The sequence below is a fragment of the Faunimonas sp. B44 genome, assembly GCF_052655945.1.
The window spans coordinates 164563-274806 of sequence record NZ_JBQYEX010000002.1 but is presented as its reverse complement, the minus strand read 5'-3'; the positions used below and the strand labels follow the sequence as shown (position 1 = coordinate 274806).

At 69.3% G+C, this 110244-nt stretch carries 111 protein-coding genes and 2 tRNA genes (2 of these 113 cut by a window edge); 66 read left to right on the top strand and 47 right to left on the bottom strand.

What is annotated here, in order from left to right; translation table 11 throughout:
- The 10 genes in view from ACUN0C_RS04525 to ACUN0C_RS04480 are tightly spaced (at most 56 nt apart) and all read left to right on the top strand, a layout consistent with a single transcriptional unit that may run on beyond the window.
- A protein-coding gene (locus ACUN0C_RS04525; protein WP_445465129.1) for a cysteine desulfurase family protein crosses the window boundary here: on the top strand, window positions 1–1071 show its 3' portion. Its footprint begins 93 nt before the window's first position; only the last 1071 of its 1164 coding nucleotides appear in the window; the start codon falls outside the window, past its left edge; the stop codon is at window positions 1069–1071.
- Between the two features lie 23 nt (window positions 1072–1094).
- The gene (gene sufB, locus ACUN0C_RS04520) at window positions 1095–2615 is read left to right on the top strand and encodes a Fe-S cluster assembly protein SufB (RefSeq protein ID WP_445465128.1); all 1521 of its coding nucleotides are present in this window, start codon (window positions 1095–1097) and stop codon (window positions 2613–2615) included.
- 2 nt (window positions 2616–2617) lie between these two features.
- Window positions 2618–2935 (top strand): antibiotic biosynthesis monooxygenase family protein, encoded by a 318-nt coding sequence (locus tag ACUN0C_RS04515; RefSeq protein WP_445465127.1) that lies wholly within the window; start codon window positions 2618–2620, stop codon window positions 2933–2935.
- A gap of 41 nt (window positions 2936–2976) precedes the next feature.
- Window positions 2977–3726 (top strand): Fe-S cluster assembly ATPase SufC, encoded by a 750-nt coding sequence (gene sufC, locus ACUN0C_RS04510; RefSeq protein ID WP_445465126.1) that lies wholly within the window; start codon window positions 2977–2979, stop codon window positions 3724–3726.
- Window positions 3726–5048: a Fe-S cluster assembly protein SufD gene (sufD, locus tag ACUN0C_RS04505; RefSeq protein WP_445465125.1), complete on the top strand. Its 1323-nt coding sequence runs from the start codon at window positions 3726–3728 to the stop codon at window positions 5046–5048. Before sufC ends, sufD begins: the two co-directional genes overlap by 1 nt.
- A 2-nt stretch (window positions 5049–5050) precedes the next feature.
- The gene (locus ACUN0C_RS04500) at window positions 5051–6283 is read left to right on the top strand and encodes a cysteine desulfurase (protein WP_445465124.1); all 1233 of its coding nucleotides are present in this window, start codon (window positions 5051–5053) and stop codon (window positions 6281–6283) included.
- A gap of 11 nt (window positions 6284–6294) precedes the next feature.
- Entirely contained in the window at window positions 6295–6690 is a 396-nt protein-coding gene (locus ACUN0C_RS04495; protein ID WP_445465123.1) for an SUF system Fe-S cluster assembly protein, read from the top strand.
- A gap of 56 nt (window positions 6691–6746) precedes the next feature.
- Window positions 6747–7136: a HesB/IscA family protein gene (locus tag ACUN0C_RS04490; RefSeq protein WP_445465122.1), complete on the top strand. Its 390-nt coding sequence runs from the start codon at window positions 6747–6749 to the stop codon at window positions 7134–7136.
- Between the two features lie 10 nt (window positions 7137–7146).
- Window positions 7147–7806, top strand: a complete 660-nt coding sequence (gene tenA / locus ACUN0C_RS04485; RefSeq protein ID WP_445465121.1) for a thiaminase II — start codon at window positions 7147–7149, stop codon at window positions 7804–7806.
- Window positions 7807–7811: 5 nt separating this feature from the next.
- Entirely contained in the window at window positions 7812–8162 is a 351-nt protein-coding gene (locus tag ACUN0C_RS04480) for a TfoX/Sxy family protein (protein ID WP_445465120.1), read from the top strand.
- A 6-nt stretch (window positions 8163–8168) separates the two neighbouring features.
- On the opposite strand, the gene ACUN0C_RS04475 is transcribed toward ACUN0C_RS04480, so the two are convergent.
- The 9 genes from ACUN0C_RS04475 to ACUN0C_RS04435 form a co-directional block, all read right to left on the bottom strand.
- The gene (locus ACUN0C_RS04475; protein WP_445465119.1) at window positions 8169–9686 is read right to left on the bottom strand and encodes a DEAD/DEAH box helicase; all 1518 of its coding nucleotides are present in this window, start codon (window positions 9684–9686) and stop codon (window positions 8169–8171) included.
- 182 nt (window positions 9687–9868) lie between these two features.
- Window positions 9869–11419 carry a bifunctional aminoglycoside phosphotransferase/ATP-binding protein gene (locus ACUN0C_RS04470; protein WP_445465118.1) on the bottom strand — a complete coding sequence of 517 codons (1551 nt, stop codon included), beginning with the start codon at window positions 11417–11419 and terminating at the stop codon, window positions 9869–9871.
- A 117-nt stretch (window positions 11420–11536) separates the two neighbouring features.
- The gene (locus tag ACUN0C_RS04465; RefSeq protein WP_445465117.1) at window positions 11537–11962 is read right to left on the bottom strand and encodes a nitrile hydratase accessory protein; all 426 of its coding nucleotides are present in this window, start codon (window positions 11960–11962) and stop codon (window positions 11537–11539) included.
- Window positions 11959–12618, bottom strand: coding sequence for a nitrile hydratase subunit beta (gene nthB, locus ACUN0C_RS04460; protein ID WP_445465116.1), 660 nt, complete (start codon window positions 12616–12618; stop codon window positions 11959–11961). Before nthB ends, ACUN0C_RS04465 begins: the two co-directional genes overlap by 4 nt.
- On the bottom strand, window positions 12615–13244 hold the full coding sequence (nthA, locus tag ACUN0C_RS04455) for a nitrile hydratase subunit alpha (RefSeq protein ID WP_445465115.1): 630 nt from the start codon (window positions 13242–13244) through the stop codon (window positions 12615–12617). Before nthA ends, nthB begins: the two co-directional genes overlap by 4 nt.
- A gap of 30 nt (window positions 13245–13274) precedes the next feature.
- Window positions 13275–14381 carry a DegT/DnrJ/EryC1/StrS family aminotransferase gene (locus tag ACUN0C_RS04450; RefSeq protein WP_445465114.1) on the bottom strand — a complete coding sequence of 369 codons (1107 nt, stop codon included), beginning with the start codon at window positions 14379–14381 and terminating at the stop codon, window positions 13275–13277.
- The gene (locus tag ACUN0C_RS04445; protein ID WP_445465113.1) at window positions 14381–14941 is read right to left on the bottom strand and encodes an acyltransferase; all 561 of its coding nucleotides are present in this window, start codon (window positions 14939–14941) and stop codon (window positions 14381–14383) included. The genes ACUN0C_RS04450 and ACUN0C_RS04445 overlap by 1 nt, the downstream gene beginning before the upstream one ends.
- Window positions 14941–16002 (bottom strand): Gfo/Idh/MocA family protein, encoded by a 1062-nt coding sequence (locus ACUN0C_RS04440; RefSeq protein WP_445465112.1) that lies wholly within the window; start codon window positions 16000–16002, stop codon window positions 14941–14943. Before ACUN0C_RS04440 ends, ACUN0C_RS04445 begins: the two co-directional genes overlap by 1 nt.
- Before the next feature lie 2 nt (window positions 16003–16004).
- Entirely contained in the window at window positions 16005–17312 is a 1308-nt protein-coding gene (locus ACUN0C_RS04435) for a nucleotide sugar dehydrogenase (RefSeq protein WP_445465111.1), read from the bottom strand.
- Between the two features lie 303 nt (window positions 17313–17615).
- On the opposite strand from ACUN0C_RS04435, the gene ACUN0C_RS04430 reads away from it, so the two are divergent.
- From ACUN0C_RS04430 to ACUN0C_RS04420, 3 genes are all read left to right on the top strand, one after another.
- The gene (locus ACUN0C_RS04430) at window positions 17616–17921 is read left to right on the top strand and encodes an ETC complex I subunit (RefSeq protein ID WP_445465110.1); all 306 of its coding nucleotides are present in this window, start codon (window positions 17616–17618) and stop codon (window positions 17919–17921) included.
- 39 nt (window positions 17922–17960) lie between these two features.
- A tRNA-Arg gene (locus tag ACUN0C_RS04425) sits at window positions 17961–18036 on the top strand.
- Window positions 18037–18168: 132 nt separating this feature from the next.
- Window positions 18169–19659: a diguanylate cyclase domain-containing protein gene (locus ACUN0C_RS04420; protein WP_445465109.1), complete on the top strand. Its 1491-nt coding sequence runs from the start codon at window positions 18169–18171 to the stop codon at window positions 19657–19659.
- A 30-nt stretch (window positions 19660–19689) separates the two neighbouring features.
- Here ACUN0C_RS04420 and ACUN0C_RS04415 read toward each other — a convergent pair whose 3' ends face one another.
- A complete protein-coding gene (locus ACUN0C_RS04415) occupies window positions 19690–20424 on the bottom strand; it encodes a phosphatase PAP2 family protein (protein WP_445465108.1) in 735 nt (244 codons plus the stop codon).
- A 114-nt stretch (window positions 20425–20538) separates the two neighbouring features.
- Here ACUN0C_RS04415 and ACUN0C_RS04410 point away from each other — a divergent pair, with 114 nt between their 5' ends.
- The 4 genes from ACUN0C_RS04410 to ACUN0C_RS04395 are packed head-to-tail and all read left to right on the top strand — an operon-like array spanning window position 20539 to window position 24136.
- Window positions 20539–22278, top strand: a complete 1740-nt coding sequence (locus ACUN0C_RS04410; protein ID WP_445465107.1) for an ArnT family glycosyltransferase — start codon at window positions 20539–20541, stop codon at window positions 22276–22278.
- Window position 22279: 1 nt separating this feature from the next.
- Window positions 22280–23092, top strand: a complete 813-nt coding sequence (locus ACUN0C_RS04405; RefSeq protein WP_445465106.1) for a phosphatase PAP2 family protein — start codon at window positions 22280–22282, stop codon at window positions 23090–23092.
- Window positions 23092–23832 carry a glycosyltransferase family 2 protein gene (locus ACUN0C_RS04400; protein ID WP_445465105.1) on the top strand — a complete coding sequence of 247 codons (741 nt, stop codon included), beginning with the start codon at window positions 23092–23094 and terminating at the stop codon, window positions 23830–23832. The genes ACUN0C_RS04405 and ACUN0C_RS04400 overlap by 1 nt, the downstream gene beginning before the upstream one ends.
- Window positions 23825–24136: a lipid-A-disaccharide synthase N-terminal domain-containing protein gene (locus tag ACUN0C_RS04395; RefSeq protein WP_445465104.1), complete on the top strand. Its 312-nt coding sequence runs from the start codon at window positions 23825–23827 to the stop codon at window positions 24134–24136. The genes ACUN0C_RS04400 and ACUN0C_RS04395 overlap by 8 nt, the downstream gene beginning before the upstream one ends.
- A 15-nt stretch (window positions 24137–24151) precedes the next feature.
- Here the strand turns inward: ACUN0C_RS04395 and ACUN0C_RS04390 are convergent, their stop codons facing one another.
- Complete coding sequence (locus ACUN0C_RS04390; RefSeq protein WP_445465103.1) at window positions 24152–24991, bottom strand: hypothetical protein; 840 nt, start codon at window positions 24989–24991, stop codon at window positions 24152–24154.
- Window positions 24992–25207: 216 nt separating this feature from the next.
- Here ACUN0C_RS04390 and ACUN0C_RS04385 point away from each other — a divergent pair, with 216 nt between their 5' ends.
- The 5 genes from ACUN0C_RS04385 to ACUN0C_RS04365 all read left to right on the top strand — a co-directional run bounded on the left by ACUN0C_RS04385 (window position 25208) and on the right by ACUN0C_RS04365 (window position 29607).
- Window positions 25208–26254 carry a type III polyketide synthase gene (locus tag ACUN0C_RS04385; protein WP_445465102.1) on the top strand — a complete coding sequence of 349 codons (1047 nt, stop codon included), beginning with the start codon at window positions 25208–25210 and terminating at the stop codon, window positions 26252–26254.
- On the top strand, window positions 26244–26771 hold the full coding sequence (locus ACUN0C_RS04380; protein ID WP_445465101.1) for an isoprenylcysteine carboxyl methyltransferase family protein: 528 nt from the start codon (window positions 26244–26246) through the stop codon (window positions 26769–26771). Before ACUN0C_RS04385 ends, ACUN0C_RS04380 begins: the two co-directional genes overlap by 11 nt.
- Window positions 26772–26852: 81 nt before the next feature.
- Complete coding sequence (locus ACUN0C_RS04375) at window positions 26853–28853, top strand: acetyl-CoA carboxylase biotin carboxylase subunit (protein ID WP_445465100.1); 2001 nt, start codon at window positions 26853–26855, stop codon at window positions 28851–28853.
- Complete coding sequence (locus ACUN0C_RS04370; protein WP_445465099.1) at window positions 28850–29131, top strand: acylphosphatase; 282 nt, start codon at window positions 28850–28852, stop codon at window positions 29129–29131. The genes ACUN0C_RS04375 and ACUN0C_RS04370 overlap by 4 nt, the downstream gene beginning before the upstream one ends.
- A gap of 191 nt (window positions 29132–29322) precedes the next feature.
- Window positions 29323–29607: a hypothetical protein gene (locus ACUN0C_RS04365; RefSeq protein WP_445465098.1), complete on the top strand. Its 285-nt coding sequence runs from the start codon at window positions 29323–29325 to the stop codon at window positions 29605–29607.
- Window positions 29608–29637: 30 nt separating this feature from the next.
- Here the strand turns inward: ACUN0C_RS04365 and lipB are convergent, their stop codons facing one another.
- Entirely contained in the window at window positions 29638–30378 is a 741-nt protein-coding gene (lipB, locus tag ACUN0C_RS04360) for a lipoyl(octanoyl) transferase LipB (RefSeq protein WP_445465097.1), read from the bottom strand.
- A gap of 569 nt (window positions 30379–30947) precedes the next feature.
- On the opposite strand from lipB, the gene ACUN0C_RS04355 reads away from it, so the two are divergent.
- Both ACUN0C_RS04355 and mgtE read left to right on the top strand, forming a co-directional pair.
- Window positions 30948–31032, top strand: a tRNA-Leu gene (locus ACUN0C_RS04355).
- 131 nt (window positions 31033–31163) lie between these two features.
- Entirely contained in the window at window positions 31164–32564 is a 1401-nt protein-coding gene (gene mgtE / locus ACUN0C_RS04350) for a magnesium transporter (protein ID WP_445465096.1), read from the top strand.
- Window positions 32565–32644: 80 nt separating this feature from the next.
- On the opposite strand, the gene clpS is transcribed toward mgtE, so the two are convergent.
- Both clpS and ACUN0C_RS04340 read right to left on the bottom strand, forming a co-directional pair.
- The gene (gene clpS, locus ACUN0C_RS04345) at window positions 32645–32950 is read right to left on the bottom strand and encodes an ATP-dependent Clp protease adapter ClpS (RefSeq protein ID WP_445465095.1); all 306 of its coding nucleotides are present in this window, start codon (window positions 32948–32950) and stop codon (window positions 32645–32647) included.
- A gap of 4 nt (window positions 32951–32954) precedes the next feature.
- On the bottom strand, window positions 32955–33536 hold the full coding sequence (locus tag ACUN0C_RS04340) for a helix-turn-helix domain-containing protein (protein ID WP_445465437.1): 582 nt from the start codon (window positions 33534–33536) through the stop codon (window positions 32955–32957).
- Window positions 33537–33718: 182 nt separating this feature from the next.
- Between ACUN0C_RS04340 and ACUN0C_RS04335 the strand changes: the two genes are divergently transcribed.
- The 3 genes from ACUN0C_RS04335 to ACUN0C_RS04325 all read left to right on the top strand — a co-directional run bounded on the left by ACUN0C_RS04335 (window position 33719) and on the right by ACUN0C_RS04325 (window position 35472).
- A complete protein-coding gene (locus ACUN0C_RS04335) occupies window positions 33719–34219 on the top strand; it encodes a fasciclin domain-containing protein (protein ID WP_445465094.1) in 501 nt (166 codons plus the stop codon).
- A 66-nt stretch (window positions 34220–34285) separates the two neighbouring features.
- Entirely contained in the window at window positions 34286–34519 is a 234-nt protein-coding gene (locus ACUN0C_RS04330) for a DUF378 domain-containing protein (RefSeq protein ID WP_445465093.1), read from the top strand.
- 164 nt (window positions 34520–34683) lie between these two features.
- Window positions 34684–35472, top strand: coding sequence for a glycoside hydrolase family 25 protein (locus tag ACUN0C_RS04325; RefSeq protein WP_445465092.1), 789 nt, complete (start codon window positions 34684–34686; stop codon window positions 35470–35472).
- Window positions 35473–35551: 79 nt separating this feature from the next.
- Here ACUN0C_RS04325 and ACUN0C_RS04320 read toward each other — a convergent pair whose 3' ends face one another.
- On the bottom strand, window positions 35552–36034 hold the full coding sequence (locus tag ACUN0C_RS04320) for a methyltransferase family protein (protein ID WP_445465091.1): 483 nt from the start codon (window positions 36032–36034) through the stop codon (window positions 35552–35554).
- 76 nt (window positions 36035–36110) lie between these two features.
- On the opposite strand from ACUN0C_RS04320, the gene ACUN0C_RS04315 reads away from it, so the two are divergent.
- From ACUN0C_RS04315 to ACUN0C_RS04285, 7 genes are all read left to right on the top strand, one after another.
- Complete coding sequence (locus ACUN0C_RS04315; protein WP_445465090.1) at window positions 36111–37283, top strand: isovaleryl-CoA dehydrogenase; 1173 nt, start codon at window positions 36111–36113, stop codon at window positions 37281–37283.
- Between the two features lie 106 nt (window positions 37284–37389).
- Window positions 37390–38013, top strand: a complete 624-nt coding sequence (locus ACUN0C_RS04310) for a sulfotransferase family 2 domain-containing protein (protein WP_445465089.1) — start codon at window positions 37390–37392, stop codon at window positions 38011–38013.
- A 133-nt stretch (window positions 38014–38146) separates the two neighbouring features.
- The gene (locus ACUN0C_RS04305; protein ID WP_445465088.1) at window positions 38147–38851 is read left to right on the top strand and encodes a ribonuclease activity regulator RraA; all 705 of its coding nucleotides are present in this window, start codon (window positions 38147–38149) and stop codon (window positions 38849–38851) included.
- A 24-nt stretch (window positions 38852–38875) separates the two neighbouring features.
- Entirely contained in the window at window positions 38876–39499 is a 624-nt protein-coding gene (locus ACUN0C_RS04300; protein ID WP_445465087.1) for a glutathione S-transferase family protein, read from the top strand.
- A gap of 124 nt (window positions 39500–39623) precedes the next feature.
- Window positions 39624–40451, top strand: coding sequence for an aldo/keto reductase (locus ACUN0C_RS04295; protein WP_445465086.1), 828 nt, complete (start codon window positions 39624–39626; stop codon window positions 40449–40451).
- 21 nt (window positions 40452–40472) lie between these two features.
- Window positions 40473–41270 carry a YdcF family protein gene (locus ACUN0C_RS04290; protein ID WP_445465085.1) on the top strand — a complete coding sequence of 266 codons (798 nt, stop codon included), beginning with the start codon at window positions 40473–40475 and terminating at the stop codon, window positions 41268–41270.
- Between the two features lie 111 nt (window positions 41271–41381).
- Window positions 41382–42674: a mechanosensitive ion channel family protein gene (locus ACUN0C_RS04285; protein WP_445465436.1), complete on the top strand. Its 1293-nt coding sequence runs from the start codon at window positions 41382–41384 to the stop codon at window positions 42672–42674.
- On the opposite strand, the gene ACUN0C_RS04280 is transcribed toward ACUN0C_RS04285, so the two are convergent.
- Window positions 42675–43358 carry a DUF599 domain-containing protein gene (locus tag ACUN0C_RS04280; RefSeq protein ID WP_445465084.1) on the bottom strand — a complete coding sequence of 228 codons (684 nt, stop codon included), beginning with the start codon at window positions 43356–43358 and terminating at the stop codon, window positions 42675–42677.
- A gap of 502 nt (window positions 43359–43860) precedes the next feature.
- Between ACUN0C_RS04280 and ACUN0C_RS04275 the strand changes: the two genes are divergently transcribed.
- Both ACUN0C_RS04275 and ACUN0C_RS04270 read left to right on the top strand, forming a co-directional pair.
- Window positions 43861–43989 carry a hypothetical protein gene (locus ACUN0C_RS04275; protein ID WP_445465083.1) on the top strand — a complete coding sequence of 43 codons (129 nt, stop codon included), beginning with the start codon at window positions 43861–43863 and terminating at the stop codon, window positions 43987–43989.
- A gap of 134 nt (window positions 43990–44123) precedes the next feature.
- Window positions 44124–45725, top strand: a complete 1602-nt coding sequence (locus tag ACUN0C_RS04270) for a carboxyl transferase domain-containing protein (protein ID WP_445465082.1) — start codon at window positions 44124–44126, stop codon at window positions 45723–45725.
- 3 nt (window positions 45726–45728) lie between these two features.
- On the opposite strand, the gene ACUN0C_RS04265 is transcribed toward ACUN0C_RS04270, so the two are convergent.
- Window positions 45729–47429 (bottom strand): Na/Pi cotransporter family protein, encoded by a 1701-nt coding sequence (locus ACUN0C_RS04265; RefSeq protein WP_445465081.1) that lies wholly within the window; start codon window positions 47427–47429, stop codon window positions 45729–45731.
- A 316-nt stretch (window positions 47430–47745) separates the two neighbouring features.
- Here ACUN0C_RS04265 and ACUN0C_RS04260 point away from each other — a divergent pair, with 316 nt between their 5' ends.
- Window positions 47746–48909: a putative sulfate/molybdate transporter gene (locus tag ACUN0C_RS04260; protein ID WP_445465080.1), complete on the top strand. Its 1164-nt coding sequence runs from the start codon at window positions 47746–47748 to the stop codon at window positions 48907–48909.
- Between the two features lie 14 nt (window positions 48910–48923).
- Window positions 48924–49223 (top strand): antibiotic biosynthesis monooxygenase family protein, encoded by a 300-nt coding sequence (locus ACUN0C_RS04255; protein WP_445465435.1) that lies wholly within the window; start codon window positions 48924–48926, stop codon window positions 49221–49223.
- A gap of 93 nt (window positions 49224–49316) precedes the next feature.
- On the opposite strand, the gene ACUN0C_RS04250 is transcribed toward ACUN0C_RS04255, so the two are convergent.
- Window positions 49317–49592, bottom strand: a complete 276-nt coding sequence (locus ACUN0C_RS04250; protein WP_445465079.1) for a YMGG-like glycine zipper-containing protein — start codon at window positions 49590–49592, stop codon at window positions 49317–49319.
- A 304-nt stretch (window positions 49593–49896) separates the two neighbouring features.
- Between ACUN0C_RS04250 and ACUN0C_RS04245 the strand changes: the two genes are divergently transcribed.
- The 8 genes from ACUN0C_RS04245 (at window position 49897) to mazG (ending at window position 58192) form a co-directional block, all read left to right on the top strand.
- On the top strand, window positions 49897–50982 hold the full coding sequence (locus ACUN0C_RS04245) for a septal ring lytic transglycosylase RlpA family protein (protein WP_445465078.1): 1086 nt from the start codon (window positions 49897–49899) through the stop codon (window positions 50980–50982).
- Window positions 50983–51073: 91 nt separating this feature from the next.
- A complete protein-coding gene (locus tag ACUN0C_RS04240) occupies window positions 51074–52237 on the top strand; it encodes a D-alanyl-D-alanine carboxypeptidase family protein (RefSeq protein ID WP_445465077.1) in 1164 nt (387 codons plus the stop codon).
- Entirely contained in the window at window positions 52228–52881 is a 654-nt protein-coding gene (tmk, locus tag ACUN0C_RS04235; protein WP_445465434.1) for a dTMP kinase, read from the top strand. Before ACUN0C_RS04240 ends, tmk begins: the two co-directional genes overlap by 10 nt.
- Window positions 52882–52885: 4 nt before the next feature.
- Window positions 52886–53986 carry a DNA polymerase III subunit delta' gene (locus tag ACUN0C_RS04230; protein ID WP_445465076.1) on the top strand — a complete coding sequence of 367 codons (1101 nt, stop codon included), beginning with the start codon at window positions 52886–52888 and terminating at the stop codon, window positions 53984–53986.
- A 7-nt stretch (window positions 53987–53993) separates the two neighbouring features.
- On the top strand, window positions 53994–55556 hold the full coding sequence (gene metG / locus ACUN0C_RS04225) for a methionine--tRNA ligase (RefSeq protein ID WP_445465075.1): 1563 nt from the start codon (window positions 53994–53996) through the stop codon (window positions 55554–55556).
- Window positions 55557–55559: 3 nt separating this feature from the next.
- A complete protein-coding gene (locus ACUN0C_RS04220) occupies window positions 55560–56339 on the top strand; it encodes a TatD family hydrolase (protein WP_445465074.1) in 780 nt (259 codons plus the stop codon).
- Between the two features lie 18 nt (window positions 56340–56357).
- On the top strand, window positions 56358–57161 hold the full coding sequence (locus ACUN0C_RS04215) for an MBL fold metallo-hydrolase (RefSeq protein WP_445465433.1): 804 nt from the start codon (window positions 56358–56360) through the stop codon (window positions 57159–57161).
- A gap of 203 nt (window positions 57162–57364) precedes the next feature.
- Complete coding sequence (mazG, locus tag ACUN0C_RS04210) at window positions 57365–58192, top strand: nucleoside triphosphate pyrophosphohydrolase (RefSeq protein ID WP_445465073.1); 828 nt, start codon at window positions 57365–57367, stop codon at window positions 58190–58192.
- Between the two features lie 10 nt (window positions 58193–58202).
- On the opposite strand, the gene hflX is transcribed toward mazG, so the two are convergent.
- From hflX to ACUN0C_RS04175, 7 genes are all read right to left on the bottom strand, one after another.
- Window positions 58203–59591 carry a GTPase HflX gene (gene hflX, locus ACUN0C_RS04205; protein ID WP_445465072.1) on the bottom strand — a complete coding sequence of 463 codons (1389 nt, stop codon included), beginning with the start codon at window positions 59589–59591 and terminating at the stop codon, window positions 58203–58205.
- Window positions 59592–59840 (bottom strand): RNA chaperone Hfq, encoded by a 249-nt coding sequence (gene hfq / locus ACUN0C_RS04200; protein ID WP_445465071.1) that lies wholly within the window; start codon window positions 59838–59840, stop codon window positions 59592–59594. It lies immediately after the preceding gene.
- Window positions 59841–59939: 99 nt separating this feature from the next.
- Window positions 59940–60797 carry a D-amino-acid transaminase gene (locus tag ACUN0C_RS04195; RefSeq protein ID WP_445465070.1) on the bottom strand — a complete coding sequence of 286 codons (858 nt, stop codon included), beginning with the start codon at window positions 60795–60797 and terminating at the stop codon, window positions 59940–59942.
- Between the two features lie 34 nt (window positions 60798–60831).
- On the bottom strand, window positions 60832–62208 hold the full coding sequence (trkA, locus tag ACUN0C_RS04190) for a Trk system potassium transporter TrkA (protein ID WP_445465069.1): 1377 nt from the start codon (window positions 62206–62208) through the stop codon (window positions 60832–60834).
- A gap of 35 nt (window positions 62209–62243) precedes the next feature.
- Entirely contained in the window at window positions 62244–63605 is a 1362-nt protein-coding gene (ntrX, locus tag ACUN0C_RS04185) for a nitrogen assimilation response regulator NtrX (RefSeq protein ID WP_445465068.1), read from the bottom strand.
- A gap of 2 nt (window positions 63606–63607) precedes the next feature.
- Window positions 63608–65830, bottom strand: a complete 2223-nt coding sequence (locus ACUN0C_RS04180) for an ATP-binding protein (RefSeq protein ID WP_445465067.1) — start codon at window positions 65828–65830, stop codon at window positions 63608–63610.
- Window positions 65831–66105: 275 nt separating this feature from the next.
- Entirely contained in the window at window positions 66106–67233 is a 1128-nt protein-coding gene (locus ACUN0C_RS04175; RefSeq protein ID WP_445465066.1) for an S-(hydroxymethyl)glutathione dehydrogenase/class III alcohol dehydrogenase, read from the bottom strand.
- A 148-nt stretch (window positions 67234–67381) separates the two neighbouring features.
- Here ACUN0C_RS04175 and ACUN0C_RS04170 point away from each other — a divergent pair, with 148 nt between their 5' ends.
- Window positions 67382–68353 carry an MBL fold metallo-hydrolase gene (locus ACUN0C_RS04170; RefSeq protein WP_445465065.1) on the top strand — a complete coding sequence of 324 codons (972 nt, stop codon included), beginning with the start codon at window positions 67382–67384 and terminating at the stop codon, window positions 68351–68353.
- A 2-nt stretch (window positions 68354–68355) separates the two neighbouring features.
- On the opposite strand, the gene ACUN0C_RS04165 is transcribed toward ACUN0C_RS04170, so the two are convergent.
- From ACUN0C_RS04165 to ACUN0C_RS04155, 3 genes are all read right to left on the bottom strand, one after another.
- Window positions 68356–69456, bottom strand: coding sequence for a YeeE/YedE family protein (locus ACUN0C_RS04165; RefSeq protein ID WP_445465064.1), 1101 nt, complete (start codon window positions 69454–69456; stop codon window positions 68356–68358).
- 106 nt (window positions 69457–69562) lie between these two features.
- Entirely contained in the window at window positions 69563–69913 is a 351-nt protein-coding gene (locus tag ACUN0C_RS04160) for an ArsR/SmtB family transcription factor (protein WP_445465063.1), read from the bottom strand.
- 49 nt (window positions 69914–69962) lie between these two features.
- Window positions 69963–70346 (bottom strand): transcriptional regulator, encoded by a 384-nt coding sequence (locus ACUN0C_RS04155; RefSeq protein WP_445465062.1) that lies wholly within the window; start codon window positions 70344–70346, stop codon window positions 69963–69965.
- Window positions 70347–70431: 85 nt separating this feature from the next.
- Between ACUN0C_RS04155 and ACUN0C_RS04150 the strand changes: the two genes are divergently transcribed.
- From ACUN0C_RS04150 to ACUN0C_RS04105, 10 genes are all read left to right on the top strand, one after another.
- A complete protein-coding gene (locus ACUN0C_RS04150) occupies window positions 70432–71166 on the top strand; it encodes a cytochrome c biogenesis CcdA family protein (RefSeq protein WP_445465061.1) in 735 nt (244 codons plus the stop codon).
- A gap of 11 nt (window positions 71167–71177) precedes the next feature.
- Window positions 71178–71759: a SoxW family protein gene (locus tag ACUN0C_RS04145; RefSeq protein ID WP_445465060.1), complete on the top strand. Its 582-nt coding sequence runs from the start codon at window positions 71178–71180 to the stop codon at window positions 71757–71759.
- Between the two features lie 133 nt (window positions 71760–71892).
- On the top strand, window positions 71893–72357 hold the full coding sequence (gene soxX / locus ACUN0C_RS04140; RefSeq protein WP_445465059.1) for a sulfur oxidation c-type cytochrome SoxX: 465 nt from the start codon (window positions 71893–71895) through the stop codon (window positions 72355–72357).
- Between the two features lie 26 nt (window positions 72358–72383).
- Complete coding sequence (soxY, locus tag ACUN0C_RS04135; RefSeq protein WP_445465058.1) at window positions 72384–72839, top strand: thiosulfate oxidation carrier protein SoxY; 456 nt, start codon at window positions 72384–72386, stop codon at window positions 72837–72839.
- Between the two features lie 15 nt (window positions 72840–72854).
- The gene (soxZ, locus tag ACUN0C_RS04130) at window positions 72855–73184 is read left to right on the top strand and encodes a thiosulfate oxidation carrier complex protein SoxZ (RefSeq protein WP_445465057.1); all 330 of its coding nucleotides are present in this window, start codon (window positions 72855–72857) and stop codon (window positions 73182–73184) included.
- A gap of 47 nt (window positions 73185–73231) precedes the next feature.
- Complete coding sequence (gene soxA / locus ACUN0C_RS04125; RefSeq protein WP_445465056.1) at window positions 73232–74086, top strand: sulfur oxidation c-type cytochrome SoxA; 855 nt, start codon at window positions 73232–73234, stop codon at window positions 74084–74086.
- Between the two features lie 91 nt (window positions 74087–74177).
- Window positions 74178–75869, top strand: a complete 1692-nt coding sequence (soxB, locus tag ACUN0C_RS04120; RefSeq protein WP_445465055.1) for a thiosulfohydrolase SoxB — start codon at window positions 74178–74180, stop codon at window positions 75867–75869.
- Between the two features lie 86 nt (window positions 75870–75955).
- Window positions 75956–77245, top strand: coding sequence for a sulfite dehydrogenase (gene soxC / locus ACUN0C_RS04115; protein WP_445465432.1), 1290 nt, complete (start codon window positions 75956–75958; stop codon window positions 77243–77245).
- The gene (locus ACUN0C_RS04110) at window positions 77229–77906 is read left to right on the top strand and encodes a c-type cytochrome (protein WP_445465054.1); all 678 of its coding nucleotides are present in this window, start codon (window positions 77229–77231) and stop codon (window positions 77904–77906) included. The genes soxC and ACUN0C_RS04110 overlap by 17 nt, the downstream gene beginning before the upstream one ends.
- Window positions 77907–78137: 231 nt before the next feature.
- Entirely contained in the window at window positions 78138–78290 is a 153-nt protein-coding gene (locus tag ACUN0C_RS04105) for a YqaE/Pmp3 family membrane protein (RefSeq protein WP_445465431.1), read from the top strand.
- A 12-nt stretch (window positions 78291–78302) separates the two neighbouring features.
- Here ACUN0C_RS04105 and ACUN0C_RS04100 read toward each other — a convergent pair whose 3' ends face one another.
- Genes ACUN0C_RS04100 through uraH form a run of 6 tightly spaced genes read right to left on the bottom strand, consistent with a single transcriptional unit; the run spans window position 78303 to window position 85125 of the window.
- Window positions 78303–79493, bottom strand: a complete 1191-nt coding sequence (locus ACUN0C_RS04100; protein WP_445465053.1) for a urate hydroxylase PuuD — start codon at window positions 79491–79493, stop codon at window positions 78303–78305.
- A gap of 7 nt (window positions 79494–79500) precedes the next feature.
- On the bottom strand, window positions 79501–79989 hold the full coding sequence (locus tag ACUN0C_RS04095) for a nucleoside deaminase (RefSeq protein WP_445465052.1): 489 nt from the start codon (window positions 79987–79989) through the stop codon (window positions 79501–79503).
- Complete coding sequence (xdhC, locus tag ACUN0C_RS04090; RefSeq protein ID WP_445465051.1) at window positions 79973–80950, bottom strand: xanthine dehydrogenase accessory protein XdhC; 978 nt, start codon at window positions 80948–80950, stop codon at window positions 79973–79975. The genes ACUN0C_RS04095 and xdhC overlap by 17 nt, the downstream gene beginning before the upstream one ends.
- Entirely contained in the window at window positions 80950–83337 is a 2388-nt protein-coding gene (gene xdhB / locus ACUN0C_RS04085) for a xanthine dehydrogenase molybdopterin binding subunit (RefSeq protein WP_445465050.1), read from the bottom strand. Before xdhB ends, xdhC begins: the two co-directional genes overlap by 1 nt.
- Window positions 83330–84778, bottom strand: a complete 1449-nt coding sequence (gene xdhA / locus ACUN0C_RS04080) for a xanthine dehydrogenase small subunit (protein ID WP_445465049.1) — start codon at window positions 84776–84778, stop codon at window positions 83330–83332. The genes xdhB and xdhA overlap by 8 nt, the downstream gene beginning before the upstream one ends.
- Complete coding sequence (gene uraH / locus ACUN0C_RS04075; RefSeq protein WP_445465048.1) at window positions 84778–85125, bottom strand: hydroxyisourate hydrolase; 348 nt, start codon at window positions 85123–85125, stop codon at window positions 84778–84780. The genes xdhA and uraH overlap by 1 nt, the downstream gene beginning before the upstream one ends.
- 96 nt (window positions 85126–85221) lie before the next feature.
- Between uraH and uraD the strand changes: the two genes are divergently transcribed.
- The gene (gene uraD / locus ACUN0C_RS04070; protein ID WP_445465047.1) at window positions 85222–85752 is read left to right on the top strand and encodes a 2-oxo-4-hydroxy-4-carboxy-5-ureidoimidazoline decarboxylase; all 531 of its coding nucleotides are present in this window, start codon (window positions 85222–85224) and stop codon (window positions 85750–85752) included.
- Here uraD and ccoS read toward each other — a convergent pair.
- The 5 genes from ccoS to ACUN0C_RS04045 form a co-directional block, all read right to left on the bottom strand.
- Complete coding sequence (gene ccoS / locus ACUN0C_RS04065) at window positions 85749–85946, bottom strand: cbb3-type cytochrome oxidase assembly protein CcoS (RefSeq protein ID WP_445465046.1); 198 nt, start codon at window positions 85944–85946, stop codon at window positions 85749–85751. The two genes, uraD and ccoS, sit on opposite strands and share 4 nt — an antisense overlap.
- Complete coding sequence (locus ACUN0C_RS04060) at window positions 85943–88240, bottom strand: heavy metal translocating P-type ATPase (RefSeq protein ID WP_445465045.1); 2298 nt, start codon at window positions 88238–88240, stop codon at window positions 85943–85945. The genes ccoS and ACUN0C_RS04060 overlap by 4 nt, the downstream gene beginning before the upstream one ends.
- Window positions 88237–88749 carry a FixH family protein gene (locus tag ACUN0C_RS04055; protein WP_445465044.1) on the bottom strand — a complete coding sequence of 171 codons (513 nt, stop codon included), beginning with the start codon at window positions 88747–88749 and terminating at the stop codon, window positions 88237–88239. The genes ACUN0C_RS04060 and ACUN0C_RS04055 overlap by 4 nt, the downstream gene beginning before the upstream one ends.
- Complete coding sequence (ccoG, locus tag ACUN0C_RS04050; protein ID WP_445465430.1) at window positions 88746–90272, bottom strand: cytochrome c oxidase accessory protein CcoG; 1527 nt, start codon at window positions 90270–90272, stop codon at window positions 88746–88748. Before ccoG ends, ACUN0C_RS04055 begins: the two co-directional genes overlap by 4 nt.
- Window positions 90273–90423: 151 nt before the next feature.
- Window positions 90424–90870 carry a MarR family winged helix-turn-helix transcriptional regulator gene (locus tag ACUN0C_RS04045; RefSeq protein ID WP_445465043.1) on the bottom strand — a complete coding sequence of 149 codons (447 nt, stop codon included), beginning with the start codon at window positions 90868–90870 and terminating at the stop codon, window positions 90424–90426.
- Window positions 90871–90953: 83 nt separating this feature from the next.
- On the opposite strand from ACUN0C_RS04045, the gene ACUN0C_RS04040 reads away from it, so the two are divergent.
- The 3 genes from ACUN0C_RS04040 to ACUN0C_RS04030 are packed head-to-tail and all read left to right on the top strand — an operon-like array spanning window position 90954 to window position 92795.
- A complete protein-coding gene (locus ACUN0C_RS04040; RefSeq protein WP_445465042.1) occupies window positions 90954–91388 on the top strand; it encodes a VOC family protein in 435 nt (144 codons plus the stop codon).
- 21 nt (window positions 91389–91409) lie between these two features.
- Entirely contained in the window at window positions 91410–92492 is a 1083-nt protein-coding gene (locus tag ACUN0C_RS04035; protein ID WP_445465041.1) for a WD40/YVTN/BNR-like repeat-containing protein, read from the top strand.
- Window positions 92493–92507: 15 nt separating this feature from the next.
- Complete coding sequence (locus ACUN0C_RS04030) at window positions 92508–92795, top strand: MoaD/ThiS family protein (RefSeq protein ID WP_445465040.1); 288 nt, start codon at window positions 92508–92510, stop codon at window positions 92793–92795.
- An 81-nt stretch (window positions 92796–92876) separates the two neighbouring features.
- On the opposite strand, the gene ccoP is transcribed toward ACUN0C_RS04030, so the two are convergent.
- The 4 genes from ccoP to ccoN are packed head-to-tail and all read right to left on the bottom strand — an operon-like array spanning window position 92877 to window position 96303.
- Window positions 92877–93776 carry a cytochrome-c oxidase, cbb3-type subunit III gene (gene ccoP / locus ACUN0C_RS04025; protein ID WP_445465039.1) on the bottom strand — a complete coding sequence of 300 codons (900 nt, stop codon included), beginning with the start codon at window positions 93774–93776 and terminating at the stop codon, window positions 92877–92879.
- Window positions 93777–93779: 3 nt separating this feature from the next.
- Entirely contained in the window at window positions 93780–93944 is a 165-nt protein-coding gene (locus tag ACUN0C_RS04020) for a CcoQ/FixQ family Cbb3-type cytochrome c oxidase assembly chaperone (protein WP_445465038.1), read from the bottom strand.
- Window positions 93945–93948: 4 nt separating this feature from the next.
- Window positions 93949–94677: a cytochrome-c oxidase, cbb3-type subunit II gene (ccoO, locus tag ACUN0C_RS04015; protein WP_445465037.1), complete on the bottom strand. Its 729-nt coding sequence runs from the start codon at window positions 94675–94677 to the stop codon at window positions 93949–93951.
- Window positions 94678–94692: 15 nt separating this feature from the next.
- A complete protein-coding gene (ccoN, locus tag ACUN0C_RS04010; RefSeq protein ID WP_445465036.1) occupies window positions 94693–96303 on the bottom strand; it encodes a cytochrome-c oxidase, cbb3-type subunit I in 1611 nt (536 codons plus the stop codon).
- 179 nt (window positions 96304–96482) lie between these two features.
- Here ccoN and ACUN0C_RS04005 point away from each other — a divergent pair, with 179 nt between their 5' ends.
- Window positions 96483–97073, top strand: coding sequence for a hemerythrin domain-containing protein (locus ACUN0C_RS04005; RefSeq protein ID WP_445465035.1), 591 nt, complete (start codon window positions 96483–96485; stop codon window positions 97071–97073).
- A 16-nt stretch (window positions 97074–97089) separates the two neighbouring features.
- Here ACUN0C_RS04005 and ACUN0C_RS04000 read toward each other — a convergent pair whose 3' ends face one another.
- On the bottom strand, window positions 97090–97824 hold the full coding sequence (locus tag ACUN0C_RS04000) for a Crp/Fnr family transcriptional regulator (protein WP_445465034.1): 735 nt from the start codon (window positions 97822–97824) through the stop codon (window positions 97090–97092).
- A gap of 118 nt (window positions 97825–97942) precedes the next feature.
- Here ACUN0C_RS04000 and hemN point away from each other — a divergent pair, with 118 nt between their 5' ends.
- Together hemN and ACUN0C_RS03990 are read left to right on the top strand one after the other, a co-directional pair.
- Window positions 97943–99292, top strand: coding sequence for an oxygen-independent coproporphyrinogen III oxidase (hemN, locus tag ACUN0C_RS03995; RefSeq protein WP_445465033.1), 1350 nt, complete (start codon window positions 97943–97945; stop codon window positions 99290–99292).
- A gap of 214 nt (window positions 99293–99506) precedes the next feature.
- Window positions 99507–99989: an Hsp20 family protein gene (locus ACUN0C_RS03990; RefSeq protein ID WP_445465032.1), complete on the top strand. Its 483-nt coding sequence runs from the start codon at window positions 99507–99509 to the stop codon at window positions 99987–99989.
- Window positions 99990–100049: 60 nt separating this feature from the next.
- Here ACUN0C_RS03990 and ACUN0C_RS03985 read toward each other — a convergent pair whose 3' ends face one another.
- Complete coding sequence (locus ACUN0C_RS03985; protein ID WP_445465031.1) at window positions 100050–101114, bottom strand: threonine aldolase family protein; 1065 nt, start codon at window positions 101112–101114, stop codon at window positions 100050–100052.
- Between the two features lie 395 nt (window positions 101115–101509).
- Here ACUN0C_RS03985 and gltB point away from each other — a divergent pair, with 395 nt between their 5' ends.
- Complete coding sequence (gltB, locus tag ACUN0C_RS03980; protein WP_445465030.1) at window positions 101510–106243, top strand: glutamate synthase large subunit; 4734 nt, start codon at window positions 101510–101512, stop codon at window positions 106241–106243.
- 12 nt (window positions 106244–106255) lie between these two features.
- Window positions 106256–107695 (top strand): glutamate synthase subunit beta, encoded by a 1440-nt coding sequence (locus ACUN0C_RS03975; RefSeq protein WP_445465029.1) that lies wholly within the window; start codon window positions 106256–106258, stop codon window positions 107693–107695.
- Window positions 107696–107711: 16 nt separating this feature from the next.
- On the opposite strand, the gene ACUN0C_RS03970 is transcribed toward ACUN0C_RS03975, so the two are convergent.
- Window positions 107712–109127 (bottom strand): SGNH/GDSL hydrolase family protein, encoded by a 1416-nt coding sequence (locus tag ACUN0C_RS03970; protein ID WP_445465028.1) that lies wholly within the window; start codon window positions 109125–109127, stop codon window positions 107712–107714.
- Window positions 109128–109148: 21 nt separating this feature from the next.
- Window positions 109149–110244: the 3' portion of a lytic murein transglycosylase gene (locus tag ACUN0C_RS03965; RefSeq protein ID WP_445465027.1), read on the bottom strand. It continues 125 nt past the right edge of the window; 1096 of the gene's 1221 nt are visible here — the last part of the coding sequence; the start codon falls outside the window, past its right edge; the stop codon is at window positions 109149–109151.

Here is a 110244-nt window from a genome sequence, read left to right as displayed (position 1 = left end):
AACCCGTCCTCCATCCACCAGGAAGGACGTCGGGCCCGCCACCTCGTCGAGCAGGCGCGGTCCCGCGTGGCCGCGCTCGCCGGCGCCCGTGCCGAGTGCGTGATCTTCACGAGCGGCGCGACGGAAGCGGCCGCGTTCGCGCTTTCGCCCGTCATCCTCGACGGCAAGCAGGAGCGGCGCGTGTCGGCGCTCTACGTCGGCGCCACGGAGCATCCCTGCGTGTTGAGCGGCGGGCGCATCGGCACCGACCGGACCAGGCTGATCGCCGTTGGCCGAACCGGCGTCGTCGATCTCGACGCCCTCGACGAGGCGCTCGCCGGCCACGATTACGACGCCGGCGCCCCGCTCGTCGCCCTCATGCTCGCCAACAATGAGAGCGGCGTGGTCCATCCCGTCGCCGAGGCGGCCGGCATCGTGAAGTCCTATGGCGGGTTCGTGTTCTGCGACGCCGTGCAGGCGCCGGGTCGCATGCCACTCGACATGCGCGCGCTCGGCGTCGATTTCCTGTCCTTGTCCGCGCACAAGATGGGCGGTCCGCAGGGCGCCGGTGCCCTCGTCCTGGCGAATGAAGGGGTCCGCCCGGCCCCGCTTCTGACCGGCGGCGGACAGGAGCGGCGCCGGCGGTCCGGCACCGAAAACGTGCCGGCGATCGCCGGTTTCGGCGTTGCGGCGACGCAGGCCGGACACCACATAGCGGATGCCGGGCGGATACGCGCCCTCAGCCTTCGCCTGGAGGCGGGCATCCGCTCGGTTGCACCCGATGCCGTCATCGCCGGCGAGGGTGCGCCCCGGATCCCGAACACGATCCTGTTCGCGGCCCCGGGCGTGCCGGCCGAGACGGCCGTCATCGCTTTCGATCTCGAGGGTGTGGCGGTGTCCGCAGGTTCTGCCTGCTCGTCCGGCAAGGTCGCCGAGAGCCACGTCCTTCGCGCGATGGGTTACGGCGCGGAGACGGCGCGGGGCGGTATTCGCGTCAGTCTGCCGCCCGCTGCGACGGATGCCGAGGTGGATCGTTTCATAGAGGTTTGGCGCGCCATCCATGCGCGCCTGCTGCAGACCCGCGCTGCATAGAGAAGAACAACGAGGAGAGGCGCATGCCAGCCGTCCAGGAAACCATCGAGCAGGTCCGCGCGCTCGACGTCGACAAGTACAAGTACGGCTTCGAGACGAACATCGAATCCGAGCTCGCGCCGAAGGGCCTGACCGAAGACACCGTCCGTCTGATTTCGGCCAAGAAAGGCGAGCCGGAATGGATGACCGAGTGGCGGCTCGACGCGTTCCGGCGCTGGCAGACGATGTCGGAGCCGCAATGGGCGCGCGTGCACTATCCGAGGATCGACTACCAGGACCTGCACTATTACGCCGCGCCGAAGTCGATGAGCGGCCCGAACAGCCTCGACGAGGTCGATCCGGAGATCCTGGCGACCTACGCCAAGCTCGGCATCCCGCTCAAGGAGCAGGAGATCCTCGCCGGCGTGCGCAAGCAGGGCGACCCGAGTTCCCTCGACGAGGAGAGCGGCGGCGAATACGCCAGCGGGCGCGTGGCGGTCGACGCGGTCTTTGATTCCGTCTCGGTGGTGACGACCTTCAAGAAGGAGCTCGCCAAGGCCGGCGTCATCTTCATGCCGATCTCCGAGGCGATCCGCGAGCACCCGGACCTCGTCCGGAAGTATCTCGGCACGGTCGTTCCGGTGAGCGACAACTTCTTCGCCACCCTTAACTCCGCCGTCTTCTCCGACGGGTCGTTCGTCTACATCCCCAAGGGCGTGCGCTGCCCGATGGAGCTCTCGACCTATTTCCGCATCAACGAGAAGAAGACCGGCCAGTTCGAGCGTACCCTGATCATCGCGGACGAGGGCTCCTATGTGAGCTATCTCGAGGGCTGCACCGCCCCGGTGCGCGACGAGCACCAGCTCCACGCCGCGGTCGTCGAGCTGGTTGCGCTCGACGATGCCGAGATCAAGTACTCCACCGTTCAGAACTGGTATCCCGGCGATGCCGAGGGCAAGGGCGGCGTCTACAACTTCGTCACCAAGCGCGGGGACTGCCGCGGCCGGAACGCGAAGATCTCGTGGACGCAGGTCGAGACCGGCTCCGCGATCACCTGGAAGTATCCGTCCTGCATCCTGCGCGGCGACGGCTCGCGCGGCGAGTTCTACTCCATTGCGATCTCCAACGGGCGCCAGCAGGTCGATTCCGGCACCAAGATGATCCATCTCGGCAAAAACACGTCGAGCCGGATCATCTCCAAGGGCATCGCCGCCGGGCGTTCGGAGAACACCTATCGCGGGCTCGTCTCGGCGCATCGGAAGGCGGCGAACGCGCGCAACTTCACGCAGTGCGACTCGCTCCTCATCGGTGACCGCTGCGGCGCGCACACCGTGCCCTACATCGAGTCCAAGAACGCGACGGCGGTCTTCGAGCACGAGGCGACGACGTCCAAGATCTCCGACGACCAGATGTTCTACTGCCTCCAGCGCGGCATGAGCGAGGAGGAGGCGGTGGCCCTCATCGTCAACGGCTTCGTCCGGGACGTGCTGCAGCAGCTGCCGATGGAATTCATGGCCGAGACGCAGAAGCTGATCGGGATCAGCCTGGAAGGCAGTGTGGGCTGACGATGATCCTGCGGATCTGGCACGGCTACACGACGCCCGGAAACGCCGACGCCTACGAAGCCCTCCTGAAGCAGGAGATCTTCGAAGGGATCGAAGGCAAGGCGCTGCCGGGCTTCCGCGGCATCGATCTCCTCCGGCGCGCGCTCGGCGACGAGGTGGAGTTCGTCACCATCATGCGCTTCGAGGCGATCGAGAACGTCAAGGCCTTCACCGGCGAGGACTACGAAACGGCCTACGTTCCCGAGGCCGCCCGCAAGGTGCTGAAACGCTTCGACGCGCGATCGCAGCACTACGAACTGCGCGAAAGCCGCGCCTATTGACGGACCAGGCCGCCCGGCGGCCGCAACGGACAGAGAAGAAGATGCTCGAGATCAAGAACCTCCATGTCGAAGTCGACGGCCAGAAGATCCTGCGCGGCATCGACCTGACCGTCGAGGACGGCAAGGTGCACGCGATCATGGGGCCGAACGGCTCCGGCAAGTCCACGCTCTCCTATGTGCTCGCCGGCAAGGAGGACTACGAGGTGACCGAGGGCGAAGTGCTCTTCAATGGCGAGAACCTGCTCGAGATGGAGCCCGACGCGCGCGCGGCCGCCGGCGTCTTCCTGGCCTTCCAGTACCCGATCGAGATCCCCGGCGTCGGGACCATGACCTTCCTGCGCACCGCGCTGAATGCCCAGCGCAAGGCGCGCGGCGAGGCGGAGCTCTCCACGCCCGAGTTCATGCGGGTGGTGCGGGAGGCGGCGCAGAAGCTCGGCATCTCGACGGACATGCTGAAGCGGCCGCTCAATGTCGGCTTCTCCGGCGGCGAGAAGAAGCGCAACGAGATCCTGCAGATGGCGCTGCTCCAGCCGACGCTCTGCGTCATGGACGAAACCGATTCCGGCCTCGACATCGACGCGCTGCGCATCGTGGCCGACGGCGTCAACGCACTGCGGGCGCCGAACCGGTCCTTCGTCGTCATCACGCACTACCAGCGCCTCCTCAACCATATCGTTCCCGACGTCGTGCACGTGATGTCGCGCGGTCGGATCGTGCGGACCGGCGGGCCCGAGCTCGCGCTCGATCTCGAGGAGAGGGGCTACGCCGAGTACGTGGAGGAGGCCGCCTGATGGCCGAACCGACCCGCATCCGCACGAAGGCCGAGGAGGCGCTCGCGAACCATTTCGCCGCGCTTTCCGGCGAGGACCCGATCCGGGACCTGCGCGCCACCGCCTTCGACGCCTTCGCATCGACGGGCCTGCCGCACCGCCGCGTCGAGGACTGGAAGTACACGGACCTGCGCGCCCTGATGCGCGAGGCGCCGGGACCTGCGGCCCCTGCCGGCATCGACGCCGCGAAGGATGCGCTCGCCCGGGCCGATCTCTTCGGCGGGATCGACCGCGCGCGCATCGTGTTCGTGAACAGCGTCTTCATGCCCGGCCTCTCGGCAATGGCCGGGCTGGAGGGCGACATCGAGTTCGCGTCCCTCAATGCGTTCCTGGCGCGCGGCGGCGCGGTCCTCGACCGGTTCACCGGAACCGATCCCGGAGAATCCCCGATCCTGGCCCTCAACGGCGCCTTCGTCCGGGACGGCGCCATCCTGCGCATCCGCGACGGGGCGAAGCTTGCGAAGCCGGTCGAGATCGTCTCCGTCTTCGCCGGCGGGGAACCCGGCCTGCAGACGATGCGGAACCAGGTCCGGATCGGCGCCGGCGCCGAGGCGACCGTGCTCCAGACCTTCTCCGGCCCGGATGGGCTCGCCTACCAGACGAACGCCGTCACGGAGGTTCAGGTCGATGCCGACGCGAACGTCCGCTGGGTGGCGGCGCAGGAGGAGGGCGACGCGGCGATCCACCTGCACATGCTGATCCCGCGGATCGCCGACCGCGCCGTATTCGACCCCTTCAGCTTCGTCGCCGGCGCTCGCGTCTCCCGCACCGAGATCCGGCTCGCCTTCGAGGGCGAGCATGCCCTTGCCGGCATTCGCGGCGCGACCGTCGGGCGCGGGCGGCAGCATCTCGACACGACGCTCATCGTCGATCACGCCCTGCCGAACTGCGCGAGCAAGGAGCATTTCAAGGCCGTACTCGCGGACGAGGCCGTCGGCGTGTTCCAGGGCAAGATCATCGTCCGTCAGGACGCGCAGAAGACAGACGGCAAGATGATGAGCCAGGCGCTCCTCCTGTCGGAGGGCGCCGAGTTCGCCAACAAGCCCGAACTCGAGATCTTCGCGGACGACGTGGTGTGCGGCCACGGCGCGACCTGCGGGCAGATCGACGAGGAGATGCTCTTCTTCCTGCGTTCGCGCGGGATCGAAAAGGCGGAGGCCGAGCGTCTGCTGATCCAGGCCTTCCTCGCGGAGGTGATCGAGGAGATCGGCGACGAGGCCATCATCGAGGCGTTGGAGGCGCGCACGGCGCGCATCTTCGGCGCTGCGCGCGGGGGTGCCTGAGCTTGGCGGGAAACGGCGCCTACGATGTCGAGCGGATCCGGCAGGATTTTCCGATCCTGTCGCGAACCGTCTACGGCAAGCCGCTCGTCTATCTCGACAACGGGGCGTCGGCGCAGAAGCCGAAGGCCGTGCTCGACGCCATCACCCGCGCCTACACGGAAGAATACGCCAACGTCCATCGCGGGCTGCACTTCCTCTCCAATGCCGCCACCGAAGCCTATGAGGACGCTCGGAAAGTCGTCCGCAACTTCCTGAACGCCCCGTCCGTCGAGGAGATCGTCTTCACGCGCTCCTCCACCGAGGCAATCAACCTCGTGGCGCAGTCCTTCGGAGGCATGCGGATCGGGGAAGGCGACGAGATCGTCATCTCGCTGCTGGAGCACCATTCCAACATCGTGCCGTGGCATTTCCACCGCGAGCGGCGGGGCGCGGTGATCAGGTGGGCTCCCGTCCACGACGACGGCGCGCTCGACCTGGACGCCTTCGAGCGGCTGCTCGGCCCGCGCACGAAGATGGTCGCGATCACGCACATGTCGAACGTGACCGGGACGGTGGTGCCGATCAGGGAGGTCTGTCGGCTCGCGCACGCGCGCGGGATCCCGGTGCTCGTCGACGGCAGCCAGTCGGCCGTCCACCTCCCGGTCGACGTGCAGGAGCTCGGCTGCGATTTCTTCGTCTTCACCGGCCACAAGACCTATGGCCCGACCGGCATCGGCGTGCTGTGGGCGAAGCGCGAGCATCTCGACGCGATGCCGCCATTCCTCGGCGGCGGCGAGATGATCCGCGATGTCACGGAGGACTGGGTCACCTACGGCGATCCGCCGCAGAAGTTCGAGGCCGGTACGCCGCCGATCGTGCAGGCGATCGGGCTCGCGGCGGCCCTGCGCTACATGGAGGCGACCGGGCGCGCAGCGATCGCGGCGCACGAGGCCGACCTCGCAACCTATGCGCACGAGCGCCTGGCGGGGCTGAACTTCATCCGCATCTTCGGCCACGCGAGCGGCAAGGGTGCGATCATCTCCTTCGAGATGCAGGGCGCCCACGCGCACGACGTCGCGACGATCATCGACCGGGAGGGTGTCGCCGTGCGCGCCGGGACGCATTGCGCGCAGCCGCTTCTTGCGCATTACGGCGTCACCTCGACGTGCCGCGCCTCGTTCGGGCTCTACAATTCCCGTGACGAGGTCGATATCCTTGTCAGAGCACTGAGCAAGGCCCATTCCTTCTTCGCCTGATTGGAAACGAGATGAGCGACACCAGCCAAACGCCTGCCGATGCGGCTGAATCAGCGCCGAACGCGCTTGCGTTCGAGGCCGAGAGCCTCCCGCCCGAGGAGGTCGAGCGGCTAACCGGCGACATCATCGGGGCGCTCAAGAGCGTCTACGACCCCGAGATCCCGGCCGACATCTACGAGCTCGGCCTCATCTACAAGGTCGATATCGACGACGACCGCCAGGTCAGCATCGACATGACCCTGACGGCGCCCGGCTGTCCGGTTGCCGGCGAGATGCCGCATTGGGTCGAGGACGCGGTCGGCGCGGTCGCGGGCGTTTCGGGGGTGAAGGCCAACATCGTCTTCGATCCCCCCTGGACGCCGGACCGGATGTCGGAAGAGGCCAAGATGGCGATCGGCTGGTGGTGACCCGGACCCGCGCCGCGGGACTGGATTTCGCAGCCGCGCGTCCATAGATTCGGGCCATGGCTCTTCCCCGCAGATTCCAGGTCATCCGCCTCACCGACGCCGCGGCCGAGCGCGTCCGCGAGATCGTCCGCAATGCCGGCAGCGAGACGACGGGCATCCGCGTCGGCGTGAAGAACGGCGGCTGCGCGGGCATGGAATACACCGTCGGGCTGGCGGACGGCGCGGCCTCCGCGGCGGACGACGTGGTCGATCTCGGCGACGCCAAGGTCTTCATCGACCCGGCCGCCACCCTGTTCCTGCTCGGCACCGAGATGGATTACGAGACGACCAAGCTCCGCGCCGGCTTCGTGTTCAACAATCCCAACCAGACATCGGCCTGCGGCTGCGGGGAATCGGTGACGCTGAAGGCGGCCGACCCGTCCGCGCTCGAGCGCACGCAGGCCTGAGCGGGGGTCGATGGACCTTTTCGGCCGCCTCCGCAGGGACGCGGACACCGAGTGGCAAGCCTATACCGGGCACGCGTTCGTCCGGCGCATGGGCGATGGCACCTTGCCGGAAGCATCCTTCCGCCATTACCTCGTCCAGGACTATCTCTTCCTGATCCATTTCGCGCGAGCCTATGCGCTCGCCGTCTACAAGGGTCGCTCGCTCGGTGAGATGCGCGCCGCGCACGAGGGCCTGAAGGCGATCCTCGACATGGAGATGAACCTCCACGTCAAGCTCGCCGGCGACTGGGGCGTCTCGGCGGCCGAGCTTGAGGCGGCACCGGAATCGCGGGCGACGATGGCCTACACCCGCTTCGTCCTGGAGGCCGGCCTGCGCGGGGATCTCCTCGACCTTCACGTCGCGCTGTCGCCCTGCGTCATCGGCTATGCCGAGATCGGCGAAGCGCTTGCCCGGGTGCAGGAAGGGGAGGGAAACCCCTATCGCGTCTGGATCGACGAGTATACCGGCGAACCGTACCGTGCCGTCGCCGCATCGGCGCGCGACAACCTCGATCGTCTCGCTGCGCGCGCCCTGACGGAAGTCAGGTATCCCGATCTCCTGACGCTCTTCCGCCAGGCCTGCCGGCTCGAAGCCGACTTCTGGCAGATGGGCCTGACGCTCGCCGACTGAACAGAATGGACCCCGACTGGATCACGGACCTCTTCGCACCCTTCGCGCCGGTGACGGTGCGCAGGATGTTCGGCGGCCACGGGGTGTATCGCGACGGCCTGATGTTCGCGCTCGCGACCGGCGGCGACCTTTATCTGAAGGTGGATGCGTCCAACAGGCGGCAGTTCGAGGACGCCGGCTCCCGGCCGTTCGCCTATTCGGCCAGGGGCCGAACCGTGGAAGTGGGGTACTGGCTGCTGCCGCCCGAGGCGTTCGATGACCCGGATCGGCTCAGCGAGTATGCCGGGCTCGCCTGGGAAGCGGCGCTGAGAGCAAGGAACAGAAGGGCGCCGGCGAAGAAGCCGAAGCGCCCCTGAGAGGCCTCACACTTCTTCCGCCGTCTCCACCGGGCGCGGCAGCCGCACGGGCCGCAACAGGAAGGCGGGCACGTGATCGTCGAAGCCGACGGCCCGCGAGGCGTCCTCGAGATCGTCTTGGCGCTTGGGCCGGCGCGACCGCCGCTCGCCGCCGTCGGGCTGCCGGTTCGGCTCAGGCCGATCCTTCCGCTCCGGGCGTGCCGCCTGTTCCGGCTGAACGCTTTCCTCGGCTGCAGGCTGGACTTCGGGCTCGTCCTTCCGCCGGCGCGAGCGGCGCGGCTTCCGTTCGCCCGTCTCCGTGCCCGCCTCACCGGCGGTGGCCCGGCTGCCGGCCCTCTCGGGCTTGCCGCGGCCGCGCCCGCGGCGCGGCGCCTCGTCCGCTTCTTCGGAAACGTCCGCGAGCCCGCCGTCCGACCAGGCGATGTCCTGGCCGATCAGCTTCTCGATCGCCTGGACGTACTTCGTCTCGGGCTTGGTCACGATGGTCAGCGACTCGCCGGAGCGTCCGGCACGGCCGGTCCGGCCGATGCGGTGGACATAGTCCTCGGCATGGGTCGGAACGTCGAAGTTGAAGATGTGGCTCACGGCGGGGATGTCGAGGCCGCGCGCGGCGACGTCGCTCGCCACGAGCAGCGTGATCTGGCCGTCCCGGAACGAATCGAGCGTCCGCAGGCGCGCGTGCTGGTCCATGTCGCCGTGCAGCGCGCCGGCCGAGTAGCCGTGCCGCTCGAGCGAGCGGTGGAGCGTTGCGACGTCGCGCTTGCGGTTGCAGAAGATGATCGCGTTGGTGAGGCCCTCGGCTTCGTTGATGAGCCGGCGGAGCGTGGCGCGCTTCTCGGGCGGCTTGGAACCGGACGCAACGAGCCGCTGCGTGATGTTGGCGGCGGTGGAGGAGGGCTTTGACACCTCGACCCGCACGGGGTCGTTCAGGAACTTCGCCGCGAGATCGCCGATCGCCGCCGGCATGGTGGCGGAGAAGAGCATGGTCTGCCGGTTCTGCGGCAGCAGCTTCACAATCCGCTCGATGTCCGGGATGAACCCCATGTCGAGCATGCGGTCCGCCTCGTCGATGACGAGGAGCTCGACGCCCGTGAGGAGGAGGCGGCCCCGCTCGAAATGGTCGAGAAGGCGGCCCGGCGTGGCGATCAGAACATCGGCGCCGCGGGTGATCTTCTTGTCCTGCTCGTCGAACGAGACGCCGCCGATGAGGAGCGCGACCGTGAGCTTGTGGTTCACGCCGTAGCGGTCGAAATTCTCCTGGACCTGTGCCGCGAGTTCCCGGGTCGGCTCGAGGATGAGCGTTCTCGGCATGCGGGCGCGGGCGCGGCCCTTCTCCAGGATCGTCAGCATGGGCAGCGTGAAGGACGCCGTCTTGCCGGTCCCGGTCTGGGCCAGGCCGAGCACGTCCCTTCGCGCCAGGACATGCGGGATCGCCTGTTCCTGGATCGGGGTGGGGGTGGTGTATCCAACCGCCTTGACGGCTGCTACGACCTTGTCGCTTAATCCGAGTGTATCGAAGCTCATCTGGGGATATGTTCGGGCGCCGGACGGTAGGTCGTCATCGCGGCGCGGGTCCGGTATGGAGCGGAACATAGGCACGATCGGCCGGGTGTCAAGGCGCGCCGCGGCGCGAAACCCTTTATTCGGCAGCAATATGGCGCTGCCGGCAATGCGGCATTGCTTTCATCGGCGCTAGTCTGGCCGGCTCATTCCACGCCGAGGCGGAGAGCGGCCCGCGCCACTGTCTGTTCGATGTCGGCCGACGCGTCGAGGTGGCTCCATGCGACCGGCTCTTCGCGGAACCCCGCCTGCCTGAGCACCACCTCCGCCGTGGCATCAGACGCGTCGCCGCGCCGCGCCTCCACACGCTGCGTCAGCATCGCGGTCGGCGCTTCCAGCCAGAGACCCGCGAACGGCACCCCCGCCCGGGCCGCCGCAGCCTCGACGGCCGCGCGCTCGTCCCGGCGGGCGAAGACGGCATCCACGATAACGCTGCGGTCGGCTGCGAGCGCGGCCCCTGCCTTTCGCAGAAGGGCGGCGTAGACCGCCTCCGAAATACTCGGCGTGTAGCTCGACTGCGGGAGGCGCTCCGTCTCGCCGACGCCCGCGAGCCGCTTCCGCTCGATGTCGCTGCGCAGGTGCACTGCGCCCGGTGCAGCGCCGAAGCGCGGCGCCAGGCGGCCGGCGACCGTGGTCTTGCCCGTGCCGGACAGGCCGCCGATCGCGATGAGGCGCGGGCTCTGCGGCGCCAGAAATCCTGCAGCCTCGTCGAAATAGCGCCGCGCGTCCCCCGCCATCGCGTCCTGCTCGCTTGACGCGAGATGAGGGACCGCTGCGGCAGTGACCTTCGCGCGGATCGCGGCGCGGATCGACAGGAAGAGGGGCAAGGCGGCAAGGCCCTCGAGATGGGCCTCGGCCCCGGCCCAGAGATAGCGGTTCAGCACCACGTTCGCTTCCTGCGCCAAGCCGCGTTCCCAGAGGTCCATGACCAGGAACGCCAGATCGTAGAGGACGTCGCCGGTCGCGATGGAATTGTCGAACTCGATCGCGTCGAAGAGCCTCGCCCGGCCGTCGAGAAGCACGATGTTCCGGAGGTGCAGGTCGCCGTGACAGCGCCGGACGAAGCCCTGGCGGCCACGCGCGAGCAGCAGGTCCATGACGCCGGCGAGCGCCGCCTCCGAACGGGCGGTCAGCGCCACTGCACGGTCCGGCGGAAAGAGGTCCGGCAGTTCGGCGAAGGCCGCGTCGTTCTGGCGGAGATAGAGCCGCAGCGATTCGCACGCAGCCGGCCCGTCGCAAACCGGCGCACGGTCATTCGACGCAAGCACCGCCCGCACGACGTCGGCGATCCCGGCCGAAGTCAGTTCGCCCCTTGCCGCGACCCGGTCGAGCGTCTGCTCCTCGTCGAACCGGCGCATGTGGACCAGCCACTCGATTGCTGGGCCGTCCCCGCCGAACTGCAGACCCGCAGCGCTTCGGGTCACGGCGACGACACCCAGGTAGATCTCCGGCGCGTTCGCCCTGTTCACCTCGATCTCCGCCTCGCAGGCGGCCTGCCGCCTCGCAAGCGTCGACAGGTCCATGAACGGGAAGCGCACCGCCCGCTTGACCTTGTAGGCGTGCTCTCCGGCCAGGAAGACGATGGCGCCGTGCGTGTCGATGCGCTTCGGCGGCTCCGCGAGCCCGTGCGCCGCGGCGCTGCCGAGGAAGGCGAGCACTTCGCTCTGGTCGCCCACGACATGGGACGCGCTGCTCATCCTTCTCCCGTGCGGCCCTTCTGCCAGTTCAAATGGTGTTGCCCCGGCTTCTCTCCGCGGAGAACGAAGGCGACCGCAGTCCGCCGGCCAGGAGGCGTGGGTCGCAGCGAGAGCGGTTCAAGGGGTGGCGGCTGCAGGGTGCCCGCCGCTCCCGGGCCTGAAATCCGCCGCCGTGAGCTCGATCGGGTTGCCGTGCGGCGTGCGCTCGCATGCGCGCTGCCAGGCATCGCGGTATGAACCCAGCGCGTCGCGGCTCGCGATCCCCTTCTCGGCGACGAGCCGCTCCAGGGCAGCGAGCCAGTGGCGGTAATAGGCGCCATTGGTGTCCGGCTCGCCGGACGCTGCGGCGGCCTTGATCTCGGCCCCGAGGGCGGCTGCCCATTCGCCCCAGCGGAACACGCCGCGCTCGTGCAGCGCCAGCGCCATCGCGAAGGCCTGTGCCTCCCAGGGCGCGTCGAAGACCGGGCCGTCGTCGTCGGCCGGAAGGCCCGGCAGCGCCTGGATGGCCCGGTGGACGGCAGGATCCTGCACGCGGTCGCTCATGCCGCCTCCAGGTACGGTTCCCAAGCGTCGACCGACACGGAGACGGACGGGTCCGTGTCGTCGCCCCAGAGCTCCCGCCCCTCGAACCGAACCGTGTACAGCCAATGCGGGTTCTCGCCCGCGCCGAGCGCGCTGGAATCCGGAAAGACGTGGCAGCCGCGGGCCGCCTCCACGACGCCGACCCGGCCGCGCACGTAGCGCGGCAGGCGTGTATGCGTGACCGGGTGCATGTTGCGCGCGCGCACGCGGTCGCCGGGCCCGAAGCGGGCAGGGGCGGTCGCCTCGCGCTCGGTCGGTCCGCCGCGCCCGAGCGTCACGGCCACGTCTTCGGCGCGTAGCGGCGTCCCGGCCGCCCGGGGCTGGTGCAGCGCGTGCCCTGCGGCGATCTCGTCGGGCGTCACCAGGCCGCGCTCGCCCATCAGCTGCTGCAGCCCGGCCAGCCAGATCTCGTAATAGGACTTGCTCAGGTATTCGACCGGGGGAAGGCTCTCGCGCGCCGCACGCGACATGTCGATCGTCCAGCCGCCGGGCTTCGCCATCGCGAGCGTGAGCGCGAAGGCGCGCCGCTCCCATTCCGCGTGGAAGACGGGTTCGTCCGGCTCCGGCTCGACCCTCCCGAACCCGTGCAGGCCGCCCATGTCCTGTGCGCCGTTCACGCGGATGCCTCCGCAGGGTCGAGCGGCAGGCCCGTGCCGATCATCGAGTTCCGCGTGACGAGGCCGGCAAGGCGTTCCTCGCTCCAGCCCTCGGTGCCGGCCGGACGCATCGGCAGCACGAGATACCGGATCTCCGCCGTCGAATCCCAGACCCGGATCTCCGCCTCCGCCGGAAGCTCGACGCCGAATTCGCGCAGGACCGATCGCGGATCGGCCACCGCCCGGGATCGGTAGGGCGCGGACTTGTACCAGACCGGCGGCAGGCCGAGCACCGGCCACGGATAGCAGGAGCAGAGCGTGCAGACGACCATGTTGTGGCGGTCGGGCGTGTTCTCGACCACCACCATGTGCTCGCCCTGCCGGCCCGCGATGCCGAGCGATGCGATGGCCGCGGCGCCGTCCATCAGCAGCCAGTCGCGGTAGCTGGGATCGGTCCAGGCTCGCGCTACGACGCGCGCCCCGTTCTGTGGTCCGACCTTCTTCTCGTAGGTCTCTATCAGGAGATCGAGTGCGCGCGGGTCGACGAGACCCTTCTCCGTGAGAACGGTCTCGAGCGCCCTGACCCGAAGCTCCACGTCCGAAAGCTCGGAATGGTCCTCGTGGTGGTCATGGCCGTGGCTCGTCATGGACGCATCATAGCGCGTCCCCGGAGGATTTCAGCCCACCGCTTGAACGAGGGCGTCGACGACCCGCTGCTGCGTGGCCCGATCGAGATGCGGGTGCATCGGAAGGCTGAGGACCCGCTCCGCCACCCGTTCGGAATTGGTAAGCGGCCCGGCGGCGCGGGCGATGTCGCGGTAGGCCGGCTGGAAGTGCAGGGGAACGGGGTAATGGATCGCCGTCGGGACACCGGCGGCGTTGAGCCGCTCCACGGTTCCGGCGCGGTCCTCGACCTGGACCGTGAACTGCGCCCAGACACAGGTGCGATCGCCGCGCACCACGGGCGCCTGAACGGCGTTCAGGCCCTCGAGCAGCTCGAGATAGCGCGCGCCGATCGCGATCCGCTGCTCCACCTCCCAGTCGAAGCGCTCGAGCTTGGCGAGCAGCACGGCGCACTGGATCGTGTCCATCCGGCCGCCGACCCCGATCCGGGTGTGGTAGTAGCGCCGCTCCTGTCCGTGGACGCGGATCTCGCGCGCCGCCTGCGCGATCGCGTCGTCGCTGGTGAAGATTGCGCCGCCGTCGCCGTAGCAGCCGAGCGGCTTGCTCGGAAAGAAGCTCGCGCAGCCGATCGTGGAGATCCCGCAGCTCCGGCGGCCGCGATACGTCGCCCCGAAGCTCTGCGCCGCATCTTCGATGACCGGAATGCCGCGCGCCTCCGCGAGCGCGTTGAGCTCGTCCATGTCGCTCGTCTGGCCGTAGAGCGAGACCGGCATGAACGCGCGCGTGCGCGAGGTGATCGCCGCCTCGACCTTCCCGACGTCGATGTTGCAGGTATCGGGCTCGACGTCGACGAAGACGGGCGTCGCGCCGACGAGCGCGATCACTTCGGCCGTGGCGGCGAACGTGAAGGGGGTGGTGACGACCTCGTCGCCCGCCTTGATGCCGAGCGCCATGAGGCTGATGAGGAGCGCTTCCGTGCCGGAGGCGACCGTGATGCAGTGGCGCGTGCCGGCATAGGCCGCGAGCCGTTCCTCGACCTCCCGGACCTCGGGCCCCATGATGTACTGCCCGTGGTCCAGCACCGCCTGGATCCGCGCGTTCACGCTCTCACGGAGCCCGGCATACTGCGCCTTCAGGTCGATGAATTCGATCTTGCCCATCAGAGCCGCCTGCAACTCGTATCCGTGATCTCGTAGGTGATGCCGGCTTCGCTCGTGACGATGCCGGTGCCCTGCAGCCTGGTCCCGGTCGCGCACATCCAGCCGATCCGCCGCGCCGGCACGCCGGCCATCAGCGCGTAGGGCGGTACGTCCCGGTTCACGACCGCGCCCGCTCCCACGAAGGCGTACTCGCCGATCGTGGTGCCGCAGACGATCGTGCAGTTCGCGCCGAGCGTGGCGCCGCGCTTCACGATGGTCGGCCGGTACTCGGCCTTCCGGTTCACGGCCGAGCGCGGGTTGTAGACGTTGGTGAAGACCATGCTCGGCCCGCAGAACACGTCGTCCTCCAGCCGCACCGCGTCGTAGACGGAGACGTTGTTCTGGATCTTGACGTTGTTGCCGATGACGACGTCGTTGCCGACGAAGACGTTCTGGCCGAGCGAGCAGCCTTCGCCGATCCGTGCGTCGCCGCAGACGTGGACCCAGTGCCAGATCCGCGTTCCGTCGCCGATCTGCGCGCCGGCATCCACGATGGCCGTCTCGTGAACGGTGACGGCCATCAGTAGTCCAGCGGCAGGTTCACGCGGCGGTTGTCGCGCGCGGAGAGATAGGTCGCGATCAGCACTTCGAGCGACCTCAGCCCTTCGCGGCCGTCGGTCTCGGGCTCGGCCTCGCCGCGCAGGACCTTCAGGACGTTATCGTAGTAGAGCGGATGGCCGAAGCCGTAGACGGAGGTGGTCGCGTAGCTCGCCTCCGACACCTTGGCGTCGTCCTCGTGCGGCTCGGCGAACTCCCAGTGCTGGATCTGGTTCACCGCGACGCCGCCGACTCGAACCGTGCCCTTCTCCCCGATGATGGTGATGCTGCCCTCGAGGTTCTTCGGGTAGGTCAGCATGGTGACGTTCATCGTGCCGAGCGCGCCGGAGCGCCACTTGACGCTCATCACGCCGGTGTCCTCGACCTCGATGTTGCGGGCGAGCGTCGCCGTGTAGGCATGCAGGCTCTCGATCGGCCCGATCAGCCAATCGAGCAGGTCGACGTAGTGGCTCGCCTGGTTCATGAACGCGCCGCCGTCGTATTCCCACGTCCCGCGCCAGTCCGCGCTGTCGTAATATTCCTGCGGGCGCGTCCAGAAGACGTTGATGTTGACCATGTAGATGCGCCCGAACCGGCCCTGCTCGACCGCGCGCTTGAGGAGCTGCAGCGTGGCGTTCCGCCGGTTCTGCTTCACGACGAAGAGACGCACGTTCGCGTCGTCGCAGGCCTTCACCATGCGCAGGCCGTCGTGCCAGCGCGTCGCCATCGGCTTCTCGGTGATGACGTGGCGGCCGGTGCCGGCGATCTCGATCGCCTGCTCGCTGTGGATGCCGCTCGGGGTGGTGAGCACCAGGACGTCGGCATCCGTCGTCCGCAGCAGGTCCCGCAGGCTGACGGACGGGCGCGCGCCGGTCGCGCCGGCGGCGGCGTCCAGCGCCTTCGGGTCGATGTCGCAGACGTCGACGAGCTCGGCGCGGTCGGAATGCTTCTGGATGGCGGCGATGTGGTTCTGGGCGATCCGCCCGCACCCGACGAGGGCGAGGCGGATCTTCCGATCGCGGATCGGTTCGGGAAACTGGCGCATGCTCAGGACTTCACCACCTTGCTGGAGGGCTCGAGATAGCGGCCTCTTGTGTCGATGATGATCTTGGCGTGCTGGTGGATCGCCTCGTAGTCGAAACGGTCGTGGTCGGTGGCGAGCAGCACGCAATCGAACGAGGCGAGCGCCTCCGGGGTGAGCTCCACGCTCCTCAGGTCGAAATACTTGTGCTCGCGCAGATGCGGAAAGGCCGCCACGTGCGGATCGCTGTAGGCGATCCGCGCCCCGAGCGCGTCCAGCTTCTCCATGATGGCGACCGAAGGCGATTCGCGCATGTCGTCGACGTTCTTCTTGTAGGCGATGCCGAGCACCAGCACCGAGCTGCCGTTGATGGCCTTTTGATTGCCGTTGAGCGCCATCGCCACCTTGGAGATGACGTAGTCCGGCATCGCCGAGTTCACCTCGCCGGCAAGCTCGATGAAGCGGGTGTTGACGCCGTACTCGCGCGCCTTCCAGGTCAGGTAGAAGGGATCAATCGGGATGCAATGGCCGCCGAGCCCCGGCCCGGGATAATAGGGGACGAACCCGAACGGCTTGGTCGCCGCGGCCCTGATCACCTCGTGGATGTCGATGCCCATGCGGTCGGCGACCACCTTCATCTCGTTGACGAGGCCGATGTTCACGGCGCGGTGGATGTTCTCCAGCAGCTTGGTGAGCTCGGCCGCGCGCGTCGAGCTGACCGGCACAACGCGGTCGATCACCTGGCCGTAGAGCGCCATCCCGACCTCCAGGCAGGCCGGCGTGTGCCCGCCGCACACCTTGGGGATCGTCCTCGTCGTGAATTGCGGGTTGCCCGGGTCCTCGCGCTCGGGCGAGTAGACGAGGAAGATGTCCTCGCCGACCGTGAGCCCCGTCGATTGCGCGCGCGGCAGCAATTCCTCGTCCGTGGTCCCGGGATAAGTCGTGCTCTCGAGCGAAAGCACCTGGCCCTTGCGGAGGTGAGGGACGAGGCTGTCGGTCGTGTCGAGCACGAAGCTCAGGTCCGGTTCGCGGTGCTTGTTGAGCGGCGTGGGCACGCAGAGGATCAGGGCGTCGGCCTCGCCGGCGCGCGAGAAGTCGGCGGTCGCCTCGAAGCCGTTTCCGATCGCTTCGCCGATACGCGACGCCGGGATGTGCTCGATATAGCTCGTGCCGGCCGACAGCGCGTCCACCTTCGCCTGGTCGATATCGAACCCCAGCACCCTGTAGCCGACTTCGCTGTAGCGAAGGACCAGCGGCAGGCCGACATAGCCGAGCCCGACGATACCGATGACAGCGCTCCTGCCGTTCAGCCTTTCGATCAAATCCGACCGCAAAATCCGTCCCCTGTCATGGTCCGGGCCGGGCGACTTCCCGTCGCGAATGCCCGCGCGCCGTCCCTTATCAGGTTGATGGGGCGGTGCAACGGGGCTGCGAGGAGTGCCGGCGCGGGGAAACGCGCGCCGTCCCGACGGTACGCCGACTACACGACACAACGCGTCATGCCTCCTCGACGCAGCCGAGGCAGCGGATTAAGTAGCGCTCCAGGCGTACGGCGCGGATGCCGGGCCCGTCCGCCGGACGTGCGTTCGGGGGATGCAAGGCCCTTATGTCGCCATGGCGGCAGGAGGTGTACGGGAATGATGGCGCGGATATACCGCCCCGCTCGGACCGCGATGAGTTCGGGAGAGGCGAACACGAGGGAATGGGTGCTCGAATACGAGCCGGAAGCGGCGCGCTCCGTCGAGCCGCTCATGGGCTACACGTCCTCGACGGACATGATGAGCCAGATCCGCCTGCGCTTCGACAGCAAGGAAGAGGCGGTCGCCTACGCGGAGCGCAACGATATCCCGTACCGGCTCCTCGAACCGAAGGACAAGAAGCGGCGCGCGATCGCGTACTCGGACAATTTCCGCCGGGACCGCTTGCAGCCGTGGACCCATTGAGGCGTCCGCCGCCAGGATAGTCTTGGGTTCGCTCCCTGGGGCCCCGTAGCTCAGTGGATAGAGCAGTAGCCTTCTAAGCTATTGGTCGGAGGTTCGAATCCTCCCGGGGTCACCAATTCTCGCAGGATCAGAAGCGAAGGCAGGCGGAGCCGCGGCGGCAGAGCGGACGCGGGAACCCAATATTAGTAAAAGTGTCTGTAACTAGGATTCGCCCGACGTAGCAGGCAGCCTCGAGCCGGTGCCCCACATGTTCATCGATCCCGCCGAGAAGGCAACCAGCCCCGCCGCCGAGCGCCGCGACGAAGCCGAGATGTTCGACCTCGCTCCGGTCTCCCTCTGGCTGGAGGACTTCAGCGGCGTGAGACAGCTCTTCGACGAATGGCGCGCGGCCGGCGTGACGTCGCTGCGCGATCACCTCGCCGAGGACATCTCGCGTGCCAAGGCGTGCTCCGACCGGATCCGCGTGCTCAAGGTCAACCGCAAGACGCTGTCCTTGTTCGGCGCGGACGACCTCCCGCATCTCGTCGCGAATCTCGGAAGCGTGTTCCGCGACGACATGCTGAAGACGCATGCCGAGGAGCTCTGCCAGCTCTGGGACGGCAAGACCGAGTTCGCCAGCAACACCGTGAACTACACCCTGACCGGCCGGCGGCTCGACATCCAGCTGAAGGGCATGGTGCTGCCGGGCTACGAGGCCGGGTGGGAACGCGTGCTGCTTGCGGTGGAGGACGTGACGGAGCGGGAATCCGCCCGCCGCGCACTCGCGGTCAGCGAGGAATATGCGCGCGGCCTCTTCGAGCATTCGCCGGTTTCGCTCTGGGTCGAGGACTTCAGCGCGGTTAAGCAGCTGCTCGACGATGCGCGGGTGCGCGGCATCCAGGACTTTCGCGTCTTCACCGACGTCCACCCGGAATTCGTCGTCCGCTGCATGAGCGAGATCCGGGTGATCGACGTCAATCGCCACACGCTCGAGCTCTTCGCTGCGCCGGACAAGCCGACGCTCCTGAACGGCCTGCGGGAGGTGTTCCGCGACGACATGGAGTACCATTTCCGAGAGCAGCTCGTGGACCTCTGGGAGGGCAAGCTGTTCCAGCAGCGCGAGGTCGTGAACTATGCGCTCGATGGCAGCGAGCTCCACGTCCACATGCAGTTCTCGGTCCTGCCCGGCTTCGAGCGCGACTGGTCTCTCGTCCAGGTCGCGCTGACCGACATCACCGCGCGGAAGAAGGCGGAAGCCTACCTCGAATATCTCGGCAAGCACGACGTGCTGACGAAGCTCTACAACCGTTCGTTCTATGTCGACGAACTGAACCGGCTCGAGCGCAAGGGGCCGCAGCCGGTGACGATCATCATCGCCGACCTCAACGGGCTCAAGACGCTGAACGACACGCTCGGGCACGGCGCCGGCGACGCGCTCTTGCGCAGGGCAGGGGAAGTGCTGAACGAGCTGGTCGAGCCGCCCGCCCATGCCGCCCGCATCGGCGGCGACGAGTTCGCGATCATCCTGCCCGGCACGGATGCGAGCGGCGGCGAGGCGGCCCTCGAAAAGCTCGGGCGGCTGATCGACCTCAACAACCAGTTCTATTCCGGCGTGACGCTGAGCTTCTCTTTGGGGATCGCGACGAGCGACCCGGGCGAGCGGCTGGAAGCGGTCGTCAAGCGCGCGGACGGGCTCATGTACGAGGCGAAGCGCGCCCACTACGCCGCTGCGGGGCTCGACCGCCGTCGGTCGGGCTGACGGCGCAGGGGCACTTCGGCGCGGGGTCGCTCACGCGCCGACGTCGCCCTCGACCTGGCCGCGGCGCTGCAGCCACAGAGCGGCCAGCCAGATGAACATCGCCCAGGCGGACCCGATCGCCCAGCCTGCGAGCACGTCCGTCGGCCAGTGCACGCCGAGATAGACGCGGCTTACCCCGACGAGCAGGGTCAGGAGCACCGACATTCCGAGAAAGAAGGCCTTCACGCGGCGGCCCACCTGAAGCCTGGTGAGAAGGATGCCCAGCGTCAGGAACGTGACGGCGGCAAGCGTCGCGTGCCCGCTCGGGAAGCTCGCCGTGTAGACCTCCGCGCCGTGCGGCACGAGGTCCGGCCGCGAACGCTCGAAGAAGAGCTTCAGGCCGTAGCTCAGCATCGTCCCGCCGACGACCGCGACGAACACCAGCAAGGCGGCGTGCTTCTTGCGGATCATCAGCAGGTAGATGACGACCGACAGGGTCGCCAGCGTGATGAAGAAATTGCTGCCCAGCGCGGTGATGTCGCGCATCATCTCCTCGAACCAGAGCGGTCCGAGCGGGTCCGTCGGGTCCGCGGGATTGCGGAGCGCCAGGATCACGGCACGGTCGAACGCCTCGGTCGAGCCTTCGCCGACCTCTCCGGCCAGTTCCAGGAACCCCCACGCGCCGCCGGCGATCCCGAGCAGGATCGCGAGCGTGACGATCTCGGCACGCGCCAGCGCGATGCTCCGGCGGAAGAGAACGGCGCCGTGATTGAGATAGGTGTTCATTCGGCCTGTGCGTCCTTCACGGGTCTGCGCGCGGCGGCGGAGGGCGGCGCGCCTTGAAATGCCCGCCCCGTCGCCGTAGCAGGACACCGATTGCGCGTTGAGCGGGATATTGCGATGATCGACAGTCCGGCGCCCGCCGGCGGCCTTCCACTGCTGAAGGCGGTGGCCCGGATCCCGCTGCTGCCGGCACTGCTCCTGCTCGGCCTTTCCCTCGCGATGTTCGTTCCCGGCGTGGTCGACCTGCCGCTGACGGATCGCGACGAGGCGCTGTTCGTGCAGGCGACCCGCCAGATGCACGAGACCGGGGACTACTTCGACATAAGGTTCCAGGACGAGCCACGGTACAAGAAGCCGATCGGCATTTATTGGTTGCAGGCGGCCGCCACGGCACCTTTCGGCGGGGCCGACGCGCCACTCTGGGCCTACCGCCTGCCGTCGCAGGCGGCGGCCGTCGGATCGGTCCTGCTCACCTACCTGATCGGCGCGGTCCTGTTCGGCCCCGGCGCGGCCTTCGTCGGCGCGATGCTGTTCGCGTCGACCATCCTTCTCGGCGTGGAGGCGCGTCTCGCCAAGACCGACGGCGTGCTCCTGTTCCTCGTGCTCGCGGCGCAGGCCGTGCTGGCCGCGGCGTGGATGCGGTTCCGCTCCGGACGAGCGCCCGCACGGGCACCGGCGGGCGACGCGGGGCCGGTCGTCGGCGCCGGTGCGTTCCCAATATGGGCCGTCGTGGCGTTCTGGGTCGCAGTCGGTCTCGGCATTCTGGTCAAGGGCCCTGTCATCCTGCTCGTTTCCGGGCTGACGCTCGCGGCCCTCCTCGTGGCGACGCGCTCGTTCGCCCTCGCGAGGATGCTGCGGCCGCTCTGGGGCCTCCTGATCGTCGTCGTCCTCGTCGCGCCCTGGCTGGTCGCGATCGGTATCGCCTCCGACGGCGCGTTCTTCAGGGAAGCGCTCGGCCGCGACTTTCTGGGCAAGATCGCCACCGCGCAGGAGCGCCACGGCGCGCCGCCGGGCGCCTATCTCCTTGCCTTCCTGGGGACGGCCTGGCCGATGGTCCCGTTCGTGCTGCTCGCCTCACCACTGATGCTCTGGCGCTGGCGCGAGCCCGCTATCCTCTTCTGCCTGCTCTGGATCGTGCCGGCCTGGGTCGCTTTCGAAGCCGTTCCGACCAAGCTGCCGCATTACGTGCTTCCGCTCTATCCCGCTTTGGGTCTCCTGGCGGGCGCTGCGCTCGTGAGGGGCGGAACGTCCGCCTTGCGCGGCTGGGTGAAGGCGCTCGCCGTCTTGCTTCCTCTCGCGCCGGTCGTCCTCGGGACGGCTGCGATCGGGCTGCTCCTGTTCGTTGAACGCCGACTGCCGGCCTGGACCGACCTGTCGCTGCTCGCCGCGATCCTCGCCTCCGTCTGGGCCGCCCGCGCATTCTGGCAGGGTCGGCTGCAGGCGGCCGTGATCTTGGCCGTGGCCGCCAGCATGGCGCTGCAGGCGGGCGTCTACGCCTTCGCCTTGCCCGCCTTCCAGACGGTATGGCTCAGTCCGCGCATCGTCGCCGAGGCGAGGCAGGCGACCGGCTGCGAAGCCGTGACGCTCGCGGCCGTCGGCTATACGGAGCCGAGCCTCGTCTTCTTCGCCGGGACCGGAACGCGGCGGGTGACTCCGCAGGCAGCGGCGGAGTGGCTCGCCGAGCGCCACGGCGATTGCGCGCTCGCCGCAATCGAAAGGGCGCAGGCGGCGGCTTTCGAGGAGGCGGCCGCGGGGCTCGCCCTCGAGCCGGAACGGGTCGGGGCGGTCGACGGCTTCAACTACAACCGGGGCCGGTCGACGACGATCCTGCTCTACCGGGTCGCCGGGCAGCCCTGAGATGGATCGTCCGGCCTACCGGGAGCGCGCGGCCGCAATCTACCGGCGTGGCCTGCACAATGCGGCGGCGACCCGGTCGTTCGCCCGCCTGCGCCGCCGCGACCGCCGCTTCGCGATCCTCCCATACGGTGCCTGGGACATCGCGAACCGTGCGGCCGTCGTCCTCACCGTGCTGATCCTGACGGCGATCCTGCTCGACCCGTGGGTTGTCGCCTGGCACGCCACCCTGCCGGTTCCGCTTCGCCGCTTCTTCCAGTCCGTCACGCGGCTCGGCGAAGCGAACTGGATCCTGATCCTATCGGGCGCGGTTTTCCTGGCCGCCCTGCTGCGCGACGCGAGCCTTCCCCGGGCGAGGCTGCGGGTGCGCCGGGCAGTGCGCGCCGCGGCGGCCGGTTATCTCTTCCTCGCGGTCGCATCCTCGGGTCTGCTGGTCCTCGTCCTGAAATATCTCCTCGGTCGCGCGCGCCCGCGGATGTTCGAGACGGCGGGCCCGTTCTCGTTCGACATCGTCTCCTTCGATCCGGTCTGGTCGAGTTTTCCCTCGGGCCATTCGACGACGGCCATGGCGCTCGCGACGTCGCTCGCGCTCCTGTTCCCGCAAGGCCGCTGGGTCTTCCTGTGCGCGGGCTTCTGGCTCGCCGCGAGCCGCGTCTTCACCCGGCAGCACTATCCCTCCGACGTTCTCGCCGGTTGCCTTGTCGGCGCCCTGGTGGCATGGCTCCTCGCTCGCGCCTTTGCCCGCATGCGCCTGGTCTTCGGGTTCGACGAGGCGGGCCGGCTCATTCGCCGCCAGGGAGCATCCGGTCGCCTGTAATGCGTTTAGAGAGCCCCGATGTCAGCGTCGTCGTTCCCTGCCGCAACGAGCGGGACAATATCGGCCCCTTGATCGACGAGATCGCCGAAGCGCTGCTCGGCCGACGCCACGAGATCCTGGTCGTCGACGACGGCTCGGATGACGGCACCGATGCCGCAGTCCGCGCCGCGTCGGAGCGTCATCCGCAGGTGCGCCTGATCCGGCACGATCGCTCCGCCGGGCAGAGCGCGGCCGTGCGCACGGGGGTGGAAGCGGCGCGCGGGGCCGTGATCCTCACCATCGACGGCGACGGACAGAACGACCCCGCCTTCATGCCGGCCCTCCTCGGCGCGCTGGAGGGGGGTGGCGCCGCGACGGGCATGGCCGCGGGCCAGCGCGTCGGGCGGAAGGCGTCCTTCGCCAAGCGTCACGGGTCACGCATCGCCAATTCCGTGCGGCGCGCGCTGCTCAAGGATTCGACACGCGATACCGGCTGCGGCCTGAAGGCGGTCAGGCGCGAGCTCTTTCTCCGTCTGCCCTATTTCGACGGCTGGCACCGCTTCCTCCCGGCGCTCGTCGTTCGGGAGGGACACCGCATTGCGACCGTCGACGTGGTCGACCGGCCACGCCGCCACGGCCAGTCGAAATACGGCATCTTCGACCGGCTCTGGGTCGGGATCGCCGACCTCTTCGGCGTCTGGTGGCTCATGAAGCGGCGCAGGGTCCGACCCGTCCCGATGGAGGTGCCCCTCGATGACTGATTTGGCACGCTGGCTGCACCAGGTCTTCGTCGAGCAGTTCGATTTCTGGATCCTGCTCGGCTTCGTCGCGCAATCCCTCTTCATGATGCGCTTCGTCGTCCAGTGGATTGCGAGCGAACGGGTGGGGCGCTCGATCGTGCCGGTGGCATTCTGGTTCTTCTCGCTGGGCGGCGGGTTTCTGCTCCTGATCTATGCGATCCAGCGCCAGGATCCGGTGTTCATCGCGGGGCAGGGGCTCGGCCTCGTCATCTATGTCCGGAACCTCTGGCTGATCCTGCGCGAGAAGCGGCAGAGCTTCGGATGACGGGCGGGCGCCGCCTCAGCCTGTCCTGAAGAGCCGCTTCGCAACCGCGTCTTCCAGCTCCGCGAGCCGATCGGGCTCCGGAAGCGGCCGGTGCGCCTTGGCCGCCTTCCGGTTGTGGCGGCCCGATCCGATCGCGTCCGCCTCCGCGCCGGCCCCGCGCTCGATCCCGAGCGCTTCGGCCAGCCGCGGCAGCGCATTCGGGGCATTCAGCTCTTCGACGTCCATGAAGACCGTCCAGCAGCCTGCGGCTGCGGCTCGGGCGGCATAGGCCTTCTGCCGTTCCTCCGTCTCCAGGGCGTACCAGTAGAGGAGCTGGTAGTCGGTGAGGTCCCGCCAGCGGTCGAGGCCGAGGAACACGCGGTCGTCTGGATCGAGCAGGTAGCGTCGCCCCTTGGACGTCCGAGCGGGAACCGTTTCCAGGCGCAGGTAGGAGAGGGCGATCTGCCGCGGATCGCGCTTCAGCATGATGAGCCCGGGCCGCAGCCCGAGCCCCAGCAACGGCTCCACGAACCCCTTCCCGAAGAGATGGCTGGTTTCCGCATAGACCGGCTTGGGCGAGGCGGCGATCGCCGGGATCTTCAGCTTGCGCAGGAACTCCGTCGCGAGCTCCGGCTGCTTCTGCGCCGGCCGCATGGCCAGGACGAAGTCGGGACGCGGCTCGTGCCGGGCATCCACTTCCGGGATTCGCGCGAGCAGTCTCGCCAGCGTATCGGAGCCCGACCGGCCCGCGGTGACGCAGAAGACCAGCGCCTTCTCGCGCGTCACGCGCTCCAGGGCCTCGTCCGCCGCCTTTTCGGACGTGAGGGCGGCCTCCACGCGCCAGCGCACGGCCCTCACGTAATGCTTCAGCTTCATCCCGGCTGCCCTCGCGGATCGGTGCGCGGCCCGCGGCCGACGAGTTACGCGAATTCGTCGCGGGAACGAAGGGCCACCGCATAGCTTGACGATGTGATGCTCGACGACAGGCCTGGTGCTGCCACGAACCGCCGGACTGGTCCCGATTCCGCGCGGCGCGAGCCGTCGCGCGGGCCGGAGGACGCCTGCCGAGCCGGATCGCGCGCGGCCGCGCCGGTGTCCCTTCTCGGACTGGCGACGGCGGTGCCGCCCCACATTCTCGACCAGGAGGTCGTCCTGGCGGAGGCGCGCGCGCGCTTCGAGCCGATCTTTCCCCAGTTCGGGCAGCTCGCAGCGGTCTTCCGGAATGCGGGGATAATGCGCCGCCATTCGGCGTGCGACCTCGGCTGGTTCCGGAAGCCACAGGACTGGGCGAGCCGGACGGCATGCTATCTCGATGCCGGTACGGAGCTCTTCCGGGATGCGGCGGCGGAAGCGCTCGGCAGGGCGGGGTTGCGGCCGGAGGCGATCGATACCGTCGTGACGGTCAGCTCCACCGGCATCGCAACCCCGTCGCTGGAGGCGCGGGCGCATCGGGAGCTCGGGCTGCGGCCGGATGTCCGGCGCGTGCCGGTGTTCGGTCTCGGCTGCGCCGGCGGCGCGAGCGGATTGTCGCTGGCGATGCGGCTCGCCGCGGCCGATCCCGGTTCGAACGTGCTCCTCGTGGCGGTCGAGCTCTGCACCCTTGCCTTCCGCGCCGACGAAATCTCCAAGTCGAACATCGTCGCGACCGCCCTCTTCGGCGACGGCGCTGCGGCGGCCGTGCTGCGGGCCGGCGAGGGTCCCGCCCTCTGCATCCTGGAGCGGTCGGGCGAGCATCTCTGGCCGGACACGCTCGACATCATGGGCTGGAACATCGATCCGGTCGGCTTCAGCGCGATATTCTCGAAGTCGATCCCGGACCTCGTCGCGGCGAAGCTCCGGCCTGCCGCCGAGGCGTTTCTGGCCGCCGGCGCGATGACCCTCTCCGACATCGACCGCCATGTCTTCCATCCGGGTGGCGCGAAGGTAGTCGAGGCGCTGGAGGGCGCCTTCGACCTCCCTCCCGGGTCGCTTCGGCACGAGCGCGCGGTGCTGCGGGCTTACGGCAACATGTCGGCGCCCACCGTCCTGTTCGTGCTCGAGCGGGCCCTTGCGGAGGGACGCGGCGGGCGAGGGCTCCTCGCCGCGCTCGGTCCGGGGTTCACGGCGAGCTTCCTGACGTTCCGCACCGATGTTGGCTGACTGGCTGACGTTCGCGATCCTCGCTCTGCTGACCGCGCAGCGCCTCGGCGAGCTCGTCTATGCGCGGGCGAACACGCGGCGTCTCCTGCGGGCGGGCGGGCAGGAGCATTGCGCCGGTCAGTACCCGCTGATCGTTGCGCTGCATGCCGCCTGGCTCGCCGGTCTGTGGATGCTCGTGTGGGATCGCCCGATCCTGCCGGGCTTCCTGGCTGCACTCGCGGCACTGCAGGTGCTTCGCCTCTGGGTGCTCCTCACGCTCGGCCGCCGGTGGACGACGCGGGTGATCGTCGTGCCCGGAGAGAAGCTCGTCCGCGCGGGGCCTTACCGGATCCTCCGCCACCCCAACTACGCAATCGTTGCGGCCGAGATCGCCTGCGGGCCTCTGGTGTTCGGGCTGCTCGGCTACGCGATCACCTTCTCGGTCGCGAACGCGGCCGTGCTTTGGATGCGCATCAGGTGCGAGGAGGCGGCGCTCGCGTCCATCGCGGCCGAACGGCCTTGTGCGCCCGGCACATAGCGGGAGGATCGAGGCCGCGCCTTTCGTCTTGTTGCCGAGCCTTGCCGCTGCCCCTACAGCTTCGCCGGAGGGAGCGTGCCGATGTTCAAGACGATACTCATCGCAAATCGGGGCGAGATCGCCTGCCGCGTGATGAAGACGGCGAGGCGTCTCGGCATCCGCACCGTCGCGGTTCATTCCGACGCCGACCGCAACGCCCTGCACGTCGAGATGGCGGACGAGGCGGTGGCGATCGGGCCCGCGCCGGCGTCGCAGAGCTACCTCTCCGTCGAACGCATTCTGGAGGCCTGCAGGGTGACGGGCGCGGAGGCCGTCCATCCCGGCTACGGCTTCCTCTCCGAGAACGCCGCCTTCGCGCGTGCTCTGGATGCGGCGGGGATCGTATTCATCGGCCCCCCCGCCGCGGCGATCGAGGCGATGGGCGACAAGATCGAATCGAAGCGCTTCGCGGACCGGGCGGGCGTGAGCACCGTGCCCGGCCATCTCGGCGTCATCGCCGACGCCGAGGAGGCGCTCCGCATCGCCGGCGAGATCGGCTACCCGGTGATGATCAAGGCGTCCGCCGGCGGCGGCGGCAAGGGCATGCGAATCGCGAGAAGTCCCCGCGAGGTGGCCGACGGCCTGCAGCTCGCGCGCTCGGAGGCCCGCTCGTCGTTCGGGGACGACAGGGTCTTCATCGAGAAGTTCATCGAGGAGCCGCGGCACATCGAGATCCAGGTCCTGGCGGACAAGCACGGAAACGTCCTCCATCTGCTCGAGCGCGAATGCTCGATCCAGCGCCGGAACCAGAAGGTGATAGAAGAGGCGCCGTCCGCCTTCCTCGACCAGCACACCCGCGCCGCGATGGGGGCCCAGGCGGTCGCGCTCGCCAGGGCGGTGGGCTACGAGAGCGCCGGCACGGTCGAGTTCATCGTCGACCGCGACCGCAACTTCTACTTCCTCGAGATGAACACGCGGCTGCAGGTCGAGCATCCCGTGACGGAGCTCGTCACCGGCATCGATCTCGTGGAGCAGATGATCCGGATCGCCGCCGGCGAGCCGCTGACGATCCGGCAGCAGGAAGTCATGCCTCGCGGCTGGGCGATCGAGGCGCGCGTCTACGCCGAGGATCCCTACCGGAACTTCCTGCCCTCCATCGGCCGGCTCACGCATTACCGCCCCCCGGCGGAGCGCAGAGAGAACGGCGTCACGGTCCGGAACGACACCGGCGTCTACGAAGGCGCGGAAATCTCGATGTTCTACGACCCGATGATCGCGAAGCTCTGCACCCATGCGCCGACGCGGGATGCCGCGACCGACGCGATGGCGGACGCGCTCGACGCGTTCACGCTGGACGGCATCCGCCATAACATCCCGTTCCTCTCGGCGCTCGTCGGCCATCCGCGCTGGCGCGAGGGGCGGCTCTCCACGGCCTTCATTGCCGAGGAGTACCCCGACGGTTTCCAGGGGGTCGCGGCCTCCGAGGAGCAGGATCACACCTTCGTCCTCATCGCCGCGGCGATCGAGATCGAGGAGCGCCGGCGGCGCAACGGGATGCGCGACCGGCTCGCGCCGGCCGGTCCGCTGCGGCAGAAATGGACCGTTGCGCTCGGCCGCAGGCCCTTCCCGATCCTCGTCGAGGACGCCGGAAACGGCACGCTGAAGGTGGCGGTGGATGGCGCGGCGCCCGTCGAGGTCGCGGCGGGCTGGCGGCCGGGCGAGCGCATCTGGCGCGGCCGCATCGGCGGCGCCGATGTCGTGGCGCAGGTCGCGCGCCGCGGCACGATCGTGGAGATCACGCGGCGCGGGCGAACCGTGGCGGCGCGCCTTCTCAATCCGACCGTCGGGGACCTGGCGCAGATCATGCCCGAGAAGGCGCCGCCCGACACCTCGCGGGTGCTCCTCTGTCCGATGCCGGGGCTGGTCGTCTCGATCGCCGTCGCGGAGGGCCAGACGGTCGAGCCCGGCGAAGCGCTCGCGACGGTGGAAGCCATGAAGATGGAGAACATCCTGAGGGCGGAGCGTGAGGTGGTCGTGAAGGCGATCCGCGCACGGCCGGGCGAGAGCCTCGCCGTCGATTCGGTGATCATGGAATTCGAATGAAGGCGGTTGCGGCTCGCATCGAGGGATTGGTTCAGGGCGTCGGCTTCCGCGCCTGGACGAAGCGCCAGGCGGACCGGCTGGAGGTCTTCGGCTGGGTGAGGAACGAGCCCGACGGCACTGTTTCCGCTCTCTTTTGCGGGCCGCGGGAATCGGTGGACGCTATGGTGGCGCTGTGCCGGCGCGGGCCGCCGGGGTCGCACGTGACCCACGTGCAAGCGGCAGATGCGGAGCTGACGAATCCGCTGCCCACCGGCTTCGTCATCCGACGGGATAATTAAAATTCGATATTTCCGTTAACCTTTCGTTAAGCTATTGTCATGCCGGAAACGGACGGTGTGCCATGGCATTCGGGACGCGGACTCTGGTCGCAGGAGCTGCTGTCGCGGTCGCATTGAGCGGCGCGTCGGCGCTGACACCGCAGCTTCACGACGAACCGCAAGTCATTGCTGCGGCCACCCAATCCCGGATGATGGTGAGCACGGTCAACGTCGAGCTCCGCTACGTCCAGGAGGGGCTTGAAGCGGTCCGCGTATTGCTGACGCCGGAGGAGCGGGCGCTGTCCTTCTTCGAGGCGCGGTCGGCGGCCGAGCAGGCCTTCCTGGAGGCGGTCGGCGACCGCAGCCTCGGCGACAGCCTCAAGCGGATCACCGTGGTCGTGCGGCTCGCGCCGCGCCACGCCGCCGCCGGCGACGAGCAGAAGTACCTGTTCCTCCACAAGGGCGGCAAGCAGTGGACGATCCTGCCGGGCGACTGACGGCGCGGAGAAGCGGGCGCTAATCCCGCGCTATGGCCGGGCCGTCGGGCCGAAGAGGTCCTCGAACGCCGCACGCAGCCGCGCATCCACCGTCGACGCCGACATCGTGAGGCCGAGCTCGGCGAGGCTCGTCACGCCGTAGCCCCTGATCCCGCACGGCACGATGCCGGTGAAATGGGAGAGATCCGGGTCGACGTTGAGCGCGACGCCGTGGAAGGTCACCCAGCGCCGCACCCGCACGCCGATGGCGGCGATCTTGTCCTCCGCGACCGAGCCGTCGGCGAGCGGCGGGCGCTCCGGGCGGCGCACCCACACGCCGACGCGGTCCTCGCGCCGCTCCCCCGTCAAGTTGAACGCGGCGAGCGTGGCGATCAGCCAGGCCTCGAGCGCGGCCACGTAGGCGCGGACGTCGGCCTTCCGCCGCGTCAGGTCGAGCATCACGTAGGCGACGCGCTGGCCCGGGCCGTGATAGGTGTATTCGCCGCCGCGGCCGGTCCTGAAAACCGGGAACCGGCCGGGCTCGAGGAGGTCGGCCGGGTCGGCGCTGGTGCCGGCCGTATAGAGCGGCGGATGCTCCAGCAGCCATACGCATTCGGCCTCGGTACCGGCGCGGATCGCCGCGACCCGCGCTTCCATGAACGCGACCGCCGCCTCGTACGGAACGGGCTCGTCGCTGATCCGCCACTCGACCGGCGGCAGGCCTTCGGGTGCGAAAGCGCGTGCTCCGGGGAGGGAATCGCGCGAAGCTGGGCGGGCGAGGGGCGCGTGCATGGCTGTCCGGCAACGGTTCTTTCGCACATACATAATAACGGGCCGCCGGCCAATCAGCCGGAGCTATCGCGGGCCGGCGGCCCGGCGGGCAGGGGGCCAACCCTCGTGGTTCGAGGCGCGCGCTCCGCGCGCGCACCTCACCATGAGGGTGGAGAGGGTTTGCGCAGAGAGGCGGAGCGGCCCGACCTCATGCCGACCATCGAAGTGGAGCGTCAATCCGCACCGAGGATGCCCCCCCGGGAACGCCCATCCGGCCGCACGGCGAGGCGAGGACCGAACCCTCAATCCGCCCTCATGGTGAGGTGCGCAGCGAAGCGGAGCCTCGAACCAGGAGGGCGGCCCCGGCGCCCCTTTATGGCCCGTCGCCCCGCCTCACGGTGAGGTGCGGAGCGAAGCGGAGCCTCGAACCAGCAGGGCGGCCCCGGCGCCCCCTCACAGGCCGTCACCCCGCCTCATGGTGAGGTGCGGAGCGAAGCGGAGCCTCGAACCACGAGGCGGCCCGGACACGCTCTTGTGGGATCGGGAAACACTTGCTACATGCAGCCGCGCGCCGGGCAGCCGGGGCAAATGCGGTCGTGGCGGAACTGGTAGACGCGCAGCGTTGAGGTCGCTGTGGGGCAACCCGTGGAGGTTCGAGTCCTCTCGACCGCACCATATGACAGAGGCGGCTCCGGCCGCCTTTTTCATGCCCGCACTTTTATGCGCACATCCGGCCGCGCTGGTCTTTCCGCCGGGTGTCGGCCGGTCTAACTCCTCCTCTCGCAGCCGCAGCGAATGGGCCCGCCATGGAGCCGGAAGAAGCGCCGAGCCCCGAAGGGGGCGCCCCGAACCGGATTCGGGACGAGGAGGGCAATCTCGACCGCGCATTCGTCGAGCGGGTTGCCGAGGCGGTCCGCGCCGAGGATGCGCCGCGCCTGCGCGCGCTCGTGGAGGACCTGCACGAGGCCGATCTCGGCGCCGTCCTGGAAGCCCTCGACCCGGAGGAGCGCGACGCGCTCGTCCGGCTCGCCGGGCCCACCTTCGACTGGACCGCGCTCACCGAGATCGACGAGACGGTCCGCAACGAAATTCTCGAATCGGTCCCGAACGAGCAGATATCCGAAGCCGTCCGCACGCTCGAGCCGGACGACGCGATCGGCATCCTGGAGGATCTCGACGAGGACGACCGCGACGCGGTGCTTGCCGGCCTGCCGCTCGCCGAGCGCATCGCCCTGCAGCGCAGCCTCGATTATCCGGAGGAATCCGCCGGCCGGCGGATGACCACAAAGTTCATCGCCGTGCCGCCGTTCTGGACCGTCGGCCAGACCATCGACTTCATGCGCGAGGACGAGCGGCTCCCCGACGAGTTCACCGAGATCTACGTCGTCGACCCGCGCTTCTGCTTCCTCGGCACCGTGCCGCTCGACCGGCTGCTGCGCGCCAAGCGGCCGACCAGGATCGGCGACATCACGGGCGAGGTCGCCCATTCGGTGAACGTCGAGGACGACCAGGAGGACGTGGCGCGCCTGTTCGAGCGCTACAACCTCCTCTCCGTCGGCGTGGTCGACGATTCCAACCGCCTCGTCGGCGTCATAACGATCGACGACATCGTCGACGTCATCGAGGAGGAGGCGGACGAGGACATCAAGCGGCTCGCCGGCGTCGGCGACGAGGAGATCTCCGAGGGCGTCTTCCAGATCGCGCGGCTGCGCGTCTCGTGGCTGCTCGTCAACCTCGTCACCGCCTTCCTGTCGGCCTCCGTCATCGGCCTCTTCGAGGATACGATCGAGCGGATCGCCATCCTCGCCATGCTCTTCCCCGTGGTCGCCGGCGTCGGCGGCAATGCCGGCACGCAGACGCTGACCGTCACCGTGCGCGCGCTCGCCACCCGGCAGCTCAACCGGAGCAACGCCCTGCGGCTGATCGGACGCGAGGCGCTCGTCGGCATCTCCAACGGCGTGGTGCTCGGCACGGTCACGGGCATCGCCGTCACGCTCTTCTTCGGCCGTCCGGAGCTCGGCGTCGTGATCGCCGGCGGCATGCTCACCAACCAGACCGTGGCGGCGCTGGTCGGCATCCTGATCCCGCTCACACTTGAGAAGGTCGGGGTGGACCCGGCCGTCGCCTCGTCTGTCTTCGTGACGACCGCGACCGACGCGACCGGCTTCTTCGCCTTCCTGGGGCTCGCGACGATCCTGCTGCTGTGACGGAGCCGCGGGTCTCGATGGGCCCGCTGTCGTCCTGCGGGACGCGTGACCAAAGCATCGGGCGCTGGCGGCAGCGGCGTTCACTCCTCCGGCTCCGTCGTGAACTGCAGCGGGTAGCCCTTGGCGCGGCCGGCATCGGTGGCGCGGGCGGCCTTCGTCTCTGCGACGTCGCGCGTGTAGACCGCGACCACGCAAGCGCCTTTGCGGTGGGCGGTGATCATGACGCGGTGGGCCTCGTCCTCGCTCATGCGGAACTCGGCCTTCAGCACGCCCACGACGAACGCGCGCGGGGTGTAGTCGTCGTTGACGAGGATGACCTTGTAGAGGCGCGGCCGCTCCGGCTTCAGCCGCGGCTTCACGCGGGGACGGGCGGCGATCTCGGGCATGGCGCTACCGCACCACCACGACGACCGCCCCGGCGGCCGCCCGGCCGTCCTGGCGGTATGAATGGGGCTCGCCGGACTCGAACGAGATCGCGTCGCCGGCTCCGAGCAGCGTCTCCTCTCCGGCCACGGTGACGGCAAGGCGTCCGGCCGTGACGTAGACGAGCTCGGCGCCGTCATGCCGATGGGGCTCGGACGCCGGCGCTCCCGGCGGGAACTCGGCGTAGTAGGCCTCCATCCTGCGCTCCGTGACCGGGAAATCGAGGCTCTCGAAAAGATAGGCCGGCGCCTCGGCGCCGGGATCGGCCGGCAGCCTGATGCGATCCTTCGCCCGGACGACCGCCACCCGCGGACGCTTCTCTTCCACGAAGAAGTGATCGAGCCCGACGCCGAAGACCAGCGCGATCCTGAGCAGCGTCGGCAGCGTCGGGAAGAGCTGCCCGCGCTCGATCTTGGACAGCATGGCCGGCGACAGGCCGGTGTGGCGGCCGAGCTGCACGAGACCGAGCTTCTTCTCCTTCCTGAGCGCGCGAATCTTCTCGCCGATCCGGTAGCGGGCGAGCCCTTCTGAGAGCGTGTCGGAGAGCATCGGAGAAAGGTCCATCCACCAAGAGTGCAATCCCACTCAAGGTATTATCACCTGGAGAAAAATACAATCACCATCACGAAAACCTGATTACCATTCAAACAAATTATCTCTACATGCAAATTCGTAACGCGGTCAGGCCGCGGCCGGGGCAAGGCACCGGTGTGGAAAGAAGGAGCGTCATGATGAAGACCAGGATGAAGGGTTTCGCAGCGGCCGCCGCGGTCGCATTCGGGCTCGCGCTCGGCGCCGGCGGCGCATTCGCCGCCGAGAAGGACATCGTCGATACCGCCGTAGAGGCCGGCCAGTTCAAGACGCTCGCGGCGGCGCTCGAGGCGGCCGGGCTGGTGGCGACGCTGAAGGGCGACGGGCCGTTCACCGTCTTCGCGCCGACCGACGAGGCCTTCGCGGCGCTGCCGGCGGGCACCGTCGAGGACCTCCTGAAGCCGGAGAACAAGGACCGCCTCACCGCGATCCTGACCTACCACGTCGTGCCGGGCGCGGTGACGTCGAGCGACGTGGCCGGGCTCGACAGGGCCGACACCGTGAACGGCAAGCCGCTCGCGATCTCCGCCGAAGGCGGCACCGTGACGGTCAACGACGCGACCGTGGTGAGCGCCGACGTGGAGGCGTCGAACGGCGTGATCCACGTCGTCGACAAGGTGATCCTGCCGCCCGAGGGCTGAACGAACCGAACCGCCGCCGCGCCGCGAGGCGCAGCGGCGCCCGCCAGCATCAAGGAGTGAACTGTCGTGAAAATGCTGAACCTGATCACGCTCGTCCTCGTCATCGTGGGCGGCGTGAACTGGGGCCTCGTCGGCCTCTTCGACTTCGATCTCGTCGCCGCCCTGTTCGGGGCCGGATCCGCGCTCGCGCGCATCGTCTACGTGCTCGTCGGCCTGTCGGCCGTCTGGCAGATCGTGCCGCTCGTCTCCGCAGCGCGGCACGACGAGCCCTCGGCGCTTCGAGGCCACTCGGCGCACTAGAGGGAATCGCCCGCCGCGGGAGCCCCCTGCCGCGGCGGGCGATCGCATCCAGGACGGCCGGGCTGTCCCGCGCCGGGACGCGGTTAACCTTGTGTTTTAAGAAAGCTGCAAGGATAAATGCGGCAGAAGCGGGATAGGAACGAACAAACCTGCCGCGCGTCGACATGCCATTCCGTTTCGTCCGGGCCGTTGCGGCTCTCGCGATCGCCGTGCTGGTTTCCAGCTGCGCCGGAAAGGCGCCGCATCCCTATCCGACGAAGGGCGATTCGGACCCGCATCCCGGCGTCGCCCGGGCCCATTACATGCCGGTCCAGGGCATCGACGTCTCGAAGTACCAGGGCGACATCGACTGGGTCGCGGTCCGCAACGCGGGCACCAAATTCGCCTTCATCAAGGCGACCGAAGGCGGCGACCACGTCGATTCGAGGTTCTACGACAATTGGGAGGGCGCACGGCGGGCCGGCGTGCCGCGCGGCGCCTACCATTTCATGTACTGGTGCCGGCCGGCGATCGAGCAGGCCTTCTGGTTCACGCAGGCCGTGCCCTACGACCCGAGCGCGCTGCCGCCGGTGCTCGACCTCGAATGGAACGGGCACTCCATCAACTGCCCGAAGAAGCTGCCGCGCGAGCAGGCGCTCGAGAAGATCCGCATCATGCTCGCCGAGATGCAGGCTCATACGGGCAAGCAGCCGATCATCTACACCGACATCACCTTCCATCGGGAGGTGCTGGAGGGCGAGTTCCCGCACCATCACTTCTGGCTGCGCAGCGTCGCGGCCGAGCCGCACGAGCGCTACAACGGCCGGCGCTGGGCGCTGTGGCAGTTCACCGCGACGGGCCGCGTGCCCGGCATCAAGGGCCCGGTCGACCGCAACGCCTTCGTCGGTTCGCCGAAGGAATGGGACCGCTGGCTGAAATCGGTGATGCGCGAGCAGCGCGTGTTCAAGCCCTGAGCGCTGGGCGCGTCGTCTTCAAACCTGAGCCCTGCGCGCGCAGCGCCTCATAGGGCAGTGCGCGGGCCGCCGGACCGGCTCAGACCCAGCGCCTGACGCGGCGCTCATAGTCCCGCCACGCCTGCCCGAACTTGGCGGCGAGGTGCGCCTCCTCCCGCTCGATCGCGAGCCGGTCGATGAGGGCGGCGGCGACCGGCACCAGGATCAGGTGCCAGAGCTCGCCCGCGGCGAGCCCGACGCCGCCGATCAGGAGCAGGTTGCCGACATAGATCGGATTGCGCGACCAGGCGAACGGGCCTTCCGTGACCAGCGCGTCCGCACCCTTGTGGGGCAGCAGCGTGGTGCCGTGGCGGCGGAAGAGTCGCGTCACGCGCATGTCGATGACCAGGGCGGCGAGGATCATCAGCAGCCCGGCATAGAAGGCGAGCTCGACCGCCTGGCCGTCGAGCCAGGGCAGGGGAATCAGCCAGCCGAGCACGAAGCCGAGCCCGATCGAGCCGAACAGCACAATGGGCGGCCAGGGTATGGCGTTCGGGCTTTCGCTGACGTCAGGTCGATCCATCCCTTGCCGATCCTCCTGCGTTCGGGAACTCTAGGCGGGGCCGCCGCGACCGGTCGCCCGAATCCCGAGGCCTGCCATGCTTCCAAACATGCCGCGCGAATTCAACTTCGGGCTCGGCGCGACCGCCGACATGCTGCGCGAGACGGTGCGCGCCTTCTCGGCGGAACGCATCGCGCCGCTCGCCGACAGGGTCGACCGCGAGGACTGGTTCCCGCGCGAACTCTGGCCGGAAATGGGGGCGCTCGGCCTCCACGGCATCACGGTGGAGGAGGACTGGGGCGGCTCGGGCCTCGGCTACCTGGAGCATTGCATCGCGATGGAGGAGGTGTCGCGCGCCTCCGGCTCGGTCGGGCTCTCCTACGGCGCGCATTCCAATCTGTGCGTGAACCAGCTCCGCCGCTGGGGCCGCGAGGAGCAGAAGCAGCGGTACCTCCCGAAGCTGATTTCCGGCGAGCATCTCGGCGCGCTCGCCATGTCGGAGACCGGGGCGGGCTCGGACGTGGTCTCGATGCAGCTCCGCGCGGAGCGGCGCGGCGACCGCTATCTCCTGAACGGCTCGAAATTCTGGATCACCAACGGCCCGCAGGCCGACACCCTCATCGTCTACGCCAAGACCGACCCGGCGGCGGGCGCCAAGGGCATCACCGCCTTCATCGTGGAGAAGGGCTTCGCCGGCTTCTCGGTCGCGCAGAAGCTCGACAAGCTCGGCATGCGGGGTTCGGAGACGGGCGAGCTCGTGTTCCGCGACTGCGAGGTGCCTTCCGAGAACGTCCTCGGCGCGGAAGGCGAGGGGGTGCGGATCCTGATGTCCGGGCTCGACTACGAGCGGGCGGTCCTCGCCTCCGGCCCGCTCGGCCTGATGCAGGCGGCGCTCGACGTCGTCGTCCCCTATCTCCACGAGCGGCACCAGTTCGGCCAGCCGATCGGCTCGTTCCAGCTCATGCAGGCGAAGCTCGCCGACATGTACGTCACGCTGAATGCAGCCCGAGCCTACGTCTACGCGGTGGCGAAAGCCTGCGACAGGGGCGAGACGACGCGCGAGGACGCCGCCGGAGCGATCCTCTTCGCGGCGGAGAAGGCGACCGCCGTCGCGCTCGACGCGATCCAGTGCCTCGGCGGCAACGGCTACATCAACGACAACGCCACCGGCCGACTGCTCCGCGACGCCAAGCTCTACGAGATCGGCGCCGGCACCTCGGAGATCCGGCGCATGCTCATCGGGCGCGAGATCTTCCAGAAGACGAGCTAGACGTCGGCTCCCGGAGGTCGATCGAGCATCCCCGGATTTCTGCGAAGAACGTCAAAGACTCGGGCGGCAGGGAAACGGGGCAGTTCACTGGAATGGCGGCTTCCGAATGATTTCCCACGCGCACCGCTGCATATTCATCCACATCCCGAAATGCGCCGGCACGAGCGTTGAAACTACGTTATGGACGCCGCAGGAGAAGACGGAAGACAATCTTTGGGGCGGATCCAAAGGCATGCACAACAAGTATCAGACCGGAGGCATGCAGCACCTGACGGCGAGGAACATACGGAAGCATGTCGGAGACGAAACGTTCTATTCCTATTTCAAGTTCAGTTTCGTGCGCAACCCCTTCGACAAGGCGGTGTCGCAATACCATTACATGAGTACCAGGCCGGACTTGCGTAGCTACGTGGGCCTCAGAAGGGATGCTGGATTTGAAGAGTACCTGGAGCGAATCCGCTTGAAGGAGCACGTTCAATGGCAGCGGCAGACCGACTTTGTTTGTGACGATGACGGCAGTCTGATCGTGGACTTCTTGGGGCGGGTCGAATCCTTCGCTTCCGATCTCGGTCAGATCCTGGCGGTTCTAGGGGTTGAGTGCGGTCGGGTGCCTCACGAGAATCGTTCAGATCGATCGACCGACTATCGCGCCTACTACGATTCCGGAACCAGGGAGATGGTCTCCGAAATGTACATGACGGACCTGATGAACTTCGGCTACGAGTTCTAGGCCCGCCGGCCTTCAACTGCGCGCGAGATCCCGGAAAGCGCTTTGGCTCCGGGCGAGATTCGGTGCTAAGGAACCGCCGCCGCCCGGCCGAACGATCGCCGCGGCGGACCCGCCCACCGAAGAAGCGAGCGCCATGCCTCTCACCCCCGACGTGCTTTCCGCCCTGCAGCAGACATCGACCGGCTCGATCACCACGATCCTCCTGAAGAAGGGCATCCGGCGCTCATGGATGCGCGGGCCGATGCCGACGAAGAACGCGGACGGCAAGCGCATCATCGGGCCTGCCTTCACGCTGCGCTTCGTGCCGACGCGCGAGGATCTCGCGACCCCGGAATCCTGGTCGAAGCCGATCTCGACGCGCGCCGCCATCGAGGCGATGCCGGAGGGCGCCGTCGTCGTGATCGACGCGATGGGCGTGCAGGACGCCGGCGTCTTCGGCGACATCCTGTGCGCACGCATGGTGAAGAAGGGCGTCCAGGCGCTCGTCACCGACGGCGTCGTGCGCGACATGGCCGGCGTGCTGTCGACGGGCCTGCCGGTCTGGTGCTCGGGCAAGGCCGCACCGCCCTCCGTCGCCGGCCTCACCTTCGTCGGATGGCAGGAGCCGATCGGCTGCGGCGGCGTCGCCATCTTCCCGGACGACGTGATCGTCGCCGACGACGACGGCGCCGTCGTCATCCCGGCCGCCCTCGTCGAGGAGATTGCGGCGGCCGGCCCCGAGCAGGAACGGCTCGAGGCCTGGATCATGAAGGAAGTGGAGAACGGCGCCGCGCTACCCGGGCTCTATCCGCCGAACGCCGAGAACAAGGCGCGCTACGAGGCCGAAACCAAGCGCTGAAACCCATTCATCGAGGATCGTGGAATGATGAAGATCTGGGGGCGGATAAGCTCCATCAACGTGCAGAAGGTCGTCTGGTGCGCCGGCGAGGTGGGCATCCCGTTCGAGCGGATCGACGCCGGGCTCGCCTTCGGCATCAACAACACGCCCGAGTTCAAGGAAAAGAACCCGAACGGGCTGGTGCCGCTCCTCGAGGAGGACGACGGCTGGACGCTGTGGGAATCGAACGCGATCGTCCGCTACCTTGCGGCCCGTCACAGCGCCGGCAATCTCTGGCCCGAGGATCCGCGCGAGCGGGCGCTCAGCGACCGCTGGATGGACTGGCAGACGACCGCCTTCGCGCCGGCCTTCATCCCCGCCTTCATGGGCCTGGTCCGGACGCCGCCCGAAAAGCGCGACCAGGCGGCGATCGACGCCGCCATGCAGCGCGGCGAGGGCTTCGCCGCGATCCTCGACCAGCACCTCGGCGGCAACGCCTATGTCGGCGGCGAGCGCTTCACCATGGGCGACATCCCCGCCGCCTGCATCGCGCATCGCTGGCTGAACATGCCGGCCGAGCGGACGCCGCGCCCGAACATGGAGCGCTGGTATCGCGAGGTCCTCGCCCGGCCGGCCGTCGCCGGCGTGCTGACGGCGCCGCTCGCCTGAGGGCGTGACGGACGCATCCGCCGCCCGGACGCCTCGGCTCCGGGCGGCTCTCGGCCCGCGGACGCCATCTCCGGTTCCGCCGGCCGCGGCCTCCCGCCGACCCGACCCAATCTGAGGAGCCAGAATGACCAAGACCGTCTCCGCGAACGGCGCCACCATCCCGGTGATCGGCCTCGGCACCTGGGAGTTGCGGGGCGATGTCGCGACGGACTGCGTGAGCGCCGCGCTCGACATCGGCTACCGGCACATCGACACCGCGGCGATGTACGGCAACGAGGTCGAGGTGGGGGAGGGCATCCGCGGCCATTCGCTGCCGCGCGACGAGGTCTTCGTCACCACCAAGGTCTGGTACACGGATGTCTCCGACGGCGCGCTGCAGCGCTCAGCCGAGGCGAGCCTCAAGCGCCTCGGCCTCGACCAGGTCGACCTCCTCCTCATCCACTGGCCGAGCCGGGAGGTTTCGGTGGCAGAACAGGTCGGCGCGCTCTGCGACGCGAAACGGCGCGGCTATGCCCGCCATGTCGGCGTGGCGAACTTCCCGGCGGGCATGCTGCAGGAAGCGCTGCGGACCGCGACGGAGCCGCTCGTCTGCGACCAGGTCGAGCACCATCCGCTGCTCGACCAGAGCCGGATCATGACGGCCTGCCGGGACGCCGGCATGGCGCTCGTCTCCTACTCGCCGATCGGCAAGGGAACGCTCCTCGCCGATCCGGTGATCGCGGCGATCGCCAGGGCGAATGGCCGAACGCCCGCCCAGGTGATCCTGCGCTGGCACGTCCAGCAGCCAATGAACGTCGCCATCCCGCGCTCCTCGAAGCGGGAGCGGCTCGCTGAGAACTTCGCCGTCTTCAACTTCGAGCTGACGCCCGAGGAGATGGACCGGGTTTCGGGGCTCGCGCAGCCCGACGGGCGCATGGTGAACATGAGCTTCGCGCCCGACTGGGACGCCTGAGCCGGGGCGCAGGGGCGCGCGGTGTTCTACGTCGTCTCGAAGGTCGGCGGCTTCTTCTTGATGCCGTCGAACGTCATCGGGCTGGCGATCGGCGCCGGCCTGCTGCTCGTCCTTGCCGGCTGGCGCCGCGCGGGCCTCGCGCTCGGGCTTTCCGGAACGGTCGCTCTGTTCGCCTGCGGGCTCGGCCCGGTCGGCAATCTCCTCATCCTGCCGCTCGAGGAGCGCTACCCGCGCCCCGGCCTCGCGGCAGCGCCGGACGGGATCGTCGTCCTCGGCGGCGCCGTCACCGATGTCGTCGGCGGGCTGCGCGGCGGCACGCTTGAGCTCAACGAGGCGGGCGACCGCATCCTTGCGCTGGTGGCGCTCGCCCACCGCTATCCGGAGGCGAGGATCGTGTTCTCGGGCGGCTCCGGCGCCCTCATCGACCGCGCGCGCGTGCCGGAGGCAGACATCGTCGCGGCGCGCATGGCGGATTTCGGCCTCGGCGAGGGCCGGCTCATCGTCGAGAACCGCTCGCAGAACACCGCCCAGAACGCGCTCTACAGCCGGGAAGCGGCGAGCCCGCAGCAGGGCGAGACCTGGCTGCTGGTGACCTCCTCCTACCACATGCCGCGCGCGGTCGCAGTGTTCGAGGCGGCAGGGTTCCCGGTGGTTCCCTATCCGGTCGACTACCGGACCGGCGGCCCATCGGACGTGTGGCGGCCGTTCGGGCGCATCGCGGAGGGCCTGCAGCGCACCGACATCGCCTTCCGCGAATGGGTCGGCCTCGTCGCCTATCGCCTCACGGGCCGGACGGACAGCCTGCTGCCGGGTCCCTGACGGCACGCGGACTTCCGGTGGAGCGGCGGCGTCCGCTCGCGCGTTGAGGACCCGTCCGAAGGGGCGGGAGACCGGAGCGTGCCGGAGACACTTGCGGAAAGGGACCTGGCGATCGTGCTCGGCCGCGCCGAGGACTTCGTCCTTTCCGTGTTCGACGGGCTGCTCGATCCCTGGGTGCTGATCCAGCTCGGCATCGTCCTCGCCGTCCTCCTTGCCGGGCTGCTGCTCGGCCCCCTCCTGGAGAGGCGGCTCGAGCCGAGAGTGCGGGCGATCGAGCGCCAGCCGCGGCTCCTGCGCTTCCTGGCGCTCGTCCTGCGCAGGACGCGCTTCATCGTGATGGCCGCGCTCGGCTGGATCGCCGTCTTCCTGATCCGCGCCGTGACGCTCGACACCCGCAGCGCGGTCGTCATGGGGGCGGCCTCGCTGGTCTCCGCCTGGGTCGTGATCTCGATCGTCTCACGGCTCATCCGGAACCGCATGCTCGGCCGGCTCGCCGCCTGGGCGGCATGGCTCTTCATCGCGCTCTGGATCCTCGGCGCGACGGACGAGGCGGCGGAGCTGCTCGACGCCGCGGCACTGACCGTCGGCTCGACCCGCATCTCGCTGCTTCTCCTCGTGAAGGCCGCCTTCGTGATCGGCCTCGCGCTGTGGGTCTCCGTCGGCCTCGGCAGCATCGTGGAGCGGCGGCTCGCCATCGCGCGCGACCTCACGCCGAGCCTCGGCGTGCTCCTCGGCAAGCTCTTCAAGATCGGCATCGTGATCTTCGCCGGGATGATCGCGCTCACCTCGCTCGGCATCGACCTGACGGCGCTCACCGTCTTCTCCGGCGCGCTCGGCGTCGGCATTGGCTTCGGCCTGCAGAAGGTGGTGTCGAACTTCGTCAGCGGGATCATTATTCTGGCCGACAAGTCGATCAAGCCGGGCGACACGATCTCGCTCGGCGAGACGTTCGGGTGGATCCGGTCGCTGCGCTCCCGCTTCGTGGCTGTGATTACCCGGGACGGGGTGGAGTACCTCATCCCGAACGAGGATTTCATCACCAACCGGGTCGTCAGCTGGTCCTTCGCCGATACCAAGATCCGCGTGGACGTGCGGTTCGGCGTGGCCTATTCCAGCGACCCGCACGAGGTCCGCCGGCTCGCCGTCGAGGCCGCGGGGGCGGTGCCGCGCGTCGAGGCCCAGCCGGCGCCGGTCTGCCACCTCACCGCCTTCGGGGACTCCTCGCTGGACTTCATCCTCCGCTTCTGGGTGAGCGATCCGCAGAACGGGCTGACGAACGTCCGCGGTGCCGTCCTGCTCGCCTGCTGGGACGCCTTCAAGGCGGCCGGCATCGAGATCCCGTTCCCGCATCGCGAGATCGTCATGAAGACGCCGGTGAAGGTGACGGGCGCCGCCGCCCCCTGATCAGGGGAGGTCCATGTGGGCGATGCCGTGGGCGTTGGAGCCGAACTGGCGATGGACCAGGACGAAAAAGACGAGCACGGTCAGCGCCATGAAGGACCACGGGCTGGCGAACCAGCCGAGATAGCCGACCGAGAAGAAGAAGGCGCGAAGCCCGCGGTTGAAGTGATGGCCGGCGGTGGCGATCATGCCGGCGGCGCGCTCTGCCGCGAGACGGGCTTCCGCCGTGGCGCGCTCGGTTGCCGGCGGCGTGGCGCCGACGAGGATCGAGGCGTAGTTGAAGAGGCGGTAGGACCAGCCGAACTTGAAGAAGGCATAGCCGTAGATCGCCATCAGCCCGAGCGCCTTCATCTCCCACTGGCCGCGGGTCACCTCCGCCTGCCACGGCAGGAGGCGCGCCACTTCGAGCCCGAGATCGGCGGCGTTCAGGAGCGCGAAGGCGGCGCCGATCGCGAGCAGCGACGTCGATGCGAAAAAGGCCGTGCCGTTCTGCAGGCCCGCAACGATGTTGGTGTCCACGATCCGCATGTCGCGGCCGAGCATGGTCTCCATCCAGCGCAGGCGCTGGCGGTTCATCGCGGCCGTGAGCGTGCGGCCACGCCAGGGGCTGTAGTCGATGAGAAGGGCGTAGACCCCCCACGCCGCCGCGAACAGCGCGAGCGAGATCCAGTCTGCGGAGGTGAACACCGGCGCTCCGGAATCATGTGGACGGAGCGAGGCTGCCGGATCGGAGCAGCCGGAGCAAGCCGGCACCGGGTCCCGCGGGGATCGTCCAGCGAACTGTGCGGCCGGGACGAGTGGTTAGCGTTTCGTTACCCGCACGAGAAAACCGTCTGGACGCGACCGTTTGCCGCCAATTCGCACTTGCAACATGAGCCGCGCTTCGCCACATTCCCGCCGCGCCGGTCATGCGCGGCAGCCGCGCCACACTGCCGATGGGGAGGCCCGTCGGGCGTGGCGGCGAGAGGTGAAGAGGCCTTCGCCATCTCAGAGTGACTTCCTCGCCCGGTACCGTATCGCCGGGTTTCGCGGACCGCCGCCGAATGGCCGGGCCACATCAGCCACGCCTCTATCCACAGCAAAGATCCCCAAACGTTTGCAGGGTTGAGGCGAATCTTTCAAACTTGTAAACATGCGTGATCGTGCCGCGGAAGCGGCTGCGATCCGCCGAAGGGCACGGAGGTAGTCCATGCCGGATTCAAACGAGCCGTCGTGCTGGCGCACGGCCGCTCTGACGTTCGGGCTGCTCGCCAGCATCGTCCTCGTCATCGCGCTGGTTGCGGGCGGGGCGGACGTCGCCGCAGTGGCGGCAAAATGATCCGAAGTTTCGAATTCTGACGCGGGGCCGGTTGGCCCCGCGCCGCGTTTGCGCCCGCGGCCCGCAATGCTAACACTGCGCTCCGTCGGACCGGCGCCGCCGGTCCCCGATCCGCGATCGCGAGCAGCGCCTGCATGACCGTCCTCAGAACCGCCGAACTCGATCCGGTGCCGGCCGACGGCAATGCCGAAGCGTGGCGCGCGCTCCTCGACGACCTGCGGGCGCGGCGCGCGGAGGCGGCCGCGGGCGGGCCCGAGCGGGCGCGGCAGCGTCACACGTCGCGCGGCAAGCTCCTGCCGCGCGCACGCGTCGCGGCGCTCATCGATCCCGGCTCCCCCTTCCTCGAGCTTTCGCCGCTCGCCGCGAACGGCATGTACGGCGACGCCATCCACGGCGCCGGCCTCATCACCGGCATCGCCCGGGTCTCCGGCCGCCTCGTCATGGTCGTCTGCAACGACGCCACCATCAAGGGCGGCACCTACTACCCGATGACGGTGAAGAAGCATCTCCGCGCGCAGGAGATCGCGCGCGAGAACCGGCTGCCCTGCATCTATCTCGTCGATTCGGGCGGGGCGAACCTGCCGCACCAGACCGAGGTCTTTCCCGACCGCGATCATTTCGGCCGCATCTTCTACAATCAGGCGCGGATGTCGGCCGAAGGCATCCCGCAGATCGCCTGCGTGATGGGCTCCTGCACGGCCGGCGGCGCCTACGTCCCCGCGATGTCCGACGAGACCGTGATCGTGCGCCAGCAAGGCACGATCTTCCTCGGCGGCCCGCCGCTCGTGAAGGCGGCGACGGGGGAGGTGGTCTCGCCCGAGGATCTCGGCGGCGCCGACGTCCACGCCCGCCGCTCCGGCGTCGCGGATCATTACGCCGTCGACGATCGGCACGCGCTCGCCCTCGTCCGGCAGATCGTGGCCCATCTCGGCACCCGTGCGTCCTCGGCCGCTTTCGAGGAGTCGAGGCCGCCGCGCGCCGACCCGGCGGAGCTGGAGCGCGTGGTGCCGGTCGACCTCCGGCGTCAGTACGACGTGCGCGCGGTGATCGCGCGTATCGTCGACGGGTCCGATTTCGCCGAGTTCAAGGCGCTCTACGCCACGACGCTCGTGACCGGCTTCGCCCGGATCCAGGGCATCCAGGTCGGCATCGTCGCCAGCAATGGCGTCCTCTTCTCCGAATCGGCGCTGAAGGGCGCCCATTTCATCGAGCTGTGCTGCCAGAGGCGCATCCCGCTCCTCTTCCTGCAGAATATCACCGGCTTCATGGTCGGCCGGCAGTACGAGGCGGGCGGGATCGCCAAGGACGGTGCGAAGCTCGTGACCGCGGTCGCCTGCGCCGACGTGCCGAAGGTGACGGTCATCCTCGGCGGCTCCTATGGGGCCGGCAATTACGGCATGTGCGGCCGTGCCTACGGCCCGCGCTTCCTGTTCGCCTGGCCGAACGCGCGAATCTCCGTGATGGGGGGCGAGCAGGCGGCCTCCGTGCTGGCGACCGTGCGCCGCGACAACATCGAAGCCGAGGGCGGCTCCTGGTCGGCCGAGGACGAGGAGGCGTTCAAGGCTCCGATCCGTGCGCGCTACGAGGAGGAGGGGAGCCCCTATTACGCGACCGCCCGGCTCTGGGACGACGGCATCGTCATGCCGTCGGAGACGCGCGACGTGCTCGGCCTCGCCTTCGCCGCCTGCCTCGAGGCGCCGGTGCCCGGGACGCGCTTCGGCGTCTTCCGGATGTGAGCGTCAGGCCTCGGTGCGGCCGGGCAGGGCGGCCGGATCGGCAAGGCCGGTTGCGGCGGTCTCCTCATCCACGGTGACGAGGCGCGTCGGGCGGATGTGGCCCGCCCGGTCGAGCACCGGATAGGCGACCGAGCAGATGTGCGAATGGATGCGCTTCAGGTCGCTCAGCACGTCGAGATGGAGGGCGCTCGACTCGATGCTCTCCGGACGCCCGGCGCGCAGCCTGGCGAGGTGGCTCTGGGCGGAGGCCCATTCCTCGTTGCGGACGCCGACCTTGTCGGCGACGAGCATGCGCGCGATGGCGAGGTCGCGCGACATGAACACGCCGAGCGCGAGCCGGTGGTTGCCGCAGACCCGCTCGTGGAGCGACCTGAGCTCCGCGAGCCCTTCGGCCGAGAAGGCGATCTTGTGCTTCAGCCGCTTGCGGGCGAGGTCCATCAGGCTCTTGTCGATGATGTCCCCGACATGCTCGAGATTGGTCGTGAAGGCGAGGATCTCGGTCGCGCGCGCGCCCATCGCCTCGTCGAGGCTCTCGCGGGTGAGGTCGGTGAGGAACAGCTTGATCTCGCGGTGGAGGCGGTCAATCCGGTCGTCGAGCGCCTCGATTGCGGCGACGCGCTTGCGGTCATCGCGGGTGAGCGCCTCCATCGCGCCCTCGAGCATCTCGGTGACGACGTCGCCCATGTGGAGCGCCTCGCGCTCCGCGCAGGTGAGCGCGAGCGAGGGGGTGGCGAGCGTCGAGCGGTCGAGATAGCGCGGGGCGCCTTCGTCGGACGGCCGCGGGGCGGAAGGGAACAACGTCGTCATCGCCCGGCCCGCCTGCTCGACGAAGCCGAGGAAGATCAGCCCGAGCACCACGTTGAAGATGGTGTGGAAATTCACGAGCTGCCGGGCCGGATCGTCGCTCCAGTGCGCCAGGAGCGGGGCGATCGCATCGAGCACCGGCAGGAACAGCGCGGCGCCGATCACCCGGAAGAAGGCGTTCCCGTAGACGACCCGGCGCGCTTCGATCGGTTCGGCGAGCGAAGCGAGGATCGGCGCGACGAGCCCGCCCACATTGGCCCCGAGCACCATCACGAGGCCCTGATGCAGGTCGAGCACGCCCGCGCCGGCGAACGCGATCAAGAGGAGCACGATGGCGAGGCTCGAATGCGCGAGCCACGTCAGAAGGGCCGCGAACAGAAGCAGGAGCAGGTCGTCAGATGCGGCGTCGAGGATGAGCGGCAGGACGTCCGATTCCCGCAGCGGAAGCGAGGCGAGCCCGATCATCTGCAGCGCAAGGAGCATGAGCCCGAGGCCGGTGAGGGCGCGCCCGAGATCCTTCCAGCGGGTCCGCGGCGCGGCCAGGAAGGCCACGACGCCGACGAGGATGAGGACGGGCGCGAGGTGACCGGTCCGCCAGGCGAGCGCCTGCGCGACGAGGCTGGTGCCGAGATCGGCGCCCAGCATGACGGCGAGCGCCATCGGCAGCGCGATCAGGCCGCGGCTCGCGAAGGAGAGGGTGATGAGGCCCGTCGCCGTCGAGCTCTGCAGGACGCAAGTCGCCAGCATCCCGCCGAGATAGGCGGTGAAGCGGTTGCGCGTGCCGCGCGCGAGCATTGCGCGGAGATCGGCACCATAGGCCCGCATGATGCCCGTGCGCACCATGCGCATCCCCCAGACGAGGAGAGCGACCCAGCCGAGGAGATCGAGCAGGACCGGCATCGCTCAGCCGGCCCCGGTCGCGCCGATGCGGGGACTGCGGGGTCGAAGCGGCGGCGGTGCGGTCGCGTCTCTGGAACGCATGAGGATCGACTTCAATCCCACCCGGCAAAGCGCTGGGACTCGACCAGTATGACAGATCCGAGACGGCTGCGGACCCGCGGTGCGACACCGGACGCCGCGTAGCCGATAGCGGCGGGATCTGGCGGCCCGACCGTTTCCCGGCCGACGGCTCGCGAAGCGCACCGCGCGCTGCTATGAGGAACGCGAACCCGCCGGCCGTCGCCGGTCGCCCCGCAACGCACCGACAGGAGTCGAAGTGCCGCGGCTTCGCCGATTCCTTTCCGAACTGGGCGGCGCGTTCGGCGATCTCGGCACCTTCGTGCCGCACGTCATCGGCGCGATCGCGGTCGCCGGGCTGGCGCCCGCCGGCGTGCTGTTCGGCTTCGGCGCGTTCCTCGTGGCGAGCGGTCTCTTCTACGGTATCCCGATCGCCGTCCAGCCGATGAAGGCGATCTCCGCGCTGGTCCTGACGGGCGACCTCGACGCCGGCCAGATCGCGGCGACCGGCCTCGTCCTCGGCCTCGTCCTGCTCGTGCTCGGCCTCACCGGCACGATCGGGCGCCTTGCCCGCTTCATTCCGCAATCGGTTTCCGCCGGCCTGCAGCTCGGCCTCGGCCTCTCGATGGTCCTGCTCGGCGCCAGGCTGATGCTCGACTCGCCGCTGCTCGGCATCTCCGCTCTGCTCGTTCTCCTCGCTTTGTCGCGCAGCAGCCGGCTGCCCGCCGCCCCGGTCGTCGTCGCTGCGGCCCTCGCGCTTGCCGGCTGGAACGGGATGGCGGGGCTGCCTGCGATGCCCCTGGAGTGGACCTGGCCGGCGTCCGTCCCGCTCGCGCTGTCGGACTTCGTCGCAGCGATCGAACGCGGGCTCGTCGCCCAGCTGCCGCTCACGCTCACCAACGCCGTCATCCTCACGGCCGCGCTCGCCCGCGAACTCTTTCCGGAGCGCTCCGGCAGGGCCACCGAACGCAATCTCGCGCTCTCGACGGGCTTCGCCAACATCGCGCTCGCCCCGTTCGGCGCGATGCCGATGTGCCACGGCGCCGGGGGCCTGCAGGCGCAGTACCGGTTCGGCGCCCGCACGGGCCTTGCTCCGGTCCTCTTCGGCGCGATGCTTCTGTCCGCCGCCTTCTTGTTCGCGGACGGTGCGGTGGCGCTCTTCGCGGCCATACCGCTCGCCGCAATCGGCGCGCTACTGGCCGTCGCCGGCGCGGACCTCGCCTTCTCGCGACGGCTCCTCGACGCGCGGGCGGAATGCCGGCCCGCGATCGCCGCGGCCGCGATCGGAACGCTCGCCTTCGACCCGGCGGTCGGCCTCGTGTCGGGCTGGACCGTGGAGATCGTTCGAACCGCCTTGCGGGGCAGGGGTCGGGCGCCCGCGCCGGCCGCCGGCGATCGCGACACCCCTCCCGAACGGAAATGAACCGGAGCGTACCGATGGTGCTGGAAATCGCGCAGATCGATGTGAAGGAAGGGATGGGGGCCCGCTTCGAGGAGGGCGTTGCGAAAGCCGCACCGCTGTTCAAGCGGGCGAAGGGCTGCCGCTCGATGTCGCTGCGGCGCTCGGTCGAGGTGCCGACCCGTTACCGCCTCTTCGTCGAATGGGAGACGCTCGAGGATCACACGGTCGGCTTCCGATCGTCCCCCGACTTCCAGGAGTGGCGGAACCTCGTCGCCGACTGCTTCGCGGCTCCGCCCGCCGTCGAGCACTGCGAAACCGCCGTGAGCGGCTTCTGACGGGCGGTCGCTCCCCGGCCGGCGGCAGACCTGAAACAGAAAGGGGCGGCCGAAGCCGCCCCCGAAACCGTTCTCCGCGTACGCGGCTTCGGCTCAGTAGCCGGGCGGGCAGCGCACCACGATCTGGCGGCCGTAGCGGTCGCGGGCGTAGCAATGGCCCGGGCGGTTCGCGACGGACCCGATGATGGCGCCCGACGCGCCGCCGATCGCGGCACCGACGAGGGCGCCTTCGGCCGAGCCGGTGGCCACGCCGCCGATGACAGCGCCGGCACCCGCGCCGACAGCGGCGCCGGTCACCGTGTTCCGTTCCGCGGTGGTGCAGGCGGTCAGACTGAGTGCGGCGACCCCGGCGAGCACGAACTTCCTCATTTGACTCTTCCCCGTTCTGTGGCGCCCGTGCACCGGCACGCCGTTACAAAGCCATGCAACGTTCTTCTCTGGCACCGGTTCCCGCCCACTTGCAAGGCCGCCGAAATGCAACGGACAGCGTTGCAGGAGAGGCACAGTGCCGGAATTTCGGCTCGCGACGAGAGCGGTTTCGATCTTTGTTCACACACCGTTCCGTTGCGCCCCGGGTCCCGGACCTGTAGCCGGGAAATCGGGCCTTTCTGCGGGGAGCGATTCCCGAGCCGGACCTAGCAAGCGTCGGCGAAGGGCGCGGCAGGAAAGAGGGGTGGGGCGTTTGACAGCCAAGACGCGCGGCGCATCGCGAGCACCGTCCGGCCGAGCCGGAACCCGTTCGAGCATTCTGATCCTTGCGGCCTGCACCGCGCTCGGCGCATGCAATTCGACGAGCGGCCTGAAGACCGCGGACATCGAACCCGCGATCGCTCCCGGCGACGCCGTCGAAAGCGCCGCGACGGCAGCGGCGCCGGCAGCGACGCACAAGGTCGGCAAGCCCTACAAGGTCGCCGGCAAGACGTTCATCCCCAGGGCCAATCCGAATTACGACACGATCGGCGTCGCCTCCTGGTACGGCGACCGCTTCCACGGCCGACCGACGGCCAATGGCGAGCGCTTCGACGTCGACGGGCTCTCCGCCGCCCACCCGACGCTTCCGATGCCGAGCTATGTCCGGGTCACGAACCTGCAGAACCAGCGTTCCGTGGTCGTCCGGGTCAACGATCGCGGGCCGTTCAAGGACAACAGGCTTATCGACGTGTCGGAGCGGACCGCCGAGCTCCTCGAGTTCAAGCACAAGGGCATGGCGCGCGTCCGCGTCCAGTTCGTCGATCTCGCACCGCTCGACGGCGAAGACGAATCCTTCCTGCTCGCCTCCTATCGCGGGCCGGGCATGCTGCCGAGCTCGCCGCGCAGCGCTACCCCCAACGTGATGCTGGCCTATGCCGGCCAGGTCCGGGAAGAACCGGTGCCGGCGGCGCGCCCGGCTCCGGCAGACGCGCCGGCATTGGCCGCGGCACCGTCGGCGGCCGAGCCCGCCCCGGTGATCGTCGCGGCCGCAGACCCCGCACCCGCCCCGCCGGTGCAGACCGCGTCGGCCGTGAGCCCGGCGCCCATCGCCGCGCAACCTTCGGCCAGGAAGGCGGTGTTCGCGGCCGGCGGCGCGCCGTTCGACTTCTATCGCGCAGTGCTGATGGCAGACCGCCCGATCGCGCCGCAGCCGGCGTCGTTCGTGCAGCCCGCGGCGCCGGGCCTGCCCGTCGACAGGCCGAGCCCGACCGGATGGAAGAGCTCGTTCGCGACCGAGCCGACCGCGTCGTCGCCGGCGTTTGCGGCGATCGATCTCAACTTCCGCTGATCGGCCGCTCTCCCGGGCCGCTCGCCCTTGATCCGCCGGTCGTTCGCTCTTTATCGTTGCCTTGGGACGCCCGGAGCGAAGGACAGCGAGAATGCATGGTCACGCCTTGATGCGGGTGCTCTTCACCGCGCTCGCCTTCATCGCGGTCGCGATGGCGCCGGCGCGCGCGCAGCCTGTCTTCGACACCAAGGCGCAGCACGCCATCCTCATCGACTTCGACAGCGGGACGGTGCTCTTCGAGAAGGCCGCCGACGAGCCGACGCCGCCGGCGTCGATGGCCAAGCTGATGGTCGCGGAATACGTCTTCCGCGAGCTGAAGAACGGCCGCCTGTCGATGGACGACGAGTTCTCGGTGTCCGAATATGCCTGGCGGACGGGCGGCGCCTCCTCCGGCGGCTCGACCATGTTCGCGCAGCTGAACTCGCGGATCAGGCTGGAGGACCTGCTGCGCGGCATGCTGGTCCAGTCCGGCAACGATGCCTCGATCATCATCGCCGAGGGCATCGCCGGGTCCGAGCTCGCCTTCGCCGACCTGATGAACAGGCGGGCCAAGGAGATCGGGCTGGAGAACTCCGTCTTCCGCAACGCCACCGGCCTGCACGATCCCGAACAGCACGTCACGGTGCGCGACCTCGCGCACCTGGCCCGCCACATCATCCGGGAGTACCCGGACCTCTACAAGATCTTCTCCGAGCCGGAATTCACCTGGAACAAGATCACCCAGCAGAACCGCAACCCGCTCCTGCGCGCCGGGATCGGGGCCGACGGGCTGAAGACCGGCTACGTGAAGGAGTCGGGCTACGGCCTGACCGCGTCGGCGATCGCCAACACGCAGCGCCTCATCCTGTCGGTCAACGGCTTCGCCTCCGCGCGCGAGCGCGAGGCCGAGACCCGCAAGCTCATGGAATGGGGCTTCCGCTCGTTCCGCCAGGTCACGGTCTTCGACGCCGACGAGGTGGTGGCGGAGGCGTCGGTTTATGGCGGCGAGCAGGGCAGGGTGCCGCTCAAGGCCAACGGCCCCGTGCGCGTTCTCCTGCCGCGCACCGGCGACCTCGATCTTAAGGCCAGGGCCGTCTACGAGGGTCCGCTGATGGCGCCGGTCGAGGCCGGCAAGCAGGTCGGGCACCTGCGGATCTGGGATGGCGACCGCCTCATCCAGGAGACGCCGCTCAGCACCGCGGCCGAGGTCGGCACCGGGCGGCTGCATCAGCGCGCGCTGGACGCGCTCGGCGAGCTCCTGCTCGGCTGGTTGTGACGGCCCGCGGGCGCTTCATAACGCTCGAAGGCGGGGAGGGGGCCGGCAAGTCGACCCATGCGCGGGCGCTGATCAGGTGGCTGGAGAGCCGCGGCGTGGATGCCGTGCTGACCCGCGAGCCGGGCGGCACGCCGCACGCCGAGGCCCTTCGGACGCTGCTGCTCGAGGGACTCGTCGCGCCGTTCGGCGCCGAGGCCGAGGCGCTGGTCTTCGCCGTCGCGCGCGCCGACCACATGAACCATGTAATCCGGCCGGCGCTCGCGGCGGGGCGATGGGTCGTGTGCGACCGCTTCATGGATTCGACGCGCGCCTACCAGGGCACGGCGGGCGTGCCGCTGGAAGTGCTGCACCGCCTGGACCGCCTCGCGGTCGGCGACGACCGCCCGGACCTCACCCTCGTCTTCGACCTGCCTGCGGCCGAGGGTCTCGCCCGCGCCGCGCGCCGCCGGAGCGGGGAGACGGACCGCTTCGAGCAGGACGTCGCGGCCGTGCACGAGGCGCGGCGGCGGGCCTTCCTCGAGATTGCGCAGAGCGAGCCGGAACGCTGCGTCGTGCTCGATGCGACGCGCCCGGTCGACGAGGTGTCGAGGGCCGCGGAGGACGCCGTCGCAGCGCGGCTCGGCTCGGCGCTGCCCGGCGGATGACCTGATGGCGCGCGCCCCGAAACCGGCGGAGGAAATTCCGCCGCACGACCACATCGCCGGCGTGCCCCTCCCGCGGGAGGCGACGGGCCTCGTCGGCCACCACACCGCCGAGCGCGAGCTGCTCGACGCCTACCGGTCCGCCCGGATGCACCACGGCTGGCTGATCGCCGGCGCGCGCGGCATCGGCAAGGCGACGCTCGCCTACCGCTTCGCGCGCTTCGTCCTCACCCATCCGGATCCGGCCGCCGATGCCGTCCTCGGGGCAGAGGACCTCTCGGTTCCTGCGGACGGCCGTGCCGCGCGGCTCATCGCGGCCGGCTCGCATCCCAATCTCCTCCACCTGCAGCGCGACTGGGACGAGAAGGCGAAGCGCCATCGCACCGAGATCTCGGTCGATGCCGTGCGACGCCTGATCCCCTTTCTCGGCACGACGGCGGGCGAGGGGCTCTGGCGCTTCGTCATCGTCGACCCCGCCGACGACCTCAACCGCAATGCGGCGAACGCGCTCCTGAAGTCGCTGGAGGAGCCGCCGCGGCGGACATTGTTCATGATCCTCGGCGAATCGCCGGGGCGGCTCCTCCCGACGATCCGCTCGCGCTGCCGGCTGCTGCGGCTCGATGCGCTCGGCGACCTCGACGTCGCGCGCGCCGCCGGTCGGGCGGAAACCGGCGCGGCGCCGGACGGCGAGACCCGCATCGCGCTCGCCCTCGCCGGCGGCAGCGTGCGCCGCTATCTCGAGCTCACCGGTTCGAACGGGGTCGAGCTCTACCGCCTGCTGCTGCGCGCGGTCGAGGGCGGCGATTACGGCGCCATGCACAAGCTCGCCGACATCGGGTCCGACGCGCGCAGCGGCGGCTACACGCAGGTGACCGAGCTGCTCTACGGCTATCTGCATCGGCGGGTGAGGGCGGCGGCGGAGCCCGACCCGGCCGCCCGCCCGGCCTCCGTTCCGCTTGTCACCTGGGCGGAGCTGTGGGAAAAGGCGACCCTCTCCGGCCGGGAGGTCGAGGCCTTCAATCTCGACCGCAAGCAGTACGTCCTCGATCTCCTGGAGGCGGTTGCGGCCGCCGGAGCGCCCGGCGCCCGCCGCCCCGTCACAGCCTGAAGACCCGATGCCCGAGAAGCCGACCTACTATCTGACGACCCCGATCTTCTATCCGAACGGGGTTCCCCATATCGGCCACGCCTATACGGCCCTGGCGAGCGATGCGATCGCGCGCTTCCACCGGCTCGACGGCAAGGACGTATTCTTCCTGACCGGCACCGACGAGCACGGCCTGAAGATGCAGCAGACCGCGGTCTCGGAAGGGATCACGCCGCGCCAGCTCGCCGACCGCAACTCGCAGCGCTTCCGCGACCTCGTCGCCGCGCTCGGCTGCTCCAACGACGATTTCATCCGCACCACGGAAGCGCGCCATCACCGCGCCTGCCAGGAGATCTGGCGCCGCATGGAGGCCGCCGGCGACATCTATCTCGACACCTATTCCGGCTGGTACTCGGTGCGCCAGGAGGCCTTCTTCGACGAGAAGGAGACCACGCTCGGCGACGACGGGATCCGGCGCGAGCCGCTCGGATCGCCGGTTGAATGGGTCGAGGAGGAGAGCTACTTCTTCCGCCTGTCCGCCTACCAGGACCGGCTCCTCGCTCATTACGAGGCCCACCCGGATTTCGTCGGCCCGCGCGAGCGGCGGAACGAGGTCGTGAGCTTCGTGAAGGCGGGGCTGAACGACCTTTCCGTCTCGCGCACGACCTTCGACTGGGGCGTGCCGGTGCCGTCCGACCCGCGCCACGTGATGTATGTCTGGGTCGACGCGCTCACCAATTACGTCACCGCCGCCGGCTTTCCCGAAGAGAACGATCCACGCTGGCGCTACTGGCCGGCGGACCTCCACGTCATCGGCAAGGACATCGTGCGTTTCCACGCGGTCTACTGGCCGGCCTTCCTGATGTCGGCCGGCCTGCCGCTGCCCCGGCGCGTCTTCGCCCACGGCTTCCTCTTCAACCGCGGGGAGAAGATGTCGAAGTCGGTCGGCAACGTCATCGACCCGTTCGGCATGATCGAGCATTACGGGCTCGACGCGGTGCGCTACTTCTTCCTGCGCGAGGTCTCGTTCGGGCAGGACGGCTCCTACAGCCACGAGGCCATCGTCGGCCGCATCAACGCCGACCTCGCCAACGACCTCGGCAATCTCGCGCAGCGCTCGCTGTCCATGATCGCGCGGAACGCCGGCGCGGCGGTGCCCGGCCCCGGCGCGTTCTCCGATGCGGACCGCGAGATGCTCGACGCCGCGGACGCGCTGGCGGCGCGCTGCCGCGCGGCATTCGAGGAGCAGGCCCTGCATGCGGCGCTCGCCGCGATATGGCAGGTGGTCGGCGACGCCAACCGCTATTTCGCCGCGCAGGAGCCGTGGGCGCTCCGCAAGACCGACCCGACGCGGATGGGGACCGTCCTCTACGTCACGGCCGAGGTGCTGCGGCAGGTCGCGATCCTCGTCCAGCCCGTCATGCCGCCCGCCGGGTCGAAGCTGCTGGACCTGCTCGGCGTCCCTGAGGACCGGCGCATCTTCGCCGGTCTCGGCGAGGCCGGGCGCCTCGCCGCCGGGACCGCGCTGCCGACGCCGCAGGCGATCTTTCCGCGCTACGTGGAGAAGGACGCGGCAGGCGAGGGCGCCTGAGCGATGCTCGTGGACAGCCATTGCCACCTCGACTTCCCGGATTTCGCGGACGAGCTGGACGACGTCGTCGCCCGCGCCGAGACGGCCGGCATCGCCCGCATGGTCACCATCTCGACTCGCGTGCGCCAGGCCGAGCGCGTGAAGGGGGTCGCCGACCGATTCACCAATGTTTACAGGTCGATCGGAACGCATCCTCACAACGCGGACGAGGAGCTCGACGTCACGGCGGACGACCTGCTCCGCCATGCTGAGGATCCGAAGGTGGTGGCGATCGGCGAGGCGGGGCTCGACTATTTCTACGACAACGCGCCCCGCGAGGCGCAGGCCCAGGGGCTCCGCGTCCACATCGCGGCGGCGCGCCGGTCCGGTCTCCCGCTCGTCATCCATTCGCGCGACGCGGACGCCGACATGGCGGCGATCCTCGATGAGGAATCGGCGATGGGCGCGTTCCCAGCCGTGCTCCATTGCTTCTCGTCGGGCCGGAAGCTCGCGGAGACCGGCATCCGGCTCGGCCACTACGTGTCGTTCTCCGGCATCCTGACCTTCAGGAACTCCGAAGAGATCCGCGCCATCGCCCGCGACCTCCCCGGAGACCGCATCCTGGTGGAGACCGACGCGCCGTATCTCGCGCCGCCGCCGCACCGGGGCAAGCGCAACGAGCCGGCCTTCGTGCGCAACACCGCGGAAGTCCTCGCCGAAGTCCGCGGCACGACGCTCGAGGCCGTTGCCGAGGAGACGAGCCGGAACTTCTTCCGGCTGTTCTCGCGCGTGCCGGCCTTCTGAGGAGGCCGCGGCTTGGCGATGCTGAAGGTCACCGTGCTCGGCTGCGGCTCCTCGCCGGGCGTGCCGCGCATCGGCAACCACTGGGGCGCCTGCGACCCGAACGAGCCGAGGAACCGGCGCCGCCGCTGCTCGCTGCTGCTGGAGCGCATCGAGCCTGGGGGCGTCACGCGCGTCCTCGTCGACACCAGCCCGGACCTCCGCGAACAGGCGATCGGCGCCGGGATCGGCACGCTCGACGGCGTCCTCTACACGCATGCCCATGCCGACCACATCCACGGCATCGACGATCTGCGCGGCTTCGTCATCAACATGCGCCGCCGCGTCGACGTCTATGCCGACGCGCCCACGATGGCGCGGCTCACGGAAGGCTTCGGCTATTGCTTCGAGACGCCGCCGGGCAGCGACTATCCGCCGATCCTGAACGGCCACCTGATCGAGCCCGGGCGGACGGTCACGGTCGCGGGGCAGGGCGGTCCCCTCGCCGCCTTGCCGGTCGCACAGGTCCACGGCCGCACCCGCTCGCTCGCGTTCCGCGTCGGCGGCCTCGGCTACTCGCCCGACGTGAACGACCTCGACGACGAGGCGCAGTACCGGCTGCAGGACCTCGACGTGTGGATCGTCGATGCGCTCCGCCACACGCCGCATCCGAGCCATTTCTCGGTCGACGAGGCGCTCGCCTGGATCGAGCGGCTGAAACCGCGCCGCGCGATCCTCACGCACATGCACGTCGACCTCGATTACGGTGCGCTCCGGGCGCGCCTGCCGGACAACGTCGAGCCCGCCTTCGACGGGATGAGCTTCGAGCTGCCGCTCGACGACTGACGCGCCCGGCGATCGCGTGCCGTCCGGTGGAGATCGTCGGACGGCCACGTGCCCTCAGCCCGACCCGGACGTCCGTTTAGGTTCCATAATATATCTTATGCGAATCTCGTATGTGGAGGCCCCGGGGCATTTGCGGCGCGGTGCTCCCTCCTCATGCGCTCCCCCATCTCGTTTCCGGGCCGTGCATGCGCTACGGAAGCGTCATGAAGCCCGCCCACGACATCGACCACCTGCTCGCAATCATGGCCGCACTCCGGACGCCCGGCACCGGCTGCCCCTGGGATCTCGTGCAGACCTTCGCGACGATCGCGCCGTACACGATCGAGGAAGCCTACGAGGTCGCCGACGCCGTGGAGCGCGGCGACCTCGACGATCTCAAGGACGAACTCGGCGACCTGCTGCTGCAGGTCGTGTTCCATGCGCGGATGGCCGAGGAACAAGGCGCCTTCGCCTTCGGCGACGTCGTCGACGCCATCGTCGCGAAGATGGTCCGCCGCCATCCGCACGTCTTCGCCGCCGGCGACGCCGAGGACGCGGCGGCCGTGAAGGTCCGCTGGGACGAGATCAAGGCCGAGGAAAAGGCGGAGCGGCGTGCGCGGCGGCCGGCGGCCGAGCACGGGCTGCTCGACGAGGTTCCCCGGGCGCTGCCGGCGCTCATGGAGGCGGTGAAGCTCCAGAAGCGCGCCGGCACGGTCGGCTTCGACTGGAACGACATACGGGCGGTTCTCGACAAGATCCGCGAGGAAGTCGCCGAGTTCGAGGCCGAGCTTTCGGAGCCCGCGCGCGACGAGCACCGCGTGGCGGACGAGATCGGCGACATCCTCTTCGCCGTCGCCAATCTCGCCCGCCATGCCGGCGTCGATCCAGAGACGGCGCTGCGCGGCACGAACTCGAAATTCCGCAGGCGGTTCAAAGCCATAGAGCGCGGACTTGAGAATTTTGGACGGACGCCGGCTGAAGCCAGCCTGGACGAGATGGAAGCGCTCTGGACAGAGGCGAAGCGTCTGGAGGCGAAGGAGAGCGCCGGGTAAAGGCGCGCCCTCAGCGCGCCGCCGGCGCCGCCCCGATGCGGCGCATCCAATCCTGGAAGGCGGTCATGCGCTTCTCCGGGATGCGCACGACGAGGCGCGTCCGGCCGCTCTCCGCTTCTGTCGAGCGTTCCAGCACCTCGGCATTCTCGTACAGCCAGGGCGCCTCGCCGCTCTGTTCCGCCGAGAGATCGAGCGTCACCGTCGGGCGGCTGCCGAGAAGCATCTCCTCGATCGTCCCGAGCAGTGCGTCGATGCCCTCCCCGGTCACCGCCGAAACCGGCACCGCCTTCACCGGGCTCGTCGGCGCCTTCCGCCTGAGCCCGTCGCGCGTCTCCTCGTCGAGCTGGTCGATCTTGTTCCAGACCTCCACCACGCGGCCGGGCGCCTCGGGATCGACGCCGAGCTCGCGCAGCACCTGCTGAACGTCGGCCGCCTGCGCCGCCGATTCGGGCGCGGCGATGTCGCGGACATGGAGGATGATGTCGGCCTCCACGACCTCCTCGAGCGTCGCCCGGAAGGCGGCGACGAGCGTGGTCGGCAGCTCCGAGATGAAGCCGACCGTGTCGGAGACGATGACCTCCTCGCCATGCGGCAGCTTCACCCGACGCAGCGTCGGGTCGAGGGTGGCGAACAGCATGTGCTTGGCGAGCACGTCGGCGCCAGTCATCCTGTTGAAGAGCGTCGACTTGCCGGCATTGGTGTAGCCGACGAGCGCGAGCACCGGCTGCGGCACGCCCTTCCGCTTGGCGCGATGGACCGAGCGCATGTTGCGCACCGCGCCGAGGTCCTTCTCGATCTGCCGGATGCGCGTGTGGATCTGCCGGCGGTCGGCCTCGATCTGCGTCTCGCCCGGGCCGCCGAGGAAGCCGAAGCCGCCCCTCTGGCGCTCGAGATGCGTCCAGGAGCGGACCAGCCGGCTTTTCTGGTAGTTGAGGTGGGCGAGCTCGACCTGGAGCCGGCCCTCCTTCGTCTGGGCCCGGTCGCCGAAGATCTCCAGGATCAGCCCGGTGCGGTCGAGCACCTTGGCCGACCAGGCCTTTTCCAGGTTGCGCTGCTGCACGGGGCTGAGCGGATGATCGACCACCACGAGCTCCGCCTCGTGGATGCGGACGAGCGCCGCGAGCTCCTCGACCTTTCCCGAGCCGATCAGCGTCGCCGGGGTCGGCTTCCGCAGCGGCACGATGACCTTGTCCCGGACGTCGAGGTTCACGGCCTCGGCGAGGCCGGCCGCTTCCTCCAGGCGACCCTCGGCGGAGCGCGTCGCCGCGCCCTCCCCGTCGCCGCTTGTGCGCACCTCCGGGAGGATCACGAGCGCGCGGGTCGGCGCGGCTCTCGTCGTTCCGGTGTCTTCGCCGGGGCCCTTGCCGAGCCCGTCTTCAGGACGCTCGCGCGGCTCCAATCAGGTCTCGGCCTCTTCGCTGTCCGGCTCGAACAGCGAAACCGGATGGGACGGCATGACCGTCGAGATGGCGTGCTTGTAGACGAGCTGGGAATGCCCGTCGCGGCGCAGCAGGAGGCAGAAATTGTCGAACCACGTCACGATGCCCTGCAGCTTGACACCGTTGACGAGGAAGATCGTGAGGGGAATCTTGGCCTTCCGCACGTGATTGAGGAACGTGTCCTGAAGGTTGTGACTCTTGTCAGCCATTGATTGCGGCCTGGTCGATTGATGTGACCGCTACATTGCCCCTTTCGCGTCCGGCTGTCACCCCTGCGCCCTGCCCACAAGTTAAGCAGATCGTCAACCTCACGTGAGTTCCGCGCATTCGTGGAAGGCTTCCCGCAGCCGCGTGGCGATGGTCCCGGGCCGGCCGTTCGCCACCGGCGCCCCGTCGACGGAGACGATCGGCATGACCACCGTCGTCGCCGCGGTCATGAAGGCCTCGCGCGCGGCCTTCGCCTCCTCGACCGTGAACTTGCGCTCCTCGACGCGCAGCTTCTCCCGGACGGCGATGTCGCTCGCCGTCATGCGGGTGACGCCCGGCAGGATGCCGGTGCCGTTCGGCCGGGTGACGAGCACGCCGTCCTTGGTGACGATCCAGGCCGTGGTCGAAGCGCCCTCCGTGACGTAGCCGTCGCGGTCGACGAACCAGGCCTCGCGGGCGCCCGCCTCCTTCGCCTGCTGCTTGGCCAACACGTTCGGCAGCAGCCCGACGGTCTTGATGTCGACCCGGTCCCAGCGGTTCTCCGGCACGGTGATGACGGCGACCCCCTCCTCCGCGATGCGGTTGTTGGCCGCGCGCGACACGCTGCGGGCCGTCACCACCAGCGACGGCTCGGTCGCCGCGGCCGGGAAGACGTGGTCACGGCGCGCCACGCCGCGGGTCACCTGGACGTAGACGAAGCCGTCCCGGACGTTGTTGCGGCGGACGATTTCGCGCAGCACCATGCCGAGCGCCGCCCGGCTCATCGGCATCCGGATCCGGAGCTCCCGCAGCGAGCGCTCGAGCCGGTCGAGATGGCGGGTGCGGTCGACGAGCCGGCCCTTCCAGATCTCGCAGACCTCGTAGACGCCGTCGGCGAACTGGTAGCCGCGGTCCTCGACATGCACCGCCGCCGCGCGATGCGGGACATAGGCGCCGTTCACGTAAGCGATTCTGGACATTCCGTTCCTTTCGGCACCGACGCCGCCCGACGCCTCAGAAGTATTCCAGGCTGACCCGCGCCATCTGCTCGACCTTCGGCACCTGGTCGGCCGTGGCGAAGATGATGAAGCGGTCGCCGGGCAGGATCCGGCTGTCGCCGGTCGGCGTGATGACGTCCTTCTTGTGAATGATCGCGCCGATCCGCATGCCGTCCGGGAGATGCAGGTCGCGCAGCGCCTTGCCGACCAGCGGCGAGGTCTCCAGCGCGTCCGCCTCGATCACCTCGGCCGCGCCCTCCTGGATGGTGTGGACGTTGCGGATCCGGCCGCGGCGGACGTGCTGGAGGATGCGCGAGATAGTGACCGCGCGCGGGTTGATGTAGGCGTCGATGCCGATCGTGCGCGACAGCGGCGAAAGCGCCGGCTCGTTGATCAGGCTGACGCTGCGCCGGCAGCCGAGCTGCTTGGCGAGCGCGGCGGTGAGGAGGTTCACCTTGTCGTCGTTGGTGAGCGCGATCATCGTGTCGGCCTGGTCGATGTCGGCCTCCTTGAGGACGGCGGCATCGAGTGCCGAGCCGTTCAGCACCACGGTGCGGTCGAGCGCCTCCGCGATCTCGATCGCCCGCTCGTGGTTCGCTTCGATGATCTTGATCTTCGCCCGGGCGTTCCGCTTCTCCAGGTTCTGCGCGACGTAGAAGCCGATGTTGCCGCCGCCGCCGATCACGATGCGCGCGCCGAACTGCTCCTCCTTGCCGAAGATCGTGAGCGTGCGCTTCACCCTGCCCGTCTCCGTCACCACGTAGACGAGGTCGCCGGCGAACATCTGGTCGCGCGAATGGGGTACGAACAGCTTGCCGTTCCGCACGATCCCCACGACGGTGGCGTTGAGGTCCGGAAAGAGCTCCGTCAGCTGCACGAGCGGCGTGTCGATGACCGGGCAGTCGTCGCCGCACAGGATGCCGAGCACCGCGACCTTGTCCTCGGCGAAGGAGATCGTCTCGACCGCGCCGGGCTGCGCGAGGCGGCGCAGCACCATCTCGCCGACCTCGAGCTCCGGCGAGATGATGACGTCGATCGGCATGTGGTCGCGCGAGAAGAGGTTGCTCCAGTGCTTCTTCAGATAGCTCTGAGCCCGCACGCGCGCGATCTTGGTCGGCACCGCGAACAGCGAGTGGGCGACCTGGCAGGCGATCATGTTCACTTCGTCGAAGAGGGTGACGGCGATGATCATGTCGGCCTCGTCCGCGCCGGCCTGGGCCAGCACGTCGGGATGGGCGCCGTGGCCGACGAAGCCGCGCACGTCGAGCGTGTCGCGGATCGCGGTGACGAGCTGCGGCGAGCGGTCGATGACCGTCACGTTGTTGTTCTCGGCCGCCAGCCGGGCGGCGATGCCGAAACCGACCTGCCCCGCTCCGCAGATTACGACTCGCATGGATCAGGCCCCGCGGCTCGCGTCCCGCACCGGCGTCAGACCCCGAGGCTCTTCAGCTTCCGGTGCAGGGCCGACCTCTCCATACCGACGAATTCGGCGGTGCGCGAGATATTGCCGCTGAAGCGGTTGATCTGGGCGGTCAGGTATTCGCGCTCGAACACCTCGCGCGCCTCGCGCAGCGGCAGCGACATGATCTGCGCCCCGCCCTGCGCAGGGTTCGACGGCAGGATCTCGCCGATCTCCTGGGGCAGCATGTCGGCCGTGATGACCGCGTCCGGCGCCGCGCGCGTGAGGATCATCAGCCGCTCGACGTTGTTGCGGAGCTGGCGGAGATTGCCCGGCCAGTCGTGCGCCTGGAGGACGGCCATGGCGTCCTCGCCGATGGTGCGCAGCGGCAGCCCGGTCTGGGCGGAGATCTGCGCCATGAAATGGTGCACGAGCACCGGCACGTCGTCGCGCCGCTCGGCGAGCGCCGGGACCCGGAGCGGCACGACGCTCAGGCGGTGGAAGAGGTCCTCCCGGAACCGGCCCTCCTGAATCTCCAGCTCGAGGTCGCGCGCGGTCGAGGACAGGATTCGGACGTCAACCTTGACCTTGGTCGATCCCCCGACCCGCTCGAAGGTCTGGTCGACGAGCACGCGCAGGATCCTGTTCTGCGTCTCGCGCGGCATGTCGGCCACCTCGTCGAGGTAGAGCGTGCCGCCATGCGCCTCCTCGAGCGCCCCAACCTTGCGGCCGGATCCGTTGACCGCCTCCGTCCCGAACAGCTCGACCTCCATCCGGTCGGGGGTGATCGCCGCCGCGTTCAGCACCACGAACGGGCCGCTGGCGCGGCGCGACGCCATGTGGATGGTGCGCGCGACGAGCTCCTTGCCCGATCCCGACGGGCCGAAGATCATGATCCGGCTGTTCGTCGGCGCGATGCGGTCGACGAGCTGGCGCATCTGGTTGATGACGCTCGACGCGCCCACGAGCTCGTCGGATGCCCCGGCGCGCTGCTTCAGCTCGGCCACCTCGCGCCGGAGCTTGGACGCCTCGAGCGCGCGGTCGGCGATGAGGACGAGCCGGTCGGCCTTGAACGGCTTCTCGATGTAGTCGTAGGCGCCGCGCTTGATGGCGGAGACGGCGGTCTCGATGTTGCCGTGGCCGGAGATGATCACGACCGGCAGGTCGGGATGCTGCGCGTGGATGGCGTCGAGCAGGCTCAGCCCGTCGAGGCGGCTCCCCTGCAGCCAGATGTCGAGGAAGATCAGGCTCGGCCGGCGCGCGGCGATGGCGGCGAGCGCGGCATCGCTGTCGGCCGCCGTGCGCGTCCCGTGCCCCTCGTCCTCCAGGATGCCGGCCACGATCTCCCTGATGTCGGCTTCGTCGTCGACGACGAGAATGTCGGTCGCCATGGTCAAGCGCCCTCCGCGGGTTGGATGGTTGCGATCGGCGCCGGCGCCGTCGGAGCGGCATCATCGCCTGTGGGGAAGGTGAGCCGGACGAGGGCGCCCGTTTCGCCCTCAGCCGCACGCAGCGGGTCGAGGAGCGCGATCGAGCCGCCGTGTTCCTCCATGATCTTCCGCACGATGGCGAGCCCGAGCCCGGTGCCCTTCTCGCGCGTCGTCATGTAGGGCTCGAGCAGGCGCTCGCGCGATTCCTGCGGAAGGCCCTTGCCGTTGTCCTCGACGTCGATCACGGCGGTGTCGCGGTCGTGCGAGACCCGGACGACGATCCTGCCCGGCGCGTCGTGCGCCCCGCCGCCCTTGGCCTCGATCGCTTCCGTCGCGTTCTTCACGATGTTGGTGAGCGCCTGGGTGATGAGGCGGTGGTCGACGCTCGCATCGACCGGCGCCTCGGGGAGCTCGAGGGCGAACCGGATGTTGGGGTTGCTCACTTCCTGCAGGAACACGGCCTCGCGCACCACTTCGCGCAGGTCGCGCCGCTCCATCTGCGGCTTCGGCATGCGGGCAAAGGCGGAGAACTCGTCCACCATCCGCCTGATGTCCCCGACCTGGCGCACGATCGTGTCGGTGCACTGGTCGAACACCTTGCGGTCCTCGTCGGCGATGCGCGCGCCGTAGCGGCGCTTCAGGCGCTCGGCCGAGAGCTGGATCGGCGTCAGCGGGTTCTTGATCTCGTGCGCGATCCGGCGGGCGACGTCGGCCCAGGCCGAGCGGCGCTGGGCGGAGACGAGGTCGGTGATGTCGTCCAGCGTCACGACGAAGCCCTCGACCCGCCCCTTCAGCCGCTCCTGCGTCACCTTCACGTTGAGCGTGCGCTGGTCGCCTTCGCGCAGGATGTGGATCTGGCCGTCGGTCGGCCCGCGCGGCCGCTGCCGCGCCTCGTCGAGGATCGGCGCGAGTTCCGGGATGGCGCGCTCGGCCGGCTGGTGGAGCAGCGCCTCCTCCGGCATGTGCAGCACCTCGAACGCCGAGCGGTTCACGAGATTGATGCGACCGGAGCGGTCGATCCCGATGACGCCGGCCGACACGCCCGACAGGACCGCCTCGGTGAAGCGGCGCCGCTCGTCGAGCTGGTCGTTCGCGGCGAGCAGCTCGTCGCGCTGCGAGCGGAGCTGGCTGGTCATGGTGTTGAAGGTGTGGCCGAGCAGGTTGATGTCGCCGACGCCGCTGGCGGCGGGCACGCGCACGTCGAGATTGCCACCGGAAATCTCGCTCGCGGCGGAGATCAGGCGGCGGATCGGCGCGACCAGCCGGTTGGCGAAGCCGAGGCCGATCCAGATCGCGGAGAGCAGCACGACCAGCGCGACGCCGACGAACAGGATCGCGAACGCGACCTGGACCCCGAAGCGGTTCGCCTGCAGCTCCTCGAACTCGGCCGCGCTCTCCTCCGTGAGCCGCAGGTAGCGCGTCACGCGCGAATCGATCGGCCGGGCGAGATAGAGGTAGACGTCCTCCAGCCCGGCCAGCTTGATGACGCCGCCGACAAGGTTGGTGGTGCCCGGCGCGATCAGGGAAGGTCGGCCCTCCTCCGCCTCGTTGAAGACGTTCTCCGGCGGCGGCGGCACCTCCAGATTGCTGCGGGTGCTTCCCTCCACGATGGTCGAGCGGTCGCGGCGGATGAGCTCGACCGCCGACAGCCCCCGCAGATCGGCCTGGTTGGAGAGATAGGCCGCGATTGCGTCGCGGTTCTGGTCGATGTCCGGGCGCACCCGGTTGAACTCGTTGGCGATCGCCAGGAGGTCGAGCGCAAGCGTCCGGCTGTGCTCCTGGACATAGGCCTGGCCGACCGTGCGCGAGGTCTCCACGATCGCCTGCGTGCGTTCCGAGAACCAGCGGTCGAGGCCCTTGTCGAGCGTGATCGAGGCGATCACGGCCATGAAGATGGCCGGCAGGGCCGCGATGAAGGAGAACAGCGCCACGATCCGGATGTGCAGCCTGGCGGCGGCGCGGCCGCGCCGGCGCGCCAGCCAGATCCCGAAGGCCTCGTAGGCAACCACCCCGAGCAGGAGGAGCACCAGGATGCCGTTCACGATGCCCGCCATCCGCACGACGTTGGGCGTCGGCTGGATGTTGGTTTCGCCGGTCAGGATCAGGAAAGAGGCGAGCGAGGCCGCGAGCGCCAGGATGACCGCCAGCAGACCGATGATGCGGCCGATCCGGGTGCGGTCGGCCATTCCCGTGGCACGCGGGTGCTCTGGATGCGGAGCGGGCTCCGCAGCAGCCGTCATGACGTGATTCGCCTTCGATTGGACGCGTTCGATCGTGCACCCTTCGATGCGCCGACGCAACAGCGTGACCAATATGTCACAAATGCGGCGCCGGGACCAGGATGTCGCCTTCGGCCCGCGACCCTGGCTCTCCGGCTGCCCGGCTGCCCGGGGTGCTTTGCAGGCTTGACGCCACGGACATGGGGCAGGGACCGATCAGGCCCCTGCCCCGACGGGTTTCCTCAGTAGACGACGACGCTGCGGATCGATTCGCCCGCATGCATGAGGTCGAAGCCGCGGTTGATGTCGTCGAGCGGCATGAGGTGGGTGATCATCGGGTCGATCTCGATCTTGCCGTCCATGTACCAGTCGACGATCTTCGGCACGTCGGTCCGCCCGCGCGCGCCCCCGAATGCCGTGCCCTTCCACACGCGCCCGGTGACGAGCTGGAACGGCCGGGTGGCGATCTCGGCGCCGGCCGGCGCGACGCCCACCACGATCGACTGGCCCCAGCCGCGGTGGCACGCCTCGAGCGCCTGGCGCATGACGGTGACGTTGCCGGTGCAGTCGAACGTGTAGTCGGCACCGCCGATCTGGTCCGCCTTGGTCTTCGTCATGTTCACGAGGTGGGCGACGATGTCGCCCTCGATCTCGCGCGGGTTGACGAAGTGGGTCATGCCGAACCGCTCGCCCCACTCCTTCTTGGAATTGTTGAGGTCGACGCCGATGATCATGTCGGCGCCGACGAGCCGCAGCCCCTGGATGACGTTGAGGCCGATGCCGCCGAGGCCGAACACCACCGCCTTGGCGCCGGGCTCGACCTTTGCCGTGTTGATGACCGCGCCGACGCCCGTCGTGACCCCGCAGCCGATGTAGCAGACCTTCTCGAACGGCGCGTCCTCGCGGATCTTGGCGACCGCGATCTCCGGCAGCACGGTGTAGTTCGCGAAGGTCGAGGTGCCCATGTAATGGTGCAGCCTCTTGCCCTCGATGGAGAAGCGCGAGGTGCCGTCCGGCATCAGCCCCTGCCCCTGCGTCGCGCGGATCGCGGTGCAGAGGTTCGTCTTGCGCGACAGGCAGGACGGGCATTCCCGGCATTCCGGGGTGTAGAGCGGGATGACGTGGTCGCCCGGCTTCACGCTGCGCACGCCGGGGCCGACATCGACCACGACGCCCGCGCCCTCATGGCCGAGGATGGCCGGGAAGATGCCCTCCGGATCGGCACCCGAGCGGGTGAACTCGTCCGTGTGGCAGATGCCGGTCGCCTTGATTTCGACGAGGACCTCGCCTTCGCGGGGGCCGTCGAGCTGGACGGTGGTGACTTCGAGTGGCTTGCCGGCTTCGAACGCGACTGCTGCACGGACATCCATTCGGTCTTCTCCTTGCTGATGATTGGCAGCTTGGCTGCCGCCTCTTCGGCCGCACATTGCAGCGATCGGCCGCGCCCGCAAGCCGGGGTGTTGACCTCAGCCTCGGAGGCGGCGAAGAATGCAGAAAACCGAATATGAGGAAGCGTCCATGTCCGCCTTGAATAGGGGTGCCGGTCGGAGGCAGCCGATTGCCCTGTCCCGCCGCGAGCTGCTCGCCGGGGGCGCCGCCGTGGCGGCGCTCGCAGCCATGCCGCTCGCGCTCCGTCCCGCCTTCGCCGCCGAGCCGCACAGGATTGCCGTCGGCGAGATGGAACTGACCGTCGTGAGCGACGGCAATCTCGTGCTCCGGCCGGCGAAATTCATCGCCCCCGAAGCGGACGAGGCGGAGTTCGAGGCCCTCATGCAGGCCTACGACCTGCCGCTCGACGAGGTGAAGCCGGCCTGCAATGTCGCGCTGCTGCGAAACGGGGACCGGCTCGTCCTGTTCGATGCCGGCTCGGGCGCCCGCTTCATGGAGAGCGCCGGCCGGCTCGTGGACAATCTCGGCGCGGCAGGCATCGATCCGTCCGAAGTGACGGACGTCGTGTTCACCCACGGCCACCCGGACCACCTCTGGGGCGTCCTCGACGATTTCGACGAGGAGGTCTTTTCGGAGGCGAGCTACCATGTCGCCCGCCCGGAATGGGATTTCTGGATGGCCGATGACGTGCTGTCGCGGCTGCCGGAGACCGCCCACAGCTTCGCCGCCGGCGCGCAGCGGAACTACGAGGCGATCGAGGACCGGGTGACCTTCTTCGAGGCCGGCCAGGAGATCCTGCCGGGCGTCGAGGCGGTCGAATCGTTCGGGCACACGCCGGGCCACGTCTCGTTCGAGCTGCGCTCCGGCAGCGACGCGCTGTTCCTGACCGGCGACGCCATCACCCATCGCGCCGTCTCGTTCGAGCGGCCGGACTGGGCGTCATCGAGCGATCACGACCGCGACATGGGCGCCCGCACGCGCGCCCGGCTCCTCGACCGGCTGGCGACGGAGAAGACCACGCTGCTCGGCTTCCACCTGCCCTATCCGGGCATCGGCCACGCCGAGCGGAAGGACCGGGCGTATCGCTTCGTCCCGGCCTGAACCTATTCGGCGGGCGTGCGCGAGAGGCGCCAGAACAGGCCCCTCAGCGAACCCTCCATCAGCCAGGCGAGGCCGAGCCGCGCCCCGGCGATGATTGCGAGCATCACGATCGGCGCCGAGACGGCGAGCGTGGAGGCCGCCGAGACGCCCTGCCCGATCGTGCAGCCGCCGGCCATGACGCCGCCCACGCCCATCAGCATGGCGCCCAGCATGTGGCGGCGCAGCTCGTGGGCGTCGTCGCAGGCCTCCCAGCGGAGGTCGCGCTGCCGCCGTGAGGCGAGGATTGCGCCGATGAGCACCCCGAAGACGAGCCCGACACCGTAGCTCGGGATCGCGCCCGTGAAGGTCGTGAAGGCCATGAGGGTGTCGGCATAGGTGCCGACGAAGGACGCCGATTCCAGGTTGACCGGCTGCAGCGCCAGCGAATGCGCGCGGATGGTCGAGGTGACGAGCCATCCTGCGGCGACGAGCAGCCCGATCGTGGTGCCGGCAGCGATCTGGAGCCGCTTGTGCCGATAGGCGCGGTCGCGGAACACCCAGAGCAGCATGGCCGCGACGATGGCCGCCGCGAGAAGCAGGCGGGCGTCATGGCCGGTATAGCCGGCGAGCAGGCCGACGAGCGACTGGTCGGCCGCCGGGGCGAGATCGAGCGCGAGCCCCTCGACGAGATTGACGCGGGCGACGCCGATGAGGCCGCGCTCGGCCGCCAGCGCGGAAACGGCGAGGACGATGATGACGATGAGCGAGCGCAGGCTGCCGCCGCCGAGCCGCACGAGCGCCCCGAACCCGCAGGTGCCGACCAGCGCCATGCCGACGCCGAAGGCGATCCCGCCGAGCACCGCTCCGAGGAGCGACAGCCGCGGTTCGAGATAGAAGGACGAGCCGATGTCGATGATGCCGCCGAGGATCAGGGCCTGGGTCGCGCCGATCGCCACCGCCGCGGCGAGTACCCAGGTGCGGATGCCGGTGGAATCGGCCGCGTACCAGTGCCGCTCGAGCGCGCCCAGCGTGCAGAACCGGCTCGCCCGCGCGGCATAGCCGATCCCGATTCCGACGAGCACGCCGAAGACCGGCAGCAGCCAGATGACGTCGAAGCCATGCATCACGGCGTCTCCCCTGCGCCAGCCGCGGCTCTGTCGGCCCCTAGCTGGTGATCGCCGACGGGTCCTTCACCGGGACCGTTTGTCCCGCCCCGTCATCGCCTCGCGTTCAGCCCTCCGGCTGGCGCACGTTGCGGCAGAACAGATCGTACAATGTCGCGATCACGGCGGATACCTCGTCGTCCGCCAGGCTGTAGAAGATCGTCCTTCCGTCGCGGCGCGTGCGCACGAGGCGGTCGAAGCGCAGCCGGGCGAGCTGCTGCGACACGGTCGGCTGCGGCAGCGTCAGGATCTGCTCGAGCTCCGTCACCGACTTCTCGCCCTCCGCCAGCAGGCAGAGGATCAGCAGGCGGCTTTCGTGCGCGAGCGCCTTCAGGAGGTCGCTGGCCTTGCGCGCCTGATCGAGCAGCGCCTCCACATCGGCCGGGGTCTTCGGAGCGGCTGGTTGCGTGAGCGACATTGAATTCCCGACTTTGGATGGCTTGGTTTATTGGTTCTGCAGGCTCGTTCTATTGCGATATATCGCCGCGCTCCGCGGGCGGCAGGCGCGCGATCAGCTCGTCGAGCATCGGCCAGAAGAAGTCGGCGCCCGGATAGCCGCGGATCCGGCCGTACTCCTTGCCGTCGGAGACGAGCACGAAGACCGGCGTGAAGCGCTCCCGCGGGATGCCCTCGAGATCAGCGGGCCAGGGGTCGCGGATGGAGACGCGGCGCAGCGGCGCGATCCTGCCCTCCTCCGTCTTCGGATAGGCGACGCCGATCTCCTCGTCCCAGCGCGCGCACCACGGGCAGGCCGGCTGCTCCAGCATGATCAGCTCCGCGGCGGAAGCCGCGGAGGCGAAGCCGGCGAGCGCGAGCGCAACGGCAATTGGGCGCAGCACGAGTTCTTCCATTCCCTCGGACGCTTCAGATATATAGAAAGAAGCGAATATCTTCCAGCCGTGACGAGATGTGCGGTTGGAGCGGAGGGGAAACATCGTGTTCGACGTGACCGCGCTCGGCGCCCTGACGGCAGGCCTGCTGTCCTTCGTCTCCCCCTGCGTCCTGCCGATCGTGCCGCCCTACCTCGCCTTCCTCGCCGGCGTCTCGATCGACCAGCTGGAGACGCGCGGCGAGGGAAGCGACAGCGGCCGGCGCATCTTTTCCGCCGCCCTCGCCTTCGTGCTCGGCTTCTCGACCGTGTTCGTCGCGCTCGGCGCCACCGCGAGCGTGATCGGGCAGACGGTCGCGCGCCACCTCGACGTGCTGGCCGTCATCGCCGGCGTGCTGATCATCATCATGGGCCTGCATTTCCTCGGCCTGTTCCGGATCGGCCTGCTCTACCGCGAGGCGCGGGTGCAGGTTGAGCGCAAGCCGCCGGGCCTCTTCGGCGCCTATGTCATGGGCCTCGCCTTCGCCTTCGGCTGGACGCCCTGCGTCGGGCCCGTGCTCGCCGCGATCCTGTTCGTGGCCGGAACCGAGGACACGGCGCTGCGCGGCGCGAGCCTTCTCTTCACCTACTCGCTCGGCCTCGGCATCCCGTTCCTGCTGGCGGCCGGGTTCGCGCCGGTCTTCCTCGGCTGGGCGGGCCGGTTCCGGCGCCACATGCCGACGGTGGAGAAGGTCATGGGCGGCTTCCTGGTGCTGACCGGTATCCTCTTCGTGACTGGCCAGATGACCGTCCTGTCGTTCTGGCTGCTTGAGACGTTCCCCGTATTGGGCACGATCGGCTGAGGGAGGAAAGCATGCTGAAGGCCATCGCATTGGCGCTTGCACTGGGCGTCGGAGCCGGCGCCGCGTCCGCCGCGCAGGTCGGCGACGACGGGCTCCACAAGGAGGACTGGTTCACCATCACGTTCCGCGACATGCGCGAGGACATCGAGGCGGCGGCCGAGCACGGAAAGCGGCTCGCGATCATCTTCGAGCAGCGCGGCTGCATCTACTGCCGCAAGCTGCACGAGGAGGTGCTGTCGGACCCGCAGGTGCGTGATTACATCCGCGAGAACTACATGGTGGTCCAGTACAACCTCTTCGGCGACGAGGAGGTGACGGACCTCGACGGCGACGTGCTGACCGAGAAGACGGCGGCGCGGAAATGGGGCGTCGTGTTCACGCCGACCGTCATCTTCCTGCCGGAAGAACCGTCCGACGAGCCCGCGAACCGGGCAGCGGTCCAGACCATGCCCGGCCAGTTCGGGAAGCTGACGACGCTCAACATGTTCCGCTGGGTGCGGGAGAAGGGCTACGAGGGCCAGGAGCACTTCCAGAGCTATCACGCCCGCAAGATCGAAGAGGCGCGCGCCTCCGGAGCCGTGCTCGCGGATTGACGCTTTGAAGTCTTTGCTTGACACATTCAAATAAATGAATTTATCGAGGTACAGAGCGAAATCGCCGACCGGGCTTCGTCCGGACGCATGATCGCCCCAAGCTCGGGCACCAAGAAGATCGGGGGGAACACGCATGAGGAAATATCTCGCAACGGCCGCAGGCGCGGTCTTGGCGCTCGCAAGCGCCGCCAGTGCGGCGGCTCCGACGGCGCCGGGCGACGTGAAGTTCGACGATCTGGAGATCTCGGCTTCGCTGACGGGCCAGCCCGGCGATCCGGCCAAGGGGCGCGAAGTGTTCGCCGGCCGCTCGCTCGGCAATTGCCTCGCCTGCCATGCCAACGCGGATCTCTCCAAGGAGCTCTTCCACGGCGAGGTCGGGCCCGAGCTCACGGACGTGGGCTCCAGGTACGAAGAGGCCCAGCTGCGGGCAATCGTCGTCAATCCGAAGCACGTCTTCGGCGAGGAGACGGTGATGCCGGCCTTCTATCGCATCATCAACGACCAGCGGGTCCGGAAGGACCTCGCGGACAAGCCGATCCTCACCGCGGAACAGGTCGAGGATCTCGTGGCCTATCTGGTGACGCTCAAGGAGCAATAGGCCAGCCGACCAGAGGGAGTACGGAAATGCAGTACACGCGACGCAGTGCGCTGGCCTTCGGCGCCGGAGCCGCGGTCTTCGTGGGAGCCGGCCTCAACGCCGGCATCGCCCGCGCGGCCGCCGAAGACACGACGAAGGCGATCGAGGAATTCTCCGGCGGCAACGCGCCGCAGGCGGGGCGCGTCACGCTCACCGCGCCCGAGATCGCCGAGAACGGCAACACGGTCCCGATTTCGGTGTCGGTCGACGGCGACCTCGACGCCCCCGACGCGGTCGAATCGGTGGTGATCTTCGCCGAGGGCAACCCGAACCCGGGCGTGGTCACCTTCTTCTTCACGCCGCTGAGCGGCAGCGCCGAGGCGTCGACCCGGATGCGGCTTGCCAAGACCCAGAACGTGATCGCGGTCGCGAAGATGCGCGACGGGTCGGTCTTCATGGACAAGAAGGAAGTCAAGGTGACGATCGGCGGCTGCGGCGGCTGATCAGGGAGAACGACAATGGCAGCAAACGTGAAGCCCCGCGTGCGGGTCCCCAAGTCCGCAAGCAAGGACGAAGTGATCACGATCAAGACGCTCGTGAACCACGAGATGGAAACCGGCCTCCGCAAGGACAAGGACGGCAACGTCATCCCGCGGCAGATCATCAACAAGTTCACCGCCGAGTTCAACGGCCAGAAGGTCTTCGAGGCCGACCTGGACGCGGCGATCTCGGCGAACCCGTACTTCGAGTTCAGCGTGAAGGTGCCGGAGAGCGGCACGATGAAGTTCACCTGGGTCGATGACGACGGGTCGACCTACACCGACGAGCAGACGATCGAAGTCCAATAAGAGGCGGCTCCGCGCGACGGCGCCCGCACCCAAGGGGGGAAACGGGAATGAAGAGACATCTCGGGGCGGTCGGGGTCGGATTGGCGGGGCTCATGCTCCTGGCCGCGCCGGCAGCCGCCCAGGACAGCGACAAGCTGGTCATCAATGGCGAGCTGGAGATGATCACGCGGGCGCCCGCGCCGGAAGGCGTGCCGTTCGACGAGCTCATCTCCGGCTGGCACTATCGGGAGGACGAGACGCAGGCGCTCGAGACCGACGATTTCGACAATCCCGGCATGCTGCTCGTGGAGCGGGGCCGGGAGCTGTGGGACGAGGTCGACGGCGCCGCCGGCAAGTCCTGCGCGAGTTGCCACGGCGACGCCGCGGAGAGCATGAAGGGCGTCGGCGCGAAGGCGCCGTTCTGGAGCGCGTCGGCCAACAAGCCGCACAATCTCGAGCTCCAGATCAACGAGTGCCGGACCGAGCGGATGCAGGCCGAGCCCTACAAGTTCGACGCCACCGATCAGATCGCCATGACGAGCTTCCTGCGGCACCAGTCCCGCGGCATGCCGGTCAAGCTCGACCTCGACGAGGGCGACATGAAGGCGTGGTGGGAGCGCGGCAAGGAGCTCTACTACACCCGCTTCGGCCAGCTCGATTTCGCCTGCGCGAGCTGCCACGAGGCTAATTCCGGCAAGTATCTGCGCGCCGACTTCCTGAGCCAGGGCCATACCAACGGCTTCCCGACGTACCGGCTCAAGGACGCGACCCTGATCTCGACCCACAACCGCTTCCGCGGCTGCATCCGCGACACGCGTGCGGAGCCGTTCGAGGCGTTCTCGGACGAGCTGATGGCGCTCGAGGTCTACGTCGCATGGCGCGGCAGCGGGCTGTCGGTCGAGACCCCGGCGGTCCGCCACTAAGGCGCCGCCGGACGCACGACCCGCGCCAGATTGACGGCGGGCAGCGCTCGCTGCCCGCCGCACTTTTTTCCGATCTTCATTGAGGTCAACGATGATTTCACGTCGCGAATTCCTTCAGGCCACCACCGCGGCCGCCGCCATCGTCGGCGCCAGCGGCTTCGGCGGCTGGGCCAGGCTCTCCGCGCAGCAGGCGCTGAGGGAAGACGATCTCCTGGCGTTCGAGCCGATGGGGAACGTGACGCTGGTCCACCTGACCGACATCCACGCCCAGCTGAAGCCGGTCTATTTCCGCGAGCCCGACATCAATCTCGGCGTCGGCGACGTGGCCGGCAAGCCGCCGCACGTCACCGGCGAGGCGTTCCTGAAGATGTTCGGCATCGCGCCGGGGACGCCGGAGGCCTATGCGCTCACGTCGGTCGACTTCGTTTCGCTCGCGAAGAGCTACGGCCGGATGGGCGGCATCGACCGGATCGCCACGGTGCTGAAGCGCATTCGCGCCGAGCGCCCGGACCGCACGCTGTTCCTCGACGGCGGCGACACCTGGCAGGGCAGCTACACGGCCAACCAGACCGGCGGCGAGGACATGATCACGGTCATGAACGCGCTCCAGCCGGACGCCATGACCGGCCATTGGGAGTTCACCTACGGCACCGACCGGGTTCAGGAGGTGGTGGACAGCCTGCCCTTCCCGTTCCTGGGCTCCAACATCTACGACGACGAATGGCAGGAGCCCGCGTTCGAGCCCTGGAAGATGTTCGAGCGCGGCGGCGCCCGCGTCGCCGTCATCGGGCAGGCATTCCCCTACACGCCGATCGCCAATCCGCGCTGGATGATCCCGGGATGGTCGTTCGGCGTCCGTGAGGACGACATCGCCCGGCACGTCCGGGAAGCGCGGGAGGAAGGCGCCGATCTCGTCGTGCTCCTGTCGCACAACGGCTTCGACGTCGACCGCAAGCTCGCCAGCCGCGTCGAGGGCATCGACATCATCCTCACCGGCCACACGCACGATGCGCTGCCGGAGCCGGTGCTCGTCGGCAAGACCGTGCTCGTCGCCTCCGGCTCGCACGGCAAGTTCGTGTCGCGGATCGACGTCGAGGCGAGCGGCGGCGAGATGAAGGGCTTCCGCCACCGCCTGATCCCGATCTTCTCCGACGTGATCGCGCCGGATCCGGAGATCGCCGCCCTCGTCGACGAAGTCCGCGCCCCCTACGAGGCGGAGCTCGCCCGGGAGCTCGGGACCACCGAAAGCCTGCTCTACCGGCGCGGCAATTTCAACGGCACCTGGGACGACCTGATCTGCCAGGCGCTGATCGAACAGCGCGACGCCGAGATTGCGCTCTCGCCGGGCTTCCGCTGGGGCACCACCCTCCTCCCCGGCCAGCCGATCACCGTCGACGACATGCACACGACCTGCGCGATGACCTATCCGGAGGCCTACCGGTCGAAGATGACCGGGGACATGCTGAAGGCCATCCTGGAGGACGTCGCCGACAACCTCTTCAACGTCGACCCCTACTACCAGCAGGGCGGCGACATGGTGCGCGTCGGCGGCATGGGCTACCGGATCGACCCGGCGGCGTCCGTCGGCAACCGCATCAGCGACATGACGATCCTGAAGTCGGGCGAAGCCGTCGACGCCGCCAGGGAATACGTCGTGGCCGGCTGGGCCTCCGTGAACGAAGGGACGGAAGGGCCGCCGGTCTGGGACGTCGTCGAGGGCCACATCGCCGAGCACAAGACCGTGACGATCGAGCCGAACCGGTCCGTGATCGTCGCCGGGTAGCGGCGGAAAGCCGCACGACGGCCGGGCTGCACCTTGATATATGCAAGAAACAGAATATGAGAACGCGAAAGCCAATGGAGGATCGCATGGGCGGCAAGAGCTCAGCGCCTGATCGGACACTCACCTCGCGCCGCGGCTTCCTCACCGGCGTCGCCGCCGGAACGACGGTTGCTGCCGGGGTCCTCGCCGGCCGGCCCGCCGCCGCGGCGGAGTCCGACCCGGCCATAACCGAACTGCCGGACTGGAGCCGCTACCTCGGCGACGGCGTGGCGGTCAGGCCCTACGGCCAGCCCTCGCAGTTCGAGGCCCATGTCGTCAGGCGCGACGTCGCGTGGCTGACCGCCTCCCCGGAATCCTCGGTGAGCTTCACGCCGCTCCATGAGCTCGACGGCATTCTCACGCCGAACGGGCTCTGCTTCGAGCGCCATCACGCCGGCATCGCCGAGGTCGATCCGAACCAGCACCGGCTGATGATCAACGGCCTGGTCGACCGGCCGCTCGTCTTCACGATGGACGACATCAAGCGCTTCCCGCGCGAGAACCGCGTCTACTTCCTGGAATGCGCCGCCAACAGCGGCATGGAATGGCGCGGCGCGCAGCTGAACGGCTGCCAGTACACCCACGGCATGGTGCACAGCGTCATGTACACGGGCGTGCCGCTGAAGCGCATCCTCGAGGAGGCCGGGCTCAAGACCAATGCCGCCTGGGTCATGCCGGAAGGCGCCGACTCCTCGGCCATGAACCGCTCCATCCCGCTGCAGAAGGCGCTCGACGACTGCCTCGTCGCCTTCAAGATGAACGGCGAGGCGCTGCGCCCCGAGCAGGGCTACCCGCTCCGCCTGGTCGTGCCCGGCTGGGAAGGCAACATGTGGGTGAAGTGGCTCCGCCGCATCGAGGTCGGCGACGAGCCCTGGCACACCCGCGAGGAGACGTCGAAATATACCGACCTCCTGGAGAACGGGCAGTCGCGCCGCTTCACCTGGGTGATGGACGCCAAGTCCGTCATCACCAGCCCCTCCCCGCAGGCCCCGCTCAACCACAAGAAGGGCATGACGGTGATCTCCGGCCTCGCCTGGTCGGGGCGCGGAACGGTGAGCCGGGTCGACGTGTCGCTGGACGGCGGCCGCAACTGGCATTCCGCCCGGCTCGACGGGCCGGTCCTGCCGCGCGCGGTCAGCCGCTTCTATTACGAGTTCGACTGGGACGGCTCCGACCTTCTGCTGCAGTCGCGCGCGATGGACGACACCGGCTACGTGCAGCCGACCAAGGACGAGCTCCGCGCCGTGCGCGGCGTGAATTCCATCTACCACAACAACGGCATTCAGACCTGGCACGTCCGGTCGAATGGGGAGGTCGAGAATGTCGAGGTTTCGTAAGCCGTTGATCGCGGCGGGCCTCGCCGCGCTCACGCTCGCCGCGCCCGCCATCGCAGGGCCGCTCGGGATCGGTCGCGAGGCGACGCCCGACGAGGTCGCCGCCTGGGACATCGACGTCCGCCCCGACGGCCAGGGCCTGCCCGAAGGCCGCGGCACTGTCGCCGACGGCCAGGACCTCTTCGAGGAGCGCTGCGCCGCCTGCCACGGCGTGTTCGGCGAGGGCGAGGGCCGCTGGCCCGAGCTCGCCGGCGGCCAGGGCACGCTGACCGACGAGCGTCCGGTGAAGACGATCGGCTCGTTCTGGCCCTATCTCTCGACCGTCTTCGACTACGTGCACCGCGCCATGCCGTTCGGCGATGCCCAGTCGCTCACCCCGGACGAGGTCTATGCGCTGACGGCCTACCTCCTCTACCTGAACGACATCGTCGACGACGAGGAGTTCGAGCTGAACCGCGAGAACTTCGCCTCCGTGCGCCTGCCGAACGAGGCGAACTTCATGGACGACGAGCGCCCGGACACGCCGGTGCTGAAGGCCGGCGAGGAGCCCTGCATGTCGGATTGCAAGCCTGCGCAGCCGGAGATCACCATGCGGGCCCGCATCCTCGACGTGACACCCGGCGCGGCTGGCGGCGAGGAGAGCGGCGCTGGCGCCGTCGACTGACGCCCGGCCTCGTTCCCCGTTCCTCGTCTCTCCCTCCCGGCCCACCGGCGGTTCCTCCCGCCGGTGGGCCGTTCCCGTTCGGCGGAACCGCCGAAGGCCCGCATTCATTCGTCTCCCGAGGGGCAAGCGCCCGCACATGCTCGGAGAAGACCAGTGACCGCTCACCACGACACGCCTGCGACGGACCGCTACGGACGCCCGGTCGCGCGCCGCACCGCGACCGGCGGCGACGTGATCCGGATCCTCTTCGCGATCCTGCTGCCGCCGCTCGGCGTCTTCCTGCAGGTCGGCATCGGCATCCAGTTCTGGATCAACATCCTGCTGACCCTGCTCGGCTACATCCCCGGCATCATCCACGCCGTCTGGATCATCCTCAGGCGCTGACCGGAATCCGGCTCAGTCGAGCCGGGCGCCCTGCCCGATCCAGGCGCCGAGGAGCCGGCGCTCCTCATCCGTCATCCCGGTCGAATTGCCGAGCGGCATGATGTCGGAGAGCACCGCCTGCTGCTCGATCTGGCGGGCATGGGCCCGGATCTCCTCCGGCGTGTCGAGCGCGACGCCTTTCGGCGCCTCCGGGAAATCGGGGTCGCTCGGCCGCGCCGAATGGCACTGCACGCAATGCTGCGTGACGATCGGGTGGACGTCGGAGAACGCCACCGGGCCCGCTCCGGCGGCAGCATTCGGGCGGTAAGCCGTCACAGCCACGATGCCGAGGAACACGACGATCGCGGCCGGGATCGCGGCAAGGGCGGACCAGTCCGCAGGTCCCTTGTTGGTCTGGTTGAAATAGTGGCGGATGAGCGCGCCGAGCACCACGATGGCGAGCGCGACGAACGGGCTCCACGGGCTCCCGAACACCACCGGATAATGGTTCGAGATCATCATGAAGACGACCGGCAGCGTCAGGTAGTTGTTGTGGAGCGAGCGCTGCTTGGCGGCGAGCCCGAGCGCCGGGTCGGGCTGGCGGCCCGCGATCAGGTCCGCGACCACCACCTTCTGGTTCGGGATGATCACGAAGAACACGCTCGCCGCCATGATCGTGCCGATGAAGGCCCCGACATGCAGGAAGGCGGCCCGGTCCGTGAACACCGCCGAATAGAGGAACGTCGCCGCCGCGATCAGAGCGAACACCGATGCGGCGAGCGGCGCGGTGCGGTCGCCGATCCGCTTGCAGAGCTGGTCGTAGACGACCCAGCCCAAGGCGAGCGAGCCGACCGAGAGCGCGATCGCCTGCCAGGGCGCGAGCGCGATCTTGCCGCGATCTATGAGGAAGGCGCTCGCCCCGAAATAGTAGATCACGACGAGCAGCAGGAAGCCGGTGATCCAGGTGAAATAGGCCTCCCACTTGAACCAGTGCAGGTCGGGCGGCATCCGCTCCGGCGCCACTGTGTATTTCTCGGCGAGGTAGAAGCCGCCGCCGTGGACCATCCAGCTCTCGCCGGCGATGCCGTCCGGCTGGCCGGCGCGCTTCTTCAGGCTCTGGTCGAGCCAGATGAAGTGGAACGAGGTGCCGATCCAGGCGATGCCCGCCATGACGTGCGCCCAGCGGAAGACGAGGTTCAGCCACTCGATCAGGATCGCGGTCATCCGGCCCTCAATAGGGGATCTTGTCGGGCATCCGCGCCCATTCCGCGAAGACCGCCTCCGCCTCCGGCAGCGCGATCCGCTTCATCGGGATCCGCCTGTGCTCGATCGGCTTCGACACCTCTGCGTAGATGAGGGCGTCGTCGAAGCCGATCTCGGCCGCATGGTGCCGCGTATTGGCGTAGTAGACCCGGTCGAGCCGCGACCAGTAGATGGCCGACAGGCACATCGGGCACGGCTCGCAGCTCGTGTACATCTCGCAGCCTTCCAGCGAGAACGTGCCGAGCGCGGCGCAGGCCTTGCGGATCGCCGTCACCTCGGCATGCGCTGTCGGGTCGTTCGTGGAGGTGACGCAGTTCCAGCCCTCCGCCACGACGCGGCCGTCCTTCACGATCATCGCGCCGAACGGCCCCCCGTGCCGCAACCGCATCTGCTCGCCCGAGATCCGGACGGCTTCCGCCATGAACGCCTTCTGCTCCGCTTCAGTGCTGCCCGACATGCGCGCCCTGTTCCATCGTCTGTGACTGCCGGCGGATCAGGAGGTCGGCCGCGACGGAAGCCGCGATCACGGCGGGCGCCTTGCCCTTGATTCCGGCGAGGCCGATCGGGCAGACGAGCCGCGCAAGCGCGTCGTGCGGAACGCCGGCCTCGCGCAGCCGCGCCGCGAAGCGCGCCCGCTTCGTCTTCGATCCGATCAGGCCGAGATAGGCGAAGTCGCCGCGCCGCAGCACAGCCTCGCAGATCGAAAGGTCGAGGTCGTGGATGTGCGTCATGACCAGGAAGACCGCGCCGGGCGGCGCCTCCTCCACCACGAGCTCCGGCATGGCGAGCTCGAAGAGGCGCACGCCCTCCGGCGGGGCGGGCGCGAAGCCCGAGCGTCCGTCGATCCAGGTCATCTCGAAACCGAGCGGATGCAAGGCGCGCGCCACGGCGTGCCCGACATGGCCTGCCCCGAACAGGAAGAGCGCGGGGCGCGGCGCGTTCACCCTCTCCGTGAGAAGAATGCCGTTACCAGTTCTCTCGGCGAGAAAATTCGGGCGGAGTGACGGGCCTCCCGACGCCGCGCGGACGAGCCGCCCGGACGCATCGATGCGCACGCTGCGGAAGACCGGGACCGGACCGGCGGCATCGGCCGCGAGGCGCCTCGCCCAGGCGAGATCGGCCGGCGCGAAGGGCTCGAAGACGAGCGTCACGGCACCGCCGCAGCACTGCGCGAGTTCGGGCCCGAGCGGCCAGCGCTCCAGCGCCGCCTCGCCCCGGACGAGCAGGTCCCGGGCCCGGCGGAGCGCCCGGTATTCCAGCTCGCCCCCGCCGATCGTGCCGTGGAAATCCTCCTCCGTTACGAGCATCTGGGCCCCCGGCTCGCGCGGCGCCGACCCTTCGACCGCCGCGACGTGGACGAGGACCGCGCCGCGCCCCTGTTCGAGCGCCCGAAGGAGCTGGCCGAGCCACGCGCGCATCAGGCGAGGCCCGCCCGCCGCCTCGCCTCCTCCACGGCGGCGAGGATGCGCTCGGGCGTGGCCGGCGCGTCAAGCTCGGGGAAGAGGCGGTAATCGGCAGCCGCGGCGACGGCGTCCGTCAGCGCGGAAAGGGCCGAGATGGCGAGCATCAGCGGCGGCTCTCCGACGGCCTTGGAGCGGAAGATCGTCTCGGCCCGGTTCTCGCCCCGATCCCAGATCGCGATCCGCATGTCGTCCGGCCGGTCGTTGGCGGTCGGAATCTTGTACGTGGAGGGCGCGTGGGTGCGGAGCCGCCCCGCCTCGTCCCACCACAGCTCCTCCGTCGTCAGCCAGCCGAGGCCCTGGACGAAGCCGCCCTCGATCTGGCCGAGGTCGACCGCCGGATTGAGCGAGCGGCCGACGTCGTGGAGGATGTCCACGCGCAGCAGCCGGTTCTCGCCGGTCAGCGTGTCGATCGCGACCTCGCTCACCGCCGCGCCATAGGCGAAGTAGAAGAACGGCCGCCCGGACGCCGTCTCCCTGTCGTAAGTGATGCCCGGCGTCGCGTAGAAGCCCGTCGAAGAGAGCGACACCTGGCCGAGATAGGCCTCCTGCACGAGGTCCGGGAAGGCGATCTCCTCGCTGCCGACGCGCACGCGGTTCGGCAGGAACGCGATCTGGCTCTCGGGGACCCGGTACTTCGCCGCCGCGAAGGCGACGAGCCGGTCCCTGATCGTCTCCGCCGCGGCGCGCGCCGCCATGCCGTTGAGGTCGGATCCGGACGAGGCCGCGGTCGCCGACGTGTTCGGGACCTTGCCCGTGGTGGTCGCCGTGATCTTCACGCGGTCGAGGTCGATCTGGAAGGTCTCGGCGACGACCTGCGCCACCTTCACGAACAGCCCCTGCCCCATCTCGGTGCCGCCGTGGTTGAGGTGCACCGAGCCGTCCTTGTAGACGTGGACCAGCGCGCCGGCCTGGTTGAGGTGGCTGGTGGTGAAGGAGATCCCGAACTTCACGGGCGTCAGCGCGATCCCCTTCTTGACGATCGGGCTCCCGGCGTTGAAGCGGCGGACCGCCGCGCGCCGGGCCGCATAGTCCGACGAGCGCTCCAGCGCCGCCACGATCTCGGCGATGATCGAATCGGTCACCTCCATGTGGTAGGGCGTGAGCGCGCCGCCTTCCGCCGGATAGAAGTTCGCCTTCCTGACCTCGAGCGGGTCCCGGCCGAGCGCGAAGGCGATTGCGTCCATCATCCGTTCGGTCGCGGCCATGCCCTGCGGCCCGCCGAAGCCGCGGAACGCAGTGTTGGAGACGGTGTGCGTCTTCAGCCGCCGGGAGTGGATGCGGGCGTTCTGCAGGTCGTAGGCGTTGTCGGCGTGGAACATGGCGCGGTCGGCGATCGCGGCGGAGAGGTCGGCCGAATAGCCGCAGCGCGCCGCCTGCCGGAAGACCGCGCCGGCGATCCGCCCGTCCCCGTCGAACCCGACCTCCCAGTCGATGCGGAAATCGTGCCGCTTGCCCGTCATGATCATGTCGTCGTCGCGGTCGAGGCGGAGCTTCGCCGGGCGCCCGGACTTGCGCGCGGCGACGGCCGCGATCGCCGCGATCAGCGACGGCTGGCTCTCCTTGCCGCCGAAGCCGCCGCCCATGCGCCGGACCTCCACGGTCACGCAATGGTCCGCCACCGCCAGCACCTTGGCGACGTTGTGCTGGACCTCGGTCGGGTGCTGCGTGGAGGAATGGACGAGCATGTCCTCGCCCTCCCCCGGGATCGCATAGGCGATCTGCCCCTCGAGGTAGAAATGGTCCTGCCCGCCGACGCGGAACGTGCCGGCGAGCCGGTGCGGCGCCGCGGCGATCGCCTCTTCCGGACGGCCGAGCCGCATCTCGTGGGCGGGCAGAAGATCGGCCTCCGCCGCGAGTGCGTCCTCGATGGTTAGGAGCGCCGGGAGGTCCTCGTACTCGACGGTCGCGAGCGCCGCCGCCGCCCGCGCGGCCGCCATGCTCTCCGCCGCCACCGCGAAGAGGGACTGGCCGGCATACTGCACCACGCCCTCCGCGAAGACCGGGTCGTCGTGGAAGACCGGGCTCGCATCGTTCTCGCCGGGAATGTCCTCGGCCCTCAGCACGGCTGCGACGCCCGGCGCGCGCCGGACCGCGTCGAGGTCGATGCGCACGATCCGCGCATGCGCCCGCGCGCTGGTCGCGACATGGAGATGGAGCGTGCCGGGGAGTTCCGGGATGTCGTCGACATAGATCGCCGTGCCGGTGACGTGGCGGACGGCGCTGTCATGCGCGGCCGGGTGCCCAACGCCGTCCCGGATCGCCCGCGCCGAAGACGGGCGGCCGTGCGGGACGGAGACGATCGTCTCCGCCTCGCCGCGGTCCTGGATGCGTGTCTCATCCATCGGCGAGGTCCAGCACGCGCGTGAGCGGCGGGCTCTCCGAGCCGGCCTCGATCAGGAACCGGCGCAGGAGGTTCCGCGCCGCCTTGAGCCGGTAGCCCGTCGACGCGCGCATGTCGGTGATCGGCGCGAAATCATCTGCGAGGCTATCCGCCGCGCCTTCGGCCGCGCCGAGCCGCTGCCCGATCAGCGCCGCCTCGGTCGCCGGCGCCCGCTTCGGCGTGGCGGCCATGCCGCCGAAGGCCAGCCGCGCGCTCGTGACCGTGTCGTCGTCCAGTTCGACCAGGAAAGCCGCCATGACGGCGGAGATGTCCTGGTCGAAGCGCTTGGAGAGCTTGTAGCAGGCGAAGCGCGCCGCGGACCCCGGCCGCGGCACCGTCACCGCCTCGATGAACTCGCCGGGATGGCGGTCCTGCCGGCCATAGGCGATGAAGAAATCCTCGAGCGGCAGGTTGCGCCGCTCGTCCCCCCGTCTCAGATGCAGCGTCGCGCCGAGCGCGATGAGCGCGGGCGCGAGGTCGCCGATCGGCGAACCGTTAGCGATGTTGCCGCCGACCGTCCCCGCATTGCGGATCTGCACGGAGGCGAAGCGGCGCATCAGCTCGCCGAGATCGGCATGGAGCCGGCCGAGCGCGTCCGCCGCATCGCGGAGCGTCACGCCGGCGCCGATCCGCAGCGCGCCGGCCGTCTCGTCCATCCGCCGCAGCTCCGGCACGCGGCCGGCGTCGATCAGCTTGGCCAGGCGACGGTGCTGCTTCGTGACCCAGAGCCCGACATCGGTCGCGCCGGCGACGAGCATCGCGTCGGGGTGCGCCGCGCAGGTCGCGGCGAGCTCGTCGAGGCTCGCCGGCGCGAACCATTCCTGCCCGTTCATCTCGATGTGCAGCATGCCTTCACCGCGCAGCCGCTCCAGCCGCTCGGCCGTCTCCGCTTCGCCCGTCCGGTCGCAGGAAGCGGCGCCCGCCGCCAGCCCCGCCTCGACGATCGGGCCGTAGCCGGTGCAGCGGCAGAGATTGCCGGCGAGCCAGTCCTTCACGTCCCGACGGCTGCCGAGCCGGCCTTCCAGCCGGCCGGCATGGAGCTGCATGACGAAGCCCGGCGTGCAGAAGCCGCATTGCGAGCCGTGGTGCTCGACGAGCGCCGCCTGCACCGGGTCGAGCGGCGCACCCGCCGGCGCGAGGTCCTCGACGCTCGTGAGCTGCCGCCCGTGCAGGACCGGCACGAACTGGATGCAGGAATTCACGGCGCGGTGGCGGAGCCCGCCCGCCCCGTCGGGCTCGGAAAGCACCACCGTGCAGGCGCCGCAATCGCCTTCGGCGCAGCCCTCCTTCGTGCCGGTGCGGCGCTCGTGCCGCCGCAGGTATTCGAGCACGGTCAGCGTCGGCGAAACGCCTTCGAGCGCGCGCTCCTCCGCGCCGAGCAGGAACCGGATCGCGTCGGCCATCAGCTGCCCCGATAGGTCGAATAGCCGAAGGGCGAGACGAGAAGCGGCACGTGGTAGTGCGCGTCCGGGTCCGCGATGCCGAACCGGATCACCACCTCGTCCAGGAACTTCGGCTCCGGCAGGTCGAGCCCGAGCCGGTCGAAATAGCCGCCCGCGTCGAAGACGAGGTCGTAGCGCCCGGCCCGCATCGCCTCGCCCTCGAGGAGCGGCGCGTCGCAGCGCCCGTCGGCATTCGTCACAGCCGCCGCGATCTCCCGGGCGCCCTCGGCCTCCAGGAGCCTGAGCCGCATGCCGGCGGCGGGCCGGCCACGAGCCGTGTCGAGCACATGGGCGGTCAGGCGGCCCATCGGACCCTTTCCCACCGCAAACCGGGATTCGCGCAACGCATCGGCAGACTATGCCCCGCCGCGGAAATCCGTCAAAGGGGAAGCTCGGAGCCGAAGATGCCGGAACGACGCCTCGACCCCCGCCCCTCCACGCTTTCCCGCGACGCCTTCGTGGCGCGCTTCGGCGGCGTTTACGAGCATTCGCCCTGGATCGCCGAGACCGCCTGGGATGCCGGCATCGGCCCGGAGGCGGACACTCCGGAAGGGCTCGCCGCTGCGCTCCGCCGCGCGCTTTCGGCTGCGCCCGGCGAAAGCAAGCTGGCTCTGATTCGCGCCCATCCCGACCTTGCCGGCCGCGCCGCGGTCGCCGGAGAACTGACCCGCTCCTCGCGCGACGAGCAGGCGGGCGCCGGTCTCGACCGCTGCACGCCGGAGGAGTTCCGGCGCTTCCAGGACCTGAACGAAGCCTACAAGGCGAAGTTCGGCTTCCCCTTCATCCTCGCCGTCGCCGGCCGCACGCGGCAGGAGATCCTGGCCGCCTTCGAGGCCCGGCTCGGCAATCCCCCCGAGGCCGAGTTCGCCGAGGCGCTCCGCCAGGTCGATCGCATCGCCGCCCTGCGGCTCGCCGCGATGGCGGAGGCCCGCTAGGGCTTGCGGCGGTCGCGCTCCGCGGCTCCGCCTTTGGCTTCGTCGCGCCGGGGCGGCTCGTCGTCGGCCAGAATGCGCACGGCCGCGCCGTCGAGATCGTCGAACTGGCCGGACCGGAGCGACCAGAGGAACGCCGCGAGGCCCACCAGCCCGAGGAACAGCGCGACAGGGATGAGGAACAGGAGCCCGTTCATGCGACCGCCTCCTGCAGCTTGCGCGCCGCCTTCGCCGCCGCGCGCTGGCGCATGCGGACCACCAGCGGCAGCCGGAGCGAATTGCCCGTCACGATGATCGAGGAAGTCGACATGGCGACCGCGGCGATGAGCGGCGTGGCGAAGCCGAGCATCGCGATCGGCACGGCGATCATGTTGTAGCCGATGGCCAGCGCGAAGTTCTGGAACACCAGCCGCCGCGCCGTGCGGGCGACCCTCAGCGCCATGACGACCGGCTCGAGCCTGCGCCCGGTGAAGACGAGATCGGCCGCCGCCTGGCTGATGTCGGAGGCGTTCGCCGGCGACATCGAGACATAGGCGGCCGCGAGCGCCGGCGCGTCGTTGATGCCGTCGCCGACCATCAGCACCTTGCGGCCGTCGCGCTCGAGGCCGGCGAGCGCCGCCGCCTTCACGGCCGGCGTGGCGTTCGACGTCCAGGTCGGGATGCCGAGCCGCTTCGCCGTCGCCTCGACCGCCTCCCGCCGATCGCCGGAGAGGAGCTGGACCGCGTAGCCCATCTTGCGCAGCGCCGCGACGGTGGCGGCGGCGTCGGGGCGGATTGCGTCCTCGAAGCGGAACGCGACGGGCACCTCGCCCTCCACCCGCAGCCAGATCTCGGAAAGCGGCGCCGAGCCGTGATCGGCACTCGGGCCGCCGACCCAGTCGCGGCGGCCGAGCCGGACCAGCCGGCCCCAGCCGCGTCCCTCCATGCCGGCGCCGGGATGCTCCACGACGTCCTCCAGCGCGGCCGGCGCGACGCCCCGATCCTCGGCGGCACGGGCCAGCGCCCGCGCCAGCGGATGCCGGCTGGCGCGGCCGAGCGCGGCGGCGATCTCCCAGTCCCGGTCGCCGGTCGCCGCGCTCGCCACGAGCCTCGGCTCGCCCTCGGTGAGCGTCCCCGTCTTGTCGAACACGATCGTGTCGACGGCGGCGAGCTTCTCCAGCGCGTTGCCGTCCTTCAGCATGATACCGCGGCGCAGCAGATGACCGCCCGCGACCACCTGCACGGCCGGCACCGCGAGGCCGAGCGCGCACGGGCAGGTGATGATGAGGACCGCGATCGAGGCCGCGAGCGCCGGGTGCCAGCCCGCGCCGACGAGCATCCAGCCCGCGAAGGTGAAGAGCGCGAGGAGGTGGACGAAGGGCGCGTAGAGGCGCGACGCGCGGTCGGCGATCCGCTCGAAGCGGCCCTGCGTCCGCTCCGCCGCCTCCATCAGCCGGACGATGTCGGCGAGCAGCGTGTCGCCCGCCTTCGCCGTCACCGCCACGACGAGCGGCCCGGTGAGGTTCATCGTGCCGGCGAAGACCTTGCCGTTCCGGGTGATCCGCTCGGGCGCCGGCTCGCCGGTCAGCATGGACCGGTCGATGTCGCTCGCGCCGCTCTCCACCGTGCCGTCGACCGGCACGCGCTCGCCGGCGGCGACCTGCACACGTTCGCCGGGCAGAATCTCCGCGATCGGCACGTGCGCGATCGAGCCGTCCGGCTCGATGCGCCGGGCGCTCCGTGCCGACAGCGACATCAGCTTGGCGGCGGCCGAGCGCGCGACGTCGCGCATCCGGTGGTCTAGGAAGCGGCCGACGAGCAGGAAGAAGAGCAGCGTGATCGCGGCGTCGAACCAGGCGTGCGTGCCGCCCGTCATCGTCTCGTAGAGGCTCATCGCCGCGGCCAGCACGACGCCGATCGCGATCGGCACGTCCATGTTGAGCGAGCGGTTCGCGACCGCCTTCGCCGCCGAGCGGAAGAACGGCCGGCCCGCATAGGCGATCGCGGGCAGCGCGATCAGGGCCGAGATCCAGTGGAAGAGGTCGCGCGTCGCCGCGTCCGCACCCGACCAGACCGAGACGGAGAGGAGCATGACGTTTCCGGCGGCGAAGCCCGCCACCGCGAGGCACCGCGTCAGCTCGCGCCCGACCGCATCCTCCTCGGACGCGTTGAAGGCCGCCACATCGAACGGCCTGGCCGTGTAGCCCTTGCTCTCGATCGCCTTCAGCATGGCGTCCGGGTCGGCGGCCTCAAGGTCGAAATCGACGCCGACGCGCCGCGTGGTGAGGTTCGCGCGCGCTCCCGTCACGCCCGGCAGCGCGGAGACCGCGCCCTCGAGCTTCGTCAGGCAGCCCGCGCAATGCATCTCGGGCACGAGGAAATCGAGATGGGCGGTGCCGTCCTCCTTCATCCGCACGAAGGCGCGGTCGACGGTGCTGCGGTCGCCGAGCGCGACCGGCGGCGTCGGGCAGCAGGTGCCGCCGGAGACGACGGACGTGACGGACTGCGTCATGGCGCGCCGTCCGTCTGGGGAACGAAGACCTCGCGGGTCTCGCGGTAGAGGAGCGTACCGTCGCGGTGCGCCTCGACGTCGACCTCCCACCGGCCCGCCGCAAGCGGCTCCGGCGCCGCATACCCGCCGGGCACGGCGGCGAAATCGATCAGGCGGTCCTCGGCCTCCGAGCCCGGCCGGCCGACATGGGCGGTGACCGCCAGGCCGGGCTGCGCCGCGCCGGCCGCGTCGCGCAGCGCAAACCGCAGCAGGCCGGCTTCCACCGCGAGGTCCGCCGACCAGCCGGCCTGCTCCTGCTCCCGGGCGGCCGCAAGCAGGCCGTTGTAGTCCTGGCTGGCCGTGTAGCTGTTCTTCACCGCGAGCCCCGGAAAGGTCCCGGTCGCCGCAAACGCCATCACGAGGTTCACCGCGATGATCGTGCCGAAGAAGCAGCCGGTGACCCCCAGCATGTGCCAGCCGGTGAACGGGTTGTCGTCGTTCAGTCGGAAGAAGCGGATGATGCGTGTCATTGCTCGGGTCCATGGAAGCGGGTCGCCGCCCGCGCCGTCTCGCCGCTGTCGAGGTCGCGCACGACGAAGCGGAAATCCTGGCGGCTGTCGGAGAGGTCTTCGCGCGGCAGGCTCACGAACACCTTGATCTCGCGCAAACGGTCGGGCTCGACGTCGAGGCGGATGGCGTCGCCGCCATTGTCGCCGCCCTCGGCGAGGCGGAGATGGGCGTTCGGGAGATCCTCCACGCCGATCGTGAAGCTGCGCAGCTCCGGCTGCATGTTCAGGACCTTGACCGTGTAGCCGTTGCGGATCGCGCCGTCGGAAAGCGTCACGAAGAGCGGATTGCGGTCGGGAAGCACGTTCACGTCGAGCCTGCCGCGGGTGGCGAGGCCGAACACCATCGCGAGGCCGATCATCGACCAGAGCGCGAAATAGAGCATCGTGCGCGGCCGTACGATGTGCGAGACGCCGATGCGCCGCTGGTCGGCGGTCGCCGCCGCGCGGCCGTTCTTGCGCGCGTCCTGCGCGTGCGCCTCGTAGTCGCGCAGCGTCGTGTAGCCGATCAGCTCGCGCGGCCGGTCGATCCTGGTCATCACGTCGTTGCAGGCGTCGATGCAGAGCGCGCAGGTGATGCATTCGAGCTGCTGGCCGTCGCGGATGTCGATGCCCATCGGGCAGACCGCCACGCAGGCGTTGCAGTCGATGCAGTCGCCGGCGTCGAGGCCCTGCGCGGCCGCCTTCTTCTGGCCGCGCGTGCGCGGCTCGCCCCGCCACGCATTGTAGGTGACGATGAGCGAGTCCTCGTCGAGCATGGCGCCCTGGATGCGCGGCCACGGGCACATGTAGGTGCAGACCTGCTCGCGCATGAAGCCGGCGAAGATGTAGGTGGTCGCCGTCAGGATGCCGATCGTCGTGTAGGCGACGGGCGCCGCGTTCAGCGTGACGAGGTCGCGCAGAAGCGTCGGCGCGTCGGCGAAGTAGAACACCCAAGCGCCGCCGGTCGCCACGGCGATCAGAAGCCAGAGCGCATGCACGGTGCCGCGCTTGCGGACCTTCTCGAACGTCCAGGGTGCCTTCTCGAGTCGCATGCGGGCGTTGCGGTCGCCTTCGACCAGGCGCTCGACCCACATATAGAGGTCCGTCCAAACCGTCTGCGGGCAGGCATAGCCGCACCAGGCGCGGCCGAGCACCGATGTGATCAGGAACAGGCCGAGGCCGGCCATGATCAGGAGCCCGGCGACGTAGTAGAATTCCTGCGGCCAGATCTCGATGAAGAAGAAGTAGAAGCGGCGGCTGCCCAGATCGACCAGGACGGCCTGGTCCGGCGCGCTCGGGCCGCGGTCCCAGCGGATCCAGGGCGTGATCCAGTAGACGGCGAGCGCGGCGATCAGGATCGCCCACTTCATCCGCCGGTAGAAGCCGTCCACGGACTTCGGGAAGATCTTGACCCGCGCGGCGTAGAGCGGCCGGTTGGCGCCGCTGTTGACGGCGTCCGCCGGTATCTTCTCGACACCCCCGCCTGCATAGGTCTGGTCGGTCATCTTGGCCATCGACTGAATGCTCGCTCGGCCGCACATGCGGCTAACCAGCCTTCCCGATAGAGCGGGAGCCGGAAAGGTGCCTTGATCCAGGTCAAGTGATCCGGTCCGCCGCCCTCCCGACCCGGGGGCGAAGCCGACCGCAGGGGCGAAGCTATGACAGGGCCGTGAGATCGGCCCGCAGCCGGTCCGGGTCGGAGCCGGCGAGAAGTCGGTCGAGCCGGGCGTGGCATTCCTCCCAGATCGGGAACGCCTCGGCGAGGACCGTCCGGCCCTCGTGCGTGATGTGCAGGCGCCGCGTCCGGCGGTCGCGCTCGTCGGGCGCGACGCGAACGAGGCCCCTGCGCTCGAGCGGCTTCAGGTTGGCGGTCAGCGTCGTCCGGTCGATCGCGAGAAGCTCCGCGACGCCGCCCATGCTCGGCGCGTGCGGCCGGTTGAGCGACATCAGCAGCGAGAACTGCCCGCTCGTCAGCCCGACGGGCCGCAGCGCCTCGTCGAAGCGGCGGGCGAGCGCGCGCGCCGCCCGCTGGGCATGAAGGCAGAGGCAGGTGTCCCGGACGCGTAGCGTGTCCTCGCGGCTGACCGCGGGCGGCTTTGACATGACCAAGATATGTTGATATCAACGCATCCCGTCAAGGGATTGCGGCGCCCCTCCGGTGCGGCATGATGTTCGGGGAAACTGCCATGATCGTTCAGCCCTACCTTTCCTTCGAGGGTCGCTGCGAGGAGGCGATCGCCTTCTACCGGGAGACCGTGGGCGCCGAAGTCGAATACATGATGCGCTTCTCCGAGGCGCCCGAGCTGCCTCCGCCCGGCACGATGCCGCCCGGGATGGAAGACAAGGTCATGCATGCGAGCCTGCGCATCGGCGACAGCATCGTCATGGCGAGCGACGGCATGTGCGGCGGGAAGGCGGCTTTCAGCGGCATCTCGCTCGCCCTCACGGCCCGGGACGCAGACGAGGCCGAGCGCGTCTTCGCCGCGCTCGCGGAGGGCGGGCAGGTGATGATGCCGATCGGCCCGGCCTTCTTCTCGCCGCGCTTCGGCATGCTCGCCGACCGCTTCGGCGTGCCTTGGATGGTCGTCGTCGACACCGGGGAAGGCGCCGGGCAAGCCTGACCAACGCCAAGGGAGGGAGCCATGCCGGAGAAGGTCCTGATTCTCCTCGGCACGACGCGCGGCGCCTTCATCGTCGAGGGCGCCGGCGCGCGCACGTCGTGGGAGGTGCGCGGCCCGTTCTGCGAGACCTGGCCGATTAACCACGTGAAGGCCGACCCGCGCACGGGGGCGATCCATGCCGGCGGCGGCAACCAGTGGTTCGGGCCGGCGGTGTGGACGTCGACCGATCTCGGCGACACCTGGAGCCATTCGAGCGACGGGCTCGCCTACGACGCCGGCGAGGAGCCGATCCGCACGGTCTGGAGCGTCTCGCCGCACGACGGCGCGCTCTATGCGGGCGTGCAGCCGGCCGGACTCTTCCGAAGCGACGACGGCGGGCGATCCTTTGCGCACGTGTCGGGCCTGCGCGACCACCCGACCCGTCCCGAATGGAGCCCCGGCGGCGCCGGGCTCATCCTGCATTCGATCGTCCACGACCCGAAGGACGCCGACCGGCTCTGGGTCGCGATCTCGGCGGCGGGCGTGTTCCATTCCGCCGACGGCGGCACGACCTGGGAGCCGCGCAACCGCGGCACCCGCAACGACTACATGCCCGAGGACCAGCGCTATCCGGAGTTCGGGCAGTGCGTGCACTGCCTCGTTGCGGCCCCCGGCGCCTCCGACCTCTTCTACCAGCAGAACCATTGCGGCATGTACCGCAGCCGCGACGGCGGCCGCTCCTGGGAGAGCATCGAGGCGGGCCTCCCCTCCACCTTCGGGTTCCCGGCGGCCGCCCATCCGCGCGACCCGGACACGCTCTACCTCCTGCCGCTCAACGGCGATTCGGCCGGGCGCTATCCGCCCGACGGCAAGGCCGCGGTGTGGCGGTCACGGGACGGCGGCGAAACCTGGGCCGACCTCCGCGCCGGCCTGCCGCAGAAGAACGCCTTCTTCGGCGTGCTCCGGCAGGCGATGGCGACCGACAGCCTCGAGCCCGCCGGGATCTATTTCGGGACGAACGGCGGCGCATTGTTCGCCAGCCGGGACGAGGGCGAGGACTGGCGCTGCATCGCCCAGCATCTGCCGATGATCCTGTCGGTGGAGACGCTGGTCGTGCCGGGCTGATACTGCGGCATCGCCTTGGCGAAAAGCGAAGGGCCATCGCAGCCGGTCGAGGTGGAGCTCCCTCCCGCCCTCGTCCGCCTCTTTCCCGGCTCCACCGCGCGCATGGCGATCGAGGCGGCGAGCGTCGCCGCGCTCATCCAGGCCCTCGACGCGCGCTGGCCGGGCATGCGCGACCGCCTCTGCGATTCCACGCCGCGGATCCGGCGCAACATCCACGTCTTCGTCGACGGTGCCCGCGCGGACCTCGACACGCCGCTCCGGCCGGGCGCGCGCGTGAAGATCGTCACCGCCATGCTCGGCTGAGCAGCCGTCCGCGCGAGGCCGCAAATGAAAGCGGGGGTGCCTTTCGGCACCCCCGCGCGTGGCGCTCGGTTTCCGGCCGTCTTACTGGCCGCCCCCTAGACCGTGGACGTAGAGCGCCAGTTCCTTGATCGTCGTCGGGTCGAGCCGGTGTCCCCACGCCGGCATCACGCCGTGGCGCGGCTTCTGGATCTGCGCGGCGATCGCCTGCGGCGTGCTGGCATAGAGCCAGATTGCGTCGTTGAGCGCCGGGGCGCCCAGGGAGGGCTCGCCCTGCCCTGCGTCGCCGTGGCAGGCGGCGCAATTGTCGGCGAAGACGCTCTCACCTTCCGCGGCCTTCGCCGCATCGTGCGGGCTGCCGGAGAGCGACAGCACGTACTGCGTCGTCGCCGCCACCTGGTCGCGGTCGAGCATGTCGCCGAAGGCGGGCATCTCGGAGATGCGGGTCTCGTCGTTGCCCACGAAGCGCACGCCGTTGACGATCGTGGTGTGGATGTCGTCGAGCGTGCCGCCCCAGATCCACGAATCGTCGTTGAGGTTCGGGTAGCCCTCGAAGCCGGCGGCGCCGGAGCCGTGGCACTGCGAGCAGTTCACTTGGAAGGCCGAGCGGCCGCCGGCGGTCGCGAAGCGCAGGAGCTCCGGATCCTGCCGGATCTCGTCGAGCGGCAGCTCGGCGATGCGCGCCTTGAAGACGCTCTGCGCGTCGGCCGCACGGGCCAGGTTGTCCTGCACCTCGCCCCGGCTCGACCAGCCGAGCACGCCGCGCGTGGCGTCGTTGACGAGCGGCCAGGCCGGGTAGAGCACGATGTAGCCGAGCGACCAGGCGATCGTGGCGTAGAAGGTCCACAGCCACCAGCGCGGCATCGGGTTGTCGAGTTCCTTGATGCCGTCCCATTCGTGGCCGGTCGTGACCTGGCCGGTGACGTCGTCCCGCTCCCGCCCGTCCTGGGCGTTCGCGTCGTTCGGTTGCTTCATCTGGGCCATGGCTCAGCCCTCTTTGTCGTCGTGTTTGAAGGGAATGTTCGCTTGGTCGCGGTACTTCTTCCGGGCGCCCGGACGGAACACCCAGAGCACCACGCCCAGGAACACGAGGAGTAGGAACAGGAGACCCCAGCTGTCGGCGAAGTGGCGAAGCGAGTCGTAGAGGGTCATCGCATCACCTCAGATTGGCTTGGGTGCGCGGCTCGTAGCTGGTGAAGTCGACCAGCGTCCCGAGCATCTGCAGATAGGCCACGAGGGCGTCCATCTCGGTCACGCGCGCCGGGTCGCCGTCGAAGTCGCGCGCCTGCGCCTTCGGATAGCGCTCGGCGAGCCCGTCCACGTCGCCCTCCCCGGTCGCCTGGGCGAGGAGGTCCGCTCGCGCCCTGGCGATCATCTCGTCGGAATAGGGCACGCCGACCGTCGCGTTGGCCTTCAGCTTCGCCCCGATCGTGTCGAGGTCGAGCTCCGTGTCCGCGAGGTGCGGATAGGTCGGCATGATCGATTCCGGCACCACGGAGACCGGCTTGATCAAATGCTGCCGGTGCCATTCGTCCGAGTAGCGGCCGCCGACGCGGGCGAGGTCCGGCCCGGTCCGCTTCGACCCCCACTGGAACGGATGGTCGTACATCGATTCCGCGGCGAGGCTGTAATGGCCGTAGCGGTCGACCTCGTCGCGCATCGTGCGGATCATCTGGCTGTGGCAGGTGTAGCAGCCTTCCCGCACGTAGACGTCCCGGCCGGCCAGCTCGAGCGGGGTGTAGGGCCGCATGCCCTCCACCTTCTCGATCGTGTTCTGCAGGTAGAACAGAGGCACGATCTCGATGATCCCGCCGACCGTCACCACCAGGAAGCTCAGCACGAGCAGCAGGGTGGCGTTCTTCTCGATTTTCTCGTGTTTCCACATGGACGTGTCCACCTGTTACTCGGCCGGCTGGATCGCGCCCATGGGGACTTCCTGACGGATGTCGCCACGGATGGTCTTCCAGATGTTGAAGGCCATGAGGAGTGCGCCGGCGAGGTAGAGGACGCCGCCGAGAGCGCGGATGACGTAGTAGGGATGCATGGCCGCGACGGTCTCGATGAACGAGTACACGAGGAAGCCGAGCTCATCGTATTCGCGCCACATCAGGCCCTGCATGATGCCGGCGACCCACATGGCGGACGCGTAGAGGACGATGCCGATCGTCGCGAGCCAGAAGTGCCAGTTCACCAGGCGCAGGCTGTAGAGCCGTTCGCGGTTCCAAAGCCGCGGCGTGAGAAAGTAGACCGCACCGAAGGAGATCATGCCGACCCAGCCGAGCGCGCCGGAATGGACGTGTCCGATGGTCCAGTCCGTGTAGTGGCTGAGCGAGTTCACCGCCTTGATCGACATCATCGGGCCTTCGAAGGTCGACATGCCGTAGAAGGCGACCGCGATGACCATCATCCGGATGATCGGGTCGGTGCGCAGCTTGTCCCACGCGCCCGAGAGCGTCATCAGGCCGTTGATCATGCCGCCCCAGGAGGGCATCCACAGCATGATCGAGAACACCATGCCGAGCGTCTGAGCCCAGTCCGGCAGCGCCGTGTAGTGCAGGTGGTGCGGCCCGGCCCAGATGTAGAGGAAGATCAGCGACCAGAAGTGCACGATGGAGAGCCGGTAGGAATACACCGGCCGCTCGGCCTGCTTCGGGATGAAGTAGTACATCATGCCGAGGAAGCCCGCCGTCAGGAAGAATCCGACCGCGTTGTGGCCGTACCACCACTGCGTCAGGGCGTCCTGCGTGCCGGCGAAGGCCGGGTAGCTCTTGGAACCGAGGAACGAGACCGGGATCGCCAGGTTGTTCACCACGTGCAGCATCGCGATCGTGACGATGAAGCTCAGGTAGAACCAGTTGGCGACGTAGATGTGCGGTTCCTTGCGCTTGAAGATCGTGCCGAGATAGACGGCGAGGTAGACCACCCAGACGATCGTCAGCCAGATGTCGACGTACCACTCGGGCTCGGCATATTCCTTCGACTGGGTGACGCCCATCAGGTAGCCGGTCGCCGCCAGCACGATGAAGAGCTGGTAGCCCCAGAACACGAACCAGGCCGCATTGCCGAAGGCGAGCCGGGCGCCGGTCGTGCGCTGCACGACGTGGAAGCTCGTCGCGATCAGCGCGTTGCCGCCGAAGGCGAAGATCACCGCGGAGGTGTGCAGCGGGCGAAGCCGGCTGAAATTGGTGACGCTCAGGCCGTCGACGTTGAGGTCGGGATATGCGAGCTGGAAGGCGATGACGACGCCGACCAGGAAGCCGACCACGCCCCAGAAGACGGTGGCGATGACGCCCGCCCGCACGACACTGTCCATGTAGCCGGTTTCCGGCTCCCGGAACGGGATCGTCCGCCCGGAAATGTCCATCGTGCGCAGCCGCCAGACTGCGAGGCCGAGCGCGATGACGGCGATCAGCCCCATGTGAAATGCGAATGGTGCATCGACCGCGTTCGCGGATGCGAGCATCGCGAGGAGTGCCAGGAACCCGAGCCCCCCGACCTGAGCCATCGCCATGTTAGACCCCTTCAGTTCCAAGGAACGCCGATCCAGGCGGGGTGCCGGCCGGCGCTTTCCACCTCGGGTTCTGCCGTGGCGGGAGACGAGGGGCCTTGATCCAGATCAACTCGGATCAGAACCGGATCTGCCATTGTTCGTTGGAGCGGGGGCGACGGGCTCTCATGCGGAATTATGGAATGTCTCCACAGGAGTGCAGGCTCCGCGACCTCACGGAGTCGATGCGGCGCGCGCCGGGCGCGTCCGCCCAGAGGTCCGACATCTTCGCGTTGCTGACCTTCGAGCACATGCTCCAGGAGCGGCTTTGCGACGTGCTCGAGGCGATCGCGGACGCGCTGCCCGGAGCCGTCGATCATTCCGCCGCCGAAGCGGCCGCGCTGTTCCTGAGGACGCATTATCCCGCCCATTTCGCCGCCGAGGACGACGTCCTCTACCCGGCCGTCGCGCAGGGCGAGCCGAAGGGCTCCGCACTCGCCAGCGCCGTCGACCAGGCGCGGGCGGAACATGAGGTCGACCTCGAGGCCGCGCGCGAGTTGGCCGATTCCCTCGACGACCTAGTCGGCGGAGAGCGCGTCAACACCGAGGCGATCGGCTACATGCTGCGCGGCTTCTTCGAGAGCCAGCGGCGCCACATCTCCTGGGAGGAGCGCGTGCTGTTCCCGCTCGCGCGCCAGAAGATCGATCGCGACATGTCCGCCGCCGTGGCGGCCGAGCTCTTCAAGCGGCGACTTTCGGGCTCGGTCGTGCCGTTCCGGGTGGTTTCGGGCTGAGGAGACCCGGAGGCGCTCAGCCTCCGGCCGCCAGCTCCAGGTCGTCCATCTCGGGGATCTCTATGCGCCGGCTCGTCTCGAACCGGATCAGCCCTTCCGTCTTGAGCCGCGTCATCTGGCGACTGACCGTCTCCACCGTCAGGCCGAGGAAATCGGCGATGTCGGCCCGGCTGAGCGGCAGGTCGAAACGGACCGCCGGCGAGCGTCCGGCGGCCGGCGCAAGGCCTTCCCGGCTGGTGCGCCGCGCGACCATGATCAGGAATCGCGCCACCTTCTCGCGCGCCGACTGCCGGCCGAGCAGCACCATCCACTCGCGCGCCGCGTCGAGTTCGTCGAGCGTGTCCCTGAAGAGCCGCGTCTCGAGCTCGTGCGAGCTTGCGACCATCCGTTCGAAACTGCCGCGCGGGAACGTGCAGAGCTCGACCGCGGTCGCCGCCTCGGCGCGGAACCCGGTGCGGGGCCGGAAGACGCGGCCGAGGAAGTCGCCCGGAAACTGCACGCCGACGAGTTGCTGCCGCCCGTCCGCCAGGGTCTTCGACAGCTTGACGACGCCGGTGATGATGTTGGCGACGAAGGACAGGCTCTCTTCCTCGTGGAAGATCGTATCGCCGGCGCCGTAGCGCCGCCGCTGCGCCATCGCGTTCAGCCTGGCGAGGTCCTCCGGACCCACCGCGGCGCAAAAGGCGCTCTGGCGGATCGCGCAGTCCGAACATCGGTCGGGCTGCTGAACCAGATGAATCACGCTTTGCATGATCGGCCTCTCGCCGCCCTGCGGAGAGCCGTCGAGGGCTCCGGGGCGCCAGCGAGATTTGGCCGGCGCTTGATCTCGATCAAGGCGCTATCGCGCCGCACCATGGCATGGGGACGGCATGGAAAAGGACGTCATCCTCCGCAACGCGGCGCCCGTTCCGCGCTACACGAGCTATCCGACCGCGCCCCATTTCGGCGACGCGATCGGCGCGGAAACCTACAGGAACTGGCTCGCCGCCCTGCCCCGGGACGCAAGGCTCTCGCTCTATTGCCACGTCCCGTTCTGCGACACGCTGTGCTGGTTCTGCGGCTGCCACACCAAGGAGACGCGGCAATATGCCCCCGTCGCCGCCTATGCCGGCTCGCTCGTCCACGAGATCCGGACGGTGGCGGGGCTCCTGCCGGAGGGCCCCGTCGTCCGGCAGATCCATTGGGGCGGCGGATCGCCCACGATCCTTTCCCCCGACGACATCGCCAACCTCGCCGATGCGTTGCGCACCGCCTTCAGGCTCGCGGCCGACACCGAGTTCTCGGTCGAGGTCGATCCCCGGATGCTCGACGAGGCGCGCGTGGAGGCCCTGGTCGCGGCCGGGATGACGCGGGCGAGCTTCGGCGTCCAGGACTTCAACCTCGATGTCCAGAATGCGATCAACCGCATTCAGACCTATGAGGAAACCGCCCGCGTGATCGACGCTTTCCGGTCGCGCGGCGTGCGCTCGGTCAACATCGACGTGCTGTACGGCCTGCCCCGGCAGACGCGCGACGCCATCGAGGCGACCATCGAGAAGGTCATCACGCTGCGCCCCGACCGGGTCGCCCTGTTCGGCTACGCCCACGTGCCCTGGATGAAGAAGCACCAGACCATGATCCGGGAGGAGGAGCTCCCCGACGTCGTCGAACGCTTCGCCCAGGCCAATCGCGCCGCCTCGCGACTGACCGCCGCCGGCTACGAGCGCGTCGGCATGGACCATTTCGCCCTGCCGGCCGACAGCCTCGCGGCAGCAGCCCGGGAAGGCCGGCTGCACCGGAACTTCCAGGGCTACACCGCCGACGAGTACGAGGCGCTGATCGGCCTCGGCGCCTCCGCCATCGGCCGGCTGCCGCAGGGCTACGTCCAGAACGAGGTCGCGACCGGCCGCTACCGCGCCATCGTGGAGGGCGGCGACGTCGCCGTGGTACGCGGGGTGGCGCTCAGCGACGAGGACCGCGTTCGCGCCTACGCGATCGAGCGCCTGATGTGCGACTTCCGGCTCTCCAACTCGGCCCTGAAGGCACGCTTCGGCGAGCGCGCCGAGGACGTCATCGACGAGGCCGGGTTCCTCGCCGAGCACGACCCGGAAGGCTTCCTCGCGCCTGGCCCGGACGGGATCGAGGTGACCGCCAAGGGACGCCCCTTCGTGCGATCGGTCTGCGCCTCGCTCGACCCCTATTTCCTGGCCGGCAAGGGGCGCCATTCGGTCGCGGTCTGACCTGGCGCCGAGGGCCTCTCCGATCGTCCTGCGGCGTGGCTTGCGAACCGCCTGAAAAAATGGCGCGGGCCCCTTCTGGTACCCCTTGAACGGCCGTTTTCTGCCTCCCATCTCATTCACGCGGGTGCCGCATGGACCCGCAGGCCGGCTCGCCTCGCCAGATCGGGGGGCTCTGCCGGCCACGCAGATCAGTCGCTCACTGGAGGGCAGAAATATGCGTCAGTTCGACCTCAATCCGCTTTATCGCTCCACGGTCGGCTTCGACCGTCTCTTCAACATGCTCGACTCCCTCGGCAACGTCGAGGCGAGCCAGCCGACCTACCCGCCGTACAACATCGAGCGGACCGGCGAGAACGCCTACCGCATCACGATGGCCGTCGCCGGCTTCGGCGAAGCCGACATCGAGATCGAGTCCAAGGAGAACGTCCTCACCGTGAAGGGCGACAAGAAGGACACGGCCGAGGAGCAGTCCCGCGAGGTGCTCTATCGCGGCATCGCCGCGCGCGCCTTCGAGCGCCGCTTCCAGCTCGCCGACCATGTCGAGGTCCGCGGCGCGAGCCTCGAGAACGGCCTCCTTCACATCGAGCTCGTGCGCGAGATCCCCGAGGCCATGAAGCCGCGCAAGATCGCGATCGGCAACGGCACGCGCCAGATCGACGCCACGGTGAGCCGGCCGGCCGAAGCCAGGGCCGCGTAACGGCCCGGCCATAGGGTCCGACTTCCGAGCGCCCCGCCCCCGAGCGGGGCGCTTTGCGTTTCAGGCTTCGACCCGCGCCCCGATCGCGTCGACGAAGCGGTCGACCTCCTCCGCCGTCGTCGCGAAGCTCGTCACCAGCCGGTAGAGCCCCTCGTCGCCTTCGAGCGGGACCGAGCCGTCGGCCGGCGGGTGCCAGTCGTAGAATTGCGCGCCCGCCCCCTGCAGGCGCTCGGCCGCGTCGCGCTTCAGGACGACGAAGACCTCGTTGGCGTCGGTCGGCCAGGCGAGCCGGGACTGCGGGCCGGCATCGAGCCCTTCCCTCAGCCGGTCCGCCATCGCGTTGGCGTGGCCCGCGAGCCGGAGCCACAGCCCGTCGGCGAGATAGGCCTCGATCTGCGCCGCCACGAAGCGCATCTTCGAGAAGAGCTGACCGGCGCGCTTGCGCAGATACGGCATCTCGCGGGCGAGGTCCGGGTCGAACACGACGACCGCCTCGGCGAGCAGGCAGCCGTTCTTCGTCGCGCCGAAGGACATCAGGTTCACCCCCGCCCGCCAGGTGACGTCCGCCGGCGCGCAGCCGAGCCGGGCGACCGCATTCGCGAATCGCGAGCCGTCCATGTGGAGCGGCAGGCCGCGCCGCCCGGCGGTCTCCGCGATCCGTCGGACCTCCTCGGCCGTGTAGACCGTCCCCGCCTCGCTCGCCTGCGTGATCGTGACGCCGACCGGCTGCCCCGCATGGACGAAATCGGACGGGAAGCGCGCCATCGCCCGCTCCAGCGCAGCCGGGTCGACCTTGCCCGCCGCGCCGCCGACCGGCACGAGCCGCCCGCCGCCGGACTGGAATTCGACCCCGCCGCATTCGTCCTCGAAGACGTGGCTGCCGGAATGGCAGAACACCACGCCGCCCGGCCGGGCGAGCGCGGCGAGCGCTATCGCGTTCGCCGCACTGCCGGTCCCGACCGGGAAGACGGCGACGTCGCGTTCGAACAGCGCGCCGAACCGCTCGCCGACGCGCCGGTCGAGCTCGCTCTCGCCATAGGCGCGGCCGAACCGCCCCGCCTCGCGGGCGATCGCGTCGAGAATCTCGGGGGCGGCGCCCGCCCAATTGTCGCTGGCGAAATGCATGGCCGGAACGCTTACCCTTCGCGCCGGCGGATGAAAAGGCGGGCAGGCGACCGGCTGCGCGCAGCCTCGCCTCCGATGCCGCGGGACGTGAGCACCCGCAGGTCTTGCCGTGTTCCTGAATTTTTGGCATTGTGACGAGAAAGGACAGGGATACTGTCCTATTTGCCGGCAGCTTCCCGACCTGCCCGGACCTCCCGTTCGATCTGTGTTAGAGGGGACGGACGCGGCCGGCGGACAGTGCTGCGCCAGCCGAACGGCCGGGGGCCTTGTGCGCCTTCGCGGGCGGCCTGCCGGCGACGGCCCGGACCCGATGCTCTGCCGCGCCGGCGCGGCGGGTGGATGCGGTGCCCGGGCACCTTATGCGAAAAATGACATACGGACGTGGTGAGGACGAGATGAGCGCGCGGATCGAGGCACAGGCATGGCAGGCGAAGCACGCGGCAGCGGCCCGCGCCGCCGCCAAACGCGCCGCGTCCATGACGACGCGCTTCGCCGCGCCGTCCGGGCCGGGCCTCTACGACCGCCGCAACGACCGCGATTCCTGCGGCGTCGGCTTCATCGCCCACATGGGCGGACAGAAGTCGCACAAGATCATCCAGGACGGGCTTCAGATCCTGGAGAACCTGACGCATCGCGGCGCCGTCGGCGCGGACCCGCTCGTCGGCGACGGCGCGGGCATCCTGACGCAGATCCCGCACGACTTCTTCGCCGGCTGGGCCGGGGCGCTCGGCTTCTCCCTGCCGGAGGCGGGCTCCTACGCGATCGGATACATCTTCATGCCGCGCGACGAGGCGATCAGGCGCCATTGCGAGGAGGTCGTCGAGCGCGTCATCGCCGCCGAGGGCCAACGCTTCCTCGGCTGGCGCACCGTGCCGGTCGACAATTCCTGCCTGTCCAGCGCGCCGGACATCGCCGCGAGCGAGCCCGTGCACCGGCAGGTCTTCATCGCCCGCGGCGACGGCGTGTCCGGCGACGACTTCGAGCGCCGCCTGTTCGTGCTGAGGAAGGTGATCTCGAACACGATCTACGGCCAGACCGCCGGCCGGGACAACGGCTTCTACATCGTCTCGCTGTCGAGCCGGACCCTCGTCTACAAGGGCATGTTCCTGGCGAACCAGCTCGGCGCCTATTACCGCGATCTGCACGACGAGCGCTTCACCTCCGCGCTCGCGCTCGTGCATCAGCGCTTCTCGACGAACACCTTCCCGTCCTGGCGGCTCGCCCACCCGTACCGGATGGTCGCCCACAACGGCGAGATCAACACGCTGCGCGGCAACGTGAACTGGATGGCCGCGCGGCAGGCCTCCGTGTCCTCGCCGCTCTTCGGCGGCGACATCGAGAAGCTCTGGCCGATCTCCTACGAGGGCCAGTCCGACACCGCCTGCTTCGACAATGCGCTCGAGTTCCTGGTGCAGGGCGGCTACCCGCTCGCGCACGCGGCGATGATGCTCATTCCCGAGGCCTGGGCCGGCAATCCGCTCATGGACGAGGACCGGCGCGCCTTCTACGAGTACCACGCCGCCCTCATGGAGCCGTGGGACGGGCCGGCCGCCGTCGCCTTCACCGACGGCCGGCAGATCGGCGCGACCCTCGACCGCAACGGCCTGCGCCCGGCGCGCTACGTCGTCACCCGCGACGGCTACGTCATCATGGCCTCGGAGGCCGGCGTGCTCGACATCCCGGAGGAGCAGATCGTCACCAAGTGGCGGCTGCAGCCGGGCCGGATGCTGCTGATCGACCTCGAGGAAGGCCGCATCATCGACGATGCCGAGCTGAAGGCGCGGCTGTCGACCGCCAACCCCTACCGCGAATGGGTCGCGCGCACGCAGATCGTGCTGGAGGACATGCCCGGCGTCGGCACGCGCGCGCCGGCCACCGGCGCCTCGCTCCTCGACCGCCAGCAGGCCTTCGGCTACTCGCAGGAGGATCTGAAGCTCCTGATGGCGCCGATGGCCGTCACGGGCCAGGAGGCGGTCGGCTCGATGGGCACCGACACCCCCGTCTCGGTGCTCTCGGAGAAGCCGAAGCTCCTCTACACCTACTTCAAGCAGAACTTCGCGCAGGTCACCAACCCGCCGATCGACCCGATCCGCGAAGAGATCGTGATGAGCCTCGTCTCGTTCATCGGGCCGCGGCCGAACCTCTTCGATCTGAAGGGCCTGTCGGAGCAGAAGCGGCTCGAGGTCCGCCAGCCGATCCTGTCCAACGACGATCTGGAGAAGATCCGCGCGATCGGCGACATCGCCGACAACCAGTTCCAGACGCAGACGCTCGACATCACCTATGCGGTGGAGCGCGGCGCGGCGGGCATGGAACTGGCGATCGACCGCCTCTGCGCGCGGGCCGAGAAGGCGGTCCTCGACGGCTTCAACATCATCGTCCTCTCGGACCGGCTGATCGGTGAGAGGCGGGTCGCCATCCCTGCCCTCCTGGCTACCGCCGCCGTCCACAACCACCTGATCCGCAAGGGCCTCCGGACCTCCGTCGGGCTCGTCGTGGAGACCGGCGAGGCGCGCGAGATCCACCATTTCTGCGCGCTCGCCGGCTACGGCGCCGAGGCGATCAACCCCTATCTCGCCTTCGAGACGCTGGCGCAGATGCACGCCGAGGGCGCCTTCCCAGACGTGGTGGAGGCCGACGAGGTCGTGCAGCGCTACACCAAGTCGATCGGCAAGGGCATCCTCAAGGTGATGTCCAAGATGGGCATCTCGACCTACCAGTCCTATTGCGGCGCGCAGATCTTCGACGCGGTGGGGCTGTCGTCCGAGTTCGTCCGGCGCTTCTTCTTCGGCACCGCCACCACCGTCGAGGGCGTCGGGCTGGACGGGATCGCCGAGGAGACGATCAGGCGGCACGCCGCCGCCTTCAGCGCCGACCCGGTGCTGAAGCGCTCGCTCGAGGTCGGCGGCGAGTACATGTACCGGGTGCGCGGCGAGGACCATCTCTGGTCGCCCGATTCCGTCGCGCTCCTCCAGCATTCCGTGCGCGGAGCGAGCTACGAGACCTACAAGCAGTTCGCCGACATGATCGACCGCGCCTCCGCCCGGGCGATCACGATCCGGAGCCTGTTCAACATCCGCACCGCCGAGGATATCGGCCGTGCCCCGGTCCCGATCGAGGAGGTCGAGCCGGCGGCGGCGATCGTGCGCCGGTTCTCGACCGGGGCCATGAGCTTCGGCGCGATCTCCAAGGAGGCGCACGAGACGCTGGCGATCGCCATGAACCGGATCGGCGGCCGCTCCAATACCGGCGAGGGCGGCGAGGAGCCCGAGCGCTTCCGCCCGATGCCGAACGGCGATTCCAAGCGCTCCGCCATCAAGCAGATCGCCTCGGGCCGGTTCGGCGTCAGCACCGAGTACCTGGTCAATTCCGACCAGATGCAGATCAAGATGGCGCAGGGCGCGAAGCCCGGCGAAGGCGGCCAGCTGCCCGGCCACAAGGTCGACGCCGTGATCGCCAAGGTCCGGCATTCGACGCCGGGCGTCGGCTTGATCTCGCCGCCGCCGCACCACGACATCTATTCGATCGAGGATCTCGCCCAGCTCATCTTCGACCTGAAGAACGTGAACCCCGACGCGGACGTGTCGGTGAAGCTCGTCTCTGAGGTGGGCGTCGGCACCGTTGCGGCGGGCGTCGCCAAGGCGCGCGCCGACCACATCACCGTCGCGGGCTACGAGGGCGGCACGGGCGCGAGCCCCCTCACCTCCATCAAGCACGCCGGCTCGCCCTGGGAGATGGGCCTCGCGGAGACCCAGCAGACGCTCGTCGAGAACGGCCTGCGCTCCCGCGTCTGGCTCCAGGTCGACGGCGGCCTGCGCACCGGGCGGGACGTGATCGTCGGCGCGCTCCTCGGGGCGGACGAGTTCGGCTTCGCCACGGCGCCGCTGATCGCCGCCGGCTGCATCATGATGCGCAAGTGCCATCTGAACACCTGCCCCGTCGGCGTCGCCACCCAGGATCCCGTGCTGAGGAAGCGCTTCCGCGGCACGCCGGAGCACGTCATCAACTACTTCTTCTACGTCGCCGAGGAGGTCCGCGAGTTCCTCGCCGCGATGGGCGCGCGCACCATCGACGAGATCGTCGGCCAGAGCGACAGGCTGGAGACGCGGCCGCTCGTCGACCACTGGAAGGCGCGCGGGCTGGACTTCTCGAAGATCTTCTACAAGCCCGAGGCGCCGGCCGACATGATCCGGCGCACCGAGCCGCAGAAGCACCCGATCGACGACATTCTCGACCGGCGGCTCATCCGCGAGGCGGCGCCGGCGATCGAGGAGCGCAAGCCGGTCGTCATCCCGAGCGCGGTCCACAATGTGGATCGGTCGGTCGGTGCGATGCTGTCCGGCGCGATCGTGAAGCGGCACGGCCATGCCGGTCTCTCCGAGGACACGGTGGTCCTGAAGCTGAAGGGCACGGCCGGCCAGTCGCTCGGGGCGTTCCTGGCCCACGGCGTCTCCATCGACCTGGAGGGCGACGCGAACGATTATGTCGGCAAGGGCCTGTCCGGCGGCCGCATCGTCGTTCGTCCGCCGGCGAACACCGCGGTCGACCCGTCGAAGAGCATCATCATCGGCAACACCGTCCTCTACGGCGCCATCGAGGGCGAGTGCTATTTCGGCGGCATGGCCGGCGAGCGCTTCGCGGTCCGCAACTCGGGCGCGGTCGCGGTGGTCGAGGGCGTCGGCGACCACGGCTGCGAGTACATGACGGGCGGCGTCGTCGTCGTGATCGGCGAGACCGGGCGGAACTTCGCGGCCGGCATGTCGGGCGGCATCGCCTATGTGCTGGATGAGGACGGCCGCTTCGCCTCTCGCTGCAATCTGGCGATGGTCGAGCTCGAGCCGGTGCCGGAGGAAGACGATCTTCTGGAGCAGCTCCACCATCACGGCGGGGACATCGAGTTCCACGGCCGGGTGGACGTCACGTCCGACATGTCGCACCACGATCAGGAGCGGCTGCTGACGCTCATCCAGAACCACCTCCACTACACGGGGTCGGCGCGGGCGCAGCACATCCTCGACAACTGGACGGAGTACCGGCCGAAATTCGTGAAGGTGATGCCGGTCGAATACCGGCGCGCGCTGCGCGAGATGGAACGGGCCAGGATAGGCACGGCCGCGGCGGCCGAATAGCAGGAGGCACTCATGGGCAAGGTGACAGGCTTCCTGGAAATCGACCGCCAGGAGCAACGATACCAGCCGGCATCCGATCGGGTCCGGCATTTCCGGGAATTCGTTCTTCCGCTCCCGGACGGCGAGCTTCGCCGGCAGGCGGCGCGCTGCATGGACTGCGGCATCCCCTATTGCCACGGTCCGACCGGCTGCCCGGTCCACAACCAGATCCCCGACTGGAACGACCTCGTCTACCAGGGCGACTGGGAGGAGGCCGCGCGCAATCTCCTCTCCACCAACAACTTCCCGGAATTCACCGGCCGCATCTGCCCGGCGCCCTGCGAAGAGGCGTGCACGCTGAACCTCGAGGACATCCCGGTCACGATCAAGACGATCGAGCAGGCGATCGCCGACAAGGCTTGGGAGCTCGGGCTGATGCGTCCGGAGCCTGCCGAGGCGAAGACCGGCAGGCGCGTCGCGATTATCGGCTCGGGTCCGGCGGGCCTCGCCGCCGCACAGCAGCTCGCCCGTGCCGGCCACGACGTCCATGTCTACGAGCGCGAGCCGAAGGCCGGCGGGCTGCTCCGCTACGGAATTCCCGACTTCAAGATGGAAAAGCACCACATCGACCGCCGCGTGGCGCAGATGGAGGCCGAGGGCGTCGTCTTCCATTACGGCGTCGACGTCGGGGTCAACACCCCGATTCAGGCGCTGATCGACGGCCACGACGCCGTCCTGATCGCCGCCGGAGCGGAGCATCCGCGCGACCCAGGCATCGGCGGGATGGATCTCGAGGGCGTGCATTACGCCATGCCCTACCTCGTCCAGTCGAACCGCCGGGTGAACGGGGAAAAGGTCCCCGACCGCGGCTCGCCGGAGGAGATCTGGGCCGGGCGCCAGCACGTCGTGGTGGTCGGCGGCGGCGACACGGCGTCGGACTGCGTCGGCACCGCCTTCCGGCAGGGCGCGCTCTCCGTCACCCAGCTCGACATCCGGCCGATGCCGCCGAAGCACGAGGACAAGAACCTGATCTGGCCGTACTGGCCGACCAAGCTCAGGACCTCGTCCAGTCAGGCCGAGGGTGCCGAGCGCGAGTTCCAGGCGGCGACGCTGGAATTCGTCGGGCGGAACGGCAGGCTCACCGGGGTGAAATGCGCCCGCGTCGACGAGCGGCGCCGGCCGGTCGAGGGCAGCGAGTTCATCATCCGGGCCGACCTCGCCTTAATCGCGATCGGCTTCGCCGGCCCGCGCCAGGATACATTCCTGGGCGAGGCCGCCGGCAACCTCGCAACGGATCGCCGCACCAACGTCGCAGCGAACGAGAAGGACTACCGCACCAGCGTCGGGAAGGTGTTCGCAGCCGGCGACGTCAGGCGCGGCCAGTCGCTCGTGGTGTGGGCGATCCGGGAAGGCCGGCAGGCCGCCCGCTCCATCGATCTCGCTTTGATGGGCCGGACCGACCTCCCGCTCTGAGCGCGGCCGGGCCCGCTCAGCGGCGGGGCGGCCAGGCGTAGTCGTCGACGCGGCGGGCGGGGCGGGCCGACGAGCCCTCCCCCCGGATGGTTTCGATCGACAGTCCGCCGGCGCGATTCGCCTCGGGCGGGGCGGCCTTCGAGAGCTCCTCGCCCACGCGCACCGGTACGGTGTCGATCGACGCCATTGGCGAGATGACCGGCTCCTTCTTCGCCGGCGGCACGGATCGCGGCGCCTCCTCGCCGGCTTGGGCGGGAGCCGACGCGGAAGCCGGCGGCTCGGCCGGCGCGCCGGTGGCGGCCGGCGCACTTCTTTCAGCAGGCGGGCTCGTTTCAGGCGTCGCGCTTGCCTCGCCTGGTCCGATCGCAGCGACCGCGGCTTCCCCGGGATGCAGGGCGGCAACCTCGGCACTCGAACCGAGCAGGACGCGCTCGACGTCCCGTTCCAGGAAGAACGCCAGCTTGCGCTGGCCCGCGCGCGTGAAGTTGAGGCCGTCGTCCGTCCGCAGTTGCACGGTCTGCCCCTTCACGTCCGGGCCCGAGGGGACGAACTTGCCGTCCTCGTCGGCGAAGCCGTTCCAGACGTCCACGAAGGTGATGCCCGTCGGCTCGAGCTTCTCGCGATAGATACCGTTGAAGGAGCTGTAGTCGCGCGACATGGCTGGCGAGCGCACCGGCACCAGCCCGACCCAGAATGCCGGCTTTCCGGTTGCGGCCACGCTCTTGGCGAGGGCGTCGATGCGGCCGCCATAGGCGAGCGGCCAGCCGTCGCTGCCCATCGCGAGCGAGCCCTGCTCGGTGCGCAGCGTCTGTCGGTCGTTGCCGCCGATCATGACGGCGATGGCGTCCGGCTTCTCGGCCTCCACGATCTTCGGAAGCTCGGCCGGCCAGTCGTAGAAATCATCGCGCACCAGGCCCGACGAGCCGTTGCTGGCGCTCGCCACCACGATCTTCGGGTTCTCCGCGAAGGCGGCCTCCAGCCCGTCGGCGAGGCCCTTGGCCATGAAGTCGCCGATCACGAGCAGCTTCTTCGCGTCCTCGGCCTTGGGGGTGGCCGCAACCCTCGGCGCGGCGGCGGGCGCGGCGGCGGTCCTCTGGCTGGGGCTGGGGCCCTGGCGCTTCGGCTTCGCCGACCGCACCGGCTCCTTCTTCGGAGCCGCCTTCACCGGCGGCGGCCGGCGCGTCTGCAGCTGCCCCGGCTGCACCGGCCTGATGACGTAGCCGGGCGGCGGCGCCTGCACCGCCGGCGGCTGCTCGCGCCGATTGCCGAAAAGGAAGCGGAAGATGCCGGGCCGGCGTTCCTGCTGCGGTGCCGGCACGATCACGTACTGGGGATTGCCTTGCGCCAGCGCCGGTCCCGCCGCCGGCACGGCGAGCCCGATTACCAGGATGAACGCCAGTAAGGCCGAGAAGATGTGCCGCGTCCGGTCCATTCCGTCCTCCGCTGGCGCCACCTAGCTTCCGCGCAGCGCCTCCAGCAAAACCGCCCCTGCATGTCCGTCCGGCGTCAGGCCGGCCTCGCTTTGGTACGCCCGAATTGCGGCGATTGAGCGGGGTCCGATCAGACCGTCGATCGGACCGTCATAATAGCCCGCCTCGGCCAGCAGTTTCTGCAATTCCTCCCGATCCGTCCCGGCGAGGGGCAATTCCGTCACCGGCCAGGACTGAACGAAGGGCCCGCCGCCGCCCAGGCGGTCGGCGAGATGGCCGACCGCCAGCGCATAGGCGAGCGCTTTGTTATAACGCCTGATGACGTAGTGGTTCCGCAACATCAGGAAGGCCGGGCCCTTCGCGCCGACCGGCAGGACGAGGATCGCCGTCTCTTCCGGCCGGGGCGCAGCCCCCTCGTCCGCATGCCGCACGCCGTGGCGGCGCCATTCCGCGATGCTGCGCTCCGTGCTCTGGTCGGCGAGGTGGAAGTCGAAATCCTCCGGCAAGATCGCCTCCTGCCCCCAGGGCCGGCCGCTCACCCAGCCCGATGCCTTGAGGTAGTTGGCGGCCGAGGCGAGCGCGTCGGCCGGCGAGTGCCACACGTTCCGCGCCCCGTCGCCGTCGAAGTCCACGGCGTGGTCCTCGAATGTCGTCGGGATGAACTGCGTGTGCCCCATGGCGCCCGCCCACGAGCCGGTCAGCTCGGCGGCGGAAACGTCGCCCCGCTGCAGGATCGTCAGCGCGGCGATGAGCTGGTTCCTGGCGAACTGTGCGCGGCGCGGATCGCCATGCGCCAGCGTGGCGAGCGAGCGGATGATCGGCTTCACGATCCGCGGATTGGAAAGCGCCTCGCCGTAGGACGATTCGATCCCCCAGATGGCGACGAGGACGTGGCGGTCGACCGCGTATTCCGCCTCGATCGCGCCGAGGACGTCGCGATGGCGCTCGAGCATCTCCCGTCCGTTCCGGACGCGCATGTCGGAGGCGGCATGGGCGAGATAGTCCCAGATCGGCTTGACGAACTCCGGCTGGTGGCGCGCCTTCTCGAGCACCTCCGGATCGGGCACGACGTCTGCGAAGGCCGCGTCGAACACCGCGGGCGCGATCCCTTCCGCCTGC

What these genes read in the sequence shown, in the direction of transcription:
- sufB (WP_445465128.1), top strand. Translation starts at nt 1,095, where the DNA reads ATGCCAGCCGTCCAGGAAACCATCGAGCAGGTCCGCGCGCTCGACGTC.
- ACUN0C_RS04515 (WP_445465127.1), top strand. Translation starts at nt 2,618, where the DNA reads ATGATCCTGCGGATCTGGCACGGCTACACGACGCCCGGAAACGCCGAC.
- sufC (WP_445465126.1), top strand. Translation starts at nt 2,977, where the DNA reads ATGCTCGAGATCAAGAACCTCCATGTCGAAGTCGACGGCCAGAAGATC.
- sufD (WP_445465125.1), top strand. Translation starts at nt 3,726, where the DNA reads ATGGCCGAACCGACCCGCATCCGCACGAAGGCCGAGGAGGCGCTCGCG.
- ACUN0C_RS04495 (WP_445465123.1), top strand. Translation starts at nt 6,295, where the DNA reads ATGAGCGACACCAGCCAAACGCCTGCCGATGCGGCTGAATCAGCGCCG.
- ACUN0C_RS04490 (WP_445465122.1), top strand. Translation starts at nt 6,747, where the DNA reads ATGGCTCTTCCCCGCAGATTCCAGGTCATCCGCCTCACCGACGCCGCG.
- tenA (WP_445465121.1), top strand. Translation starts at nt 7,147, where the DNA reads ATGGACCTTTTCGGCCGCCTCCGCAGGGACGCGGACACCGAGTGGCAA.
- ACUN0C_RS04480 (WP_445465120.1), top strand. Translation starts at nt 7,812, where the DNA reads ATGGACCCCGACTGGATCACGGACCTCTTCGCACCCTTCGCGCCGGTG.
- ACUN0C_RS04475 (WP_445465119.1), bottom strand. Translation starts at nt 9,686, where the DNA reads ATGAGCTTCGATACACTCGGATTAAGCGACAAGGTCGTAGCAGCCGTC.
- ACUN0C_RS04470 (WP_445465118.1), bottom strand. Translation starts at nt 11,419, where the DNA reads ATGAGCAGCGCGTCCCATGTCGTGGGCGACCAGAGCGAAGTGCTCGCC.
- ACUN0C_RS04465 (WP_445465117.1), bottom strand. Translation starts at nt 11,962, where the DNA reads ATGAGCGACCGCGTGCAGGATCCTGCCGTCCACCGGGCCATCCAGGCG.
- nthA (WP_445465115.1), bottom strand. Translation starts at nt 13,244, where the DNA reads ATGACGAGCCACGGCCATGACCACCACGAGGACCATTCCGAGCTTTCG.
- ACUN0C_RS04450 (WP_445465114.1), bottom strand. Translation starts at nt 14,381, where the DNA reads ATGGGCAAGATCGAATTCATCGACCTGAAGGCGCAGTATGCCGGGCTC.
- ACUN0C_RS04445 (WP_445465113.1), bottom strand. Translation starts at nt 14,941, where the DNA reads ATGGCCGTCACCGTTCACGAGACGGCCATCGTGGATGCCGGCGCGCAG.
- ACUN0C_RS04440 (WP_445465112.1), bottom strand. Translation starts at nt 16,002, where the DNA reads ATGCGCCAGTTTCCCGAACCGATCCGCGATCGGAAGATCCGCCTCGCC.
- ACUN0C_RS04430 (WP_445465110.1), top strand. Translation starts at nt 17,616, where the DNA reads ATGATGGCGCGGATATACCGCCCCGCTCGGACCGCGATGAGTTCGGGA.
- ACUN0C_RS04420 (WP_445465109.1), top strand. Translation starts at nt 18,169, where the DNA reads ATGTTCATCGATCCCGCCGAGAAGGCAACCAGCCCCGCCGCCGAGCGC.
- ACUN0C_RS04415 (WP_445465108.1), bottom strand. Translation starts at nt 20,424, where the DNA reads ATGAACACCTATCTCAATCACGGCGCCGTTCTCTTCCGCCGGAGCATC.
- ACUN0C_RS04410 (WP_445465107.1), top strand. Translation starts at nt 20,539, where the DNA reads ATGATCGACAGTCCGGCGCCCGCCGGCGGCCTTCCACTGCTGAAGGCG.
- ACUN0C_RS04405 (WP_445465106.1), top strand. Translation starts at nt 22,280, where the DNA reads ATGGATCGTCCGGCCTACCGGGAGCGCGCGGCCGCAATCTACCGGCGT.
- ACUN0C_RS04400 (WP_445465105.1), top strand. Translation starts at nt 23,092, where the DNA reads ATGCGTTTAGAGAGCCCCGATGTCAGCGTCGTCGTTCCCTGCCGCAAC.
- ACUN0C_RS04395 (WP_445465104.1), top strand. Translation starts at nt 23,825, where the DNA reads ATGACTGATTTGGCACGCTGGCTGCACCAGGTCTTCGTCGAGCAGTTC.
- ACUN0C_RS04390 (WP_445465103.1), bottom strand. Translation starts at nt 24,991, where the DNA reads ATGAAGCTGAAGCATTACGTGAGGGCCGTGCGCTGGCGCGTGGAGGCC.
- ACUN0C_RS04380 (WP_445465101.1), top strand. Translation starts at nt 26,244, where the DNA reads ATGTTGGCTGACTGGCTGACGTTCGCGATCCTCGCTCTGCTGACCGCG.
- ACUN0C_RS04375 (WP_445465100.1), top strand. Translation starts at nt 26,853, where the DNA reads ATGTTCAAGACGATACTCATCGCAAATCGGGGCGAGATCGCCTGCCGC.
- ACUN0C_RS04370 (WP_445465099.1), top strand. Translation starts at nt 28,850, where the DNA reads ATGAAGGCGGTTGCGGCTCGCATCGAGGGATTGGTTCAGGGCGTCGGC.
- ACUN0C_RS04365 (WP_445465098.1), top strand. Translation starts at nt 29,323, where the DNA reads ATGGTGAGCACGGTCAACGTCGAGCTCCGCTACGTCCAGGAGGGGCTT.
- lipB (WP_445465097.1), bottom strand. Translation starts at nt 30,378, where the DNA reads ATGCACGCGCCCCTCGCCCGCCCAGCTTCGCGCGATTCCCTCCCCGGA.
- mgtE (WP_445465096.1), top strand. Translation starts at nt 31,164, where the DNA reads ATGGAGCCGGAAGAAGCGCCGAGCCCCGAAGGGGGCGCCCCGAACCGG.
- clpS (WP_445465095.1), bottom strand. Translation starts at nt 32,950, where the DNA reads ATGCCCGAGATCGCCGCCCGTCCCCGCGTGAAGCCGCGGCTGAAGCCG.
- ACUN0C_RS04340 (WP_445465437.1), bottom strand. Translation starts at nt 33,536, where the DNA reads ATGCTCTCCGACACGCTCTCAGAAGGGCTCGCCCGCTACCGGATCGGC.
- ACUN0C_RS04335 (WP_445465094.1), top strand. Translation starts at nt 33,719, where the DNA reads ATGAAGACCAGGATGAAGGGTTTCGCAGCGGCCGCCGCGGTCGCATTC.
- ACUN0C_RS04325 (WP_445465092.1), top strand. Translation starts at nt 34,684, where the DNA reads ATGCCATTCCGTTTCGTCCGGGCCGTTGCGGCTCTCGCGATCGCCGTG.
- ACUN0C_RS04320 (WP_445465091.1), bottom strand. Translation starts at nt 36,034, where the DNA reads ATGGATCGACCTGACGTCAGCGAAAGCCCGAACGCCATACCCTGGCCG.
- ACUN0C_RS04315 (WP_445465090.1), top strand. Translation starts at nt 36,111, where the DNA reads ATGCTTCCAAACATGCCGCGCGAATTCAACTTCGGGCTCGGCGCGACC.
- ACUN0C_RS04310 (WP_445465089.1), top strand. Translation starts at nt 37,390, where the DNA reads ATGATTTCCCACGCGCACCGCTGCATATTCATCCACATCCCGAAATGC.
- ACUN0C_RS04305 (WP_445465088.1), top strand. Translation starts at nt 38,147, where the DNA reads ATGCCTCTCACCCCCGACGTGCTTTCCGCCCTGCAGCAGACATCGACC.
- ACUN0C_RS04300 (WP_445465087.1), top strand. Translation starts at nt 38,876, where the DNA reads ATGATGAAGATCTGGGGGCGGATAAGCTCCATCAACGTGCAGAAGGTC.
- ACUN0C_RS04295 (WP_445465086.1), top strand. Translation starts at nt 39,624, where the DNA reads ATGACCAAGACCGTCTCCGCGAACGGCGCCACCATCCCGGTGATCGGC.
- ACUN0C_RS04275 (WP_445465083.1), top strand. Translation starts at nt 43,861, where the DNA reads ATGCCGGATTCAAACGAGCCGTCGTGCTGGCGCACGGCCGCTCTGACG.
- ACUN0C_RS04270 (WP_445465082.1), top strand. Translation starts at nt 44,124, where the DNA reads ATGACCGTCCTCAGAACCGCCGAACTCGATCCGGTGCCGGCCGACGGC.
- ACUN0C_RS04265 (WP_445465081.1), bottom strand. Translation starts at nt 47,429, where the DNA reads ATGCCGGTCCTGCTCGATCTCCTCGGCTGGGTCGCTCTCCTCGTCTGG.
- ACUN0C_RS04255 (WP_445465435.1), top strand. Translation starts at nt 48,924, where the DNA reads ATGGTGCTGGAAATCGCGCAGATCGATGTGAAGGAAGGGATGGGGGCC.
- ACUN0C_RS04250 (WP_445465079.1), bottom strand. Translation starts at nt 49,592, where the DNA reads ATGAGGAAGTTCGTGCTCGCCGGGGTCGCCGCACTCAGTCTGACCGCC.
- ACUN0C_RS04240 (WP_445465077.1), top strand. Translation starts at nt 51,074, where the DNA reads ATGCATGGTCACGCCTTGATGCGGGTGCTCTTCACCGCGCTCGCCTTC.
- ACUN0C_RS04230 (WP_445465076.1), top strand. Translation starts at nt 52,886, where the DNA reads ATGGCGCGCGCCCCGAAACCGGCGGAGGAAATTCCGCCGCACGACCAC.
- metG (WP_445465075.1), top strand. Translation starts at nt 53,994, where the DNA reads ATGCCCGAGAAGCCGACCTACTATCTGACGACCCCGATCTTCTATCCG.
- ACUN0C_RS04220 (WP_445465074.1), top strand. Translation starts at nt 55,560, where the DNA reads ATGCTCGTGGACAGCCATTGCCACCTCGACTTCCCGGATTTCGCGGAC.
- ACUN0C_RS04215 (WP_445465433.1), top strand. Translation starts at nt 56,358, where the DNA reads ATGCTGAAGGTCACCGTGCTCGGCTGCGGCTCCTCGCCGGGCGTGCCG.
- mazG (WP_445465073.1), top strand. Translation starts at nt 57,365, where the DNA reads ATGAAGCCCGCCCACGACATCGACCACCTGCTCGCAATCATGGCCGCA.
- hfq (WP_445465071.1), bottom strand. Translation starts at nt 59,840, where the DNA reads ATGGCTGACAAGAGTCACAACCTTCAGGACACGTTCCTCAATCACGTG.
- ACUN0C_RS04195 (WP_445465070.1), bottom strand. Translation starts at nt 60,797, where the DNA reads ATGTCCAGAATCGCTTACGTGAACGGCGCCTATGTCCCGCATCGCGCG.
- trkA (WP_445465069.1), bottom strand. Translation starts at nt 62,208, where the DNA reads ATGCGAGTCGTAATCTGCGGAGCGGGGCAGGTCGGTTTCGGCATCGCC.
- ntrX (WP_445465068.1), bottom strand. Translation starts at nt 63,605, where the DNA reads ATGGCGACCGACATTCTCGTCGTCGACGACGAAGCCGACATCAGGGAG.
- ACUN0C_RS04180 (WP_445465067.1), bottom strand. Translation starts at nt 65,830, where the DNA reads ATGGCCGACCGCACCCGGATCGGCCGCATCATCGGTCTGCTGGCGGTC.
- ACUN0C_RS04175 (WP_445465066.1), bottom strand. Translation starts at nt 67,233, where the DNA reads ATGGATGTCCGTGCAGCAGTCGCGTTCGAAGCCGGCAAGCCACTCGAA.
- ACUN0C_RS04170 (WP_445465065.1), top strand. Translation starts at nt 67,382, where the DNA reads ATGTCCGCCTTGAATAGGGGTGCCGGTCGGAGGCAGCCGATTGCCCTG.
- ACUN0C_RS04165 (WP_445465064.1), bottom strand. Translation starts at nt 69,456, where the DNA reads ATGCATGGCTTCGACGTCATCTGGCTGCTGCCGGTCTTCGGCGTGCTC.
- ACUN0C_RS04160 (WP_445465063.1), bottom strand. Translation starts at nt 69,913, where the DNA reads ATGTCGCTCACGCAACCAGCCGCTCCGAAGACCCCGGCCGATGTGGAG.
- ACUN0C_RS04155 (WP_445465062.1), bottom strand. Translation starts at nt 70,346, where the DNA reads ATGGAAGAACTCGTGCTGCGCCCAATTGCCGTTGCGCTCGCGCTCGCC.
- ACUN0C_RS04145 (WP_445465060.1), top strand. Translation starts at nt 71,178, where the DNA reads ATGCTGAAGGCCATCGCATTGGCGCTTGCACTGGGCGTCGGAGCCGGC.
- soxX (WP_445465059.1), top strand. Translation starts at nt 71,893, where the DNA reads ATGAGGAAATATCTCGCAACGGCCGCAGGCGCGGTCTTGGCGCTCGCA.
- soxY (WP_445465058.1), top strand. Translation starts at nt 72,384, where the DNA reads ATGCAGTACACGCGACGCAGTGCGCTGGCCTTCGGCGCCGGAGCCGCG.
- soxZ (WP_445465057.1), top strand. Translation starts at nt 72,855, where the DNA reads ATGGCAGCAAACGTGAAGCCCCGCGTGCGGGTCCCCAAGTCCGCAAGC.
- soxA (WP_445465056.1), top strand. Translation starts at nt 73,232, where the DNA reads ATGAAGAGACATCTCGGGGCGGTCGGGGTCGGATTGGCGGGGCTCATG.
- soxB (WP_445465055.1), top strand. Translation starts at nt 74,178, where the DNA reads ATGATTTCACGTCGCGAATTCCTTCAGGCCACCACCGCGGCCGCCGCC.
- soxC (WP_445465432.1), top strand. Translation starts at nt 75,956, where the DNA reads ATGGGCGGCAAGAGCTCAGCGCCTGATCGGACACTCACCTCGCGCCGC.
- ACUN0C_RS04110 (WP_445465054.1), top strand. Translation starts at nt 77,229, where the DNA reads ATGTCGAGGTTTCGTAAGCCGTTGATCGCGGCGGGCCTCGCCGCGCTC.
- ACUN0C_RS04100 (WP_445465053.1), bottom strand. Translation starts at nt 79,493, where the DNA reads ATGACCGCGATCCTGATCGAGTGGCTGAACCTCGTCTTCCGCTGGGCG.
- ACUN0C_RS04095 (WP_445465052.1), bottom strand. Translation starts at nt 79,989, where the DNA reads ATGTCGGGCAGCACTGAAGCGGAGCAGAAGGCGTTCATGGCGGAAGCC.
- xdhC (WP_445465051.1), bottom strand. Translation starts at nt 80,950, where the DNA reads ATGCGCGCGTGGCTCGGCCAGCTCCTTCGGGCGCTCGAACAGGGGCGC.
- xdhB (WP_445465050.1), bottom strand. Translation starts at nt 83,337, where the DNA reads ATGGATGAGACACGCATCCAGGACCGCGGCGAGGCGGAGACGATCGTC.
- xdhA (WP_445465049.1), bottom strand. Translation starts at nt 84,778, where the DNA reads ATGGCCGACGCGATCCGGTTCCTGCTCGGCGCGGAGGAGCGCGCGCTC.
- uraH (WP_445465048.1), bottom strand. Translation starts at nt 85,125, where the DNA reads ATGGGCCGCCTGACCGCCCATGTGCTCGACACGGCTCGTGGCCGGCCC.
- uraD (WP_445465047.1), top strand. Translation starts at nt 85,222, where the DNA reads ATGCCGGAACGACGCCTCGACCCCCGCCCCTCCACGCTTTCCCGCGAC.
- ccoS (WP_445465046.1), bottom strand. Translation starts at nt 85,946, where the DNA reads ATGAACGGGCTCCTGTTCCTCATCCCTGTCGCGCTGTTCCTCGGGCTG.
- ACUN0C_RS04060 (WP_445465045.1), bottom strand. Translation starts at nt 88,240, where the DNA reads ATGACGCAGTCCGTCACGTCCGTCGTCTCCGGCGGCACCTGCTGCCCG.
- ACUN0C_RS04055 (WP_445465044.1), bottom strand. Translation starts at nt 88,749, where the DNA reads ATGACACGCATCATCCGCTTCTTCCGACTGAACGACGACAACCCGTTC.
- ccoG (WP_445465430.1), bottom strand. Translation starts at nt 90,272, where the DNA reads ATGACCGACCAGACCTATGCAGGCGGGGGTGTCGAGAAGATACCGGCG.
- ACUN0C_RS04045 (WP_445465043.1), bottom strand. Translation starts at nt 90,870, where the DNA reads ATGTCAAAGCCGCCCGCGGTCAGCCGCGAGGACACGCTACGCGTCCGG.
- ACUN0C_RS04040 (WP_445465042.1), top strand. Translation starts at nt 90,954, where the DNA reads ATGATCGTTCAGCCCTACCTTTCCTTCGAGGGTCGCTGCGAGGAGGCG.
- ACUN0C_RS04035 (WP_445465041.1), top strand. Translation starts at nt 91,410, where the DNA reads ATGCCGGAGAAGGTCCTGATTCTCCTCGGCACGACGCGCGGCGCCTTC.
- ccoP (WP_445465039.1), bottom strand. Translation starts at nt 93,776, where the DNA reads ATGGCCCAGATGAAGCAACCGAACGACGCGAACGCCCAGGACGGGCGG.
- ACUN0C_RS04020 (WP_445465038.1), bottom strand. Translation starts at nt 93,944, where the DNA reads ATGACCCTCTACGACTCGCTTCGCCACTTCGCCGACAGCTGGGGTCTC.
- ccoO (WP_445465037.1), bottom strand. Translation starts at nt 94,677, where the DNA reads ATGTGGAAACACGAGAAAATCGAGAAGAACGCCACCCTGCTGCTCGTG.
- ccoN (WP_445465036.1), bottom strand. Translation starts at nt 96,303, where the DNA reads ATGGCGATGGCTCAGGTCGGGGGGCTCGGGTTCCTGGCACTCCTCGCG.
- ACUN0C_RS04005 (WP_445465035.1), top strand. Translation starts at nt 96,483, where the DNA reads ATGTCTCCACAGGAGTGCAGGCTCCGCGACCTCACGGAGTCGATGCGG.
- ACUN0C_RS04000 (WP_445465034.1), bottom strand. Translation starts at nt 97,824, where the DNA reads ATGCAAAGCGTGATTCATCTGGTTCAGCAGCCCGACCGATGTTCGGAC.
- hemN (WP_445465033.1), top strand. Translation starts at nt 97,943, where the DNA reads ATGGAAAAGGACGTCATCCTCCGCAACGCGGCGCCCGTTCCGCGCTAC.
- ACUN0C_RS03990 (WP_445465032.1), top strand. Translation starts at nt 99,507, where the DNA reads ATGCGTCAGTTCGACCTCAATCCGCTTTATCGCTCCACGGTCGGCTTC.
- ACUN0C_RS03985 (WP_445465031.1), bottom strand. Translation starts at nt 101,114, where the DNA reads ATGCATTTCGCCAGCGACAATTGGGCGGGCGCCGCCCCCGAGATTCTC.
- gltB (WP_445465030.1), top strand. Translation starts at nt 101,510, where the DNA reads ATGAGCGCGCGGATCGAGGCACAGGCATGGCAGGCGAAGCACGCGGCA.
- ACUN0C_RS03975 (WP_445465029.1), top strand. Translation starts at nt 106,256, where the DNA reads ATGGGCAAGGTGACAGGCTTCCTGGAAATCGACCGCCAGGAGCAACGA.
- ACUN0C_RS03970 (WP_445465028.1), bottom strand. Translation starts at nt 109,127, where the DNA reads ATGGACCGGACGCGGCACATCTTCTCGGCCTTACTGGCGTTCATCCTG.